Annotated in this window: 101 protein-coding genes and 3 pseudogenes (1 of these 104 cut by a window edge); 46 read left to right on the forward strand and 58 right to left on the reverse strand. The window is 60.5% G+C overall.

Features of this window, described 5'->3' with window-relative positions; all coding sequences use genetic code 11:
• Positions 1-338: 338 nt before the first annotated feature.
• The 4 genes from MA884_RS08450 to MA884_RS08465 are packed head-to-tail and all read right to left on the reverse strand — an operon-like array spanning position 339 to position 3,442.
• A complete protein-coding gene (locus MA884_RS08450; protein WP_256230023.1) occupies positions 339-1,694 on the reverse strand; it encodes a 4Fe-4S binding protein in 1,356 nt (451 codons plus the stop codon).
• On the reverse strand, positions 1,682-2,536 hold the full coding sequence (locus MA884_RS08455; RefSeq protein WP_256230024.1) for an FTR1 family protein: 855 nt from the start codon (positions 2,534-2,536) through the stop codon (positions 1,682-1,684). The genes MA884_RS08450 and MA884_RS08455 overlap by 13 nt, the downstream gene beginning before the upstream one ends.
• 22 nt (positions 2,537-2,558) lie before the next feature.
• Positions 2,559-2,909 (reverse strand): cupredoxin domain-containing protein, encoded by a 351-nt coding sequence (locus MA884_RS08460; RefSeq protein WP_371134749.1) that lies wholly within the window; start codon positions 2,907-2,909, stop codon positions 2,559-2,561.
• A gap of 2 nt (positions 2,910-2,911) precedes the next feature.
• Positions 2,912-3,442 (reverse strand): iron transporter, encoded by a 531-nt coding sequence (locus MA884_RS08465; protein WP_256230025.1) that lies wholly within the window; start codon positions 3,440-3,442, stop codon positions 2,912-2,914.
• A 202-nt stretch (positions 3,443-3,644) separates the two neighbouring features.
• On the opposite strand from MA884_RS08465, the gene MA884_RS08470 reads away from it, so the two are divergent.
• Entirely contained in the window at positions 3,645-3,878 is a 234-nt protein-coding gene (locus MA884_RS08470; protein ID WP_256230026.1) for a DUF3079 domain-containing protein, read from the forward strand.
• 188 nt (positions 3,879-4,066) lie between these two features.
• On the opposite strand, the gene MA884_RS08475 is transcribed toward MA884_RS08470, so the two are convergent.
• On the reverse strand, positions 4,067-6,067 hold the full coding sequence (locus MA884_RS08475) for a U32 family peptidase (protein WP_256230027.1): 2,001 nt from the start codon (positions 6,065-6,067) through the stop codon (positions 4,067-4,069).
• 117 nt (positions 6,068-6,184) lie between these two features.
• The gene (locus MA884_RS08480) at positions 6,185-7,753 is read right to left on the reverse strand and encodes a sensor domain-containing diguanylate cyclase (RefSeq protein WP_256230028.1); all 1,569 of its coding nucleotides are present in this window, start codon (positions 7,751-7,753) and stop codon (positions 6,185-6,187) included.
• Positions 7,754-8,012: 259 nt separating this feature from the next.
• Here MA884_RS08480 and MA884_RS08485 point away from each other — a divergent pair, with 259 nt between their 5' ends.
• The 3 genes from MA884_RS08485 to MA884_RS08495 are packed head-to-tail and all read left to right on the forward strand — an operon-like array spanning position 8,013 to position 9,375.
• Positions 8,013-8,537: a chalcone isomerase family protein gene (locus tag MA884_RS08485; protein ID WP_256230029.1), complete on the forward strand. Its 525-nt coding sequence runs from the start codon at positions 8,013-8,015 to the stop codon at positions 8,535-8,537.
• Positions 8,534-9,073 (forward strand): DUF3833 domain-containing protein, encoded by a 540-nt coding sequence (locus MA884_RS08490; RefSeq protein WP_256230030.1) that lies wholly within the window; start codon positions 8,534-8,536, stop codon positions 9,071-9,073. The genes MA884_RS08485 and MA884_RS08490 overlap by 4 nt, the downstream gene beginning before the upstream one ends.
• Positions 9,070-9,375, forward strand: coding sequence for a DUF6482 family protein (locus MA884_RS08495; RefSeq protein WP_256230031.1), 306 nt, complete (start codon positions 9,070-9,072; stop codon positions 9,373-9,375). Before MA884_RS08490 ends, MA884_RS08495 begins: the two co-directional genes overlap by 4 nt.
• Positions 9,376-9,404: 29 nt before the next feature.
• Here the strand turns inward: MA884_RS08495 and MA884_RS08500 are convergent, their stop codons facing one another.
• The 6 genes from MA884_RS08500 to MA884_RS08525 are packed head-to-tail and all read right to left on the reverse strand — an operon-like array spanning position 9,405 to position 14,370.
• A complete protein-coding gene (locus MA884_RS08500; protein ID WP_256230032.1) occupies positions 9,405-9,893 on the reverse strand; it encodes a DUF2878 domain-containing protein in 489 nt (162 codons plus the stop codon).
• Positions 9,893-11,161 (reverse strand): cyclopropane-fatty-acyl-phospholipid synthase family protein, encoded by a 1,269-nt coding sequence (locus MA884_RS08505; protein ID WP_256230033.1) that lies wholly within the window; start codon positions 11,159-11,161, stop codon positions 9,893-9,895. Before MA884_RS08505 ends, MA884_RS08500 begins: the two co-directional genes overlap by 1 nt.
• Complete coding sequence (locus MA884_RS08510) at positions 11,133-11,948, reverse strand: DUF1365 domain-containing protein (RefSeq protein ID WP_256230034.1); 816 nt, start codon at positions 11,946-11,948, stop codon at positions 11,133-11,135. The genes MA884_RS08505 and MA884_RS08510 overlap by 29 nt, the downstream gene beginning before the upstream one ends.
• On the reverse strand, positions 11,945-13,192 hold the full coding sequence (locus tag MA884_RS08515; RefSeq protein WP_256230035.1) for an NAD(P)/FAD-dependent oxidoreductase: 1,248 nt from the start codon (positions 13,190-13,192) through the stop codon (positions 11,945-11,947). Before MA884_RS08515 ends, MA884_RS08510 begins: the two co-directional genes overlap by 4 nt.
• Positions 13,193-13,195: 3 nt before the next feature.
• A complete protein-coding gene (locus tag MA884_RS08520) occupies positions 13,196-13,951 on the reverse strand; it encodes an SDR family oxidoreductase (protein ID WP_256230037.1) in 756 nt (251 codons plus the stop codon).
• A complete protein-coding gene (locus MA884_RS08525) occupies positions 13,948-14,370 on the reverse strand; it encodes a nuclear transport factor 2 family protein (protein WP_256230038.1) in 423 nt (140 codons plus the stop codon). The genes MA884_RS08520 and MA884_RS08525 overlap by 4 nt, the downstream gene beginning before the upstream one ends.
• Positions 14,371-14,799: 429 nt before the next feature.
• Here MA884_RS08525 and MA884_RS08530 point away from each other — a divergent pair, with 429 nt between their 5' ends.
• The 8 genes and pseudogenes from MA884_RS08530 to MA884_RS08565 all read left to right on the forward strand — a co-directional run bounded on the left by MA884_RS08530 (position 14,800) and on the right by MA884_RS08565 (position 23,891).
• Positions 14,800-16,140 carry an NAD(P)/FAD-dependent oxidoreductase gene (locus tag MA884_RS08530; RefSeq protein ID WP_256230039.1) on the forward strand — a complete coding sequence of 447 codons (1,341 nt, stop codon included), beginning with the start codon at positions 14,800-14,802 and terminating at the stop codon, positions 16,138-16,140.
• Positions 16,140-16,550 (forward strand): RidA family protein, encoded by a 411-nt coding sequence (locus MA884_RS08535; protein ID WP_095144154.1) that lies wholly within the window; start codon positions 16,140-16,142, stop codon positions 16,548-16,550. Before MA884_RS08530 ends, MA884_RS08535 begins: the two co-directional genes overlap by 1 nt.
• Before the next feature lie 10 nt (positions 16,551-16,560).
• Entirely contained in the window at positions 16,561-17,235 is a 675-nt protein-coding gene (locus tag MA884_RS08540; protein WP_256230040.1) for a DUF1028 domain-containing protein, read from the forward strand.
• On the forward strand, positions 17,228-18,397 hold the full coding sequence (gene argE, locus MA884_RS08545) for an acetylornithine deacetylase (protein ID WP_256230041.1): 1,170 nt from the start codon (positions 17,228-17,230) through the stop codon (positions 18,395-18,397). Before MA884_RS08540 ends, argE begins: the two co-directional genes overlap by 8 nt.
• Positions 18,398-18,412: 15 nt before the next feature.
• On the forward strand, positions 18,413-19,906 hold the full coding sequence (locus tag MA884_RS08550) for an aldehyde dehydrogenase (RefSeq protein ID WP_256230042.1): 1,494 nt from the start codon (positions 18,413-18,415) through the stop codon (positions 19,904-19,906).
• A 65-nt stretch (positions 19,907-19,971) separates the two neighbouring features.
• A pseudogene (locus MA884_RS08555) lies at positions 19,972-21,421 on the forward strand (APC family permease).
• Positions 21,418-22,800 (forward strand): aspartate aminotransferase family protein, encoded by a 1,383-nt coding sequence (locus MA884_RS08560; RefSeq protein ID WP_256230043.1) that lies wholly within the window; start codon positions 21,418-21,420, stop codon positions 22,798-22,800. The pseudogene MA884_RS08555 and the gene MA884_RS08560 overlap by 4 nt, the downstream one beginning before the upstream one ends.
• 50 nt (positions 22,801-22,850) lie before the next feature.
• Positions 22,851-23,891, forward strand: a complete 1,041-nt coding sequence (locus MA884_RS08565; RefSeq protein WP_256230044.1) for an ABC transporter substrate-binding protein — start codon at positions 22,851-22,853, stop codon at positions 23,889-23,891.
• A gap of 190 nt (positions 23,892-24,081) precedes the next feature.
• On the opposite strand, the gene MA884_RS08570 is transcribed toward MA884_RS08565, so the two are convergent.
• Positions 24,082-24,993, reverse strand: coding sequence for a LysR substrate-binding domain-containing protein (locus tag MA884_RS08570; RefSeq protein WP_256230045.1), 912 nt, complete (start codon positions 24,991-24,993; stop codon positions 24,082-24,084).
• 264 nt (positions 24,994-25,257) lie between these two features.
• Here MA884_RS08570 and MA884_RS08575 point away from each other — a divergent pair, with 264 nt between their 5' ends.
• The gene (locus tag MA884_RS08575) at positions 25,258-25,836 is read left to right on the forward strand and encodes a hypothetical protein (protein WP_256230046.1); all 579 of its coding nucleotides are present in this window, start codon (positions 25,258-25,260) and stop codon (positions 25,834-25,836) included.
• A 93-nt stretch (positions 25,837-25,929) separates the two neighbouring features.
• On the opposite strand, the gene MA884_RS08580 is transcribed toward MA884_RS08575, so the two are convergent.
• The 4 genes from MA884_RS08580 to MA884_RS08595 all read right to left on the reverse strand — a co-directional run bounded on the left by MA884_RS08580 (position 25,930) and on the right by MA884_RS08595 (position 29,951).
• Complete coding sequence (locus MA884_RS08580; RefSeq protein ID WP_256230047.1) at positions 25,930-27,132, reverse strand: NAD(P)/FAD-dependent oxidoreductase; 1,203 nt, start codon at positions 27,130-27,132, stop codon at positions 25,930-25,932.
• A gap of 244 nt (positions 27,133-27,376) precedes the next feature.
• Positions 27,377-27,751, reverse strand: a complete 375-nt coding sequence (locus MA884_RS08585) for a response regulator transcription factor (RefSeq protein ID WP_256230048.1) — start codon at positions 27,749-27,751, stop codon at positions 27,377-27,379.
• Between the two features lie 101 nt (positions 27,752-27,852).
• A complete protein-coding gene (locus tag MA884_RS08590; RefSeq protein WP_256230049.1) occupies positions 27,853-28,503 on the reverse strand; it encodes a response regulator transcription factor in 651 nt (216 codons plus the stop codon).
• The gene (locus tag MA884_RS08595) at positions 28,500-29,951 is read right to left on the reverse strand and encodes a sensor histidine kinase (RefSeq protein WP_371134754.1); all 1,452 of its coding nucleotides are present in this window, start codon (positions 29,949-29,951) and stop codon (positions 28,500-28,502) included. The genes MA884_RS08590 and MA884_RS08595 overlap by 4 nt, the downstream gene beginning before the upstream one ends.
• A gap of 422 nt (positions 29,952-30,373) precedes the next feature.
• On the opposite strand from MA884_RS08595, the gene MA884_RS08600 reads away from it, so the two are divergent.
• Positions 30,374-31,315 (forward strand): LysR family transcriptional regulator, encoded by a 942-nt coding sequence (locus MA884_RS08600; protein WP_305518634.1) that lies wholly within the window; start codon positions 30,374-30,376, stop codon positions 31,313-31,315.
• Positions 31,316-31,340: 25 nt separating this feature from the next.
• On the opposite strand, the gene MA884_RS08605 is transcribed toward MA884_RS08600, so the two are convergent.
• Entirely contained in the window at positions 31,341-32,351 is a 1,011-nt protein-coding gene (locus tag MA884_RS08605; RefSeq protein WP_371134755.1) for a GlxA family transcriptional regulator, read from the reverse strand.
• 151 nt (positions 32,352-32,502) lie between these two features.
• Between MA884_RS08605 and MA884_RS08610 the strand changes: the two genes are divergently transcribed.
• The 4 genes from MA884_RS08610 (at position 32,503) to MA884_RS08625 (ending at position 37,243) form a co-directional block, all read left to right on the forward strand.
• On the forward strand, positions 32,503-33,495 hold the full coding sequence (locus MA884_RS08610) for a helix-turn-helix domain-containing protein (RefSeq protein ID WP_256230052.1): 993 nt from the start codon (positions 32,503-32,505) through the stop codon (positions 33,493-33,495).
• A 69-nt stretch (positions 33,496-33,564) separates the two neighbouring features.
• A complete protein-coding gene (locus MA884_RS08615) occupies positions 33,565-34,497 on the forward strand; it encodes a transporter (RefSeq protein ID WP_256230054.1) in 933 nt (310 codons plus the stop codon).
• An 11-nt stretch (positions 34,498-34,508) separates the two neighbouring features.
• Entirely contained in the window at positions 34,509-35,768 is a 1,260-nt protein-coding gene (locus MA884_RS08620) for an MFS transporter (RefSeq protein ID WP_256230055.1), read from the forward strand.
• Between the two features lie 17 nt (positions 35,769-35,785).
• Positions 35,786-37,243 (forward strand): amidase, encoded by a 1,458-nt coding sequence (locus MA884_RS08625; protein WP_256230056.1) that lies wholly within the window; start codon positions 35,786-35,788, stop codon positions 37,241-37,243.
• Between the two features lie 106 nt (positions 37,244-37,349).
• On the opposite strand, the gene MA884_RS08630 is transcribed toward MA884_RS08625, so the two are convergent.
• Entirely contained in the window at positions 37,350-37,784 is a 435-nt protein-coding gene (locus tag MA884_RS08630) for an Rrf2 family transcriptional regulator (RefSeq protein WP_256230057.1), read from the reverse strand.
• A gap of 146 nt (positions 37,785-37,930) precedes the next feature.
• On the opposite strand from MA884_RS08630, the gene MA884_RS08635 reads away from it, so the two are divergent.
• Positions 37,931-38,824, forward strand: coding sequence for an NAD(P)/FAD-dependent oxidoreductase (locus tag MA884_RS08635; protein ID WP_256230058.1), 894 nt, complete (start codon positions 37,931-37,933; stop codon positions 38,822-38,824).
• 23 nt (positions 38,825-38,847) lie between these two features.
• Here the strand turns inward: MA884_RS08635 and MA884_RS08640 are convergent, their stop codons facing one another.
• The 3 genes from MA884_RS08640 to MA884_RS08650 are packed head-to-tail and all read right to left on the reverse strand — an operon-like array spanning position 38,848 to position 41,875.
• Positions 38,848-40,155 carry a CitMHS family transporter gene (locus MA884_RS08640; RefSeq protein ID WP_256230059.1) on the reverse strand — a complete coding sequence of 436 codons (1,308 nt, stop codon included), beginning with the start codon at positions 40,153-40,155 and terminating at the stop codon, positions 38,848-38,850.
• 50 nt (positions 40,156-40,205) lie between these two features.
• The gene (locus MA884_RS08645) at positions 40,206-40,529 is read right to left on the reverse strand and encodes a hypothetical protein (RefSeq protein WP_256230060.1); all 324 of its coding nucleotides are present in this window, start codon (positions 40,527-40,529) and stop codon (positions 40,206-40,208) included.
• Positions 40,529-41,875 carry an acyclic terpene utilization AtuA family protein gene (locus MA884_RS08650; RefSeq protein WP_256230061.1) on the reverse strand — a complete coding sequence of 449 codons (1,347 nt, stop codon included), beginning with the start codon at positions 41,873-41,875 and terminating at the stop codon, positions 40,529-40,531. Before MA884_RS08650 ends, MA884_RS08645 begins: the two co-directional genes overlap by 1 nt.
• Before the next feature lie 101 nt (positions 41,876-41,976).
• Between MA884_RS08650 and MA884_RS08655 the strand changes: the two genes are divergently transcribed.
• Entirely contained in the window at positions 41,977-42,852 is an 876-nt protein-coding gene (locus MA884_RS08655) for a LysR family transcriptional regulator (RefSeq protein ID WP_256230062.1), read from the forward strand.
• A gap of 136 nt (positions 42,853-42,988) precedes the next feature.
• On the opposite strand, the gene MA884_RS08660 is transcribed toward MA884_RS08655, so the two are convergent.
• Both MA884_RS08660 and MA884_RS08670 read right to left on the reverse strand, forming a co-directional pair.
• Positions 42,989-43,840 (reverse strand): CAP domain-containing protein, encoded by an 852-nt coding sequence (locus tag MA884_RS08660; RefSeq protein ID WP_256230064.1) that lies wholly within the window; start codon positions 43,838-43,840, stop codon positions 42,989-42,991.
• Between the two features lie 295 nt (positions 43,841-44,135).
• Positions 44,136-45,770, reverse strand: a complete 1,635-nt coding sequence (locus MA884_RS08670) for a methyl-accepting chemotaxis protein (RefSeq protein WP_256230065.1) — start codon at positions 45,768-45,770, stop codon at positions 44,136-44,138.
• Between the two features lie 270 nt (positions 45,771-46,040).
• Here MA884_RS08670 and MA884_RS08675 point away from each other — a divergent pair, with 270 nt between their 5' ends.
• Positions 46,041-46,871 (forward strand): undecaprenyl-diphosphate phosphatase, encoded by an 831-nt coding sequence (locus tag MA884_RS08675; RefSeq protein WP_256230066.1) that lies wholly within the window; start codon positions 46,041-46,043, stop codon positions 46,869-46,871.
• Positions 46,868-47,279: pseudogene (locus MA884_RS08680) on the forward strand (DUF1294 domain-containing protein). Before MA884_RS08675 ends, MA884_RS08680 begins: the two are co-directional and overlap by 4 nt.
• 3 nt (positions 47,280-47,282) lie before the next feature.
• Here MA884_RS08680 and MA884_RS08685 read toward each other — a convergent pair.
• Both MA884_RS08685 and MA884_RS08690 read right to left on the reverse strand, forming a co-directional pair.
• Complete coding sequence (locus MA884_RS08685) at positions 47,283-47,636, reverse strand: MmcQ/YjbR family DNA-binding protein (RefSeq protein WP_256230067.1); 354 nt, start codon at positions 47,634-47,636, stop codon at positions 47,283-47,285.
• Positions 47,633-48,541, reverse strand: a complete 909-nt coding sequence (locus MA884_RS08690) for a LysR substrate-binding domain-containing protein (protein WP_256230068.1) — start codon at positions 48,539-48,541, stop codon at positions 47,633-47,635. Before MA884_RS08690 ends, MA884_RS08685 begins: the two co-directional genes overlap by 4 nt.
• A 129-nt stretch (positions 48,542-48,670) precedes the next feature.
• On the opposite strand from MA884_RS08690, the gene MA884_RS08695 reads away from it, so the two are divergent.
• Complete coding sequence (locus MA884_RS08695) at positions 48,671-49,279, forward strand: FMN-dependent NADH-azoreductase (RefSeq protein ID WP_256230069.1); 609 nt, start codon at positions 48,671-48,673, stop codon at positions 49,277-49,279.
• Between the two features lie 302 nt (positions 49,280-49,581).
• Here the strand turns inward: MA884_RS08695 and MA884_RS08700 are convergent, their stop codons facing one another.
• Complete coding sequence (locus MA884_RS08700) at positions 49,582-50,775, reverse strand: MFS transporter (protein ID WP_256230070.1); 1,194 nt, start codon at positions 50,773-50,775, stop codon at positions 49,582-49,584.
• Positions 50,776-51,149: 374 nt separating this feature from the next.
• Positions 51,150-52,739, reverse strand: a complete 1,590-nt coding sequence (locus MA884_RS08705) for an ABC-F family ATPase (protein ID WP_256230071.1) — start codon at positions 52,737-52,739, stop codon at positions 51,150-51,152.
• A 404-nt stretch (positions 52,740-53,143) separates the two neighbouring features.
• On the opposite strand from MA884_RS08705, the gene lpxO reads away from it, so the two are divergent.
• On the forward strand, positions 53,144-54,043 hold the full coding sequence (gene lpxO / locus MA884_RS08710; RefSeq protein WP_256230072.1) for a lipid A hydroxylase LpxO: 900 nt from the start codon (positions 53,144-53,146) through the stop codon (positions 54,041-54,043).
• Positions 54,044-54,067: 24 nt separating this feature from the next.
• On the opposite strand, the gene ligD is transcribed toward lpxO, so the two are convergent.
• Both ligD and MA884_RS08720 read right to left on the reverse strand, forming a co-directional pair.
• A complete protein-coding gene (gene ligD, locus MA884_RS08715; protein ID WP_256230073.1) occupies positions 54,068-56,050 on the reverse strand; it encodes a DNA ligase D in 1,983 nt (660 codons plus the stop codon).
• Positions 56,051-56,084: 34 nt separating this feature from the next.
• Complete coding sequence (locus MA884_RS08720; protein WP_256230074.1) at positions 56,085-56,975, reverse strand: Ku protein; 891 nt, start codon at positions 56,973-56,975, stop codon at positions 56,085-56,087.
• A 199-nt stretch (positions 56,976-57,174) separates the two neighbouring features.
• On the opposite strand from MA884_RS08720, the gene MA884_RS08725 reads away from it, so the two are divergent.
• The 4 genes from MA884_RS08725 to MA884_RS08740 all read left to right on the forward strand — a co-directional run bounded on the left by MA884_RS08725 (position 57,175) and on the right by MA884_RS08740 (position 60,575).
• On the forward strand, positions 57,175-57,516 hold the full coding sequence (locus tag MA884_RS08725) for a hypothetical protein (RefSeq protein WP_256230075.1): 342 nt from the start codon (positions 57,175-57,177) through the stop codon (positions 57,514-57,516).
• Positions 57,517-57,562: 46 nt separating this feature from the next.
• Entirely contained in the window at positions 57,563-58,711 is a 1,149-nt protein-coding gene (locus tag MA884_RS08730) for a PQQ-dependent sugar dehydrogenase (RefSeq protein WP_256230076.1), read from the forward strand.
• A gap of 196 nt (positions 58,712-58,907) precedes the next feature.
• Positions 58,908-59,915 carry a threonine ammonia-lyase, biosynthetic gene (gene ilvA / locus MA884_RS08735; RefSeq protein WP_256230077.1) on the forward strand — a complete coding sequence of 336 codons (1,008 nt, stop codon included), beginning with the start codon at positions 58,908-58,910 and terminating at the stop codon, positions 59,913-59,915.
• Positions 59,916-60,296: 381 nt separating this feature from the next.
• Entirely contained in the window at positions 60,297-60,575 is a 279-nt protein-coding gene (locus tag MA884_RS08740; RefSeq protein ID WP_256230272.1) for a DUF1652 domain-containing protein, read from the forward strand.
• A 79-nt stretch (positions 60,576-60,654) separates the two neighbouring features.
• Here the strand turns inward: MA884_RS08740 and MA884_RS08745 are convergent, their stop codons facing one another.
• The 10 genes from MA884_RS08745 to MA884_RS08790 all read right to left on the reverse strand — a co-directional run bounded on the left by MA884_RS08745 (position 60,655) and on the right by MA884_RS08790 (position 72,330).
• Positions 60,655-61,593, reverse strand: coding sequence for a carbohydrate kinase (locus tag MA884_RS08745; protein WP_256230078.1), 939 nt, complete (start codon positions 61,591-61,593; stop codon positions 60,655-60,657).
• A gap of 12 nt (positions 61,594-61,605) precedes the next feature.
• Positions 61,606-63,093 carry a xylulokinase gene (gene xylB, locus MA884_RS08750; protein ID WP_256230079.1) on the reverse strand — a complete coding sequence of 496 codons (1,488 nt, stop codon included), beginning with the start codon at positions 63,091-63,093 and terminating at the stop codon, positions 61,606-61,608.
• A gap of 207 nt (positions 63,094-63,300) precedes the next feature.
• Positions 63,301-64,782: a mannitol dehydrogenase family protein gene (locus MA884_RS08755; protein WP_256230080.1), complete on the reverse strand. Its 1,482-nt coding sequence runs from the start codon at positions 64,780-64,782 to the stop codon at positions 63,301-63,303.
• Between the two features lie 15 nt (positions 64,783-64,797).
• Positions 64,798-65,901: an ABC transporter ATP-binding protein gene (locus MA884_RS08760; RefSeq protein WP_256230081.1), complete on the reverse strand. Its 1,104-nt coding sequence runs from the start codon at positions 65,899-65,901 to the stop codon at positions 64,798-64,800.
• Positions 65,902-66,039: 138 nt separating this feature from the next.
• Entirely contained in the window at positions 66,040-66,870 is an 831-nt protein-coding gene (locus tag MA884_RS08765; RefSeq protein ID WP_173406940.1) for a carbohydrate ABC transporter permease, read from the reverse strand.
• 10 nt (positions 66,871-66,880) lie between these two features.
• Positions 66,881-67,813, reverse strand: coding sequence for a carbohydrate ABC transporter permease (locus MA884_RS08770; RefSeq protein WP_256230082.1), 933 nt, complete (start codon positions 67,811-67,813; stop codon positions 66,881-66,883).
• 150 nt (positions 67,814-67,963) lie between these two features.
• Complete coding sequence (locus tag MA884_RS08775; protein WP_256230083.1) at positions 67,964-69,274, reverse strand: sugar ABC transporter substrate-binding protein; 1,311 nt, start codon at positions 69,272-69,274, stop codon at positions 67,964-67,966.
• Positions 69,275-69,601: 327 nt separating this feature from the next.
• Positions 69,602-70,507 carry an AraC family transcriptional regulator gene (locus tag MA884_RS08780; RefSeq protein WP_256230084.1) on the reverse strand — a complete coding sequence of 302 codons (906 nt, stop codon included), beginning with the start codon at positions 70,505-70,507 and terminating at the stop codon, positions 69,602-69,604.
• A 57-nt stretch (positions 70,508-70,564) separates the two neighbouring features.
• Positions 70,565-71,878, reverse strand: a complete 1,314-nt coding sequence (locus tag MA884_RS08785; RefSeq protein WP_256230085.1) for a glycosyltransferase — start codon at positions 71,876-71,878, stop codon at positions 70,565-70,567.
• 80 nt (positions 71,879-71,958) lie between these two features.
• A complete protein-coding gene (locus MA884_RS08790) occupies positions 71,959-72,330 on the reverse strand; it encodes a response regulator (protein ID WP_371134750.1) in 372 nt (123 codons plus the stop codon).
• A 250-nt stretch (positions 72,331-72,580) separates the two neighbouring features.
• Between MA884_RS08790 and MA884_RS08795 the strand changes: the two genes are divergently transcribed.
• From MA884_RS08795 to MA884_RS08815, 5 genes are read left to right on the forward strand one after another with little or no spacing between them, the layout of a single operon-like run.
• The gene (locus MA884_RS08795) at positions 72,581-76,057 is read left to right on the forward strand and encodes a response regulator (protein ID WP_256230087.1); all 3,477 of its coding nucleotides are present in this window, start codon (positions 72,581-72,583) and stop codon (positions 76,055-76,057) included.
• On the forward strand, positions 76,057-76,872 hold the full coding sequence (locus MA884_RS08800; RefSeq protein ID WP_256230088.1) for a protein-glutamate O-methyltransferase CheR: 816 nt from the start codon (positions 76,057-76,059) through the stop codon (positions 76,870-76,872). Before MA884_RS08795 ends, MA884_RS08800 begins: the two co-directional genes overlap by 1 nt.
• A complete protein-coding gene (locus MA884_RS08805; protein WP_256230089.1) occupies positions 76,869-77,456 on the forward strand; it encodes a chemotaxis protein CheB in 588 nt (195 codons plus the stop codon). Before MA884_RS08800 ends, MA884_RS08805 begins: the two co-directional genes overlap by 4 nt.
• Before the next feature lie 5 nt (positions 77,457-77,461).
• Complete coding sequence (locus tag MA884_RS08810; RefSeq protein ID WP_256230090.1) at positions 77,462-78,742, forward strand: hybrid sensor histidine kinase/response regulator; 1,281 nt, start codon at positions 77,462-77,464, stop codon at positions 78,740-78,742.
• Positions 78,735-79,112: a response regulator gene (locus MA884_RS08815; RefSeq protein ID WP_256230091.1), complete on the forward strand. Its 378-nt coding sequence runs from the start codon at positions 78,735-78,737 to the stop codon at positions 79,110-79,112. Before MA884_RS08810 ends, MA884_RS08815 begins: the two co-directional genes overlap by 8 nt.
• 67 nt (positions 79,113-79,179) lie before the next feature.
• On the opposite strand, the gene MA884_RS08820 is transcribed toward MA884_RS08815, so the two are convergent.
• The 8 genes from MA884_RS08820 to MA884_RS08855 all read right to left on the reverse strand — a co-directional run bounded on the left by MA884_RS08820 (position 79,180) and on the right by MA884_RS08855 (position 91,714).
• A complete protein-coding gene (locus tag MA884_RS08820) occupies positions 79,180-80,850 on the reverse strand; it encodes a response regulator (protein ID WP_256230092.1) in 1,671 nt (556 codons plus the stop codon).
• Positions 80,847-82,349, reverse strand: coding sequence for an ATPase domain-containing protein (locus MA884_RS08825; protein ID WP_256230094.1), 1,503 nt, complete (start codon positions 82,347-82,349; stop codon positions 80,847-80,849). Before MA884_RS08825 ends, MA884_RS08820 begins: the two co-directional genes overlap by 4 nt.
• A 152-nt stretch (positions 82,350-82,501) precedes the next feature.
• Positions 82,502-83,557 carry a tetratricopeptide repeat protein gene (locus MA884_RS08830; RefSeq protein WP_256230096.1) on the reverse strand — a complete coding sequence of 352 codons (1,056 nt, stop codon included), beginning with the start codon at positions 83,555-83,557 and terminating at the stop codon, positions 82,502-82,504.
• A gap of 287 nt (positions 83,558-83,844) precedes the next feature.
• On the reverse strand, positions 83,845-85,266 hold the full coding sequence (locus MA884_RS08835; RefSeq protein ID WP_256230097.1) for an efflux transporter outer membrane subunit: 1,422 nt from the start codon (positions 85,264-85,266) through the stop codon (positions 83,845-83,847).
• On the reverse strand, positions 85,263-88,442 hold the full coding sequence (locus MA884_RS08840; protein ID WP_256230099.1) for an efflux RND transporter permease subunit: 3,180 nt from the start codon (positions 88,440-88,442) through the stop codon (positions 85,263-85,265). Before MA884_RS08840 ends, MA884_RS08835 begins: the two co-directional genes overlap by 4 nt.
• Positions 88,443-88,457: 15 nt before the next feature.
• Complete coding sequence (gene mexE / locus MA884_RS08845; RefSeq protein WP_256230100.1) at positions 88,458-89,711, reverse strand: multidrug efflux RND transporter periplasmic adaptor subunit MexE; 1,254 nt, start codon at positions 89,709-89,711, stop codon at positions 88,458-88,460.
• Positions 89,712-89,912: 201 nt separating this feature from the next.
• Positions 89,913-90,677 carry an ABC transporter substrate-binding protein gene (locus MA884_RS08850; protein WP_256230102.1) on the reverse strand — a complete coding sequence of 255 codons (765 nt, stop codon included), beginning with the start codon at positions 90,675-90,677 and terminating at the stop codon, positions 89,913-89,915.
• Between the two features lie 164 nt (positions 90,678-90,841).
• Positions 90,842-91,714 carry a LysR substrate-binding domain-containing protein gene (locus MA884_RS08855; protein ID WP_256230103.1) on the reverse strand — a complete coding sequence of 291 codons (873 nt, stop codon included), beginning with the start codon at positions 91,712-91,714 and terminating at the stop codon, positions 90,842-90,844.
• A gap of 101 nt (positions 91,715-91,815) precedes the next feature.
• Here MA884_RS08855 and MA884_RS08860 point away from each other — a divergent pair, with 101 nt between their 5' ends.
• Complete coding sequence (locus MA884_RS08860) at positions 91,816-92,241, forward strand: VOC family protein (RefSeq protein WP_256230273.1); 426 nt, start codon at positions 91,816-91,818, stop codon at positions 92,239-92,241.
• Positions 92,242-92,289: 48 nt separating this feature from the next.
• Here MA884_RS08860 and MA884_RS08865 read toward each other — a convergent pair whose 3' ends face one another.
• The 3 genes from MA884_RS08865 to MA884_RS08875 all read right to left on the reverse strand — a co-directional run bounded on the left by MA884_RS08865 (position 92,290) and on the right by MA884_RS08875 (position 94,911).
• A complete protein-coding gene (locus MA884_RS08865) occupies positions 92,290-92,772 on the reverse strand; it encodes a copper chaperone PCu(A)C (RefSeq protein WP_256230104.1) in 483 nt (160 codons plus the stop codon).
• Positions 92,772-93,377: an SCO family protein gene (locus MA884_RS08870; protein ID WP_256230105.1), complete on the reverse strand. Its 606-nt coding sequence runs from the start codon at positions 93,375-93,377 to the stop codon at positions 92,772-92,774. Before MA884_RS08870 ends, MA884_RS08865 begins: the two co-directional genes overlap by 1 nt.
• Positions 93,378-94,017: 640 nt before the next feature.
• The gene (locus tag MA884_RS08875) at positions 94,018-94,911 is read right to left on the reverse strand and encodes an AraC family transcriptional regulator (RefSeq protein WP_256230106.1); all 894 of its coding nucleotides are present in this window, start codon (positions 94,909-94,911) and stop codon (positions 94,018-94,020) included.
• A 138-nt stretch (positions 94,912-95,049) separates the two neighbouring features.
• On the opposite strand from MA884_RS08875, the gene MA884_RS08880 reads away from it, so the two are divergent.
• The 3 genes and pseudogenes from MA884_RS08880 (at position 95,050) to MA884_RS08890 (ending at position 97,183) form a co-directional block, all read left to right on the forward strand.
• Positions 95,050-95,793: an SDR family NAD(P)-dependent oxidoreductase gene (locus MA884_RS08880; protein ID WP_256230107.1), complete on the forward strand. Its 744-nt coding sequence runs from the start codon at positions 95,050-95,052 to the stop codon at positions 95,791-95,793.
• A gap of 18 nt (positions 95,794-95,811) precedes the next feature.
• Positions 95,812-96,213: a VOC family protein gene (locus MA884_RS08885; protein WP_256230108.1), complete on the forward strand. Its 402-nt coding sequence runs from the start codon at positions 95,812-95,814 to the stop codon at positions 96,211-96,213.
• Positions 96,210-97,183: pseudogene (locus tag MA884_RS08890) on the forward strand (trans-acting enoyl reductase family protein). Before MA884_RS08885 ends, MA884_RS08890 begins: the two are co-directional and overlap by 4 nt.
• A gap of 24 nt (positions 97,184-97,207) precedes the next feature.
• On the opposite strand, the gene MA884_RS08895 reads toward MA884_RS08890, so the two are convergent.
• Positions 97,208-97,867 carry a TetR/AcrR family transcriptional regulator gene (locus tag MA884_RS08895; RefSeq protein WP_256230109.1) on the reverse strand — a complete coding sequence of 220 codons (660 nt, stop codon included), beginning with the start codon at positions 97,865-97,867 and terminating at the stop codon, positions 97,208-97,210.
• Between the two features lie 158 nt (positions 97,868-98,025).
• Here MA884_RS08895 and MA884_RS08900 point away from each other — a divergent pair, with 158 nt between their 5' ends.
• Together MA884_RS08900 and MA884_RS08905 are read left to right on the forward strand one after the other, a co-directional pair.
• Complete coding sequence (locus tag MA884_RS08900) at positions 98,026-98,766, forward strand: SDR family NAD(P)-dependent oxidoreductase (RefSeq protein ID WP_256230110.1); 741 nt, start codon at positions 98,026-98,028, stop codon at positions 98,764-98,766.
• 79 nt (positions 98,767-98,845) lie between these two features.
• Positions 98,846-99,256 (forward strand): VOC family protein, encoded by a 411-nt coding sequence (locus MA884_RS08905; RefSeq protein ID WP_256230111.1) that lies wholly within the window; start codon positions 98,846-98,848, stop codon positions 99,254-99,256.
• A 40-nt stretch (positions 99,257-99,296) separates the two neighbouring features.
• Here the strand turns inward: MA884_RS08905 and MA884_RS08910 are convergent, their stop codons facing one another.
• The 3 genes from MA884_RS08910 to MA884_RS08920 form a co-directional block, all read right to left on the reverse strand.
• On the reverse strand, positions 99,297-99,428 hold the full coding sequence (locus tag MA884_RS08910) for a hypothetical protein (RefSeq protein ID WP_371134752.1): 132 nt from the start codon (positions 99,426-99,428) through the stop codon (positions 99,297-99,299).
• A gap of 34 nt (positions 99,429-99,462) precedes the next feature.
• Entirely contained in the window at positions 99,463-99,816 is a 354-nt protein-coding gene (locus MA884_RS08915; protein WP_256230112.1) for a putative quinol monooxygenase, read from the reverse strand.
• An 87-nt stretch (positions 99,817-99,903) separates the two neighbouring features.
• Positions 99,904-100,101: a 4-oxalocrotonate tautomerase family protein gene (locus tag MA884_RS08920; RefSeq protein ID WP_256230113.1), complete on the reverse strand. Its 198-nt coding sequence runs from the start codon at positions 100,099-100,101 to the stop codon at positions 99,904-99,906.
• Between the two features lie 150 nt (positions 100,102-100,251).
• Between MA884_RS08920 and MA884_RS08925 the strand changes: the two genes are divergently transcribed.
• Entirely contained in the window at positions 100,252-101,154 is a 903-nt protein-coding gene (locus MA884_RS08925) for a LysR family transcriptional regulator (RefSeq protein WP_084376615.1), read from the forward strand.
• Between the two features lie 338 nt (positions 101,155-101,492).
• On the opposite strand, the gene MA884_RS08930 is transcribed toward MA884_RS08925, so the two are convergent.
• Entirely contained in the window at positions 101,493-102,407 is a 915-nt protein-coding gene (locus MA884_RS08930; RefSeq protein WP_256230114.1) for a LysR family transcriptional regulator, read from the reverse strand.
• A gap of 256 nt (positions 102,408-102,663) precedes the next feature.
• Between MA884_RS08930 and MA884_RS08935 the strand changes: the two genes are divergently transcribed.
• From MA884_RS08935 to MA884_RS08955, 5 genes are all read left to right on the forward strand, one after another.
• On the forward strand, positions 102,664-103,689 hold the full coding sequence (locus tag MA884_RS08935) for a zinc-dependent alcohol dehydrogenase family protein (protein ID WP_256230115.1): 1,026 nt from the start codon (positions 102,664-102,666) through the stop codon (positions 103,687-103,689).
• A 685-nt stretch (positions 103,690-104,374) separates the two neighbouring features.
• On the forward strand, positions 104,375-105,862 hold the full coding sequence (locus MA884_RS08940) for a hypothetical protein (protein ID WP_256230116.1): 1,488 nt from the start codon (positions 104,375-104,377) through the stop codon (positions 105,860-105,862).
• A 96-nt stretch (positions 105,863-105,958) separates the two neighbouring features.
• Positions 105,959-107,353, forward strand: a complete 1,395-nt coding sequence (locus MA884_RS08945; RefSeq protein ID WP_256230117.1) for a PLP-dependent aminotransferase family protein — start codon at positions 105,959-105,961, stop codon at positions 107,351-107,353.
• 101 nt (positions 107,354-107,454) lie between these two features.
• Positions 107,455-109,101 carry a phosphoglucomutase (alpha-D-glucose-1,6-bisphosphate-dependent) gene (gene pgm / locus MA884_RS08950; RefSeq protein WP_256230118.1) on the forward strand — a complete coding sequence of 549 codons (1,647 nt, stop codon included), beginning with the start codon at positions 107,455-107,457 and terminating at the stop codon, positions 109,099-109,101.
• A gap of 232 nt (positions 109,102-109,333) precedes the next feature.
• The gene (locus tag MA884_RS08955) at positions 109,334-111,802 is read left to right on the forward strand and encodes a UvrD-helicase domain-containing protein (RefSeq protein ID WP_256230119.1); all 2,469 of its coding nucleotides are present in this window, start codon (positions 109,334-109,336) and stop codon (positions 111,800-111,802) included.
• Positions 111,803-111,865: 63 nt separating this feature from the next.
• Here the strand turns inward: MA884_RS08955 and MA884_RS08960 are convergent, their stop codons facing one another.
• Positions 111,866-112,144 (reverse strand): DUF1652 domain-containing protein, encoded by a 279-nt coding sequence (locus MA884_RS08960; RefSeq protein WP_047226440.1) that lies wholly within the window; start codon positions 112,142-112,144, stop codon positions 111,866-111,868.
• Between the two features lie 189 nt (positions 112,145-112,333).
• Positions 112,334-113,764, reverse strand: a complete 1,431-nt coding sequence (locus tag MA884_RS08965) for an MFS transporter (protein WP_256230274.1) — start codon at positions 113,762-113,764, stop codon at positions 112,334-112,336.
• Between the two features lie 132 nt (positions 113,765-113,896).
• Here MA884_RS08965 and MA884_RS08970 point away from each other — a divergent pair, with 132 nt between their 5' ends.
• Positions 113,897-114,379 carry the 5' portion of a LysR family transcriptional regulator gene (locus tag MA884_RS08970; protein WP_256230121.1) on the forward strand. The gene runs 423 nt beyond the window's last position, so 483 of the gene's 906 nt are visible here — the first part of the coding sequence; its start codon is at positions 113,897-113,899; its stop codon lies off the right edge, out of view.

The raw sequence follows: 114,379 nt of genomic DNA on the forward strand, positions 1-114,379 counted from the left end.
GGTTTCGTGTGGTTCCAAGGTATCGTGAACGCCAGCAATCCACCGTGGGAGCAAAGCTTGCTCGCGAGGCGTCTGCACAGCCAACACTTCCCCAACTGACCCACCGCGATCGCAAGCAAGCTTTGCTCCCACAGGGTTTCGTGTGGTTCCAAGGTATCGTGAACGCCAGCAATCCACCGTGGGAGCAAAGCTTGCTCGCGAGGCGTCTGCACAGCCAACACTTCCCCAACTGACCCACCGCGATCGCAAGCAAGCTTTGCTCCCACAGGGCTTCGCGAGGTTCCAAGGTATCGTGAACGGCAGCGATCCGCTGTGGGAGCAACGCTTGCGCCGCGTGCTCACCATCCCCAGAACTGCAACCACCAGCCATATCCCACCAGGCCGTTGGCCAATACCAGGCAGGCCATTGCGAGTAGCCGCCGGGGTGCATGTTCCAGGCGCTTGTAGCCCAACCATAGGCTCCAGGCGATTGCCGCAACCAGCAGCGCGGCCCGAGCCGGTTGCACCCAGTCGAGCAACAACCCTTCATAGCGCAGCAGTTTGACCGTGGTGGCCGACAAGCCGAGGAACAACCCTGCACCGCCGAGGGGCGTCAGGGTGATGGCTAAGGGCCAACATTGTGCAGGATCGCCTGAGAGTCTTGCCGCCAGACGCATCAACAGCATCAGCGACGTGCCCAGCAGCAAGGCACTCGTGCCCAAGTAGGCGACGATGCAAAAGCCATCGAGCCAACTGAAGCTGTCATTGAGTTGCGGATAGTGGGTCAGCAGCCACCAAGGAGCGTTGTCCTGCAACGGCCAGAACAGCTCATGGACGACCAGCCATTGGGCCAGGCTCTGTTTCAAGGCAATGAACCAGGGGCTGACGGTCCACTGAAAGGCCCCCATGGCCAGGCCAATGACGCCGAACAATAACAAGCGCGCGTCCCAGGGCGAGAGGGTGGTTGCCGTTGAGTGAAGGATTTCCTGGTTGCTGGAGCGAGCAATCAGGCGCACCGCATCGCGCTGGCCGCTGCAGCGACCACAGGCGTGGCAATCGGCGGCGCCGCGCATCCGGCGAATGTCCAGCAATGGCGCGCAATTGGGGGGAGGGCGGCGCGGCGCGGGGTTTTCCAGCCAGCGTTGTTCGTCCACCTGAAAGTGCACCGGTGCCAAGCGGGCGAGCAGGGCGAAGACGCCACTGACCGGACACAGGTAGCGGCACCACACCCGCTTGCCTCGGGCAAACAACAGGCCAACGATCACCGCTGCGACGGTCGAGCCTCCCAGGATCAGCAGCGCCGCCTGGGCATAGTCATAGACGCTGATCAACTGCCCATAGATCGTGGTCACGCAGAATGCCAAGGTCGGCCAGCCGGCCCAACGTATCCCGCGCGGCACGCCCAGGCCTTTGCCATATTGGCTGGCCCATTCACTCAAGGCGCCTTCAGGACACAGCACGCCACACCAGAGCCGGCCAAACAACACGATCGACAGCAACACGAACGGCCACCAGATGCCCCAGAACAGAAACTGCGCGAGCAGCGTGAGGTTGTCGAACAGGCGAGCCTGGCTGCTGGGCAATGGCGACAGCGCCGGCACCACCAGCAGCACCGCATAGAGCAGCACTACCGCCCATTGCACGGCGCGAATGATTGCGCCGTGGCGGCGCATGCCATCACCCAGGCGTTGCAGCCAGGGGTTCAAGTCGGACATGGCAGCGTTTGCGTTTTGCGTGGGCGTAGCCAGCCGGCGACCAACAGCCAGTAGCCAAGCCACCCCAACAAAGTCATGGCACTGGGACTGGCTCGATACCCGGTGAAATCCGCCAGGAAACCACCCAGGCCATGGCCGTCATCCAGTACCGCGCTGCTGTCCCAGAGCGCGTCGCCGATCCCGTGATAGACCACTTCGGGCCAGTCCATCGCGAGCAGCTGTCCGCTGATCCGTTCGATGGCGCTGACCAGCAACGCCGCTCCCAACAGCAACAGAATGGTTTCGCTGATGGCAAAGAAACGCGGCCATGAGATGAACCGTCGACTGCCGTGCAGCAGGGAGATGGTCAGCAGCGCCAGCAGCAGACCGGCTACCGCGCCCACCGCGAACAAGCCCAGTGGCGCCCCTTGCAGACGCGCACCCGCGCCATACAGGAAGACCACGGTTTCACTGCCTTCGCGGCTGACAGCCAGCAGCGCCAACACCATCAGCCCCCATCCACCCTGGCGGCTCAAGCGATGGTCGGCGTGACGCGTCAGATCCTGTTTCAGCGTCCCGGCGTTTCGGTGCATCCAGCCGACCAGTTGCACGATCAGCAGACTGGCGACCAGCGCCAATGAAGCCTGGAACCATTCATTGGCCGCGCCGCTCATGGCTTCGCCGGCCAACAGAATCAGACCGGCCAATACGCCCGACAGCAGCAAACCCAGGGCCACGCCAGCCCACACGAACCGCAGCAACTGGCTGGCCTGTTGCTGCCGGCTGACCCAGGCCTGGAGTATGCCGATTACCAACAGCGCCTCGACGCTTTCGCGCCAGACAATAAACATGGATTGAGTCATGCAAACACCTCCTGTTCGCCGACTACTGGGCGAGGATGCCGCCCTCGGGCAGTTGCGGATTGAATTCATCGAAAAATGGATAGTGCCCGGGACGTAGCGGGTGAATGACGACAAAAGTCGTGACGCCGGGCGACAGGACCTTTTCGACCCGCAGCGGCGTGCTTTCAAATTCCGCCGGACCCTGACCGACGTTTTTCAGCACGATCTTGAAGCGCTGCCCAGCCGGCACTTCCAGCAGCGGCGGGGTGAAATGCCCGTCGCGCATGCTCAACTCGTAAGTCAGCAGTTGGCCATGGGCGATGGAAGGCAGCAGCAAGCCGGCCAGCATCCACCCGGCCAGCTGTCGCGGTGTTCGGCTCGTTGAGCGACGCATCCTCAATACCCGCCTTTTTTGCCTATCCCGGCGTAGACGAATTCGTAATGCAGTTCACAGCGTTCGAACCACGGCGCCACGCCGGTTTCCTTGTCGGTATGTCGGCCGAGGGAACCATGGCCGCCTGGCGGCAGAACGGTGAAGGTCACTTGGTATTTGCCGGGGCCCAGCAGCTTCACGTTGTCGCCATAATGCGGCCCGTCATTGGCCACCATGGCGTGAAAGTCGCCCTTGAGCGGGGTGTCGTTGCCCTGCTTTTTCAGTTGGAACGACACGTTGAGGTAGGGCACGAAGCTGCCTTCCTGAAAACCCTGCTGGTTGTCTGCCGTGGCGCGGATATCGGCCTCCAGGTGAACGTCGGAATCGGCGGTTGGGCGCATCATGCCGGCCGGGGCCATTTCGATCGGTTGCAGGTACACCGCGCCGACCTCCAGGCCCGGGCACATTTGCGGTTCACCAATGGGATATTCCTTGGCCTGGGACAGGGGGGCGAGAAACAGAAGGGCGAGAGACAGCGGAGCAAGCGTGCGCATGTGAAGACTTCCTGAGGACTAAGGGATGGCCGAGTCTAGGAAGCTTTGCTGCGAATAATAATGATTCTTGTCAATTTTCAGGGCAATTTTACCCACCGTGAGCACCGCTACAGTCATGCAGGCTGTTCTTGACCGATATCAAGGGCACCTTGGCCCTGGCACGGTAGGGTACGGGTACACCCATCGGCTAAACGGGGTCGTCATGGCAAAGCCTTTTCCCATCAGTCCGAAACATCCCGAGCGCATTTGCTGGGGCTGCGACCGCTATTGTCCGGCCAGCGCGTTGGCGTGTGGCAACGGCGCTGATCGAACGATGCACCCGGCCGAAATGATTGGGGAGGATTGGTACCTGCATGGTGATTGGGGGGTGGAGCTGGCTGACACGGCGGACAAGGCACCGGTTGAAAGCCCCAATCACGCTGTCGAAATGAAGTAAACCTGTGGCGAGGGGATTTATCCCCGCTGGGCTGCGCAGCGCCCCCATGAAAGCATCGGAAAAGCCAATCCCCGGTTTGCTGATCCACCGTTATCACGAGCAGACTCGCTCCTACACGGGTTGCAAAATGGTCACAAGATCGGTGACCACCCCCAATCCCCTGTGGGAGCGAGCCTGCTCGCGATTGCTTAATGCGGCGCGCGAGGGATCGTCTTGAGCAGGTCTTCCGGGCTGATGTGACCGACGATTGGCTCCGCGCTGCTGCCCGGCAATGGCAGGCCGAGGATGTGCCCCTTGATCTTGCCCACCACATGCATCTCGCAGGGTTTGCAGTCGAACTTCAGCGTCAGCACCTCGTCACCATGGATCAACTGCATCGGCGCAACCTTGGTGCGCACGCCGGTGACGCCCTTGGCCTGCTTGGGGCAGAGGTTGAACGAAAAGCGCAGACAGTGCTTGGTGATCATCACCGGTACTTCACCGGTTTCTTCGTGGGCCTCGAACGCTGCGTCGATCAGTTTCACACCGTGGCGATGATAAAAATCCCGGGCCTTCTGGTTGTAGACGTTGGCCAGGAACGACAGGTGCGACTCCGGGTACACCGGCGGCGGAGTGGTCTCGGCCTTGCGCCCCCCTCGGGGATGGGCCTCGACGCGGGCGACGGTCAGGGCTTCGATGACCTCGCGGCGCAATGCCTTGAGCTGTGAGTTGGGAATGAAATACGCCTGTGGCGCATCCAGCTCAATGGCGGTGGCGTGGTACTCGGTGGTGCCCAGTTGGCCGAGCAGGTCGTGCAGTTGCTCCAGCGCCTGTTCCGGCTTGTTCGCCAATCCGAATGGCCCGTCCAGGCTGACGCTGGCGCTGACGCCTTCTTCGCTGGTGGCGGTCAGGTCCAGGCGCTCTTCGCGCAGGCGTGCGACCCAGGCCAGGCCCACCCGGCGCTCGGCGGAGGTCTTGAGCAGGGCTTGCTGCCAGTTGTGGTCCAGGTTGCGGCTCAGTGGATGATTGGGGCGCAACGCGTGCAACCCTGCCGGCATTTCATTGGGCTCGACGCGGTAGCGGTAACGCTTCAGGCCATCTTCCTCGAACTCGCCCCTGGGCTCGGCGATGTTGGCGCGAAAGCCCACCACTTCACGCTTGACCAGCACGTTGAGGCCATCGCCGTTGGACAGCGGATCAAAGGTCACGACTTGCAGGTCGCGCTTGCCGACTTTCTCCACCACGCCCACCGGCACGCCGGTAAAGGTCGGGGAATCGAAGGCGCCGATGTCGATCTTGCGGTCGCTGACGAAGTAGTCGGTGCTGCCGCGATGGAACGTCTTCTCCGGGTCGGGCAGGAAGAAGTGCGCGGTGCGACCGCTGGAAGCGCGGGCCAGGTCCGGACGGTTTTCGAGGACATCGTCCAGGCGCTGGCGGTAGTAGGCAGTGATGTTCTTCACATAGCCCATGTCCTTGTAGCGTCCTTCGATCTTGAACGAACGCACGCCGGCTTCCACCAGGGCACGGATGTTGGCGCTCTGGTTGTTGTCCTTCATCGACAGCAGGTGCTTCTCATAGGCAACCACCCGGCCCTGGTCATCCTTGAGGGTGTAGGGCAGGCGGCAAGCCTGGGAGCAATCGCCACGGTTGGCGCTACGGCCGTTCTGGGCGTGGGAGATGTTGCACTGGCCGGAAAACGCCACGCACAGCGCGCCGTGGATAAAGAATTCGATGGCCGCGTCGGTCTCGTCGGCGATTGCGCGGATTTCCTGCAGGTTCAACTCCCGTGCCAATACCAGTTGGGAGAAGCCAGCCTGATCAAGGAACTTCGCCCGTGGCAGCGTGCGGATGTCGGTCTGAGTGCTGGCGTGCAGTTCGATCGGCGGGATGTCCAGCTCCATCACCCCCAGGTCCTGGACGATCAACGCATCGACACCCGCATCGTACAACTGGTGGATCAACTGGCGAGCCGGCTCCAGTTCGTTGTCATGCAAGATGGTGTTGATCGTGGTGAACACCCGGGCGTGGTAGCGATGGGCGAACTCCACCAGCCGGGCGATATCGCTCACCTCGTTGCAGGCGTTGTGACGCGCGCCGAAACTCGGGCCACCGATGTACACGGCGTCGGCGCCATGCAGGATGGCCTCGCGGGCGATGGTCACGTCGCGGGCGGGGCTGAGCAATTCCAGATGATGTTTGGGCAAGGACATGTTTTTTTATCAGGCTGATCACGGTCGAAGCGCGCATTGTAGCCGCCAGGGGGCCGGCAGGCACCTGCGGACTTGGATTTGCCCGATATGACCGATATGTGGCTTCGCTCCGTGGGGTCACCCCGGCGAAGCATCAGGGCTGCACCAGCGGTTTCTCCCGGTGTTTTTTGCCAGATACAGGAAGGCATCAGCGGCCTTGATCAGCATGGCCGGGGTCACGTCCTCGGTGCTCGGCCGGCAGGTGGTGAGGCCCGCGCTGGCCGTGACCAGGCCCAATGGATGGTCGCCATGCTCGATGTTCAGCGCCCTGATGGACTCCAGGATTTCTTGTGCGATCCTGGCCGCACCCGCGCTGTGGGTGTCGGGCAACAAAATGGTGAATTCTTCACCACCGTAGCGCACCGCCAGGTCACCGGGTCGCTTGATCGCTTGCTGGATCGCTCCCGCGGTCGCGCGCAGACAGTCGTCCCCGGCAGCATGTCCGTATTTGTCGTTGTAGCGTTTGAAGTAATCGACATCAAGCATGATCAGGGCCAAAGAAGTGTCTTGGCGCCTGGCCCGGCGAATCTCATCGGCCAATGCAATGTCCAGCCGCCTGCGGTTGCCCAAGCCGGTCAGGCCGTCGGTCAGCGCCATATCCCGCATGGTTTGGTGGGCGCTGCGAATCTGTTTCTCCATGATCATTCTGTAGCGCAACTGGCTTAACACAATCAGCCCGAAGCCTGCGAGTATCACGATCAGGAACACCAGTACGAAGCCGGTCTTGAGCAGGTCGTGGCGCCAGGGGGCGATGATGGATTCGCGAGACAATCCGGCTTCGACCACTAGCGGATAAGTGGTCAAGGCTCGGTAGCCGTAAACGCGTTCAGTGTCGTCGACGACGGCCCTGGCCTCGGCGACCCCCTGATTGGAGTGGGGCAAGTGGTCACGGAAGATCACGCTATTGGCCAGGCTCTTGCCGACCACCGAGGCGACGAAGGGCCGCCGGACCAGAATGGTGCCATCTCGCAGGGCCAGGACCAGAGCGCCCTTGTCGTCGATCTTGAAGTCGCCATAGTAGTCCACGAAATAGCTGACCTTGACCGTGCCCAGCAGCACACCGGCAAACGAGCCGTCAGGATTGTTCAGGCGGCGGGAGACGGGGATGATCAGGTCGTTGGTGGATCGGCTCCTGATCACCTCGCCGATTCGCACGTTTCGATCCTCGTGGGTGCGGTGATACTGGAAGTACTCGCGGTCGGCATTGTTCGCCAATTCGGGGGTCACTTCCTTGTCCGTCACTATCCACTTTCCGTCGGGGCCGTAGATAAACAACCCGTGTAACTGCGGCATGATGGCCGACTGCTGCACCAGCAGTTTATGGATGCGCGGGATGTCGATGTTCTGCAGGCCATCGCCTTCCACTCGCTCACTGAGCGCGGCAGTCACCACGTCCACTTGCCGGATGGTGTCTTCGGCGTGCTGGGCGGTCGCCCGCACCAGGTTCGTCACCGAGTCGCGGGCGGAGGCAAAGGCTGCGCGATAGTCACGCCATGTTCTCCAGCCTTCAACGGCCAGGAATACCATCACCACCACGAGCATGAAACTGATGGTGAGCCGCAATGCAGCTCCGGCCCGCGCTACCTGAGGGGGAAAGGATTCGTCAGCACTCTCATTCTTTAGTCGCGGCCGTTTGCGTCCGAGCATTAACATTTCCTTCTACAGCACGACTGCGCCTTAATTAGGGCGCAGGCTACTTTATTCGACAACAGCACGTTAGCTGATGGATTCGAAGCAGTCACAGATCGCGACAGTATGGTTGATATAAAAGGCATCACCCAAAGCGCCTTTCAAAAAAGCTGTACAAATAATACTTCATGTACAACTATTGAGCGACCTTCGGCAATCCAGTGATGCTTTTTCAATGGTTAGGTCGTTTGCGTTCAAAAAAAGCCTGAGCCGGTTCATGACCTGCGTTTTGCTGCTTTACGCCAGCCAGGCTCTGTGCGACTGGCGCACGGTACTGCCTGACGCCCGTCTGGTGGGGCAGGCTGATTATTCCTGGTACGGGTTCGATCTCTACCAGGCCAGGTTATGGAGTTCGGCTTCGCAACCCAGCCTGGAAACACCGCTGGCACTTGAGCTGAATTACCGCCGCACGATCAGCAAGCAAACACTGGTGCAAGCGAGCATCGAGGAGATGCGCCGTATCGCGGGTAAAACCCTGGACCCCGTACGGCTCGACAGTTGGACCGATGACATGCGGCGCTCCTTCGTCGACGTCAGGCCAGGCAGTCAAATCACCGGGCTTTACCTGCCTGGCAAGGGTTGCCGCTTTTATGTTGATGGGCGCTTGACCCATGAAGTCGCCGACCCATCGTTCGCTCGAAATTTCTTCGCCATCTGGCTCGATCCCCGCACTCGGCACCCGGAGTTGCGGCAACAGCTGCTGGGGCTCAATAACACGCGCGTGGAGGGAAAAACACCATGACTCGGTTAATGGTTGTACTGCTTTTAATGATGAGTTTGACCAGTTGCGGGAACGTGAATGTCGATCGTTATGCAGACCAGCAACCGCAGCTGGACCTGGTGCGTTTCTTCAGTCAGCCAGTCAAAGCCTGGGGCATATATCAAAAACGTTCCGGCGAGGTTATCAAGCGTTTCGAGGTGCAGATACTGAGTCGGCGCGAAGGCGAACGGCTGATACTCGATGAGCGCTTTCTCTACAGTGATGGCAGCCGACAACGGCGGATATGGACGCTGACCCCCGACGGCCCGGGGCTCTGGCGCGGTCGCGCCGACGATGTGATCGGCGAGGCGCGGGGAGAGGTGGCCGGCAATGCGCTGCGCTGGCGTTACCAATTGAACCTGCCAGTAGACGGATCGACTTACGAAGTGACTTTTGACGACTGGATGTACTTGATGGACGAAGACACGATGATCAACCGTTCGAGCATGAGTAAATTCGGCGTCGAGTTGGGCCAGGTCACGTTGTTTTTCCGTCGTCAGGGCGCGGAGGTACCATGAACCTGCAAACCCTGATTGAGCTGGCCATCGAAGGCCGGGTACACGAGCTTGAGTTGTGGTCGCTGGAGGGCGGTATCTACGTGTTGCGTGCGCGACTGGACCGCGGGTTTCGTACGTTGCTCGACGACTCGGGACGAACATTGCACTTGCGCTCCACCACCCATTTGCGCGAGTTGCTGCGTGACGTGCCGCGCTTACCCTGCATGTTGGTACAGCATGTCGTTCACGATGAAATGTGTGGCCAGCGTGAGGGGCCGATAGAGCCTTTGCGCGTGCCACTTTTTCTGGATGAACCCTGGTGAATGATGTTCGCGTTGTTCGTGGGCAGGCTTCAGCGCGAATCAGCCAGGCGCAACGCCAACGGCAGCCATAGTGCCCACAAGGGCGCCAGCACCAGAGCGGTTCCCAGGGGGCCCAGGGGCAACACAACGCCGGCCAGCGGTGCTCCGGCGCAATAGGCCAGCGGCCCCCCCACCATGCCCACCAACGCACCGCGCCATACAGGCTGCACGGCCCAGGCCAGGCTGTGCCGCAAGCTTGTGGCAAACACCAGCCAGAGCAGCGCCAGCCAGAGAGGCAGGGCGGTCTGAGCGAATTCGAACAGACCCAACGCTCCCAGGCTCCAGTCCAGCACCATGCCGCACAGCCCCACGCGCATCACCGCACGAAACTCGGCCCGGGGCTTTGGGCAAAAGCTCAGGTGAGCCAGCAATCCTGCAGCCACAGCCAGGAGCCACCAGGCATTCTGTGCACCCAGCACACAACCCCACCAGCCCAACTGGACCCAGAGTGCGTTGACTATCAGGCCCACGCGACTCATCAAACCTCCCGCCGCTCCAGCAAAGAGGCCTGACGTGCCCCTGGAGCGGCAAAGAGCAGTTGCGCGACGCCGATGGCACGTTCCTGGAATCCGCCTTCGCAGTAGCACAGGTAGAACTCCCACAGGCGTTGGAAGGTTTCGTCGTAACCTAGTTCCTGGAGGGCTTGGCGTGATTGCCGGAAGTTCTCGTGCCAGTGTTTCAGCGTGTGGGCGTAGTGCGCGCCGAAGTCTTCCAGGTGCAGCAGGTTGAGCGGGGTTTGACGGCTGGCGGTGTTCAGCAAGACGGACAACGACGGCAACGCGCCACCGGGAAAAATATGCCGCTGGATGAAGTCTACCGAGCGTCGTGCCTGCTCATAACGCTGGTCGCGAATGGTGATGGCTTGTAGCAACATCAGGCCGTCATCCTTGAGCAGTGCGCAGCAGCGTCGGAAGTATTCGGGCAAATAGCGATGGCCGACAGCTTCGATCATTTCGATCGAGACCAGCTTGTCGTAGCGCCCCTCCAGATCGCGATAGTCCTTGCACAGCACCTCAATGCGCTGCTGTAGGCCCAACGTCTCGACGCGCCGGCGGGTATGGCCGTACTGCTCGTGCGACAAGGTCGTGGTGGTCACCTTGCAGCCATACTGGCTGGCAGCGTAAATCGCCAGGCTGCCCCAGCCGGTGCCGATCTCCAGCAGATGGTCACCGGGCCGCAGGTCGAGCTTGCGACAGATGTGTTCGAGCTTGTTGAACTGGGCTTCTTCCAGGCTTTGTTCGGGACTTTCGAACATGGCGGCCGAGTACATCATGGTGGGGTCGAGCAAGCGCTCGAACAAGTCATTGCCCAAGTCGTAATGGGCAATGATGTTGCGCCGTGAGCCGCGTCGGCTGTTACGGTTGAGCCAGTGCAGCCAACGCAGCACCGGACGGCCGAGGCGAGCCAGGCCGCTGTCCATTGCATCGAGCACGTCCAGGTTGGCGACGAACACACGGGTCACCGCCGTCAGGTCGTTGCTGCGCCAATACCCCTGGATGTACGCCTCACCGGCGCCGATCGAACCGTTACTGGCGAGCATGCCCCAGACGGCGTCGTCCAGAATTTCGACTTCGGCCTGCAAAGCACTGGCCGGATCGCCGAAGCTTAACGATTCCCCATCGAGCAGCAGGCGCAAGTGGCCTTGGCGCAGCCGTCGCAATTGGCCGAGGACGACGTGCTTGAAGACGCCGCCGTTGAACAGGCGAAAGCTGCCGGCCTTAGTAACGCTCAGGGTGGGTTCGGGCATGGTCGGGGTCCTTGTGGGCGGTTTCGCCGACGCTCAGGCCGTTTTGGCTGGCCTGATGGTCGTGCAGGGGCGTGCGTTTGAAGAGCAGGCGCAGGGCCTGGCAGTAAATGGCGCTCAAGGTGCGCAAGCTCATCCACGGGAAGGCCAGGAAGTGACGACGCACGGCCGCGGCGTCCAGAGGCTGGCGCTTGAGCGCAAGGTCGGCCTCGAACACCTTGATGCCCTCGCGCCAGTTCTCCATATGCACCCGGATATGTGAGTCCCCGACCAGAAAACGCATGCGGTAGTCCATGTCCCGGGGCAGGAACGGTGACACATGGAACGCCTTGGCCACCCGGAACGCATGGGGTTCACCGGGGCTTACCGGCAACACATAGTGATAGCGCTCGCGCCATGGAGTGTTGCGTACCTCACAGAGAATGGCCGCCAGACGCCCATCGGTTTCATGGCAGAAATAGAAACTCACCGGATTGAAGGACAGCCCCCAACTGCGCGGTTGGGTCAGTAGCTGGATTGCACCCTGGGGGGCGGTGCCCACGGCCTCGGCAAGCAATTCGCGCACGGCGTCGACCAAGGGGATGCCCAGACGTGTGCGAGCGGGTAGGTAATCGCACTCGCGCCAGCACAGCGGTGCCAAGGGCCAGCCCCGCAGCAGGCGGGACAGGCCCAGCACCTGGCTTTGTTCGGCGAGATCCAGATAAAACATGCCGATGGGGTATCGGAATCCATGGGCGCGGGGTGAGTAGCGGCGATGGTCGATCCAGCCGCGGCACAGGCTGCTGTTCAAAGGTGTTCTCCAAAATGCCCGGCCACCCCCAGCGCACTGACCACACCGTCTTCATGGAAACCATTGGCCCAATAGGCGCCACAGAAATAGCTGTGCTGGCGCCCTTGCAGATCACCCTGGCGGGCCTGGGCGGCGACGCCGGCGAGGCTGTATTGCGGATGCGCGTAATCAAAGCGAGCCAGGACCTTGGCCGGATCCACCACGTCACTCTGATTGAGGCTCACGCAGAAGGTGACCGGGGCATCCAGGCCCTGGAGGATGTTCATGTTGTAGGTCAGCGCGGCAGGCGCACGCATTGAACCGCCCAGTCGGTAATTCCAACTCGCCCAGGCCTGGCGGCGCTGCGGCAAGACACCGGTGTCGGTATGCAGCAGTACTTCGTTGCTGGCGTAGGCCAGGGCACCGAGCACCTCACGTTCCGCTTTGCTTGGCGTTTCAAGCAGCGCCAGGGCCTGGTCGCTGTGGCAGGCAAACACCACTTTGTCGAAACGCTCAAGTCCCGCCGCGCTGAGTATGTCCACCCCTGTCGCGTCGCGGCTCACGCGCTGCACCGGGCAGTTGAGCCGGATATGCTGGCGAAAGTGCGCGCATAACGGGTCGATATAACCCCGCGAGCCGCCCTCGATTACTCGCCATTGTGGCCGTCGGTTGACCGATAGCAGGCCGTGGTTATGGCAGAAACACAGGAAGAATTGCAGCGGAAACTCCAGCATCCTGGCAGGCGACATCGACCAGATCGCCGAGCCCATGGGCACGATGTAGTGGTCGATGAACCGTTGTCCATAATTGTGGACATGCAGGTAATCGCCCAGCCGGGTGGTGCTGTCGATGCGTTGCGCCTTCAAGTCGGCCGTGGCCTGCCGGTTGAACCTGAGGATGTCCTGCAACATGCCCCAGAAACCCGGCGACAGCAGGTTGCGTCGTCGGGCGAAAAGGCTGCGCAAGGTATGCCCCTTGTACTCCTGGCCAGTGGCTGGGTCATGCACCGAAAAGCTCATCTCAGTGGGACGGGAAGCCACGCCCAACTGGTCCAGCAAGCGGATGAAGTTCGGGTAGGTCCAGTAGTTGTAGACAATGAAGCCGGTGTCCACCCCATAACGCTGGCCCTGCCATTCCACGTCCACGGTGTGGGTATGGCCGCCGATCCGGTCGTCGGCTTCGAACAGGGTGATCTGGTGCTGGCGAGCCAGCAGGTACGCGCATGTCAGCCCCGATATGCCGCTGCCGATGATTGCGATGCGCATGCTTCAAGACTCCTGGGAAGATCGTGCCAGGCGCCGGCCAAGGGCCAGGCGCCAACTGGCGGGCAAGCGTCCGAGCAGGCGCAGGACGAAGGTGAAAAACCATGGGAAAGCGATGTCCAGCGGTCGCGCCGGCAGGCGCTGGGCGATATGCCGCGCCGCGCGTTGTGCCGACCAGCGCATGGGCATCGGGAAGTCATTGCGGCGGGTCAGCGGGGTGTCGACGAAACCGGGGCTTATCAAGGTGACATCGATACCCTCGGCGGCCAGGTCGATGCGCAACGATTCGAACAAATAGCGCAGCGCCGCCTTGGATGCGCCATACGCGCCGGCTCGCGGCAAGGCCAGCCAGGTAACCGCGCTGCATACCCCGACCAAATGTGGGCGTTGGCCTCGGCGCAGCAAGGGCAAGGCCGCTTCCAGACAGTGGCTGGTACCCAGCAGGTTGGTGGTCAATACCCGTTCGACGAGATGCGTGTCGAAGTGCCCCGGCTCCAGGTATTCGCAGGTTCCGGCGTTGAGAATCACCAGGTCCAGCGCACCCCATTGAGCGTCGATGGTCTGGCAAATATCGGCCACTTGCGCCGGATCGGTCAGCTCACCCGGCAGCACCAGGACCTGGTCCTGATAACGAGTCGCTAACGCTTGAAGGGGGGCGATCTGGCGCGCACTCAGCGCCAGCCGGTGTCCTTGCTCAAGAAGCTGCGAGGCCAATGCTGCACCGATGCCGCTACTGGCACCGGTCAACCAGATGCGACTCATGCCAGCCTCCGCTTGAGCCAGCCGATCATCGAGCCAAACAGTGGAAGGTGCTCGTAGAGCAGGGCGCCAGCGTCGAAGAAATCCTGGTGCAGGTAGACCCGTTCGTTCCAGCGCAAATAACTGCAGCCTTGCAGTGAGATCAATGCACCGCCGGCCAGACGTGGGTGGCTGTAATGCAGCGTCCAGCGTAGATAACCCTCGCCGGGGCCGACCTCATCAAAGCCATGGAAGTCGTAGCGCACCTGATCGACGTTGGCATACATCTGCGCGAAGTAGTTGCGCAGGGCAGGCAGGCCTTCGATCCGATGCAACGGGTCCTGGAACTGAATGTCGGCGCTGTAGAGTGCATCGAGCTCGGCCAGGTGACTGGCGTCCAGCTCGGCAAAGGCGCGGGCAAAACGCTGGAGGTAGGCGGACATGTCAGGCTCCGAATTATTGTACAGGCAATTATTCCTGTACAAGTTTTGAAGCCTACTGCACGACTTGTACGTTTTAAAGCATTTTGTATAGGTATTTGTAAAGTTGTATAACTTTGCCACTGAACAGAGCCCGGTCGTGTCCGGGCTCGGCTGTTTCAGTGAAACGACTGAATGTCAGCCAAGTGTGTTGCACAAGCCACGAATCGCCTCGCAGGCCTGGCGCAAAGACGCATCGTCCAAGGCGTAGGCAATACAGCAGCTTTTTCCTTGTCTGCAACGATAAAAACCCTCGTTTCGCAAATCCCCGCCTGCTAACACAATCGCTTCGACACCTCCTGTCGATAGTCGCAAACGTAGAACAACAAAAAATCCAAACCCGAGGCGGCGCCATGCCGGCCTGAACCAATCCACTGCCGGAAGTGCACAGACATGCCCGTTGAGACAATACAGATAGACACGCTTGTTATAGGTGCCGGCCAGGCCGGCGTGGCCATGAGTGAACATTTGAGCCGCCAAGGGGTGCCTCATCTTGTGGTGGAGCGCAACCGCATTGCCGAAGCCTGGCGTACCGCGCGTTGGGATTCGCTGGTTGCCAACGGCCCCGCCTGGCATGACCGCTTTCCAGGGTTGCAATTCCAGGGGCTCGACCCCGATGCCTTCGCCACTAAAGATCAAGTGGCCGACTATTTCGAAGCCTATGCCAAAAAATTCAACGCGCCGATCCGTACCGGTGTGGAGGTCAGGAAGGTCGAGCGTAACGTCGGCCGTCCGGGCTTCAGCATTGAAACCAGCGCGGGTCTGATCGAGGCCAACCATGTGGTGGTTGCCACCGGGCCCTTCCAAAGGCCGGTGATCCCGCCCATCGCCGCTGATATGGCGAAGGTCACCCAGATGCACTCTGCTCAATATCGCAATCCCCGGCAGCTGGCCGAGGGCGCGGTGCTGGTGGTGGGGGCGGGTTCGTCGGGGGTGCAGATTGCCGATGAATTGCAGCGCGCCGGCAAGCAGGTCTACCTCTCGGTGGGCGCCCATGATCGCCCGCCACGGGCCTATCGTAACCGGGATTTCTGCTGGTGGCTGGGGGTGCTCGGCGAGTGGGATGCGGAGGCCGTTCAACCGGGCAAGGAACACGTGACTATTGCCGTGAGCGGTGCCCGTGGTGGTCATACGGTGGACTTTCGCAGGCTGGCCCACGAGGGCATCAACCTGGTGGGCCTGACGAAGTCGTTCAACGGTAGCGTCGTGACGTTTGAGTCCAACCTTGCCGAAAACATTGCCCGTGGCGATGAAAACTACCTGGCGCTGCTGGATGCCGCCGATGCCTACATTGCCCGTAACGGCCTGGACCTGCCGCCGGAACCTGAAGCCCGCCATCTGTTGCCTGACCCCCACTGCCTGACCCATCCGATCCTGGAGCTGGATCTGGTCGACGCTGGCGTGACCACCGTGATCTGGGCCACCGGCTACTCGGTGGATTACAGCTGGCTGAAGGTCGATGCGCTCAATGCCAATGGCAAGCCCCGGCACCAGCGGGGAGTTTCCAGCGAACCGGGTGTGTATTTCGTGGGCCTGCCATGGCTGTCGCGGCGCGGCTCGGCGTTCATCTGGGGCGTATGGCACGACGCCCGGCATATCGCCGACCACATCGCGAAACAGCATACCTATCTCAGTTACCGGGACGCTTCGCAGCGCCAGAACGTCGACGTTCAGGACTCCGCACTCGATAGCGATTCAAACAGTTCGAAAACCAGCCTCATGGGAGCCCGTTGATGCCTACCCACACTCGCATTCGCATGTTCAACACCCAAGACACCTATCCCAACCAGACGCTGGACAACGACTTGTGCCAGGCCGTGCGGGCCGGCAACACCGTCTACGTGCGTGGTCAGGTCGGCACTGATTTCAACGGCCAGTTGGTGGGTCTGGGCGATCCGCGCGCCCAGGCCGAACAGGCCATGCGCAACGTCAAGCAATTGCTGGAAGAGGCCGGCAGCGACCTGAGCCATATCGTCAAGACCACCACTTACCTGATCGACCCGCGCTACCGCGAGCCGGTGTACCAGGAGGTTGGCAAATGGCTCAAAGGGGTGTTCCCGATTTCCACCGGCCTGGTGGTCAGCGCCCTCGGCCAGCCGCAATGGCTGATGGAAATCGACGTGATCGCGGTGATCCCCGAATAAGGAGTACACCATGACTTTTTCCATTGTCGGGCGCTGCGCCGAAACCGGGCAGTTAGGCATCGCCATCAGTTCCTCGAGCATCGCCGTCGGCGCCCGTTGCCCCTGGTTGCGGGCGGGTGTGGGGGCGGTGTCGAGCCAGAACATCACGCTGCCGGCCCTTGGTCCGCAGATCCTCGACGAACTGGCCGGCGGCGTGGCCGCGCAAGAGGCAGTTGACCGCGCCCTGGCGCGCAATGGTTACAGCCAGTACCGCCAAGTGGCGGTGGTGGATGCCCACGGGCGCGCGGCGATTTTCAGCGGCAGCCACACCTTGGGCACCCATCACGCGCTGGCCGGTGAGCAATGCGTGGCGGCCGGTAATCTGTTGGCCGGTGTGGGCGTGATCGACGCCATGGTTACGGCATTCGAGCACAGCGAAGGTTGTCTTGCCGCGCGCCTGATGAGTGCCTTGCAGGCCGGGCACGGCGCAGGTGGCGAAGCCGGAGCGGTGCATTCTGCGGCGCTGTCGGTGGTGGATGAACTCACCTGGCCGATTGTCGATTTGCGTGTCGACTGGGCTGAGGAAAACCCCATTGCTGAGCTGGAGAAACTGTGGCTGGCTTATCAGCCGCAACTGCAGGACTACCTGACCCGCGCCCTCGATCCGACCCAGGCCCCCAGCTATGGAGTGCCAGGTGATGAGTGAGCCGCGCAGCCGCGCACTGCTCGCCAGCCTGGTGGGCTTTGCCACGGTCAGTCGTGAGTCGAACCTGGCGCTGATCGAGTTCGTGCGTGGCTACCTCCACGATCTGGGCGTGAGCTGCGAACTGATCTACAACCCCGAGCGGACCAAGGCCAACTTGTTGGCGCGCATCGGCCCAGCGGTGCCCGGCGGCGTCGTGCTGTCCGGTCACACCGATGTGGTGCCGGTGGACGGACAGCACTGGACGGTCGATCCGTTTTGCCTGAGCGAGGCCGGCGGCAAGCTGTACGGCCGGGGCACCGCCGACATGAAAGGCTATTTGGCTTCAGTGCTGGCGGCGGTGCCGATGTTCCTCGCCAGCCCGCTTCGCCGGCCGGTGTACCTGGCGTTCTCCTATGACGAAGAGGTGGGTTGCCTGGGTGTGCGCGATCTGCTGCAAGTGCTGGCGCAGCGTGTTCCCCGGCCTGCGTTGTGCCTGATCGGCGAGCCCACCCAACTCCAACCGGTGCTGGGCCACAAGGGCAAGTTGGCGATGCGTTGCCATGTCAAAGGGGCGGCCTGTCATTCGGCCTATGCGCCCTACGGAGTGAACGCCATCGAACAGGCGGCGCGCCTGATCGGTCGCTTGGGGGAGATCGGCGCGGATCTGGCCGAACCGTCACTGCACGATGCGCGCTTCGATCCGGCGTACTCAACGGTGCAGGTGGGCGTGATCCAGGGCGGTACCGCGTTGAACATCGTCCCGGCCGATTGCCGCTTCGATTTCGAAGTGCGCGCCTTGCCGGATTTCGCCCCCCAGGTTGTCGTCGAGCAATTGCGCGATTACGCCGAGCAGACGCTGCTGCCGACGATGCGGGCAGTCCAAGGCGACACCGCGATCCGGTTTGAACCGCTGTCCGCCTACCCGGGCCTGGCAACCCCGCCTGACAGCGCCGCCGCGCGTCTGGTTGCCGAGCTGTGCGGCAGCGACGCCTTCAGCACCGTGGCTTTCGGCACCGAAGGCGGGCTGTTTGATCAGGCCGGCATCCCGGCGGTGGTCTGCGGCCCCGGCAGCATGGATCAAGGGCACAAAGCCGATGAATACGTGAGCGTTGAACAGATGGCGGCCTGCGACCGATTGATGGATCGCCTGGCGATCCACCTCAGCGAACCCAACGACCTCTGAGACAAGGAATTTGCGGTGAACGATTTCGATGATTGGAAAACCCGGGCCGCGCAACTGCGCCTGAGGAATAACGCACTGATTGACGGCTTGCCTCATGAGGCAAGCGATGGCACACGGCTGCAGGTCATCAACCCCGCCAACGGACAACTGTTGGCGAGCGTGGTGGCCTGCGGTGAACAGGATGTCGATCTTGCTGTGCTCAGCGCTCGCAAGGCCTTCGAACAGGGGCCTTGGGCACGCATGGCACCGGCCGAACGCAAAGCGGTGCTGCTGCGCCTGTCGCAATTGATGCTGGCCCACCGCGAAGAGCTGGCACTGCTGGACTCCCTGAGCATGGGCAAGCCAGTCATGGATGCCTGGAATATCGACGTACCCGGCGCCGCCCATGTGTTCGCCTGGTACGGCGAAAGCCTCGACAAACTTTACGATCAGGTCGCGCCCTCGGCGACGAATGTCCTGGCCACCATCACTCGGGTGCCGCTAGGAGTGATTGCGGCGGTAGTGCCGTGGAATTTTCCGCTGGACATGGCCGCCTGGAAGCTCGCCCCAGCACTGGCCGCGGGCAACAGCGTGGTGCTCAAGCCCGCCGAGCAGTCGCCGTTTTCGGCCTTGCGCCTGGCCGAACTGGCCCTGGAGGCGGGTTTGCCGCCAGGTGTGCTCAACGTCGTGCCAGGCCTGGGTGAGCAGGCGGGGCGGGCGCTGGGCTTGCACCCGGATGTCGATGCGCTGGTGTTCACCGGCTCTACCGAGGTCGGCAAATACTTCATGCAGTATTCGGCGCAATCGAACCTCAAGCAGGTTTGGCTGGAGTGCGGTGGCAAGAGCCCGAACCTGGTGTTCGCCGATTGCCAGGACCTGGACCTGGCGGCGCAAAAAGCCGCGTTCGGCATTTTCTTCAACCAGGGAGAGGTGTGCTCCGCCAACTCACGGCTGCTTGTGCAACGTTCGATCCACGATGAATTTGTCGAGCGTTTGATCGAGCAGGCGCAGCGCTGGCAGCCGGGCAATCCACTGGACCCGTCAAGCCGCGCCGGTGCCATCGTCGACACCCGCCAGACCGCGCGAATCATGCGGTACATCGAACAGGCTCAAGCCGAGGGCGCGCGCCTGGTCTGCGGCGGTCGACAACTGAGCTTCGAGGGTTCCAGCAACTTCATCGAGCCAACGATTTTTACCCACGTGACCCCCGCGATGCAGCTGGCGCGCGAAGAGGTGTTCGGGCCAGTGCTGGCGATCAGCGCATTCGAGGATGAGGAGCAGGCGATCGCCATGGCCAATGATCATATCTATGGGCTGGCGGCGTCGCTGTGGACCGACGACCTGAACCGCGCCCATCGCGTGGCGCGCCGACTGAACGCCGGCACCGTCTCGGTGAACACCGTGGATGCGCTGGATGTAACGGTGCCCTTTGGGGGTGGCAAGCAGTCGGGGTTCGGTCGAGACCTGTCGCTGCATTCGTTCGACAAATACACGCAACTCAAGACGACGTGGATTCAGCTGCGTAGCTGACGGCCGCTCCACAGGCTTTCCCTTAATCGATGTGTTCTCCCTAAAACAAGAAAACGGAGCAACCGATGGACAGTTCCTCAAGCGTGCAGCTACAAACCGCTATCCCATCCCGCAGTGGCCCGCGTCGACGTCTGGGCCTGAGTGCCCTGTTGGCGGTAGCCGTGGGCCTGGTCGTTTCCCAGGGCGTCATGGTGCTGATGCTGCAAGGCGCCGGGATCGCCGGCATGGGTTTTATCATACCGCTGGCCTTGGCCTGGCTGCTGGCCCTGAGTTACGCCTGTTCGTTTTCCGAACTGGCGCTGATGATTCCTCGCGCCGGTAGCTTGAGCAGTTACACCGAAGTCGCTATCGGCCAGTTCCCGGCGATCCTGGCGACTTTCTCCGGCTACGTGGTGGTGGCGATGTTTGCTCTGTCGGCAGAGTTGTTGCTGATGGAGTTCATCATCGAGAAGGTCTACCCGCATTCGATGCCGCCGCTGAGCGTCGCCCTTGGCGTGCTGTGCCTGTTCACCGTACTCAATCTGTTCAACATCGATATTTTTTCGCGGCTGCAGACCGTGTTGGCGCTGGTGATGACGGTCATGCTGCTGGTCATGGGCCTCGGTGCCCTGACAAGCGAAGGCGTCAGCAACGTATCGACGCTGGTGGCGACTGCCGGCTGGAACCCGATGGGGCTGGGGGTGATTGCCCTGACGGCACTGGCCGTGTGGGGCTTTGTCGGGGCCGAGTTCGTCTGCCCGCTGGTGGAGGAAACTCGACGTCCCGAGCGCAACATTCCGGTTTCGATGATGATTGGCCTGACCGTGATCTTCGTCATCATTTGCCTGTATTGCCTGGGGGCCTTGCTCACCGTTCCACAGGCAGAACTGGCCAGCAATGGCCTGCCGCATTATCTGTTCGCCACCACCGTGTTCGGCGAGGCGGGGCAGGTGTTTCTGGTGACCGCCGCTATCACCGCTACATGCAGCACACTCAACAGTTCCCTTGCAGCTATCCCGCGGATGTTGCTGGGAATGGCCCGCAGTGGCCAGGCGTTCGGAGTGTTCAAGCGTCAGGGCAAGCGCAGCGGTGCGCCATGGGTTGCGGTGCTGTTCGTGGCGTTGGTCACCGGCCTGCCGCTGTTGCTGATGCACGACAACCCCGACGCCATCAATCTTCTGCTGCTGGCTGCCGCACTGGCCTGGTTGCTGGCTTACGTCATCACTCACATCAACGTGATCGCTCTGCGTCGGCGTTACCCGCATGTGCACCGGCCGTTCCGCACCCCGTTCTACCCATTGCCGCAGTTGTTCGGCATCGCCGGGCATGCTCTTTGCCATCTGGCATGTTTCCCCCAGCCCCGAAATGACTGTTCCGATCTTCACCAGCGCGGGAGCGGTGCTGGGCATCGTCTCGCTGATTGCGGTGGTGTGGGTCAAGTGTGTGATGGGCAAACCATTGTTCAAGCCTGAGCCGCTGGCACCCGCCCAGGGCATCGATACCGACAAGATCAACAAGCAAGGAGACCTGCAATGAACGCACCACTGAACCCACCCCGCAGCACCCGCGAGTATCAGGCACTGGACGCGGCGCACCATATCCATGCGTTCCTCGACCAGAAGGCCCTCAATGCCGAAGGACCCCGGGTGATCGTGCGCAGCGAAGGCCTGGCGTTGTGGGACAACGACGGCAAGCGCTACCTGGATGGTATGTCGGGCCTGTGGTGCACCAACCTGGGTTACGGGCGCCAGGACCTGGCCGCCGCAGCCAGCCGTCAGCTGGAGCAGTTGCCGTATTACAACATGTTCTTTCACACCACCCATCCCGCGGTGGTGGAACTGTCGGAACTGCTGTTCAGCCTGCTGCCGGGTCACTACAGCCACGCCATCTACACCAACTCCGGCTCCGAGGCCAACGAGGTGCTGATTCGCACCGTGCGCCGCTACTGGCAGATCCTCGGCAAGCCACAGAAGAAAATCATGATCGGCCGCTGGAATGGCTACCACGGTTCGACCCTGGGCGCATCCGCTCTTGGGGGCATGAAGTTCATGCATGAAATGGGCGGGGTCATCCCGGATGTGGCGCACATCGACGAGCCGTACTGGTTCGCTCACGAAGGCGATCTGACGCCGGCAGAATTCGGCCTTCGCGCCGCGCGCCAACTGGAGGAAAAAATTCTCGAACTGGGCGCCGACAATGTCGCCGCGTTCGTGGCTGAACCGTTCCAGGGCGCTGGCGGCATGATCTTCCCGCCCGAGAGTTACTGGCCTGAAATCCAGCGCATTTGCCGCCAGTACGACGTGCTGTTGTGCGCTGACGAAGTGATCGGCGGTTTCGGCCGTACCGGTGAGTGGTTCGCCCATGAATATTTCGGCTTCGAACCCGACACCTTGTCCATCGCCAAGGGCCTGACCAGCGGCTACATCCCCATGGGTGGCCTGATTCTGTCCAAGCGCATGGCCGAGGTGCTGGTGGAGCAGGGCGGGGTGTTCGCCCATGGCCTGACTTACTCCGGGCACCCGGTGGCAGCGGCCGTAGCGATTGCCAACCTCAAGGCGCTGCGCGACGAAGGCATTGTCACTCAGGTCAAGGAGGACACCGGGCCGTATTTGCAGCGTTGTCTGCGGGAGGTTTTCGAGAGTCACCCGCTGATTGGCCAGATCCAGGGCGCCGGGATGGTGGCGGCCCTGCAACTGGCCGAGGACAAGGAGAGCCGCAAGCGCTTTGCCAATGAGAACGAGATGGCCTGGCAATGCCGCACTTTTGGTTTTGAGGAAGGGTTGATCATCCGCTCCACCCTGGGCCGGATGATCATGGCCCCGGCGCTGGTGGCCAGCCATGCCGACATCAACGAACTGGTCGACAAGACCCGTATTGCTGTAGATCGCACCGCCCGCGCTTACGGTCGCCTCTGAGTCCCGTCGCCGGCTCGTGCGGGCGAGCCGGCCTTTCGAGGAACCGCTTCATGTCCAGATCCTTGCGTTGCAATATTGCGTGTGCCCTGGCGCTGTTGAGTACCAGTGTCCTGGCCGCGCCACAGAGCCTCACCGTGATTTCCTTTGGTGGCGCCACCAAGCAGGCCCAGGACAAGGCCTACTTCCAACCCTTCAACGCCAGCGGTGCAGGAAGCATCGTCGCCGGCGAATACAATGGCGAGTTATCGAAGATCAAGGCCATGGTCGCGGCCGGCCACACCAGTTGGGACGTGGTCGAAGTCGAAAGCCCCGAACTGTTGCGCGGCTGTGAGGAGGGCCTGTTCGAAAGGCTCGATCTGAGCGCCTTGGGTGATCCGGCGAATTTTGTGCCGGGAACACTCACCGAATGTGGCGTGGCCACTTATGTCTGGTCGATGGTCCTGGCCTACGACCAGAGCAAGTTGGCCAAGGCACCCAAATCCTGGGCGGATTTCTGGAACGTTACTGAATACCCGGGCAAGCGCGGGTTGCGCAAGGGGGCCAAGTACACCCTGGAAATTGCCTTGCTGGCCGACGGGGTCAAGGCGCAGGAGTTGTACAAGGTGCTCAACACCCCCGAAGGTGTGTCGCGGGCGTTCGCCAAGCTGGACCAGATCAAGTCGAACATCCAGTGGTGGGAGGCCGGTGCGCAACCGGCGCAGTGGCTAGTGGCGGGCGACGTGGTGATGAGCGCCGCCTACAACGGACGCATTGCTTCGGCGCAAAAGGAGGGCATGAAGCTGAGTATCGTCTGGCCGCAAAGCCTGTATGACCCGGAGTACTGGGCGGTGGTCAAGGGAACGCCGAACAAGGCCTTGGCCGAGCAATTCATTGCCTTTGCCAGCCAGCCACAGGCGCAGAAGGTGTTCTCGGAAAACATCCCTTACGGACCGGTGCATCGCAAGGCGCTGGCGTTGTTGCCTGGGGCGGTCCAGGAGCAGTTGCCTACCGCCGAGGCCAACCTGGCCGAAGCCCGGGCCGTGGATGCCGAGTTCTGGGTTGACCATGGCGAAGAACTGGAGCAGCGCTTCAACGCCTGGGCCGCTCGCTAGCCACCGAACCATTCTTGCGGCGAACACAGCCTTTTGTGGCGAGGGAGCTTGCTCCCGCTGGGCTGCGCAGCAGCCCCCAACACTGGTTCTCGCGGTGTGCCAGGTTGATCCAGTCGGTTGGGTTTGGGGGCGCTTCGCCCCCCAGCGGGAGCAAGCTCCCTCGCCACAGGGTTCGGTGTTTGACTGGTCATCAGGCCAGCCATTGTTTGAACTGCTCCTTGCAATAATCCACGAACAACTGCGCAGGTTTGGTCAGGTGTGTGCGCTTGAGCCATCCCGCCACCAGGGCCGACCCGGTGACGTCCTCGGCGATGTTGACGCACACCACTTGCTGGCCATCGTAGGTGCAGGTGGAATGTGGCCGGGTTACCAGCAGCGCAAAGCCGAACGATTGCCCGACCATGCCGCGCACCATTTCGATCGAGGGAGAGCTGAAAACAATGTTCGGTGTCAGACCCAACTCCTCGAAAATGCTCACGAAATAGGTCCGGCTGGGTTGCACGTCCAACAGAATCATCGGCTCCAGCGCCAGATCGCGCAGGGACACCTGAGCCTGGCTGGCAAAGCGGTGCTCCGCCGGCAGCAGCGCGTAGGGTCGTTGCGGCGCCATCAGCGCCTCGGTCTCGATGGTGCCGTCGAGATCGTGCTCATAAAAAATCGCCAGATCGAAACGCCCCCCCGTCAAACCTTGCACCAGTTCCTGTTGCTCGCCGTCCTGCAGGCGGATCTCCACGCCGGGATAGCGCTGGCGAAAACCGGCGATCAGCCGTGGCAAATACAGCGGAGCGACAGTCTCGAAGCAGCCGATATCGATCTGACCGCTGACCACGTCGTTATCAGCCAGCGCGTTCTGCTCGAACTCTCGCGCCATGCGCAGCAGCTCCTGGGCTTTGCGATAGAAGCGCGCACCGCCAGGGGTCAACGACACACCCTGGGCGTGGTGACGGATGAGCAACTGCACGCCGAAACTGTCTTCCAGCCCTTTGACGGCGGTCGCAATCGAGGGCTGGGCGATGTACAGCTTGCGGGATGCTTCGGCGACGCTGCCACATTCGACGGTGGTGACGAAGTACTTCAGCTGACGCAGGGAATAGGAGGCCACGGTACACCTCGATCGGGATGGTTTTTGTCTACCTTACCTTGCGGCGCTGGTGCGAGGGGCGGGCATTGCAACGTATTTTGCTGGTCAAAGGCGATATTTGAACTGGGTGACGTTCAGTCCAGCCACGCATTGTGTCGAGTGTCGCGGGCAGCAGGATGGATCGCTGTCTATAGTGCTTTGAGCCCGTGAGACTGAAGACTGCAATAAAGAATCGCACCGTCGGTTGGGTGCGTTTCCTGGACATTTTTATAAAGGGAGGTTGGTATGGGGCGCGCAACATACGAGGGGCGGCATTTGCTCCATTTGTTCCCGGAGCAACACACCATGCAGGCTGTCGTGGTGGTGAAGCTGGCGACTGGCGTCATCGATTTCCAAGGCATTGCGAACTTCTCATTTGCCGGTGGAAACATTCACGTCGAACAGCATTTGATGCTGATGCTGAGCGAAAAATATGGCGCCATCAACAACATACCGACGGATTCGACGGTCATCTTTGTCGCCAAATGGAGCCCTTGCCAGGAGTGCACCAACTTCTTGATACCTGGATTTCTCCAGCATGCCGATGTAGTGGCACGCAATATCAGAGTCAAATTCAGGTTCGAACAGTACTATGTGACGGGCGTTTACCCGAACGCCGCAGCCGATGCCAATCTATGGCCCAATCAGGGGCGTGCGCAGGCGGCCTACACCCAGATGTCCCATGCTTACCCAACCACCCATCGACAGAACTACTCCTACAATTCGGATACAAGGCAAGTTACGGATAAAGTGAAGCGTCAGGTTGTGTTTGCCCCTACCCACGTCGACAGGACCCATGAGTTCGAAACGTGGCACCTGGACTGAAAAAAAAACGCCCGCCCAAACATCAATGGCGAGCGTCCGGGAAAAACCGGCACAGACACAAAGGAGGGGGCTGGCCGGCCGATGAAGCGCGGGTCAGGCCACCGGAATCAACGGGTCAGCTGCGGCCAGGGCGGTGGCGCGGTCGGCGGCCGGTGGGTAGATCCACACGGTGTTAATCTGGGTCTTGAGCTCCTTGGCTTCCTGCCCGACCAACTTGAGCTGGCGGTCCCAGCCTTCGGTGAATACCGCGCCCCACGCGCCCAGGTCCAGGCAGGTCACGTACTTGGGCTGGCTGTAGGTCATCGGCGCCACGCCCAGCAAGTCCGCTGCGACGTTGTTGCCGGCGTAGCGACCCAGGGCGATGGCGTGCTGGCAGGACATCGCCGCGTAGTTGCCGATGGTGTCGGTGGCGGCATAGGCCACGTCACCGCTGGCGAATATGTCGTTCTGTCCCAGTACTTTCAGATGTGCATCGACGTGCAGGCGACCCTGGGGATCGCGGGTGCCCGGCACTTGTTGGGTCAAAGGGCTGGCCCGGAAACCCACGGTCCAGATCACCGTCCTGGACTCGATGCGCTGGCCATCCGAGAGGGTGACGCCGTCAGCATCCACAGAGTCGACTGACACGTTGACGATCCACTCAATGCCCAGATGGTCGGAAGCTTCGATGATGGACGGGCGAATACCGTCGCCCATTGACGCACCGATTTGCGGCCCGCGCTCCACCACGATGACACGGATGTTTGCGTCCTCGCCGAGGGCGGCGCGCAGGCGCGCGGGCATTTCGGTCGCGGTTTCGATCCCGGTGAAGCCACCCCCGGCCACTACCACGGTGTTGCGGGCTGGGTTGTCCGGTAGATCCTTGAGCGCATTGATGTGGGCTTCCAGGCGTGTTGCCTGTTCGATCTCATCGACATCGAACGCATGTTCCATCATGCCCTTGAGGTCGGGACGGATCAGTTTGCTGCCCGCAGCGAGCACCAGACGGTCGTAGCCCAAGGTACCCTGGGTCCCGTAGACGTCCACATAGCCGACCCGTTTGTTATTGACGTCGATCGTGCTCGCCGAACCTTGCACGAATTTCACCCCGACCGCATCGAACAGCTCGTTCAGCGGAGCCATCATGGTGTGAACATTCGGCTCATAGAAACGGGGCCGGATTCGCAACTCCGCCTGGGGGGCCAGGACGGTGATCTGCACGTCATTACGATCGTGTTGGTCCAGCAGCCGGGCGGCGCTCAATGCGCTCCAGACCCCGCCGAAACCTGCGCCAACAACCAGAATATGTTGTTTCATGATGAGCTCCCGAAGACAAAATCGATACGTTGAATTGTTTAACTGTTTCAGCGTGACCGTGTCGCGAAGTACTCCAAAAGCGCCTGGCTGCAATGAGTTGCCATCGAGCACATTCAGTTTCGGTTCGCTGTAGGGAAGCTTATTGGCAGGACCTGCGTTTAACACTTCTACATAAGGTCATCGGGCCTATGCCTGGGTAGGGGGGATCTATACAAAGGTATGAGGTCGCGACGATGGCGCGGCATCAGGAAGGCCGGGCAAGTACCGATTCGATGCAGGCAATCAATTCGGCGCAGTCGAAGGGCTTCGGGAAAAACGCCACCGGCTCGGGCACACCGGCACTGACCCGGGGTGGCACGCCAGGGTATCCGGTAATGAAAATGATCGGGATATCAATGCCCAGGGTCGACAATCGATCGTACATCTGAATGCCGGTCATGCCAGGCATCTGAATATCCGAGATCAGGCACGCTGTGTTTTCAAGTTCACAGGAGGATAGAAAGTCCAAGGCGCCCGCGTATGTTCTAACCCGATATCCGTGGGAACGTAACAAGCCATCCAGTGCAATTCGAACTGACTCATCATCATCAATAATTGAAATAGTTGCGGTATTGGACATGTCGATACCTGGGGGTGATATCAGGTAGCCATAAAGGCGCCCGTGTCACTGCAAGATACGCCGTCCAATGGTCCCGCCAAGTATACGTGTGTATGAACTTTCTACTGTTCGCCACGCCATTCCAGCACCTGGGCCATGCGGACCAGATCGGCAAATGAGCCTGCGCACATCTTGCGCATGGCTTGGCCGCGGTGAATCTTGACCGTGATTTCGCTCAAGCCCAGTTTCCCGGCGATCTGCTTGTTCATCAGGCCTGACGCCGCCAGCGCCATGACCTGTTGCTCGCGGGGCGTCAACGTGGCGTAACGGCCAAGCACTTGCTGATGGCTGCGCTCGGCGTCGCGCCGCTGGCGGTCCTGGTGATGGGCGGCGGTCACGGCGTCGATCAGGTCTTGTTCGCGAAACGGTTTGGCGAGGAAATCCACGGCACCGGCCTTCATCGCCCGCACGGTCATGGCGATGTCACCGTGGCCGGTCATGAACACGATGGGCAGATGGACGTTGGCCGCGGCCAGCGCCCGTTGGCACTCCAGGCCGCTGGTGCCTTGCAGCCGTACATCCAGAACCAGGCAACTGGGCAGGTCGGGCCTGGAATGGTTCATGAACTGTGCGACCGAATCGAACAGATGCACCTGCAGGCCGATGGAGCGCAGGAGGCTGCCGAGGGATTGGCGCAGCGGTGCGTCGTCGTCAACGATATAGACGATGGGCTCGTTGCCGATGACCGGGTTCGTGGGCTGCATGGCGTTCATTGCCCGCTCCCCGACAGAGCGGTGCCCGTGAGCCGCGGCAGCGCGAACCTGAACGAGGTGCCTTGGCCGGCCTCGCTGGTCGCCCAGATCCTGCCGTCATGGAAGTCAATGATGGACCGGCAGATGGAAAGGCCCATGCCCAGGCCGTTTTCCTTGGTGGTAAAAAATGCATTGAACAAGGACGGCAGGACCTCGGGGGCAATGCCGGTTCCGTGGTCAGTCACCTCCAGCAGCACTTCGTCATCCTCCATCCAGGTGCGTATGTGCAGGGTTCGTTCGTGTACCTTGACTGCGTCCATGGCGTGACAGGCATTGATGATCAGGTTGATGATCACTTGCTGCAGTTGCACCCGGTCTGCGCTGACATGGCTGTCGGTCGCTGCCAGGTCCACCTTCGCCCGGACCTTATGATGAGCCAGTTGCTGCTGGACCAGGTTCAGGGTCTCGCGGACGATGTCGTCCAGCCGCTCAGGCTGGCGCACCGGGTCGCATTTGCGCGACAGCGCCCTGATACCGCTGATGACCTCGCTGGCGCGACAGCCGTTGGCGACGATTCGGTCGAGGCAATCCAGGGCTTCCCGGAGATCGGGCTCCGGACGTTTGAGCCAGCGGCGGCAGGCCTCGCCACTGCTGGTGATGGCCGTCAGTGGCTGGTTGACCTCGTGGGCGATGGACGCGGCCATTTCCCCCAGGGAGGTCAAGCGCGTGACGTGGGCCAATTGGCTCTGGGCGCGGAACAATGCGTCTTCGGCCTGCTTGCTGGCGGTGACGTCCATGAGCGCGCCCAAGTACTGGAAACGGCCATGCTGGACGAGCAGGGGGCTGGCGATCATGTGGATGTGCTTGATGCGCCCATCAGGCATCAGCAGGCGCAGCTTGACCTCGATCTGCGGTTCGCCAGCGGCGGCCTGTTGGAAAACCCCGCGTGCCAATTCCAGGTCTTCAGGGTGGGTGCGCGCCAGCATCATCGACACCGTCGGTGTCTTGTTGGGCGAGTACTCGAAAATCCGTGCCGACTCCTCCGACCAGGTCAACGCTTGTCGATCGCCGCGAAAGCCTACGCTGCCGGTCTGGCTCAGGCGCTGGGCGCCGATCAGGTAAGCCTCGTTGTGCCGCAGGCTGTCGGAAGCCTGCTTGCTGCGCAGCGCCAGGAACGCAATGGCGGACAGTGCGGTCAGGCAGCGGAAGAAGCCGGTGGTTGATTCCCAGCGGTGATAGCCGCCGTTGTACAAGAACATCGCGGTGAGCAAACCCATGCACATCAGCGCGACGGTGATCACCAGATTGATGGAGAACAGGTTGGCCGCCATCAACAACAAGGTGATGTACAGCAGGGTCGGCGCCAGGTCGGAATGGGTTTCGGAGTTGATGATGACAATCCCGCAAGCCACCACCAGGCCTACGAGCCAGCCGAGGGCGTTGACCAGCGGATGGCTGCTGATTCCCATCGACAGTCGCGGCCCCCTCTGGCATGGGGTGTATCGCAGGCTGTCATAGACGTTCTTGAGCATCGCGGAGGGTAGGGGCACGCTGGCAGACCTTTTGTTTTTACGTGGTCTCGCTCTGGGATTTCGGGGGACAGAGCATCGGTTCGTATCTTAGAAGCGCCGCTTGGGCTGAGGTAGGACATAAAACCCTGAAATTGCGCCAGGCCGTGCCAACACCTCCTTTGTGGCGAGGGGGTTGGGCATATACCGAAGTATCGATGATGTTGCCCAAAGGGTGGGGTGAGTGTCCCCACGTACAACAGACACTGGCTTGCCTCGGGAATTACGCTGTCAACACCTCGTCGCCGTAGGCCTTGATGGAGGGCGCAGGCGATGATCTTGTCCACTCCTGACTCAATGGCCTGGCGCCTGGGGCGACGACGATGATGAACAGAAATGACCTGCGTCGTGCTGACATCAATTTGCTGGTGGTCTTCGAAACCATGATGCACGAGCGAAACGTGACCCGCGTCAGCGAAAAGCTGTTCCTCGGCCAGCCAACGATCAGCAGCGCCCTGGCGCGCCTGCGGTTGATGTTCGATGACCCCTTGTTCATCCGTTCGGGGCGGTTGATGGAGCCGACCTCCCGAGCGCGGGAGATATTCTCCAATCTGTCACCGGCGCTGGACGGCATCGCCGCAGCCTTGAGCCGCTGCCAGACGTTCGAGCCAGCCACCAGCGAGGCGACCTTCCATATCGGTCTTTGCGATGACGTCGAGTACGCACTGCTGCCGGAGTTGTTGCGGCGCCTGCGGGTCGAGGCACCGGACACCACCTTGGTGGTGCGCCGGGCCGATCAATGGCAGGTGTCCCAGCTGTTGGCCAGCGGCGAGATATCCCTGGGCATCAGCCCGACCCTGGAGCTGCCGGCCAATGCCCGGCGCAAGATGCTGCGGCCGATTCGACCGATGCTATTGCGCGCCGATTCGCAACCCGGCGAACTGACCCTGGATGAATTCTGCCGTCGGCCCCATGCCGTCGTGTCGTCCATGGGCAATGTCATCGATGACTCGGACCGCGCGTTATGCCTGATGGGCCGACAGCGCCGGGTGGTGTTGACCGTGCCGCAGTTCAGCGCTTTGCCCGTGCTGTTGGCCGAGAGCGACATGATTGTCATCGTGCCGGATTACGTTGCCCAGGCGATGGCGATGACGACCGGCATGCGGGCTCAAGCGGCCCCGATCTGCTTGCCCCAGCACGAGCTGTCGATGGTCTGGCGTGGCGCTTCGCACAATGATCCGGGCGAGCGTTGGTTGCGTTCCCGTTGCAGCGCACTCCTGGCTGAGCAGGACGACTCGCAGGCGCGATCCAGGAAAGTGGCCTGACAGAACCGTAGCGCAAGTTTCGCGCTCAACGGGAAAACCGGTTGCGATACTCTCGGGGGGAAATCGACAGGTGGCGCTGAAATGTGTGACGCATTCGTTCCTCGTCACCGAAACCGCAGGCGTGGGCGATCTGGTCGATGTTGCGCCGAGAGTCTTCCAGCATTCGCCGCGCGGCCTCAAGGCGGAACATCTCGATGGCTTTGGCCGGGGTGCGGCCGGTCTGGCGTTTGTAGACCCGGGCAAAATTGCGCGGGCTCATCCTGGCCTGGCGGGCCAGTCGCTCGACGGTGAGGTTGTTGTCGTCCAGGTGTGCGCAAATCCACACGTGCAACTCATCGAATCCGGCGCTCTCCTGCATCTGCAATTGCAGCAGTTGGCTGAACTGCGCCTGTCCGCCGGGGCGCTTGAGAAACACCACCAGCTCACGGGCCACCTGCAAGGCCACGTCGCGACCGCAATCGGCTTCGACCAATGCCAGGGCCATGTCGATGCCGGCGCTGACACCGGCCGACGTCCATACGTTGCCCTGCTGGATGAAGATCGCATCGAGATCCACCTCAACCGACGGGAAATCACTCCTGAGCATCTCGCACATGGCCCAATGGGTGGCGGCCCGGCGTCCGTCCAGCAAGCCGGCCTGGGCCATGAGGAAGGTGCCGCTGCACACCGATGCGGTGCGCCTGGCCTGGACCGAGGCATTGCGCAGCCATTGCACCAGGTCGACACAGTCGATCATCGCCTGTCGTATGTCCGGTGCGCCGGGGACGATCAGCGTATCGATGAGCGTCCCGTCGAGCTCATGCAGGGCACGGGTATCCACGACCAAGCCTTCGGCGCTTTGCGTCAATCCGCCTGCCAGGCTGGCGGTGTGCATGGTGTAGCCGGGCAGGCCGCGTTCGGTCATGGCTTTGGTGGCGGCCCAGAACACCGTTTGGGCGCCGGTCAGGTCCAGCAAGCCCATCTGCGGATAGGCCAGGAATACCAGGGTGCGCGGTTGGGAAATGGACTCGGCGGCGAGGCCGACATCCAGGGACATCTCGTTCATGATCGTTTCGCGCTGGGTGTTTGTCAGGGACGGTGAAGGAGTCTATCCGTTTTCGGCACAATTGAACGAGCGACCTACCAGGCGGAATGGAACTTGCCTGAGCTTTGACCCATAAGCCCTGGAATCATCAAAGGTCGGGTCAATGAATAATGACAACATGGCGCAGCCAGCGGTCTCGTCGGAGGGGCTGCCGATGCTACCGATCAATCGGTTCCGCACCACAGACATCGACGAGCATGCCCGGAACATGGGCGGTTGGCAGGTTTGCTATGACCAGTTGACCCCCGGGCGCTTCGACGGCGAGTTGATCGAGTTCCGCTCGGAGTGGATGCAACTGGTGCGCGACCGCTCTAATCAGGCCCTGACCAAGCAAGGCATGGCCTGGGAGGGTGCCATCACCTTCAGCGTGCCGCTGAGTGCGGACGGGCCGGTCTTCTGCTCCGGGCACCCGATTGTCGAGCCCAGCCTGTTGGTCGCCCGTGGGCATAACCTGCCCGAGTTGCGCACGCCCCAGCATCTGGATCTGCTCGGTGTCGCCATCGACGAGCAGGCGTTGGAGCATGTGCTGGAACGTCAAGGCAGCCGCTTTCGAATTACCGATCTTCCCAAGTGTTACCGTCTGGGCAACTCGACGCTGCCCGCCGAGCTTGCGGCGTTATTCGATGAGCTTGAAGGGGGGGAGCAGGGGCGTGACTCATTGCTGGGTTACGAGTCGATTCGTCGTGGCCTGCGTGACACGGTGATGCTGCACCTACTGGACCTGGTGGCACCGGACGAGGCGCCGCCGCTCAACCCAACGGCACGCAAACGCATGGTTGACCGGGCTCGGGAATACGCACTGACTCACGTCGACGAACCGCTGTCGATCCTTGACCTGTGCAACCACATCGGCGCCAGTCGGCGCAAATTGCAGTATTGCTTCCAGGAAACCCTGGGCATCAATCCGGTGGCCTATTTACGGGCGTTGCGCCTCAATGCCGTGCGCCGTGAACTGCGCAACGGGGATCAGGCCCTGGGCGTGCAGGAAGTGGCTGCACGCTGGGGCTTTTGGCATTTGAGCCGGTTTTCCAGCGACTATCGGACCCTGTTCGGCGAAACACCTTCCCAAACCCTGCGTCGCACGCATCTGTGCTGAAAACGGATAACGGCTGACCGGCCGGCTCCCTAGGATGACCCCAACACCACAGGGTTGGAGGGGCATTCGATGAATCAAAATAAAAAAGCAAACGCCTGGCGCTGTACTTGGTTGACCTTGGGGCTGATCGGTGTGGGTGGCGCTGCCCATGGCACCGAAAACGGCGCGCCGACCACGGCGGTTGGGGTCTATGATTTCGGCGCGGGCATGATGCCGCCAGCCACGCCCTTTGGCACCGTCGGCCTGCGCACCGCGTTCTATTCGGCCAACGTGCAGAAGGACCGCCACGGCAAGTCCGTGGACAACAATTTCTCCCTGGATGTGCTGTCCATCGGCGTCGCCTATATGCGCATGACCGATTACACCGTGCTGGGCGCCAAATATGGCTTCGGCACCGTGGTGCCGTTTTTCCAGATGGACGCTTCGGTACAGGTGCAGACGCCAATCGGTCCGCTGGATCTTGCGGCCGATCCGTTTCGCATGGCCGACATCCAGCTGTTGCCGGTGATCCTGCAGTGGACTCTCTCGCCCAACCTGTTCGTCAACACCCAGTTCCAGATCCAGGCACCGACTGGCGACTATGACAAGAATCGCCTGGTTTCGCCGGGGCTCAACCACTGGACCTTTTCGCCGATCCTCAACGCCACTTACATCTCCGACAGCGGTTTGGAAGTGTCTTCCAGTTTTGAAGTCGACATCAACACGCGCAATCGGGCCACTGACTACAAGAACGGTGTCGAGTACCGCCACGAATTCGCGGTGGGCCAACACGTCGGGCCATGGACTGTGGGCGTGGGCGGGTACTACTACCGCCAGTTCAGCGATGACGATGCGCCGGGGCTGCAAGCGGGCAATCGCGCCCGGGTGATGGCCGTCGGGCCGGCGGTGAGCTACTTCAAGCCGGGTATGCCGCCTGTGTGGTTGCACGTCTACAAGGAGTTCGACGCGCGTAACCGTGCCGAGGGCTACACCACGGCGCTGCGCATTTCTCACAGTTTCTAAGGGGGGCTCCCATGAACCAATCAAGTTCCGTTTCAACAGCCGCAGCCCCGTCACGCCAGGCCACGGGTCGGCGTGAAGGACTGGTGCTGATGCTCGGCAGCAGCCTGACCATCATGGGCTCGGTGATGGTCGCACCTATCTTGCCCCGTTTGGGCGCCGAATTCGGCCCTATGGAACCGCGGGCCGATCTGCTGGTGCCGTTGGCGATCACCGGACCGGCCCTGACGATTGCCTTGTGCGCGCCGTTGGCCGGTTGGCTGGCGGACCGGGTCGGGCGCAAGGCTCTGCTGGTGATTGCGACGTTGCTCTACGCGGTGCTCGGCGCGCTGCCGGCGATGCTCGATAACCTGCCGGCGATTGTCGGCACCCGGTTGCTGTTCGGCTGCGCCGAGGCGGCGGTGATGACCTGTTGCGCGACCCTTATTGCTGACTACTGGCACGGCGAAGAGCGCTTGCGCTATGTCAACCGGCAAGTGGTGACCATCGGCCTGGTGGGGGCGCTGTTCTTTGTGGTGGGCGGGGCGCTCGGGGAGCATTCGTGGCGCTCGCCGTTCCTTTTGTACCTGCTGCCATTGTTGCTGGTGCCCGCAATGATGAAGGTGCTGTGGGAGCCGTCGATGATCAGGCGGCCGAGGGCCGAGCAGCCAGCGGACGAATCGGGTCCGGCCAAGGTCGCGGTGCGGTCGCTGATGGTCGGTTACCTGATGATTCTGGGCGGCATGGTGCTGACCTTCATCGTGCCGATCCAGGCGCCGACGCTGTTGGTCAGCCTGGGCATCACCTCCAGCACGCTGATCGGCATGGCGGCAGGCTTGAGCCTGCTGGCGACCCTGGGCGGTTCGTTGATGTGGCCCTTGCTGCGCCGTCGCTTCGGCATTGCCGGTTGCAACGCGCTGTTGCTGAGTCTGATAGGGCTCGGGCTCTGGCTGCTGATGCGCGCCCAGAGCTACAACGCCGTGCTGGTGGCGGTCTTCATCCAGGGCCTGGGTTCCGGATTGCTGGTACCCAACGTGATGGCTCCCGTGATGAATGCCTTGACCGCCAGCACCCGCGGTCGCGGGCTGGGAGGGTTCACCTCGTTTCTGTACATCGGCCAGTTCGTCAGTCCGCTGGTGGTGGCCTCTGTGGGCGCCTTCGCCAGCGATCTGCGCCAGTCGATCCAATGGCTGGCAGTCGCCAGTTTTGCCGCCGCGCTGCTCTGGATCGCTGTCGGCCTGCGTACTCGAGGCCATGGTCAGGCGACCACTCTCGGCTCCCGTCAATCGTCATGAAACAAGGAATCTGAAGCATGGGCATGCAAGACATCCACCACTTGATGGACAACGAAGACGCCAGCGCACTGGCCGAGTGGGTCAGGCGCGGCGAGATCCGCCCCGGCGAACTGCTGGAGGCGGCCATCGAACGTCTTGAACGGGTCGAGCCGCAACTCAATGCCGTGGCCGAGCGGTTATACGATTCGGCACGGGAAGCGGCCAACACGCCTCAGGTCGGGCAGGGCCTGTTGGCGGGCGTACCGACGTTGATCAAGGACCTGTTTTCACCCGTTGCGGGTGCAGCGATGACCAACGGCTCACGCTCATTGGGCGATTTGCGGGCGGATTTCGAATCCGAAGTCGTCACCCGCTTGCGACGGGCGGGCTGTCAGGTGCTGGGCACCAGCACCTCACCGGAGTTCGGTACGTCGTACTCCACCGAATCTTCGCGTTTCGGCGCCACCCGAAACCCTTGGAGCACCCGGCATAGCGCCGGTGGTTCCAGCGGTGGTGCAGCAGCGCTGGTGGCGGCCCGGGTAGTGCCGTTCGCCCACGGTAACGATGGCGGCGGGTCGTTGCGGGTGCCGGCCTCTTGCTGCGGGGTATTCGGCTTCAAGCCCAGCCGCGGCCTGCTGCCGTCCGGGCCGATGGTCGGCGAGGGGTGGGCGGGGATGGGCACGCCCCATGCGATCACCTTGTCAGTGCGCGACAGCGCCGCGTTATTGGACGCCACCGCCGGAATGGATCTGGGAGCGCCCTATGCCGCGCCGGTCCAGACGTTGCCCTATGTGACGGCGTTGCAGCGCGATCCGCAACCGTTGCGCATTGCCCTGGTGGAGCAACTCGGTCCCTGGCCGACATCGCCACAAAGCCTGAAGGCCGTAGGCGAGGCGGCGCGGTTGTGTGAATCCCTGGGTCACCGTGTCGAACCGGTCACCCTGCCGGTGGTACTGCCGGAGTTTCTCGACCAGGTCTTCACTATCATCGGGGCAAGCACTCGCCATTACGTTGACCTGCTGGGCCAGATGCGCGGATCCGCGGTACAGGCCGAGGAACTGGAGGTGCGCACCCGGATCATCCTGCGGGACAAGGGCAACGTCAGCGGCGCCCAGTACGCGGCCGCAGTGGAATGGATTCATGCCCTGGGCCGGCAACTGGCGATGTTCATGCACGATTACGACCTGATCCTCACCCCGGTCCTGGCCCGTGAACCGGTACCGATTGGCGAGCTGGACGTTGAGGACGTGTGTATGAGCCTCGACCAACTGGTGGAGCGCTACCACAGCTACTCGCCATTCACCGCGCTGTTCAATGCCAGCGGCCAGCCGGCGATGTCCGTGCCGTTGTCCTGGAGCAGCAATGGCCTGCCGATGGGCGCGCACTTCGCCGGTCGCTTTGGCGAAGAAAGCACCTTGCTGGCCCTGGCCGCGCAACTGGAACGCGCTCAGCCGTGGCGTGGCCGGGTGCCCGCGGTGAACGCTTGTCGTGGTTGAATGCGGCGATGTTTCAATAAAGTGAAGCGGGCCGGCTCGAAGAACGGCACATCCAGCGTCGATGGGTCGCCGATCTCGATGCCTGATCGGGCCCGCTTCCCACCATTCAGCCGTGCCCCACCCGAAAGCGCTGATCAAAATCCTCCGCCAACTGCGCCAGGGTGATGCTGCCCAAACGCTTGAGCAGCAACGCCTGGGCCTCATCGAATGCATCCGTCAGCGCTGCATTCACCGCTTGTTCCACCAGGCACTGCGGGTGATCGGTGGACAGGCCAATGGCAAAAATCGACGTGCTGCCCAAGGCCTGATGGATGTCGAGCAAGGTCATCTCTGCCAGGGATTTGCTCAGCGTCCAGCCGCCGCGATGGCCTTTCTCTGACGTGACGTAGCCCTGTTCCTTGAGCAGCGCCATGGTCCGGCGCACCACCACAGGGTTAGTGCCGAGCATCTGCGCGATGGTGTCGGACGTGGCGGATTGCTGGTGACGGTCCATGTGGATGAGTACATGAAGCATGCGGGACAGGCGAGTGTCGTTTCTCATGGTAACGGCGTTGTTCTGTTGTTGAGACGGGGCTGAGTATCGCCTGTAATTGCAAAAGTTACGAGATCGTTGACAGGGGCTTTTCAAGGAACTTACGATGTGTCGAGACTTTAGCGGTTCTTCGAAAACCACCTTGGAGAGAGACCATGGGCTACGACGTCATCATTACAGGCGGCAGTTACGCGGGTATGTCGGCAGGACTTCAACTGGCACGGGCCCGGCGAAAGGTGCTGGTGATCGATGGCGGACAACGCCGCAACCGGTTCGCCGCGACTTCCCATGGTTTTCTCGGACAGGACGGCCGCGCGCCCGCTGACATCGCCGAGGATGCCCGTGCCCAGCTCATGGCGTATCCGACGGTGGAGTGGGTCTCGGACACCGTGGTCCAGGCCCGCAAGGAGGAGGGCGGCTTCACCCTGGAAACCGCCCGCGGGCAACGTTTCAATGCCCAACGCTTGCTGTTGGCCACCGGGGTGATCGATGACTTGCCGGCGGTGCAAGGGCTGGCTGAGCGTTGGGGCAAAAGCGTGTTCCACTGTCCTTACTGCCACGGCTATGAGTTGGACCAGGGGCCGATCGGCGTGCTGGCAACGTCGCCAATGTCGCTGCACCACGCCTTGATGCTTCCCGACTGGGGGCCGACGACGTTCTTCACCAATGGCGTATTCGAGCCGGACCCGGAGCAGCGGGCCAGCCTGGAGCTACGTGGGGTGACGCTGGAGGCCGAACCGGTCGAGCGCATTGAAGGCGAGCGGGCGAATGTGGTTCTGGAAGGCGGGCGGGTGGTCGCCATTGATGGTCTGTTCGTCTTGCCCCGTACCCGCGTGGGCAGCTCGTTGGCCGCCTCTCTGGGGTGTGAATTCGAGGACGGCCCGCTCGGCGCCTTCATCCAGACTGACATGACCCGGGAAACCAGCGTGCCGGGGGTGTTTGCCTGTGGTGATGCGGCCATGCCGTTCGGCTCGGTGGCACTGTCCGTGGGCGATGGCGTGCGGGCGGGATCGGGCGTGCACCGATCGTTGATCTTCGGCGCACACTGAAAACCCGTTCCCCGCCCTGAACCCTAAACCTGTACCGCCCCGGTCGCCACGGCGAAGGCGAGCATCACCAGGCTGACGCCCCAGGCCCAGAAAAAGGTGTAGGCCATGTGTTTGCGTAACTCCACGCCGGACAATGCCAGGGCCAGGTATACGCTGGGCACGACCGGGCTGATGGAGAAACCGGTGTTTTCACCGATCAGCATGGCCCGGGCAACGGCCTCGAGGGGGACACCCGCGGCCGCGGCGACGTCCCTGATCACCGGCAACAGCGCAAAGTAGTAGGCGTCCGGTGAAAAGATCATCCCCAGGGGGACGCCAAAGAACCCGACGATCACGTGCAGGTACTGGGCGGAGCCGCCAGGCAGAAAGTCGATCAGTGCCAAGGCCATGCCATCGGACATTTTGGCTCCGGACAGCACACCCAGCAACACGGCGGCGGCCATCATCACCAGCACCATTTGCAGCGCGTCGGATGCGTGGGCCTTGAGGCGTTCGGCCTGGGCATCCAGGGAAGGGAAGTTCAACGGCAGGGCGATGCCCAATCCCACCATGAAACAGGCATACAGGGGGAAGATGCCGGTGAACAGGCAAGCCAGGATCGCGCTGGTCAGGGCTACGTTCAGCCAGTACCGCAGGTCCCGGGGCGAGAGGCCGAACTCGCGACCTTCGGTGGGCAGGCTGTCCAGATCGACGCTGGCGGCCGCTCCCAATGACATCGGTCGACGGCGTTGGGCTCGCGAGCCCAGCACTGTCGCCACCAGCAACATGCAAACCAGCCCCACCAACTGCACCGGCAGCAAACCTAGCCAAAGCTCGGTGGCATCAAGCCCGGATACTGCCGCGGCCCGGGCAGTGGTGCCGCCCCAAGGCACCATGTTGATCACTCCGGCGGTGGTGCCCACCAGGCACAACAACATTGCTGGATTCATGTTCAGGCGCTTGTACAACGGCAGCAGCGCCGGAATGGTCAGCAAAAATGTCGCGGCGCCCACCCCGTCCAGATGCACCACGGACGTCACCAGCACCGTGACCAGTGCCACGGCCAGCGGTTTGCCGCCGGTGCTGCGGATCAGCAGGTTGACCAGCGGGTCGAACAGCCCGCGATCACGCATGATCCCGAAGAACAGAATGGCAAACAGAAACAGCGCGGCGGTAGGGGCTACGGTGATCAGCCCGGCCTTGATGAATTCGCCGATTTGTCCGGGGTTGAAACCGGCCAGCAGGCAAGCGGCGACGGGAAGGGTGGTGAACGCGACGACGGGACTGATCCTGCGCAGCAAAATCAGCCCGATGATGACCAGCATCATCAAAAAACCCAACGTTGTAATCATGGTGCAGCCTCTCTTTTTATTGTTGTCGACGGGACGGGCGCGCGAGTCTTTCAGCCCTGTGGTCGGGGCAGGCGCAGGGACAGGAGCAGATAACTCAAACTTTTGCCATGGCGATCAAGGCCGCAACTGAGGTTTACGCCGCCTTCCAGGGCGTCTTCGAGGACGAAATTCAGTGCATGCAGGTTCGGCAGTTCATAGCGATGCACCTTGGCAGGCTGGCGTGTGGCGAATTGCTCGGCGACTCGTTCGCAGGTCAATTCGCGCAGCAACCATGGGTAGTGCGCCGGATCGAGGGGAAATACCGCAATGCTGAGGATATTGCCTTTGTCTCCGGCACGCGCGTGGGCGAAGTCGGCGAGGGTGACCAGGTTCATCAGTACCACTCCAGGGTCGTGTGAATTTCGCTGCGCGGCAGCAGGAAGCTGCGGGTGGTGACGGCTTCAGCGAGGTGCCGGCGAACACCTCCACCGCCGGCCGGACCGTTGGTGTAAAGCGACTCCACCTCAGCTAACAGGGTCTGGACCATCGCCTGGTCGGTATGGGTCAGGCCGACGCGCACACGCACATCGTCGAGGGCCGGCGCCAGCGCCAGTCTTTGTTCCAGATAGCGGCCACTGTGGTCATTGAACAGACTGGCGACACCCGACAAATCGATCCACGGCTGTATGCCTGGCGCCAACCGGTCGAAACGCTGCAGCAGAATCTCCCGGGCCAGGGCGGCACGGGCCACGGCACCGGGACCGGCATAGGAAATTTCCGCTTCGCCGAACCAGAGACCACGCACACCAGCCAAGCCCTTGAGCGTATCGGGGCGCGGATGGCCCAGCAGGCCGCTGATCTCAACGCGGTCATCACCCAGGTCCCGGACGCGGGCCTGACCCAGGTCCAGCACCACATCCGGGGTCAGATAGCGGCGCGGATCATGCACCTCATAAAGCAATTGTTCCTTGACTGTTTGCTCGCTGACACGCCCTCCGCAGCCCCGGGTTTTACCAATGATCAAGCGCCCATCCTGATGGATTTCGGCAATCGGACAACCGAGGTTCGCCGGGTCCGGGATCTCTTTGATCCCAGGATGGGCAAAGTACCCGCCGGTGACCTGGGTGCAGCATTCCAGCAAATGCCCGGTCGCGGTGGCGATGGCCATCTTCTGCCAGTCATCGGCAGCCCAGCCCAGCCCATGGCGAATTGCGCCCACCGCCAGCGAAGGATCGGCCACTCGCCCGCACAGCACGATGCCGGCACCTTCTTGCAGCGCCGTATGAATGCCGTCGGCACCGGTGTAGACATTGACCGACACCACATCTGCCGGGGCCAGGGGCAGCCATTGCTTGAAGCGCGGCGTGGCTTCTTCCAGCAGGTCATCGCCCAGTACGCAGGCAATTTTCAATGTCGGATAGCGTCCTGCCAAGGTTGCCCGCAGGCGCTGTGCGGCGGCTCTGGGGTTGGCTGCACCACCGTTGGTAATGATGGGGATGCCGGCTTCGATACACACATCCAGCATCGGCTCGAGGAAATCGAACAGGCGCGAGGCGTATCCGGCTTGGGGATCGAGCCCTCTGCGCAGCTGCGCTTCGGCCAGTGTCCGTTCGGCCAGCAGTTCCAGCATGATGTAGCGCTGACCGTTTCGTTGCGCCAGATCCTGGGCCAGGCGCAAGGCGGCGTCTGGGCGGTCATTGGCGAAACCGGCGCCGCATCCGACGAGAATTGTTTTTGTCATGTCCGTTTCCACTGATGGGATGGCCCATAGTGGCGGGCATGGATTGTTCTGTGAATTTTAAAGGTAGAATCAATTGATCCATTATTTTTATAAGTGCGGCCATGAACGTTTCTTTCCGGCAGCTTCGTGCCTTTATCCTGATCGCTGAAACCTCAAGCTTCACTCGCACCGCTGAACAGCTTCACCTGTCCCAACCGGCGCTGAGCTACAGCATCCGCAAACTGGAAGAGACCATGGGGTTGCAGTTGCTGGCGCGTAACACCCGCAGTGTCGAGTTGACGCTGGCCGGCGAACACTTCCTGCCCCAGGCCAGGCGCATGCTCAGGGATATGGACGATGCCGTACGGGACGCCCGCGACACCCTCAGCCTGAGTCGCGGCTCCCTTCGCCTGGCGGCACTGCCCACGGCGGCCGCTTCGTTCCTGCCAGTCGTCATCGCCTCGTTCCAGCGCGTACACCCCGGTGTACGGGTGAGCGTATTGGATGGCCGGGCCGGCGAGATCATGGGTTGGGTGCAGCGCGGCGAGGTGGACGCGGGCATTACCTCGTTACCCGACGACCTGTCCGGGCTCAGCTTCGAGCGTCTGTTGGATGACAATCTGGTGTTGCTGACCCACAAGGATCATCAGCGCGACAGCCTGGACGACTGGAAGCGCAGGCCCTACATCGCCCTGACCCCCGACACCAGCATCCGCCCCTTGGCCGACGCAGCGTTGCGCTATCTGAACGTCGAGCCTGAGCCCGCCTGGGAGGTGGCGCACATGAGCACTGCGACTGCGCTTGTGCGCGAAGGGTTGGGGTTCTCCCTGCTGCCGGCCAGTTGCACGGCGGTGTTCAATATTGGTGAGCAGTGTGCGGTGATTGCCATCGACCAGCCCGGCAAGCGGTCGATCGGCCTGTTGCAACGCAAGCCAGTGGCCCAGTCACCGTCGCTGAGCCACTTCATGCTCCATTTGCGGCAAACGTTGCGCCAATAATGACAGTTCCGTCGTCATCGCGAGCAGGCTCGCTCCCACAGATTGTTCCATTTCGTGTTCGTCATAGAACCCTTGTGGGAGCGAGCCTGCTCGCGATAGCGGGATTCGCGTCAGTGCCAGGCGATCTGGGTAACCACTATTGGGTGCCAAACATCGCTGTCCAATAAATCCCTGCATCGCTTTTCGGGTCTACCGCATAGCCTGCGCCCAGCTCTTTGAACTGCGGGTTCATCAGATTGGCGCAATGTCCGGGGCTCGCCAGCCAGCCGTCCACCACTTTAAGGGCGGTGTCCTGTCCGGCGGCGATATTCTCGCCGATCAATTGGCCGAGGTAACCGGCCAGTTCGGCGCGGTCGCCCGGCATGCGGCTGTCGCGATCCTTATGGTCAAAGAAGTTGTTGTTGGCCATGGCGCGGGTGTGGGTCACGGCGGCCAGAGCCAGCGTCGCGTTCCAGGCCAGCGGAGTCGTGGCCGTGAAGGCTTCGGTGCCGCAGCGGCGCGGCTGGGCACGAGCACTGTTGATCAGCTTCAGCAGCTTCTGGCCTTCGGCTTGCCAGTCTCCCAGGCGCGCCGACAACAGCGGACGCGCCAACACGATTCGCCATTCGCGATCCAGGCGACTGACGCCGATATCGACGAACTGCGGGTCCAGCACCACCCGGCAGAAGCTTTCCTGCACGGCCTTCATCGCGGCTTGCGCGTCCCGTGGCCCGGACAGGCTGATGGCCTGCACATTGACCATTGGATAGGCCGTGCGCGCCAATGCCTGTTGTAGATCGCCAATGCCGTTGGCCGAAAGGATCAGCCGCGAGTCCATGGCCAACGGTGGCAGCTCCAGAGAGGCCTGATCCGCGCAGCTTTGCGACTGGCTGCGGTAAAGGTTGATGGACTCGACCAGTTGCGTCTCTTCGGTGGCCAGGACACTGGTGGCGAAGGCCAGTCCCAGCGACAGCCCGATAAGACGCATGACGGATGAAATGGCACGCATGTAAATCTCCCTTGAGCGGACGGCGCCTATGATGCGCAATTTTTGCCCGGCTGGGGCAACGGTATTCACGCTCTCTTGAAATCCCTTGCAACGGCACCGTTGGGTACCGTTTGGGACAATCCTCAAGTAGTGGGATCAATTTTCAGGCGAATAAGTCCATATCCGTCGATTTAAGGGCAAAAACGGCGAATTATCAGCTCATGTGGCGCGGCCAGGGCGCGCTGACCGATATCTGTTTTGAGGTGGATTACAACAACCTGTCCAACTTCAATCGGCACTTGCGTATCGAGATGCACTAGACCCTGAACTGCTTCAGCAACCCGTTCAATTGCTCACTCAGCGACTTCAGGCGGGTACTCGCCAGGCTCGATTGTTCAGCCGCCAGGGCGGTGCTGTGGGAGAGGCCGGCGGCCTGTGTCACGTTCTGGTTGATGTCTTCCACCACATGGGCCTGTTGCAGCGTGGCGCTGGCGATGGAGGCGTTCAGGCTGTTGAGATTGCGCAGGGCCTGGCCGATGGCGTTGAGGCTGGCACCTGCCAGCCCGGCTTGCTCGATGGTCAATTGCGAAGCACGGCTGCTGTCGCTGATGACTTTCACCGCCGCTTCGGAATGGTTCTGCAAGCGTTCGATCATCGCCTGGATCTCGGCGGTGGACTTTTGCGTGCGCTGGGCCAGCAACCGTACTTCGTCGGCCACCACCGCAAAGCCTCGACCTTGCTCACCGGCGCGGGCAGCTTCGATCGCAGCGTTGAGGGCCAGCAGGTTGGTTTGCTCGGCAATGGAGCGGATCACCTCCAGCACGCTGCCGATCTGGGTGCTTTCGCTGGCCAGGGTGCGGATCACTTCCACGGCCTGGTCGATGGTCTGGGAGAGGCGATCAATCTGCTGCAAGCTGCCGTCGATATTGACCTGGCCCTGCTGGGCCTGGGATTCGGCGTCGCGCATCTCGCTGGCGGCGTGTTCGGCGTTTTTGGCGACGTCTTGCACGCCGTAGGTCACTTCGTTGATCGCGGTTGCCACCAGTTCCATCTGCTGCGATTGCTGCTGGCTGCGCTCCTGGGCCTGGGCGGCGTCGTTACCCAGTTCGTTGGACGATTGCCCCAAGGCACTGGCCGAGTCCTGCAATTGGCTGACGACTTCACGCAATTTGGCGGTAAAGGCATTGAAATGCCGGGCCAGTTGCGTCACTTCGTCGTGGCCATGGGTGTCGAGGGTGCGGGTCAGGTCGCTTTCACCGCTGGCGATGTTGGCCATGGCATTGACCGTTTCCTGCAACGGCCGAACGATGCTGCGCACGATCAGGGTCAGGAGCAGCCCCATGAGCAGGGTAATCGCCAGGCCGATCAGCGAGGCCTTGATCACTTGCGACTGGAACTCGGCTTGCACGTCATCCACGTACACGCCCGAACCGATGATCCAGCCCCAGGGCTCGAACAGTTTGACGTAGGAGGTTTTCGCCACCGGCGCCTCGGCGCCCGGTTTTGGCCAGAGGTAATCCACCATGCCGGCGCCCTTGGCCTTGGCGATGGCGACCATCTCGTTGAACAGCGCAAAACCATTCGGGTCGCGAATCGCCGAGAGGTTCTGGCCTTCGAGTTTCGGGTTGGTCGGGTGCATGACCATGACGGGCGTCAGGTCATTGATCCAGAAGTAATCACTCTGGTCATAGCGCAAGCCGCGCACCGCGCTAAGCGCCTGCTTCTGCGCGACCTCGCGGGTCAGGGTGCCAGCCGTTTCCAGGCCATGGTAATAGCTCAGCACACCGCTGGCAGTCTGGACCACATGCTGGGTTTTCTGCACCTTGGCCTGATACAGGTCGGTGTGGATCTGCTTAAGCATGAACGCACCTAACGTGAACAACATCACGATGGACACGACCAAGATGAGCCACAAGCGTCGGCTGATCGACACACTGCGCAAGCTATTCATACGCTGTCACTCCGGTTTCTTATTCTTGTCATCTACGTTCGCCTGAACCTGGGCGTCCGGCAGGTACGCCTGACTGCCTGGGTCATAACGCGGCAGCGTTATTAAGGCTTGTCTGATAGGATTTCGGCCCCGCGGCGCAAAACCTGAGCCTGTTCCGGTTTTTTCATTGGTTTTTTTGAGAAATCGCAGTCACCGTGCGCCTGCTGTTTACACCTGCATAACGCTTAAATTTTGATGAGACGTGCACCAGCATAGTCTTTTGGGGGATGAATGGATTTGTGGACCGCCTTTCAGGCACTGATTCTTGGCGTGGTAGAAGGCTTGACGGAGTTTCTGCCGATCTCCAGCACGGGGCACCAGATCATTGTCGCGGACTTGCTCGAGTTCGGCGGCGAGCGCTCGATGGCGTTCAACATCATTATCCAGCTCGGGGCGATCCTGGCGGTGGTGTGGGAGTTTCGGCGCAAGATCTTCGACGTGGTGCTGGGCTTGCCCACCCAACCCAACGCTCGTCGCTTTACGGCCAACCTGCTGATTGCCTTCATGCCCGCTGTGGTATTGGGCGTGCTGTTTGCAGACCTGATCCACGAATACCTGTTCAACCCGATCACGGTGGCCACGGCGTTGGTGGTGGGCGGTTTCGTGATGCTCTGGGCCGAGAAGCGCGAGCATAGGGTGCACGCCGAAACGGTAGACGACATCACCTGGAAGGATGCGCTGAAAGTCGGCTTCGCCCAGTGCCTTGCGATGATTCCCGGCACCTCCCGCTCCGGTTCGACCATCATCGGCGGCTTGCTGTTCGGGCTGTCGCGCAAGACCGCGACCGAGTTTTCGTTCTTCCTGGCGATGCCCACAATGGTCGGCGCAGCTGTCTACTCGGGGTATAAATATCGCGATCTGTTCGTGCCGGCGGATTTTCCAGTGTTCGCCATCGGCTTCGTCACGGCGTTCATTTTCGCCATGATCGCGGTCAGGGGCTTGTTGCTGTTCATCGCCAGCCACAGCTACGCAGTATTCGCCTGGTACCGGATCGCTTTCGGCCTGTTGATCCTGGCAACGTGGCAGTTCGGTTGGGTGGACTGGACGGCGGCCCAGCCATGAACCGCCCAGGCCGTGAGCCAGGCAGCGCAGTGCAGAGCTTGCGGCTCAAACTCGTGGTATTTTGCGCTGGTGTGCGCCTTGCCGTTGTTTGGGTCGCTTTTGCTCGGGTTGCGCGCAGAATCCTGGGTGCCCCTGACGGCCTACGGCCTCGTCAGCATGGTGGCGTTTCTGTTGTACTGGAGCGACAAGCGCAAGGCCCGCGCTGACGCCTGGCGCACCCCGGAAAACGTATTGCATGCCGTGGAGCTGGCCGGTGGCTGGCCCGGGGCGTTGCTGGCCCAGCAAGTGTTTCGCCACAAGACCCGCAAGGTGTCGTTTCAGGTGGTGTTCTGGTTCATTGTGTTGCTGCATCAGGTGTTCTGGATCGACCAGTTATTCCTGGGCAGGCAACTGCTGACGCTTTTCTGAGCGTCACGACAGTAGCAAACCCACCTGGGTGCGCTTGGGCAGCTTGCTCACCACCAGTTGGTGGGAACGCTGCAGCAGGCCACGCAGCTCATCGGCGCCCAGCGGGTAGGGCGTCTGCATAATGACCCACTGGGCCCGCGCCAGATAGGGCGCCGGGTGAATCCCGGGGCGGTCGCAATGCCCCAGGAACAGGTCCTTGTCGACCTTGAACGCCAGTGATTCGCCCCGCAGGTTCTGCAGGGCGAACATCTTGTTGCCGGCAATGGAAAACACCCGCACACCGCCCCATTTGTAGTCCTCCCTGGCGCCAGGCAGTCCCAGGCAAAACCGCGCGACATCCTCTTCGCTCAAACTCATATTTTCCTATCCCCACAACCATCGAATGCTTCTACCAAGTGGTCGATCCACGCGCGCACCGCTGGCAGCATGCCGCGTCGATGCGGGTAGACTGCCTGCAGCCAGCCGTCCGGCAGCGACCATTCGGGCAACAACTCCAGCAGTGTGCCGTCCTGCAGTTCCTCCTCGCAATACATGCTCGGCAATAAGGTAAAACCCAGGCCGGCGAGGGCGCAGGCGCGACGGACAATGAAGTCGTCGATGCCCAGCCGGGCTTCCAGGGCCAGTTCGACGGGTTCTGCGTTGGCCTTGAGCAGACGCAGGTGCACCAGGCGATCGGCGTCCAGCGCCCCGAGTACCGGCAACTGCTTGAGATCCTCCGGGGCATTGATCTGCCGTCCTTCGACGAACGCCGGGCTGGCGACCATTATCAGCCGCGCCTGACGCAGCCGTCGGGTCATCAGCAGCGGGTCTTCGTCCCCCAGGTCGCGTACGCGCAATGCCACATCGATGCCTTCGCTCACCAGGTCTACCCGCCGATTGACCAGCATCATTTCCAGCTGCACTTGAGGGAATTTTTCCAGGAAACTGGCGATCACCCCTCCCAGCATCTGATGAGCCAGGCCCACTGGACTGGAAACCCGCAGGCGCCCGCGCGGCTCAGTGGACATGCTCGCCACGGCTTCATCGGCCATCTCGGCTTCCAGCAGCATGGCTTGGCAATGGCGCAGATAACGCTCGCCAACGGCCGTGAGATTCAACTGGCGGGTGGTACGTTGCAACAGTCGGGCGTTAAGGCGCTCTTCCAGTTCAGCGATACGCCGTGACAGCCGCGATTTGGGAATACCCAACAGGCGTCCGGCCGCGGCGAAACCACCGGCTTCGACGACTTTGGCGAAGTAGTACAGATCATTGAGGTCTTGCATATTGAGTTCTATTGTCCTGTCAGTGGAACGAACTATCGCATTAATGCTGACTTATCGGCTATTGGTTTCACCGATAGGATTGTCCTCAATTGATCGCCTGGTCGCGATCCTCACTTGGAGAGCACATACATGAAACTGTTGCACATCGATTCGAGCATCCTGGGCGACAATTCCGCTTCCCGCCAATTGAGCCGTGAAGTGGTTGAAGCCTGGAAAGCTGCCGAGCCGGGCATCACCGTCACTTACCGTGACTTGGCCGCCGACGCCATCAGCCACTTTTCAGCCCAGACGCTGGTCGCTGCCGGCACCAGTGCTGAATTGCGCGACGCAGCCTTGAAATACGAAGCTGACCTCAGCGCTGAAACAATGGCAGAGTTCCTGGCGGCGGATGCGCTGGTCATTGCCGCGCCCATGTACAACTTCACTATCCCGACCCAGCTCAAGGCCTGGATTGACCGCATTGCCGTTGCTGGCCAGACATTCCGCTACGGCGATTCAGGCTATGAAGGTTTGTGTGGTGGCAAGAAGCTGGTGATCGTTTCCACGGCTGGCGGGTTGCATGCCGGCAAGCCGAGTGGCGTGGGTCATGAAGACTATCTGACATTCATGTTCGGCTTCCTGGGCATTAGCGACATCGAAATCGTTCGTGCCGAAGGGCTGAACAAGGGGGATGACTTGCACACCAAGGGCATGCGCGAAGCCAAGTCGAAAATCAGCCAGCAATTCGTCGCTGCATAAGGCTTGTGTAAAAGCACTACGCTCTGCGGGTAACCTCCGAAAAGCCCTGTATTCTCGTCGTCATTGGATGGCTGGAGTGCGGGGCTTTCTTGCTCGCGAAGGCGATGTGTCAGTTTGTGGTGATGTTGGATGTGCCGGCCTCATCGCGAGCAGGCTCGCTCCCACAGGGTTTTGCGGTGTACATGGATTTTGTGTCTGCTGAAGATCCTAAGCCGCCATTACCTGAATAACGGATATACACACAAGAACAAGTAAATACCGGGCCTTCTCAAAACAAAAAACGGCAGTGAACAGCATTACGATCAATAAGGCACGTTTGTGGCCCGGCGACGCAGCAACAAGGTCAAACCCAGTCCGCTGACCGACAGCAACGCGGCAAAGAAGAAGATCGACGAATAACCCAGGTTCAATGCCACCGCGCCCATCAGCGGACCGGCAATCGCCAGCGCCAGGTCGAAGAACACCGCGTAGGCACTCAGTCCTGCGCCACGACTGGTATTCGGCACTTGCTTGATGGCCTCCACGCCCAGCGCCGGATACACCAGCGACAGCCCGAAGCCGGCCAGCCCGGCACCGACCAGGGCGAACGGGGTGGACGGCGCCAGCCACAGCAATACCAGCCCGAGGGTTTCGATGCTCATGCAGGCAATGGCCGAGTTGAAGCCACCGAAGCGGGCAATGCTGGAAATGAACACTAATCGCGCGAGGATGAAGCAGATGCCAAACACCGTCAGGCACCACGCCGCGCCCGTCCAGCCACGACTGACATAAAACAACGTGATGAACGTGGTGAGCGTACCGTAGCCGATCGAGGCCAGGCACAGGCTCGTGCCGTACGGTGCAATACGCCCGAATACCGCCCAAAAAGGCAGGCGCTCGCCGCGAATGACCGGCACCGACGGCTTGTTGCGTATCAACAGCAGCGCCGCACCGGCCAGCAGCGACAAGACGATACCCAGGCTGACAAAGCCCAGCTCACCGACCATCACCACCCCCAGCGGCGCGCCGATGGCAATGGCCCCATAAGAGGCAATGCCGTTCCATGAGATCGAGCGGGCCGTGTGTTCAACACCCACCTGGCCCATGCACCAACTGATGGTACCCACGCCGATCAGGCCCTGGGCCACCCCGAGCAGCAAACGTCCGGCGATCAGGATCAACAGGCTCAGTAGTGGAAAGCTTTGCAGCAGCGTCGAGAGCAATGTCAGCAAACCACTGAGGACGATCCCGGACAGCCCATAAACGATCGCTCGCTTGGTGCCGACGCTATCCGATAGCCGCCCGGCCATGGGTCGACTGAGCAGCGTCGCCAGATACTGGGAACCGATGGTCAGCCCGGCCACCACCGCACTGAAGCCCAACTGTTCATGGACATACCCCGGCAACACGGCAATCGGCAGGCCGATGCAGAGGAAGGCGATAAAGGTATAAAAAACGATGGAGATGATCTGCCAGGTGATCGACAGGGAACTGGGGGCGGGTGGCGGCGTTGGCATGGGGCTCGTTCGCGGGCGGCGGTTAAGAGAGCTTCATCATGGCGTGCGGCGGGAATAAAAGAAAGCAGGCTAACGGTTTGCCCGGGTGGTAATGGCGCGGACGCTATCGCGAGCAGGCTCGCTCCCACATTTTGATCTGCGGCGACCGGCGATATTCGGTCCGCAGCCCCCCTGTGGGAGCGGACTTGCTCGCGAAAGCGGTGTTCAGCTTGCAGAGATGTTGACTGTGCCGCCGCCTTCGCGAGCAAGCCCGCTCCCACAAGGGGCAGATGCAGGATTGCTCCCACAGGTCTTACCCTCGGAAACTAAAAAGCCCTGTCACAACGGACAGGGCTTTTCACTTGCAGCTTGAAGCTTACAACTCATGGCTGCTCTTAAAACAACACACCCTGGCTACGCAGGTAATCGTCATAGGTGCCGCTGAAGTCGATCACGCCGTCGGCGCTCAACTCGATGATGCGCGTGGCCAGGGACGATACGAACTCTCGGTCGTGGCTGACGAAGATCAGCGTGCCCGGGTAGTTTTCCAGCGCCAGGTTCAACGCCTCGATGGACTCCATGTCCAAGTGGTTGGTCGGTTCGTCCATCACCAGCACGTTGGGCTTTTGCAGGATCAGCTTGCCGAACAGCATGCGACCCTGTTCACCACCGGAAATGACCTTGACCGACTTGAGGATCTCGTCGTTGGAAAACAGCATGCGACCCAAGGTGCCACGAACCAGTTGTTCGCCGCCCTGGGTCCATTGGCCCATCCAGTCGAACAGGTTGACGTCGTCTTCGAAGTCGTGGGCGTGGTCCTGGGCGTAGTAGCCCAGCTCCGCGGCGTCGGTCCATTTCACGGTCCCGGCGTCCGGTTCCAGTTCATTGACCAGGGTGCGCAGCAAGGTGGTCTTGCCGATGCCGTTCGGACCAATGATCGCCACGCGCTCGCCGGCTTCGACGGTGAAGCTGAAGTCCTTGAACAACGGCTTGCCATCAAAGCCTTTGGCCATGCGCTCGACAATGACCGCCTGGCGGTGCAGCTTTTTGGTCTGTTCGAAGCGAATGAACGGGCTGACCCGGCTCGATGGCTTGACCTCGGCCAACTGGATCTTGTCGATCTGCTTGGCGCGGGAGGTGGCTTGCTTGGCTTTCGAGGCGTTGGCCGAGAAGCGGCTGACGAACGATTGCAGTTCGGAAATCTGTGCTTTCTTCTTGGCGTTGTCCGACAGCAATTGCTCGCGGGACTGGGTCGCCACGGTCATGTACTCGTCGTAGTTGCCGGGGAACAGGCGCAGCTCGCCGTAGTCCAGGTCAGCCATGTGAGTGCAGACACTGTTCAGGAAGTGACGGTCGTGGGAGATGATGATCATCAGGCTCGAACGCTGGGTCAGCACGTTTTCCAGCCAGCGGATGGTGTTGATATCCAGGTGGTTGGTCGGTTCGTCCAACAGCAGCACTTCCGGGTCGGAGAACAGCGCCTGGGCTAGCAATACCCGCAGTTTCCAGCCGGGCGACACTTCGCTCATCGGGCCGAAATGCTGCTCGATGCCAATCCCCAGGCCCAACAGCAATTCACCGGCACGGGACTCGGCGGTGTAGCCGTCCATCTCGGCGAATTCGGTTTCCAGTTCCGCCACGGCCATGCCGTCTTCTTCGGTCATTTCCGGCAGCGAATAGATGCGGTCGCGTTCGGCCTTGACCTTCCACAGCTCTTCGTGGCCCATGATCACGGTGTCGATCACGGTGAATTCTTCGTAGGCGAACTGGTCCTGGCGCAGTTTACCCAGACGCACGTTCGGCTCGAGCATGACCTGACCGCCAGATGGCTCAAGGTCACCGCCGAGGATCTTCATGAAGGTCGACTTGCCGCAACCGTTGGCGCCGATCAGACCGTAGCGGTTGCCCGAGCCGAACTTGACAGAGACGTTTTCGAACAGTGGCTTGGCGCCGAACTGCATCGTGATGTTAGCTGTAGAGATCAAAGGTTTATCCTGCGGAACATTCAGAGTAGCTAAGGGTGCGGCAGTACCTGTTCAGTACCTGTTTGCGCAGGTCCCGACCGCGCAAAAGCTTCGCGGTCGCAAGCGCAAGGGTCCATCCGGCATAAGAGGACAGCAGCATACGAAGCGCCTGACCCAAATAGACGTACGCCGAAGCCGGAATCCGGTATCGGCCAAAAAAGGGGGCGCGTAATGTTTGGCGGCAATTGTACTGATCTGGCCGCGTTAACGATAGGGTGTAACCCAGGCAAGACAGTTTTTCACAACTCAGGGATAACCTTCTGTTACGAGTTGTGGCTAAATTGCCGTCTCACTTACGCCATTCCCCACACTGTTCGGCTGTGCGGGAAGTGGCAGCCTGTCCACTTTTGATGTGTGCGGATACTGTGAAACTCATCATTGCCGCAATCTATATCCTCTCTATCGGCTATGTGCACCTGCGCGGGCGCGTTCGGCACAAGCTCGGACGCCAGTTGAGCGACCACTCTTCCTTCCTCGCGCCGATCAACTGCCTGCTTTACCTGTGCTCGAAACTGCCCAACAAGCCTTTCCTGAACCCGGCGCAGTTTCCCGACCTGAGTCCGCTGCAGACCCATTGGCAGGAGATCCGTGCCGAAGGCCAGAGCTTGCTGCGAGCGGGGGAGATCAAGCGTTCCAACCAGTACGACGATGTCGGCTTCAATTCGTTCTTCAAGACCGGCTGGAAGCGTTTCTACCTGAAGTGGTACGCCGACAGCCATCCCTCGGCCATGAAACTATGCCCGCGCACCACTGAACTGGTGCAGAGCATCGGCTCGATCAAGGCGGCGATGTTCGCCGAGCTGCCACCGGGCTCCAAGCTGGTTCGTCATCGCGATCCGTATGCCGGGTCCTACCGGTATCACCTGGGCCTGGAAACACCCAACGATGCTGGCTGCTACATCAATGTCGACGGTGAGCATTACCATTGGCGTGATGGCGAGGCCGTGATATTCGACGAGACGTTCATTCATTACGCCCAGAACACCACGCCACACAATCGCATCATTCTGTTTTGCGACGTGGAGCGCCCCATGAGATTTCGCTGGGCCGGAGCATTGAACCGCTGGTTCAGCCGCACCGTGATGGCTGCCGCCGGAGCACCCAATGACGCTGGTGACAAAACGGGTGGTCTGAACCGGGCATTCTCCAGGCTCTACAGGATTCGCCTGCAAGCCAAGGCGCTGAAGAAGCGCAACCGCAAGCTGTATTACTTACAGAAATGGGCTTTCTTCGGCGGCCTGTTGGCGGTCTTTATCTGGATTTGATCGGGTGACTCCCCGTTACATGGATCATTCTTCAGGTTTTTGCGCGTCCAGTTGCTCCCACATTCTGGCTGTGATCCGCTGTCGATGGTTGTATCCCTCCCAAGGATCGGCCCCCAGGCCTTTGGCCCGTTCAAGCGCCGTATAGATATCCCACTGCTGGGCGTTACGCAGACCGTCGAGCTCGGCCCGGGCAATCGGGACGGATACCGGCAGACCTGGCCGAGCGCGCACTGAGTAGGCGCTGACCGTGCTGGCGCCCCGGGCGTTGCGCAGGTAGTCGACAAATATTTTCCCGACACGGTTCTTGGGCCCCATGGTGGCCGTGATGCGCTGCGGTATCTGTCGGGTCATGAACTGGGAGATAGCCTTGGCGAAGGCCTTGACGGTATCCCAGCCTTCACTGCGCGCCAGCGGCACGATGACATGCATGCCTTTGCCACCGCTGGTCTTGAGGAACGCCTGCAAACCCAGTTCGTCGAGCACCGAGAGGGTCATGCGAGTTGCCTCGAGCATGGCGCTCCAAGGCAGCGAAGGATCGGGGTCCAGATCGAGAACGAACAGGTCCGGCGTCTCGATCCGATCATGTGTGGCGGTCCAGGTGTGCAGTTCTACCGTGCCCATTTGTGCCGCGCTGATCAGCGACCGGACGCTGTCAATTTCCATCAGCGCGGCATGGCCAGGATCCAGTCCCGGATCCAGCTGTTTGATGTGGGGAATGTCCAGGCGATCGGCGTGTTTCTGAAAGAATTGCTCCTCGCCAATTCCCTCTGGGGCCCTCAGCAGGGCGATAGGGCGCTGCTTCAGATGCGGCAGGATCCAGGGCGCGATGTCCTCGTAATACTGCGCCAGTTCGACTTTCTGAACGCCACTGACACTGTCGATGACGCGCTCGGGGTGGGAAATATCCATGCCGGCGACCTGTACGACGCGGGTTTTGCCGCGAGGCGTGGCTTTGGAGGGCATGGTTTTTATCGGAACGGGTTGCTCGCGGACAACCTTGTCGGCCGGCGTATCGCTGGGCAGACCCAGGAATGCCGCCTGACGCACCAGACCGTCGTGGGTCCATTCGGCGAACTCGACCTCACAAACCTGGGTCGGGTCCACCCAATGCACGCCGCGACTTTGCGAGTTACTGACGGGTACGGACAGGGGCGAATGGTCCCGTTCCAGCGTGCAGAGTTGCTCGTGGAGCTGTTTGAGCCAGGATTGAGAAAACCCTGTGCCCACGCGGCCGGCATATATCAATCCCTTGGGCCCGTTGACCGCCAGCAACAATGCACCGAAACCACTGCGCCGGCCTTTGGGGCGGGTGAAGCCGACGATCACGAAGGCCTGGCGCAAACGGCACTTGAGTTTGATCCAGTCGGCACTTCGTCGGGACACATAGGGGCTGCCCAGGCGTTTGCCGACCACGCCGTCCAGGGCCAGAGCGTTGGCACTTTCAAAAATGTCGTGCTGGCTGGCGGAAAACGACTCAGAGAAGCGCAGGCGCTTGCTGGTGTTGTTCTTCAGCGCCTTCTTGAGGGCAGCCCGGCGCTTTTCAACCGGCGTCTGGCGCAGGTCGACGCCATTGAGAAACGGCGCATCAAACAGCACATACACCAGGTCGACCGTGCGGCCGATTTCGAAGGCCTGTCGCAGGGCCGCAAAGTCAGAGTGGCCCTGGTCATCGAGCAAGACCAGTCCACCATCAAGCCAGCTGTCGCTCAAATTCAGCTCGGCCAAGGCATCGGCATGCAATTGCAGACGAGCGGTCCAGTCCTGCTGATTGCGGCTGAGCAAACGCACCTCGCCAGCTTCAATGCGGGCCATCAGGCGATAGCCATCGAACTGGACTTCATAACGCCATTCACCGGTGGGGGGCTGCTCCACGGGCGTGGCGCGCTGCGGCAACAAGCGCTCGGGAAGCGAGTTGGCGACACAGGGCTTGTTTTGTCGGGTGCGGCTAGTCTTCTGCTCCGGCTCGGCACCGGACAAACGGGCGTGTTCTCTCTCGGCCTTGGCCATGACGGATTCCCTTGTATTGCGGGCGCTCCGGAGGTTAGCCCCGGGACGCCTTGGTGGCTTTTTTCGCAGGAGCGGACTTACTGGTCTTCGCCGATTTTGCAGAGGTTTTTGCGGCAGGTTTGTCTGGCGTCTTGCCCTTGCCGCCCAGGCTGCGCTTGAGCAGTTCGGTAAGGTCGATGACATCGGCGCTCTTGCGCTGCTCTTCGCCCGGTTCGGTTTCCACCGCCTCGAGCCGGCCTTCCTTGGCTTTTTTCTCCACCAGTTCCATGATCTTGTCTTCGAAGCTGTCCCGGTACTCTTGCGGCTCCCAATCGGCGCTCATGTCCTGCACCAGACGCTTGGCCATCTCCAGCTCCCCCTTGGCCAAGGTTGGCTTGATGACTTCATCGCCCAGCTCCAGGATGTCGAGTTCGCGCACTTCGGCGGGCCAGCGCAGCATCACCAGCACCAGCGCAGACTCCAGTGGCATCAGGGCCGCCAGATGCTGGCGGGTATGCAGCACAACATGGGCCAGGGCCACCTTGTTGGTCTTGATCAGGGTTTCGCGCAGCAAGGCGTAGACTTTGCCGCCGCGTTTGTCTGGCGCCAGGAAGTAGGGCGTGTCGATGTTTTGCAGCGGGATTTTTTCGCTGTCGACGAAAGAAAAGATATCGATGGTCTGGGTGGACTTGGGGTGGGCCGAGCGAATTTCCTCTTCGCTGAGCAGAACGTACTGGCCTTTCTGGTATTGCACACCCTTGACGATATTTTCCTTGGTCACTTCCTTGCCAGTGACCTTGTTCACTCGCTTATAGCCAACCGGGTCCATGCTGCGCTTGTCCAGCCAGTCGAAATCCACACCCTGGGAGGAAGTGGCCGACACCAGCGCCACAGGAATGTGGACCAGTCCGAAGCTGATTGCGCCTTTCCAGATTGCCCGTGCCATGGAGGGGTTTCCTTGCCGGTGAATGAGTCATTCAGGTGACCTTGCGGCCTTCGAAAAAGTTTCCATGGGGCGCCGGTTGACCCGCCCCCGCCTTACCTTCGAGACGCTTGGTTACATCTTCGGACGGACATTTTCCTTAACAACGGCGAACCTGCGGCGTAGCGTGCTTTCGATATGCCTGAATCCAGGAGGTGCTCCGATGAACAGGCTGCTACTGGCTATCATGACGCTATTGCTGACCAGCGCTGCCCAAGCGGCAACGCCTGACCGCGGGGCCATGGTTCTGGCCCAGAACCTGCCAGGTAACAACAATCCCTATAACAGTCCGATCCGCCGGGCCAATCCCAACAGCATGCAGGGGACCCGGCCCAACGTGCCGATGATTCGTAACAACCCGACGGTTCCTGTTCCCCGGCCACCCACGCTGGAGAATGGCGGCATCGGCAATGGTTATCCTCGCTCCGGCCAGCCTGCGGGTTCACCGCCGCCCACGATCAAGTCCCCAGCGCCTGCGAGGAACACCCAGAACGGCAATCGCTAGGCGTTGAGCCTGGTGGTCCCTTTCCACACCACAGAAGGAAGTGTGCATGTTGCGTAAAACACTCCTGGCCGCGTTTTGCGCCAGCGCTGTACTGACTCTCGCCATGCCGGCCTCTGCCGCGCAAACCCGGCAATTCAAGAGCGAGGAGGGCACGGTGGAGGTGACCACCGTGGTCAAGGGGCTCGAACACCCCTGGTCCGTGGCTTTCCTGCCTGACCAACAGGGCATGTTGGTGACAGAGCGAACGGGCAACCTGCGCCGGGTCGGCCCTGATGGCCAGCTCTCGGCGCCGTTGAACGGCGTACCTCAGGTCTGGGCCAGAGGCCAGGGCGGTTTGCTGGACGTCGTGCTGTCGCCGGACTTCAAGCAGGACCGCACGGTCTACCTGTCGTACTCCGAGGCCGGCGATGACGGCAAGGCAGGCACCGCCGTGGGCCGCGGGCAATTGTCCGAAGACCTGCAGAGCCTGAAGAATTTCAATGTGATTTTCCGCCAGCAGCCCAAGCTTTCCACGGGCAACCACTTTGGCTCGCGCCTGGTGTTCGATCGGGACGGCTATCTGTTCATTACCCTGGGGGAAAACAACGAGCGTCCCACGGCCCAGGACCTGGACAAGCTCCAGGGCAAGATCGTGCGCATCTATCCCGACGGCAAGGTGCCGGACGATAATCCGTTTGTCGGTCAGGCAAACGTACGTCCCGAGATTTGGTCCTACGGCGTTCGCAATCCCCAAGGGGCGGCGCTCAATCCCTGGAACGGGACGCTGTGGGAGAACGAGCACGGCCCCAGGGGCGGCGATGAGCTGAATATCATCGAACGCAGCAAGAATTATGGCTGGCCACTGGCGACTCACGGCATCAACTACTCCGGGGCGCCAATCCCGGAAGCCGGCGGCAAGACCGCCGAAGGCACTCTTGGGCCTTTTCACGTCTGGGAAGTGTCGCCGGGGCTGAGTGGCATGGCGTTCTATGACGGTGATCGCTTCACGGCCTGGCAACGCAACGTGTTCATCGGTGCGCTGGTGTCGCGGAATCTGATCCGCCTGGAGCTGGAAGGTGACAAGGTCGTCCACGAAGAACGCCTGCTGGGTGAACTCGGCGAGCGTATCCGCGACGTTCGCCAGGGGCCGGATGGTTTCCTGTACGTGCTGACAGATGATGACGATGGAGCGCTGTATAAAGTCGGGCTAAAGTGATTCGCAACTGCCCATTGACTTGCCTGCCAGCGGCAGGCTAATTTCCAGCCATGACCAGCACCGTATTGCGTAGCCAGCCAAGCATTATTACCGCCATTCCTTATTTGGCGGGCTAGCTGACGGCTGCACCCAACCCGCCTCCGAGGCGGGTTTTTTCTTTCTGTCTCCGGAGTTTTGTCCAAACCAGGAGACCGCCATGACCCCCACACTCCCCGAGCAAGCCCTGCTAGAGCGCTATGTTAAGAAGATCCTGGCCGCGCCAGTGTACGACTTGGCTGTGCGCACACCGCTGCAGGCGGCCCCTGCGTTGTCTGAAGCCTTGGGCAACCGGATCCTGCTCAAGCGTGAAGACCTGCAGCCGACTTTTTCCTTCAAGATCCGTGGTGCCTACAACAAACTGGTACAACTGACCCCGGAGCAACGGGCTCGTGGCGTCATCACCGCTTCGGCGGGCAATCACGCCCAAGGCGTGGCGCTGGCAGCGCGGGAGCTGGGTATCTCGGCCACCATCGTCATGCCGCTGACGACACCGCAACTCAAGGTGCTGGGCGTACGTAACCGGGGTGCCGAAGCCTTACTGCATGGGGAGAGTTTTCCCTTTGCTCTGGAATACGCGTGGGCACTGGCCCGACAGACCGGCCGAGAGTTCGTATCGCCCTACGATGATCCGGATGTGATCGCCGGACAGGGTACCGTCGCCATGGAAATCCTGCGCCAGCACACAGGCAGCCTGGACGCCATTTTTGTCCCGGTCGGGGGTGGAGGGCTGATTGCAGGGATTGCGGCCTACGTGAAGTACCTGCGCCCTGAGGTTCGTATCATTGGGGTGGAGTCGCAACATTCCGCCTGTCTCCAGGCGGCGCTGGCAGCGGGTGAACGGATAAGCTTGCCAAGTGTGGGAACCTTTGCCGACGGCGTTGCTGTTGCGCAAATAGGTGCCTACGGCTTCGACATCTGCCGTTTCTGCGTCGATGAAGTGATAACCGTCACCGACGACCAATTGTGCGCAGCCATCAGAGACATCTATGACGACACCCGGTCGATAACCGAGCCATCGGGCGCCTTGGCGGTCGCCGGCATCAAGCAATACGTCGCCGATACCGGGGCACGGGGCCAAACACTGGTGGCAATCGATTCAGGCGCGAATATCAACTTCGATAGCCTGCGCCATGTGGCGGAGCGGGCTGCTGCCGAAGCCATTTGAAGTTTTTTACGTTACGTCACACTTTTTTCGAAGCAGGCGACGGGTGCCCGTTCGCCTCCGCACAATAAGGTCTAATCTGGCTTGCGACAGGAGCACAGGCGGTTGCAGTTTGCATGAGGAAAATGCCGCTTCCTTGCAATTTGCACGCACGCTCCAACTGTCCTTAACGCTAAGTGGTTGATTTGGATCAATCGGGATTTTCTTTAAAGCAGGCATATTTTTTGCGGGATGATTCAGGAGTTCCCTCTAGGGCTCGATGAGTAGAAACACCAAAAAGCGAACGAACGGCACGGCATTCGTAGTCCCAGTCCGCATGGAAGAACGGACGAGAATATCACCGTCGTGAACATAAGTTGGCCGCCTCAACAGGAGAGAGTCGCCATGTTTTTATCTGCCCTCGAAATGCGAAACATCATTGAAAGCAGCTTGCTGCCCAAGCGCTCGCAATGCACCTTGTCACCCGATCTGTCGATGACAATCAAGATTTATGACGATCATGAAACCGATCGCGTGGCTTTGGTCAAAACCGACATCGATGCCAATAAACTGAATGGTTGCCGCGCAATCAACGACCTGATTGCCGAGTTGCGAACCGAACTTGACCACAATCCCCACGCCGGCAATCACTTCCATCAGCAACACAGAATGACCGGGCGCTGATCACGACCTTGTCTTTATAAGACTCACGTCTGGGGACGGTCACTGGCCGCCCCCAGCGTTTAGCTTCTACCCGTCCAGCTCAGTCCAATTGCTGCCGATAAGGCAGATCCGGCCCGGTCCTGCCGCAGGTCAGCGCAGCAGCGCGCATGGCAAAGGCGAGCATGGCGCTAACCTGCTCCCGAGTCAGGGTCTGCAGGCCTTCCACTGAATCCAATTGTTGCTCGGTCAGCCAGGCAATCAATGCCGCCTGGAAGGTGTCGCCTGCGCCCACGGTGTCGGCGATTTGCACCGGGCAAGCGGGCATTGACCAAGAACCGTGCTGACGGCTGAATACCGTCGCGCCTTGGCTGCCACGGGTCAGGAACACCAGTTGGCAACGGTGCTCCATCCAGCGTTCGATGATGGTCTGTGGCGGTTGGTCGGGGTAAAGCAGGCTCAGGTCTTCATCGCTGACCTTGATCAAATCGGCATATTCGACCAGCGTTGCGATTCGCGAGCGCCACAGTTCGATGTCGGGCTGCGGGTTGAGTCGCACGTTGGGATCCAGGCTGATCAGGCGTTTGCCGCTCTCGCGCCGCACCAAGGCCAGCAGCGTGTCGGCAATGGGTTGCACCACCAGGGAGAAGGAGCCGACGTGCAGGCCGCGTACCTGCGGGCCGAGCACCGGTAGATGCTCCAGGCCTAGTTGCCGATCCGCGCAGCCTTCACCGCGAAAACTGTAGTGGGGCGAGCCGTTGGCACCGACTGCCACCATCGCCAGGGTCGTAGGGGTGTCGAAGTCCAACACGTATTGGCTGCTGACGCCTTCGTCGAGCAGAACCTGGTGCAAGCGCCGCCCGAGGTAATCGGTGGACAACCCGGCAAACAGCGCCGACTCCACTCCCAGGCGCCGCAGTCCTACCGCCACGTTGAACGGCGAGCCGCCAGCAATGGCTTTGAAGTTGACCTGTGAGGCCGTGCCGCCCATCTCGTTTTCGCTGAAAAAATCAAACAGCGCTTCACCACATACCAAATACATAATTCTTTTATCTCAGAGGTTTGCAACACGTTCTTGATAGTGGACATAAGCTTTTTGCGATGCTGCGACCTGTTCCATGACAGGCCGGGTTTCACTGGCCGGGTCGAGCTTGACACAACGCTCGCACAGATCGGCCAGGCTTTCCCGTGCCCCTGAATGGCACCACGCCGCCTGAATGGCCGCGCCCAAGGCGGCCGCTTCGCTCTGTTCAGTGCAGATGACCGTCGTATCCATGATATCGGCGACGATCTGCCGCCAAACCGGGCTTTTCGAGCCACCACCGATCAAGCGGATGCTCTGGGCCTCAAGTCCGTTGGCGCGCAGCAGGTCCAGGCCATAGCGCAAACCGAAGGTTGTGCCTTCGACCACTGCCCGACACAGATTGGCCCGGGTCAGGTTGGTGGTGGTCAGGCCGAAAAGGCTGCCGGTGGCATGGGGCAGGGCGGGAACCCGCTCACCGTTGAGGAACGGCAGCATGCACACCCCTTCGGCGCCTATCGGGGCATTCGCGACCAGGGTGTTGAAGGCTTCGATGTCCAGTTCCAGCAGCTCGCGCATGGCCCCGGTGGCGTTGGTCAGGTTCATGGTGCAGATCAGCGGCAGCCAGCCACCACTCGATGAGCAGAAGGTCGCTACCGACGGCTGTGGGCTGACCGCGGGTTCTGCGGCATAGGCGTAGACCGTGCCGGAGGAACCCAGGCTCATGGTGATCACACCGGGCTGGATGTTGCCGGTGCCGATGGCGCCCATCATGTTGTCGCCACCACCGCTTGCGACCACCGCTTCTGGATTGATGCCCAGGTGTGCGGCGACGGCCGGCAGGATCCGCCCGACCGGCTGATGGGACTCGATCAGCTCCGGCAATGCCGATTGCAGTCGGCCGTCGGGATCGATGTGTTGCAGCAAGCGCACGTCCCATTGCCGAGTGCGTACGTTGAAATAGCCGGTGCCCGAGGCGTCGCCGTATTCATTGCAATGGCGGCCGGTGAGCCAGTGATTGAGAAAGTCGTGGGGCAACAGGATGCTGGCGATGCGGTTGAATAGCTGCGGGTGATGCTCGCGGGTCCACAGCAGTTTGGAAACCGTGTAGCCGGGTGCGATGACCACGCCCAGACGCTCCAGCGAGCCGCTTTCGCCTCCCAGGTGGGCGAGCAGACGATCGTTTTGCGGGGTGCTTTCGGTGTCACACCACAACTTGGCCGGGCGCAGCACCTGGCCCTGGTCATCAAGCAGTACCAGACCATGCTGCTGGCCGGAGACGCTGATGCCGAGGATGGCCTGACCATCGACTCCAGCGGATGCCAGGGCCTGATGGGTCGCCTGGGTAAACGCGTCCAGCCATTGCGCGGTATCTTGCTCGCGCCGCCCGTCCGCGCCGCTGATCATGGTGTGGGCAGCAGAACCGTGTCCCAGGACTTGACCGCTGGTTGCGTCCAGGATCAACGCCTTGGTGCCTTGGGTGCCGCAGTCGATGCCCAGGAACAGTTGTTGGTTTGCCATAAAAATCCTTGGGTTAGTCAGATCGATATCAACAAAGGGTCATCGGCGGGTAAACACAAAACCCCGTGGCGAGGAAGCTTGCTCCCGCTGGGTCGCGAAGCGGCCCCATCAACCTGACAACTAGGTGTCTCAGGCAGATCCAAGGGGCTGCTGCGCAGCCCAGCGGGAGCAAGCTCCCTCGCCACAGAAACAGATCGCGTGGGCAGTTTAGTTCGCGTCAGCCAACACCCGCTCAAGCGTCCGCGTGACCCCGTGTTCGCGCAAGCTGTTGCAGCACCACTCAAATGCTGCCACGAACTCTGGCGAATTGGGGATGGCGGTGCCAAAAATCTCTTCGACCTCCAGCATCCGCTGGGTCACCAGCGCGTCGTCGGCCACCAGCGCCTGGCAGAACGCCGCCCGTGGATCCGGGATCGAGTAGCTCACGCCGTTTTCGTCCTGGCCTTTCAAATACACAGCCCAGGCCGCCACCACCAGCGCCGCGCGGCGGGTTTCGCCGCCGTCGGCAATCAAACGGTTGATCGTCGGTACGGTGAATTTGGGAAACTTCGACGAGCCGTCCGAACACACCCGCTCCAACTGGTCGGCAATTGCCTGGTTGGAAAAGCGCTCCACCAGGGTGTTTTTGTAGTCGGTCAGGTCGATCCCCGGTACCGGTGCCAGTTGCGGGGTCACGTCCAGCTCCATGTAGGCACGCATGTAACGCACGAACAGCGGGTCGTTCATGGTTTCGTGGACGAAGCGATAACCCTTGAGAAAACCCAGGTAGGTCAGCGCCAGGTGACTGCCGTTGAGCAGCTTGATTTTCATCTCTTCATAGGGCGACACGTCATCGGTGAACTGCACACCGACCTTTTCCCAGGCCGGGCGACCGTTGACGAATTTGTCTTCCAGTACCCATTGCACGAACGGCTCGCAGACCACCGGCCAGGCATCGTCGACGCCATGCTCGTCATGCAGTTGCAGGCGGTGGGCGACGCTGGTCATGGGGGTGATGCGGTCAACCATGGCGTTGGGGAAACTCACGTGGCGGTCGATCCATTGCCCCAACTCAGCGTCGCGCAAGGCGGCGAATGCCAGCAGCGCCTTGCGGGCCACGGCGCCGTTATGCGGCAGGTTATCGCAGGACATCAGGGTGAACGCCGGGGTGCCAGCGGCGCGGCGCCTGGCCAGGGCGGCACAGAGGAAACCGAAGACGGTTTTCGGTTCATCTGGATAGGCCAGGTCGTGCTGGATTTGCGGCAGATGGGCCATGAACTCGCCGTTGCTGTCGTCGATGCAATAGCCGCCCTCGGTGATGGTCAGCGAGACGATGCGGATTTGCGGGTCGGCCAGTTTGTCGATCAGGGCCTGGGCGCCGTCTTCGGCCAGCAGCATGTCATTGATGGCACCGATTACCCGGACTTCCGTGTCATCGGTGTCCCCCAGCTCGTACAGGGTAAACAGGTAGTCCTGGCTGGCCAGGTCATCCCGGGCGCGGCGGTCTTCGGCGCGCAAGCCCACGCCGCAGATGGCCCAGTCCAGGTCGGCGCCGGTGTTCATCAGCGCATCGGTGTAGTAAGCCTGGTGCGCGCGGTGGAAGCCGCCGACGCCGATGTGGGCGATGCCCTGGCTGATCTCGCTCAAGGAATAAGCGGGCAGGGCGACCTCAGGGCTGAGGTTGTGCAGGTTCTGTCGATTGAGTTTCATCACAAGTCTCGGCAATCAGGCGGCGATGCGCAGCGCACGGGTGACCGCCACGCCCTCGGCATCGAATAAGTGGCAGTGTTCAGCGTCCAGGTGCAGGTTCAGTTGCTCACCGAAACGGCTCGCCAGGTCGCCGCGCACGCGCATGGTCAAGGCTTCGCCAGAGGCGGTCACGACATGACAGAAGGTGTCGCTGCCCAGACGTTCACTGACATCAGCGGTGACTTGCAGCGTGCAATCGCCCGCTTGTGCCAGGTTCAAATGCTCCGGGCGAATCCCCAGTGTCACCGCGCCGCCAACGCTCAGGCTGGCGCCGCTCAGAGGCAGGCTGATGCGGGTGCCAGCGTCCAGCAGGACCTCACAACCCTGGTTTTCCAGTCGTGTGACTTTGCCTTTGAGAAAGCCCATTTTCGGCGTACCGAGGAACCCGGCGACAAACAGGTTGGCCGGCTGGTGATACAGCTCCAGCGGCGAGCCGACCTGTTCGACGCGCCCGCTGTTGAGCACCACCACCTTGTCGGCCAGGGTCATGGCTTCGACCTGATCGTGGGTGACGTAGATCATCGTCGCCTGCAGCTCCTTGTGCAGGCGTGCCAGCTCCAGGCGCATCTGCACCCGCAGGGCGGCGTCGAGGTTGGACAGCGGTTCGTCGAACAGGAAAATCTTCGGGTTGCGCACGATTGCCCGACCGATCGCCACCCGTTGGCGCTGTCCGCCGGACAACTGCTTGGGCTTGCGTTCGAGCATCGGCCCCAGCTCGAGGATGCGGGCCGCTTCGTTGACCTTCTTCTCGACTTCGGCCTTGGGCACACCGGCCAGATCCAGGGCAAAGGACATGTTCTTGCGCACGCTCATGTGCGGGTAAAGGGCGTAGGTCTGGAACACCATCGCCAGGTCACGCTTGGCCGGACTGACTTCGGTGATGTCCCGACCGTCCAGTTCGATGGTGCCGTCGCTGACCTCTTCCAGGCCGGCGATCAGCCGCAGCAGCGTGGACTTTCCGCAGCCAGACGGGCCGACGAAGACCACGAACTCGCGGTCGTTCACCTCAAGGTCGATGCCCTTGATGATGGAGAAGCCTTCGAAGCCTTTTTGCAGATTCTTGATTTTCAGGTTGGCCATGATGATGGGCCTCCACTTGTCATTTATTCAGTTTGGCTGGAGGAAGATCGCAGCCTCGTTGTACTCGACAGCTCCTACGGGGAAAGTGAAGGCTGTGGGCTGTGTAGGAGCTGGCGAAGCCTGCGATCTTTTGGCTATTCATTTCACTGCGCCGAAGGACAAACCGCGCACCAGCTGTTTCTGGCTGATCCAGCCAAAAATCAGGATCGGCGCACAGGCCAGGGTCGAGACGGCAGACAACTTGGCCCAGAACAAGCCTTCGGGGCTGGAATACGAGGCGATCAGGGCTGTCAGTGGCGCGGCTTTGGACGAAGTGAGGTTCAGCGACCAGAACGCCTCGTTCCAGCACAGGATCAGCGACAGCAGCACAGTGGAGGCCAGGCCACCTTTGGCGATGGGCAGCAGGACACGAACCATTTCCTGCCACAGCGTGGCGCCATCCAGACGAGCGGCTTCAAGGATGTCGCGGGGAATGTCCTTGAAGTAGGTGTAAATCATCCAGACCACGATGGGCAGGTTGATCAGCGTGTAGATGATGATCAACGCTGTCCGTGTGTCCAGCAGGCCAAAGCTCTTGGCCAGCAGGTAGATCGGCATCAGCACGCCCACCGGCGGCAACATTTTGGTGGAGAGCATCCACAGCAACGTGCCTTTGGTGCGCTGGGTTTCGTAGAACGCCATGGAGTAGGCCGCTGGCACTGCGATCAACAGGCACAGGGCGGTGGCGCTGAAGGAAATCACCACCGAGTTCCAGGCGAAGCTGAAGTAGTTGCTGCGCTCGTTGATGTGCAGGTAGTTCTCCAGTGTCGGCGCGAAGATGAACTGCGGCGGCGTGGCGAACGCGTCGATTTCGGTCTTGAAACTGGTCAGCACCATCCAGAAGATCGGGAAAAAGATCAGGATTGCGATGGCCCAGGCCAGCGTACCCAGCAGCAGGCTTTGCAGGCGACGGGATTGTTGAAGTGTCATGGCTGCGGCCTCAATTCTTGTCGGTGAGGTTTTTGCCGATCATCCGCACCAGGATGATGGCGGCGATATTGGCAATCACCACGGCAATCAGGCCACCGGCCGACGCCATGCCAACGTCGAACTGCACCAGCGCCTGGTTGTAGATCAGGTAGGCGAGGTTGGTCGAGGCATAGCCGGGGCCGCCGTTGGTGGTGGTGAAAATCTCGGCGAACACCGACAGCAGGAAAATGGTTTCAATCATCAGCACCACCGCAATCGGGCGGGCCAGATGGGGCAGGGTCAGGTGCCAGAAAATCGCGATGGGGCCAGCGCCATCCAGGCGGGCGGCTTCTTTCTGTTCCTGATCGAGGGACTGCATGGCCGTCATCAGGATCAGGATCGCGAAGGGTAACCATTGCCAGGACACAATGATGATGATCGACAACAGCGGGTAGTGGGCCAGCCAGTCCACCGGCTGCGCGCCAAACAGTTTCCACACCCAGGCGAGGATTCCAGAGACCGGGTGGAAAATCAGGTTCTTCCAGATCAGCGCGCCCACCGTGGGCATGATGAAGAACGGTGAAATAAGCAGTACCCGCACGATGCCCCGGCCGAAAAACTCGCTGGCCTCCAGCAGCGCACTGATCAATACCCCGAACACGATGCTGATCAGCAACACGCTGCCCACCAGCAGCAGGGTATTGGTAGCACCGGGCACGAAACCCGAATCGGTCAGGAAGTAAGTGAAGTTCTCCAGCCCGACAAATTCGTTTTCACCGGGGTAGAGCAGGTTATAGCGGATCAGTGAGAAGTAGACGGTCATGCCCAGTGGCACGATCATCCACAGCAGCAGCAACCCCACCGAGGGACTGACCAGAAACCAGCCTGGATTGGCCAAGCGGCTCTTGCGAACCGGTGGGACAATCTCGCTGGGTGCTTTGGCGGTTGTCGTTGAACTATTCATGGCATTGAACCGATTTATGCAGGCCTGAAAAACTCCCCTGTGGGAGCGAGCCTGCTCGCGATAGCGGATAGTCAGCCAGCACACATGTTGCATGTGCCAGCCTCATCGCGAGCAGGCTCGCTCCCACAAAAGGCGGAGCGGCGGCGCGGATTACTTGGGATACCCGGCGCGTTTCATCTCGCGCTCCGTGGTCTGCTGGGCGGCGGTCAGAGCCTGGTCGACGGTGGTCTGGCCGATGAGGGCGGCGGAAAACAACTTGCCGACCTGGGTGCCAATGGCCTGGAACTCAGGGATGGTCACCAACTGGATACCGATGTACGGCACGGGTTTGAGGGTCGGTTTGCTCGGGTCGGCGGCCTTGAGTGACTCCAGGGTCACCTTGGCAAACGGCGCTGCCTTCATGTAGGCCTCGCTGTACGTCGAGGCGCGAGTGCCAGGTGGTACGTTGGCGATGCCATCCTTCTCGGCGACCAATGCGCCGTATTCCTTGGAGGTGGCCCAGGCGCTGAAGGTCTTTGCCGCGTCCTTGGCTTTGGAGCTGGCCGGGATCGCCAGGGCCCAGGAGTACATCCACGCCGAGCCCTTATCGGTGACTTGTGTCGGTGCGTAGGTAAAGCCTACGTGTTCGCTGACCTTGCTTTGGCTTTTGTCGGTGACGAAAGAGCCGGCCACGCTGGCATCGACCCAGATCGCACACTTACCGCTGTTGAACAGCGCCAGGTTTTCGTTGAAACCGTTGCTCGACGCCCCCGGCGGCCCGGACTGCTTCATGGTGTTGACGTAGAAGTTCAGGGCGTTTTTCCACTCGGGACTGGTGAATTGCGGCTTCCATTGTTCATCGAACCAGCGTGCGCCATAGGCGTTGGCCACGGTGGTGATCAACGCCATGTTCTCACCCCAACCGGCCTTGCCGCGCAGGCAGATGCCGTATTGTTCCTGGTCCGGCTTGTTCAGCTTGGCCGCGAAATCGCCGATCTGCTCCCAGGTCGGCCGTTCCGGCATGGTCAGGCCAGCCTCCTTGAACAGGTCGGTGCGGTAATACGTCATTGAGCTTTCGGCGTAGAACGGCAGGGCGTAGAGCGTGCCCTTGACCGACAGGCCTTCACGCACCGACGGAAAAATATCATCCAGGGCATAACTGGCCGGCAGATCCTTCATCGGTTCCAGCCACCCCTTGGCACCCCAGAGTGCGGCTTCGTACATGCCGATGGTCAGCACGTCGAACTGTCCGCCCTGGGTGGCGATGTCGGTGGTCAGGCGCTGGCGCAGGACGTTTTCTTCGAGCACCACCCAATTGAGCTTGATGTCCGGGTGCTCGGCCTCGAAGGTTTTCGAGAGCTTTTGCATGCGGATCATGTCGCTGTTGTTGACGGTGGCTATGGTGAGGGTCTGTGCGCCGAAACTGACGCTGCTGAGGGTCATGCAGGTGGAGACAAGCAGAGCTTTTACCGAAGGTTTCATCGCGCACTCCTTTTCCGCGCCCAAAGGCTGCGGAAGGACAGTTATTGTTTTTGTGTCTTCCGGATGAAGGGAAGAATGTGCGCTGATTACAGCCCTCAATTGACGGCGTGACAAATCATCCGTCGCACTTTGGCTGATACTTTTTTGCACTGGATGGGGTTTAGTGTGAGGAGGGGTTACCTGTGGCGAGGGGATTTATCCCCGCTGTGTGGGAGCAAGGCTTGCCCGCGATGCAAGCACCTCGGTTCTCCGGGAGACCGCGTCATCTTCATCGCGAGCAAGCTTTGCTCCCACATAAATCCCCGCCACAGGGTTAATCTGGGATTGTCAGCCCTGGTTCTGCTCGGTCAACCGCTGCACCGCCAGCCGCCGATAATGCGAAGGGGTCATGCCTTTGAGCTGCTGGAAGCGCCGATTGAAGTTGGAAATGTTGTTGAAGCCCGATTCAAAACACACGTCCGTCACCGGTTTGTCGCCGTCGGCCAACAATTCGCAGGACTTGCTGATACGCAGGCGATTGACGAACTCGATAAAGCAGCGGCCGGTGGCCTGTTTGAAGACGCGGCTGAAGTATGTGGGTTTCATGCCCAGGTGGTCGGCCACTTCCTCCAGGGACAGTTCCCGTGCGTAATGGGCAAAGATGTAATCCACCGCACGGTTGGTGCGGTCGATGCTGTGCTCGTCCGCCGGTTGAGCAGCAGTGGCCCCGGAGAGCAATTGATAGTCATCGGTTGCGGCCAGCAGCTCCATCAGGATGAAAAAATGCCCCAGCCGGCTCATGCCTTGGGAATCGGCGATGCGCTGCATCAGGATCATGGCCTGGCGGATGGTGCGCTTGCAGCGAAATTCGATGCCGTACTGGGCGCGCTCCAGTAGCGGCGCGACGGTCTTGAGCTCGGCAAACACCTGATGACCGCTTTCAAACAGCTCGTCGGTAAAATTGACCAGCATGTCACGCTTGGGCACCACTTCGTCCTCGGCCACCTGGCTGATCCAGTTGTGGGGTAGGTTGGGGCCGGTGAGAAACAGCGATTGCGGGTAAAAGTTGCCGATGTAGTCACCGATGAACACCTTGCCGGAGCTGGCGACGATCAGGTGCAACTCGTATTCCTTATGGAAATGCCAGCGCACCAGCGGGCACGGGAAACCGTGCTGGCGATAGATGATGGACAGCCCGTTATGGTCGTCCATCAACTCGTAGGAGGGGTCGGTGACTCTTGCAGTTCGGGTCATGGCCTGGCGCTTTTCTTGTTATTGCCGCTGGATAATGCCCCCTTCGCCGCACGGGTGCTACCCCGGAACGCTTCCTGCCGGGCTGTTGCGGTTCTTTTCCTCAATCCACTGGGACATGTATTGAGTGCTCTTGTGCTGGTGGTGACGCAACATGCTGCCGGTGAAGTTGTCCCGGCGCCGTTGCGCAAGGTCGGCGCGACAGGCATCGAGGCAATCAATCAGCGCCGGGCCATGGACCTGTCGCCGGTAACGGTCCGCCAGCAGGGCCAGGCCGTTATCCCGGGCGCGGGTCCAAAGGCTCTGCTCGCTGTACAACTGCACAGCGGCGCGGGCGATATCTTCGGCGCTTTGGGCAATCGATCCGGGCCAGGGCATTTCACCGTGCATGGCTTCTGCGCCAATGGGCGTGGTGACATTGGGTGTACCGCACAGCATGGCATCGATCAGCTTGCCCTTGATGCCGGCACCGAAACGCAACGGCGCCAGGCAGACACGCGCCGCCGACATGACCTGCAGGGCGTCTTCGGCCCAGTTCATGATGTGAAACCCTTGAGCCGAGTTGTGCAGGGCCGCTGCCTTGGGCGGGGTGTAGGCGCCATACAGGTGCAGTTGTGCGCCAGGCAGTTGTTGGCGGATCAGTGGCCAAATGGCGTTTTTCATCCAGAGCACGGCGTCCCAGTTCGGTGCGTGACGGAAGTTGCCGATGCTCAGGAAGTGCGCCCGGTCTTCGAACGGCACGCGTGCTTCGCTCGGCAGGTCCAGCATCAATGGGCACCAATGCAAGAGGTTTCGCGGCAGTTTGAAATGTTCCACCAGCAGCTCGATCTCGACTTCGGACACCATCAGGTTCAGGTCGCATCGGTACAGGGCAGCGATTTCCCGCTTGGCCAGGTCGGTGTTGGCCATCAACTCGAACGCCTGAGGCAAGTCCAGCGCAAACAGATCGCTGAAATCCTGGGAAACGCCATCGTCCTTCAAACGATCCTTGAGCCGCTGATGCCGGGCATGGCGCAGGCTTTGCAGATCGGACGTCTCCAGCACCCGAAGGGCGCCGGGGCAGTGTTTCTCGACCCGCCAGCCGAACTGTTCTTCCATCATGAATTGGTCGAACAACACGATATCCGGGGCTAGCTCAGCAATGAATGCATCGAAGCTGCTGCTGTTGAGTTCGATCGGCACCTCGCGGATGCCCAGCGCGATCAGCTCGGCGCGATTCTCGCCAGGGCCCGCGGGGCTGCTGAAGGTGATGTCCCAGCCTTGCCCGAGGAAGGCTTCCAGGATCTGCATGACGTGCCCGCTGGCAGCCGATGAACGCGGCTCGGGCCAGACATAGCCGATAACCAGGACCTTGGTGGCGGTGGGTTGACGCATGAGCGGGCGCTTCCTTGGAACGAATCGACGTGGGCGCTATCAGCGCGGGGCGCCGATAGTGACCAACAATTGCGTCAGGCTCAAGAAAGAATGCCGTTGACCTTATCGCGCAACTGATCGATGGAAAAAGGCTTGCCAATCACCGCCATGCCTTCAGGCACATCGATGCTTTCGGCATACCCGCTGGCAAACAGAATGGGCAACTGAGGCCGAGCCGATCGGGCCTGCCTGGCCAGCTCGCGACCGTCCATCACCGGCAGGCCGACATCGGTCATCATCAGCGCGATGGGCTGCGCATCATTGCGCAAATACACCAGGGCCTGTTCACAGCCGTCCGCTTCCAGTACCTGGTATTCCAGCTCTTCCAGCACGTCGACAATCAACATACGAACGATGTCGTCGTCTTCGACTACCAGAATGGTCGGCTGAGTATCAGGAGCGGGGTTGTGCATAGTAGACATTCTCGGGGTATTGGGTTGGGGAGGCGCGCCGAAAAAAAACGGCCTTATGCATGAGTAAGTAGCGAGGCGGCACAAGTTCCCGGAGTTGTACAAGAAAGGATCTATAGTACAAGAGCTGACAAGGATCGTCGCTTCCTCAGGCTTTTCGTGGAGTTTGCGCCTTTGACTCGTCAGAATGTGGATCCAACCGGTGTTTTTCGGCAAACTCCACGGTTTTCAACTGTCCACCAAGGCATATTCCATGACTCCTTCGTCTTCGGTTGACGAGCAAAGTTTTCGCAAGCTCCTGAGCCGCAATATCAGCCTGCCCCTGGGCATCGGCGCCCTTAGCGCCGTGTTTTTCATCGTGCTGATCACCTATCTGTTGTCGGTCATACAATGGGTCGGGCATACCGACCGGGTGATCAATAACGCCAACGAAGCGCTCAAGCTGAGCGTGGACCTGGAAACCGGCATTCGCGGCTACCTCTTGACTGGCGACGAGCACTTTCTCGACCCCTATGAAGTCGCCAAGCCGCGTATCGCCGTGGCCCTGGACACATTGCTGGAATTGACAGCTGACAACCCCGTCCAGGTGGACCGGCTGCGCAAGGTACAAGCGCTCCAGGTGGAGTGGGCCAATTACGCCCAGGACATGATCAACATGCAGCGCAACGGCGGCGATTACCGGGGCGCGGTAAAGGCTGGGCGCGGCAAGCGCTTGACCGATGAAATACGTAAAACCTACGAGGATATCGTCGAGACCGAACAGCAACTGCGGGCCGAGCGCAACGAGCAAGTACGCACCACCACCCTCTGGAGCATCGCTCTGTATCTGTTGTTCGTCGCCGCCGTCAGCGGGTTGCTGGCCTATGTCGGTCGCCGGGATCTGTTGGGCTTGTCCAACAACTACAGCGCCAGCCTGAAGGTTCAGCAGCAGAGCGCTTTGCACCTGGAAAAACAGGCCTGGCTGCGCAATGGCCAGACGCTGCTGGCCGAACAGGTCCTGGGGCAACTGACGTTGAACCTGCTGGGTCGCAACATCCTGCAGTTTTGCGCTCAATATATGGGATCAGTGGTCGCGGCGCTTTATGCACGGGAAGAAAGCGGTCTGCTCAGACGTGTCGCCACCTATGGCATGTCCCGGGAAGACGACGAACAACACCAGGTGATCGTCGTCGGCGAAGGCATTGCCGGGCAGGCCGTACAACAGGCGCGTCTCATCCGCCTGGATGATGTGCCCGACGACTACCTGAAAGTCAGCTCCGGCCTGGGCCAGGGTTTGCCCAATAGTGTAGTGGTGATGCCGACCAGCGACGATGACCGGATCAACGGCGTCATCGAGCTGGGCTTCCTGCGACCGTTGACCGACCGTGATATCGAGCTGTTGGAACTGGTGGCCGGCAACATTGGCACCTCCATCGAGGCGGCTCGTTATCGACAGCGCTTGCAGGAAGTCCTGGCCGAAACCCAACAGCTGAACGAAGAGTTGCAAGTTCAGCAGGAGGAACTCAAGACGGCAAACGAAGAGCTGGAAGAACAGTCGCGTATCCTCAAGGAATCCCAGGCTCATCTGGAAGCCCAACAACAGGAACTGGAGCAGACCAACGAGCAACTGGCTGAACAGCGCGATGCCATGGACCAGAAGAACAGTGAACTGAATCTGGCGCAGATCCAGTTACAGGAACGCGCCGAGGAATTGCAACGTTCGAGCAAATACAAATCCGAGTTCCTGGCGAACATGTCCCATGAACTGCGCACGCCACTCAACAGCTCGCTGATCCTCTCCAAACTGCTGGCGGAGAACCCGCAGCAGAACCTTAGCGAGGAACAGGTGAAATTTGCCGAGTCGATCTATAGCGCCGGCAACGACTTGCTGAACCTGATCAATGACATTCTCGACATCTCCAAAGTCGAAGCCGGGAAGTTGGAAGTACGCCCGGAAAACACCGGGGTGTCGCGCCTGGTGGAAGGGTTGCGCGAGCTGTTCACGCCTCTGGCGGCGGAAAAGGGCCTGAGCTTCGAGGTGCAAGTGCTGCCTGACGCGCCGCCCATGCTGTATACCGACCGCCAGCGGCTGGAACAAGTGCTCAAGAACCTGCTGTCCAACGCAGTGAAGTTCACCGAGCAAGGCACCGTTTGCCTGTCGGTGGCCGGTCAGCCGGGGGCGGGCATCGCGTTCATGGTGCGAGACTCGGGGATCGGCATCGCCGCCGATCAGCAACAAAGCATCTTTGAAGCCTTCCGCCAGGCCGATGGCACCACCAACCGCCGTTATGGCGGCACCGGCTTGGGACTGTCGATCTCGCGCGACCTGGCTACCTTGCTGGGCGGTTCAATCTCTGTCTCCAGCGAGCCAGGGCAGGGCAGTGTGTTTACGCTGGTATTGCCTGAGCGCTATATCGAACCAGGTGAAACGCTGGCAGAACCGGCGAGGCTCACTCCGGCGGCTACGCTGCCGGTACGTGCCGCGCCTGAACCTGCGCCCCTGATCGCCCAGGTCGATGCGCCCATCGCCCAATTCCCCGATGATCGCGATAACGCGCCGTTCAGCACCCGCTGCATCTTGGTGATCGAAGACGAGCCGAGCTTTGCCCGGATTCTTTTCGATCTTGCCCACGAACTCGGTTACCAGTGCCTGGTGGCCCAAGGCGCCGATGAAGGCTTCGACCTGGCCTCGCAGCTGATCCCCGATGCCATTCTGCTGGACATGCGCCTGCCGGATCACTCCGGGCTGACGGTGTTGCAGCGGCTCAAGGAGCAACCTGGAACCCGGCACATCCCGGTGCACGTGATTTCCGTTGAGGATCGTGTCGAAGCCGCGATGCACATGGGCGCTGTCGGCTATGCGGTCAAACCGGCCACTCGTGAAGAACTCAAGGAGGTGTTCGCCCGCCTGGAAGCCAAGCTGACCCAGAAGGTCAAGCGGGTGTTGCTGGTGGAAGACGACGACTTGCAACGCGACAGCATCACTCGCCTGATCGGCGACGACGACATCGAGATCACTGCTGTCGGCCTCGCCCAACAAGCCCTGGATCTGCTGCGCACCAACGTCTACGACTGCATGATCATCGACCTGAAGCTGCCTGACATGCTGGGCAATGACCTGCTCAAGCGCATGTCCACCGAAGAGATCTGTTCGTTTCCGCCTGTGATCGTCTACACCGGACGTAACCTGACCCGCGATGAAGAGGCCGAACTGCGCAAGTATTCGCGCTCGATCATCATCAAGGGGGCCCGCTCGCCAGAGCGTTTGCTGGACGAGGTCACACTTTTTCTGCACAAAGTCGAATCCCGGTTGTCCCATGAACGGCAGCGGATGCTCAGGACCGCCCGCAGCCGCGACAAGGTTTTCGAGGGCCGCAAAGTGCTGCTGGTGGACGATGATGTGCGCAACATTTTCGCCCTGACCAGCGCCCTGGAGGCCAAGGGAGCGATCGTTGTCATCGGCCGTAACGGCCATGAGGCGATCGAGCGTCTGAACGAAGTTGACGACATCGACCTGGTGCTGATGGATGTGATGATGCCAGAGATGGATGGTTTCGAAGCCACCGCCCTGATCCGCAAGGACCCACGCTGGCGCAAACTGCCCATTATTGCCGTGACGGCCAAAGCCATGAAGGATGATCAGGAGCGCTGCCTTGCGGCCGGTTCCAACGATTACCTGGCCAAGCCCATCGACCTGGATCGTCTGTTCTCGCTGATTCGCGTGTGGTTGCCGAATATGGAAAGAATTTAGTGGAACGTGACACTGACATTGAACTTCGTTTGTTGATCGACGCGATCTATCTCAAGTACAGCTATGATTTTCGGGATTATTCCGGCGCCTCCATCAAGCGCCGGGTGCAGCACGCGCTGAGCCAGTTCGAGTGCAGGACCATCTCGGCACTGCAGGAGCGCGTGCTGCATGACCCGGGCATGTTCATGCAATTGCTGCAACTGCTGACGATCCCCGTCAGCGAGATGTTTCGCGACCCATCGCATTTCCTGGCGATTCGCGAAGAAGTGGTGCCACTGCTCAAGACCTACCCTTCGATAAAGATCTGGATCGCCGGTTGCAGTACCGGGGAGGAGGTCTACTCCATGGCGATTCTGCTGCGCGAAGAGGGCTTGCTGGACCGCACGCTCATTTATGCAACCGACATCAATCCACGCTCCTTGGAAAAAGCCAAGCAAGGCATTTTTTCCCTTGAAAACGTGCGCGCCTACACCCAAAACTACCAGCGCGCCGGAGGGCGACGGTCATTTGCCGATTACTACACCGCCGCCTACGATTACGCGATGTTCGACAAAACCCTGCGTGAGAACGTGACTTTTGCCGATCACAGTCTGGCGACCGACAGTGTTTTTTCAGAAACTCAGTTAATTTCCTGTCGTAACGTACTTATTTACTTCAACAAAAAATTGCAAGATCGTGCATTTGGACTGTTCCATGAGTCCCTTTGTCACCGTGGCTTCCTGGTGTTGGGTAGCAAAGAGACGCTGGATTTTTCGTCTTTCGGCAAGCAATTCGAACCGTTGGTCAAACAGGAACGGATCTATCGCAAGTTATGAGCCAGATGACCAACAGATCCAGAGCCCCGATCGAAGCCATTGTCGTCGGGGCTTCCGCCGGCGGCGTCGAAGCGCTGCTCAAGGTGTTTGGGCAACTGCGCAAGGGCTTCGGCGTACCCATCCTGGTGGTGCTGCACCTGCCCGACGAGCGCGACAGCCAAATGGCCAGTGTTTTCAACCACCGTCTTGCGGTACCGGTGCAGGAGGCTCAGGACAAGCAGGATATCCAGCCGGGCACCTTATACGTGGCCTCGCCCGGCTATCACCTGTCGGTCGAAGCTGATCGCAGCCTGTCATTGAGCCTGGAGGAACCGGTGCACCATTCGCGACCGTCCATTGACGTGCTGTTCGAATCCGCCGCCGACGTCTTCGGTCCGAACCTGCTGGCGGTCGTGCTGACCGGCGCCAACAACGACGGCGCCCGGGGGCTGGCCAGGGTCAGGGAGCTGGGCGGAATCACCGTGGTCCAGGACCCTGACGAAGCCCAGGTCTCGACCATGCCCGAAGCAGCGCTTGCCCTGCACGAGCCCGACCATATCCTTACTTTGCAAGGCATCGGCCAATTATTGGCCGCGCTGGAATGAACTACATGCCAAGAGATATTCAAGCCAAACTGCTGATCGTTGATGATCTGCCGGAGAATCTGTTGGCCCTGGAAGCGCTGATCAAGCTTGACGATCGCCAGGTTTTCAAGGCCCTGTCGGCCGATGAGGCGCTGTCTTTGCTGCTGCAACACGACTTTGCCCTGGCCATCATCGATGTGCAGATGCCGGGAATGAACGGGTTTGAACTGGCCGAGTTGATGCGCGGCACGGAAAAGACCCGCAGCATTCCTATTATCTTTGTCAGCGCCGCGGGCCGCGAACGCAACTATGCCTTCACCGGCTATGAAAGTGGCGCGGTGGACTTCCTGCACAAACCGCTGGACAACCACGCCGTCAAAAGCAAGGTCAATGTGTTTGTCGAGCTGTATCGGCAAAGAAAGGCGATGAAGGAACAGGTCATCGCATTGCAGGAGAGTCGCCGCGAGCAGGAGGCCTTGTTGCAGCAGTTGCAGGCCACTCGCGGTGAGTTGGAACAGGCGGTTCGCATGCGTGATGACTTCATGTCCATCGTCGCCCACGAGGTCCGTACGCCTCTCAATGGCCTGATTCTTGAGACGCAGTTGCGCAAGATGCACCTGGCCCGGGACAACGCCGCGGCCTTCAGCCTGGACAAGGTGCGGGCAATGGTCGAGCGCGATGAGCGCCAGATCAAGAGCCTGATCCGGCTGATCGAGGACATGCTCGATGTGTCGCGGATTCGCACCGGCAAGTTATCGATCCGCCCGACCCGCTTCAACCTGACCGCGCTGGTGGAAAATCTGCTACACAACTTCCAGCCGCAGATCATGGCGGCCGAATGCTCTTTGATCAGCACGACCGAGCCGACGGTGGAGGGGCGCTGGGATGAATTCCGGATCGAGCAGGTGGTGTCCAACTTGCTGACCAACGCCTTGCGTTATGGCGGGAAAAGCCCGATCGAGGTGCGCGTGTACAAAACGCCGGACCATGCTTGCGTCGAAGTCCAGGACCACGGTATCGGCATCAGCGAAGAGAACCAGCAGCGCATCTTCCAGCAGTTCGAGCGAGTGTCATCCAAAGCTGTCGCTTCCGGCCTGGGGCTGGGTCTGTATATCTCCGAACAGATTGTGACGGCCCATGGGGGTACTATCACGGTCAATAGCCGCCTCAATGAAGGGGCGTTGTTTCGTGTTTGTCTGCCTTTTGAGAAGACGGTCGTGCCCAAAACCGTCGAACAGACGCAACCTCTGAGTGACCCTACGGTCGTATCAGCAGCTATTGATCGAACAAAGGCTTCTCATGAGTGAAGATGCGCAAGACGTTGTACTGATCGTCGAGGATGATCCGTCGATCCTGATGGTATTGTCGGCTTACCTGTCGGGGGAAGGCTATCGAGTGTTGCAGGCCGAAAACGGTGAGCAGGCGTTCGAAATCCTGGCCAGCAAACCCCACCTGGACATGATGATCACCGACTTCCGCCTGCCGGGCGGTATTACCGGTGTGCAGATCGCCGAACCGGCGGTCCGGTTGCGCCCCGACCTGAAAGTCATCTTTATCAGCGGTTACGCGCAGGAAGTGCGCGATACCGACAGCCCCATCACCCGCAGGGCACCGATCCTGGGCAAACCGTTCGATCTGGATGTGTTGCAGGACCTGATGCGGAGGATGTTGTCGTAGGTTTGCAGAAGGAGGGCGGGACTTTGTGGAAGCAAGCTTTGCTGCCACAAAATCCATGATTATTGCCTCATACCTTGATCATTTCCCGCACCTTGGCCGTCAACAGGTCAAAGGTGAACGGTTTGGTGATCATCTGCATGCCCGAATCAAGAAAGCCGCCGCGCACCGCGGCATGCTCGGCATAACCGGTGATGAACAGCACCCGCAGGTCCGGGCGGATCTGCCGGCCGATTTCCGCCAGCTGCCTGCCGTTCATGCCTGGCAGGCCCACGTCACTGATCAGCAGATCGATGCGCTGGCTTGACTGAAGGATCGGCACTGCGCTGTCAGCATCGGCCGCCTCGACGAAGGCATAGCCCAGTTCGCTCAGTACGGCGCTGACCAGCACCCGCACCGCCGGGTCGTCCTCGACGATGAGCACAGCCTCACCGTCCTGAGCGTACGGGGCATGCTGTGTGTCGACCAGAGGCTCGTGTACCTCTTCACCCGCGAAGCGCGGCAGATAGAGGCTCACCGTCGTGCCTTTGTCTACTTCGCTGTTAATCGTCACGTGACCGCGCGACTGCTTGCTGAACCCATAGATCATCGACAGGCCCAGCCCGGTGCCCTGGCCGATCGGCTTGGTGGTGAAAAATGGATCGAACGCACGGTTGATGACCGCTTCGGGCATCCCGCAACCGGAATCCTGCACACTCAGCACGACGTAATCGCCCGGCTCCAGGTTGGTATAAGCCTCGGTAAAGTCGGCATCCAGATGTTGATTGAACGTCTTGACCACCAGTTGCCCACCGTCGGGCATTGCGTCCCGGGCGTTGAGTACCAGGTTGAGCAGGGCGCTTTCCAGTTGATTCGGGTCGGCTTCGGCGACCCAGAGCTGATCGTCCAGTTGCATGTCCAACCGGATACTCTCGTTAAGGCTGCGCTGCAACAGCTCGCCCATAGACAGCACCAGGGTATTCATCTGCACCGCTTTGGAGTCCAGCGATTGTCGCCGGGAGAAAGCCAGCAAACGGTGCGTCAGGCCGGCTGCGCGATTGGCCGATGTCACCCCCAGGTCGATCAGGCTGTCCAGATCCTCGGTGCGGCCTCGGGCCAGGCGTCGGCGCAGCAGTTCGAGGCTGCCAATGATCCCGGTGAGCATGTTGTTGAAGTCATGGGCAATGCCACCGGTCAGTTGTCCGACCGCTTCCATTTTTTGCGACTGGCGCAAGGCCTCTTCGTTGTGGCGCAGTTGGGCCGTGCGCTCTTCTACCTGCTGTTCAAGAGTTTCGAGGGTAGTTTGCAGGCGCAGCTCGCTGTTGCTCAGATCGATCAGTCGGTCTCGGGCTTCGTACTGCCTGCGACGACCACGCAGGGCAGTGGTGACCACGCTGACCAGGGTGACCGGGTGAAAAGGGCGCTCGAGGAAAGTTACGTTGCCCAACTGGGTGCCGATACGCGCCGCCGGATTCTGTTCCGGGCCACCGTGGTGGGTCAACAATACAATCGGCAGGTCTGACCAGGCCGGTTGCTCTTCGATATGTAACAACAGAGTTTCCAGATCAGGCCCGACCAGGGCTTCGGAAGAAATCACCAACAGGCCGGCGCCGTGCTCAAGCTCTTCGCACAGGTGGCCCAGATGCTGGCAGATAAGGCCGCCGAAGCCGGCTTCGCGCAGGATCATCAGAGCGACTTGGCTGTCGCGCCCCAGCGGCGCGAGGATCAACGCCCGCTCCGACAGGGGCTCGAGCAACGTCACTGTGGGTCATCCTTGAGTAACGGGTTATCCGCTCCCATGTAGTTCGGCACTCCACGCAATACACCCTGGAACGCTTCCAGCGGCTCGCCAATGGTCATGCCCTGGCTGCCGATGCGGTATTCGCGAATAGTGGACTCATGGCTGCCGGTGCGTTTCTTGATGATGGAAATCGCTCGGCGAACTTTGCCCAGCGCTTCGAAGTAACGCAACAGAATCACCGTATCGGCCAGGTAGGTAATGTCCACCGGGGCCTGCATGTCGCCCACCAGACCATGTTGCGCGACGGTCATGAAGGTCGCGGCGCCCTTGCGGTTCAGGTAAAGCAGCAGCTCATGTACATGCAGCACCAGGGCGTTTTCTTCCGGCATGGCGGCCTGGTAGCCATTGATGCTATCGATCACGACGGTCTTGATGTTGCCTTCATCGACGCAACGGCGTACCCGATGCGAGAATTCGCCGGGAGACAGCTCAGCGGCGTCCACCTGTTCGATCACCAGGTTGCCGGTCTGTCTCAGTGCCTCCAGGTCGATGCCGACGTTCCTCATGCGTTCAAACAGCAGGCCCAATTCTTCATCGAAGATGAACAGCGCGGCTTTTTCGCCCCGCTGCACGGCGGCCGCAGCGAAAATCATCGAAATCAGCGATTTACCGGTGCCGGCCGGGCCCAGGATCAAGGTGCTGGAGCCTGTCTCGATGCCACCGCCGAGCAAGGCGTCCATGCCATCAAGGCCGCTGGACAGTTGCTGGCGCAGGTATTGTCCGCGGTGTTCGGCGGCCACCAGGCGCGGGAAGACATGGATACCGTCGCCCATGATGGTGAAGTCGTGAAAGCCGCCACGGTATTTCTGCCCGCGATACTTGACCACCCGAATGCGTCGCCGCTCGGCGCCATAATTGGGCGTCAGTTCTTCCAGGCGAATCACCCCATGAGCGACGCTGTGTACGGTCTTGTCCAGGGACTCGGTAGTCAGGTCGTCGAGCAACAGCACTGTGGCGTCGTAGCGCACAAAATAATGCTTGATCGCCAAAATCTGGCGGCGATAGCGCAGTGAGCTTTGCGCCAGCAGGCGGATCTCCGACAAGCTGTCGAGCACCACCCGGGTCGGTTTGACCCGTTCGACCACTTCGAAAATCTGCCGGGTCGCTTCCCCCAACTCCAGGTCCGAGGAGTACAGCAGGCTTTGCTGATGCTCGGCGTTGAGCAGGCTTTCGGGAGGGGTCAGCTCGAAAATATGCACGTTTTCATCGATCGTCCAGCCGTGGGACGCTGCGCCCTGGCGCAGCTCATGCTCGGTTTCCGACAGCGTGATGTACAACGAACGCTCACCGGCTTTGGCACCGGCCAAGAGGAATTGCAACGCGACCGTGGTCTTGCCGGTCCCAGGTTCCCCTTCCAGCAGGAACACATGGCCGCGGGACAAGCCACCGGAAAGGATGTCATCCAGCCCTTCGATACCGGTGGCGGCTTTAGCGCTGATCAACTCGTTAGATGTAGACAAAAAAAGCCCTCTCATGACTAGGGAAGTGGGCAGCAGGCTGGAGTACGCCTGAAAATGAACTGCCTGAACACTTGACCTTTCACCGTGATCGCGGTTCCGCTTTCATTGACAAAACGAGGTGTACTGCACAACTTTCCGGCTTTGGTACAAACCTAAAGACCTTGCTGCAACGCCGGATCGTCTGGGTTGAGTTGCTCAAGTTGCGCCAACAGGATCTGCACATTCTGCAACTGCCCGGATTCCTTCCAGTAGTTGATCAACAACACTCGCGCCCTGCGATCAGCCGGGTAGCGCTGAACGATTTCCTGCAACTGTTTCTGCGCCGCTTCCAGTTCCTGCTCGGCATACAGGGTGGTTGCCAAGTCATAACGGTACTGTCGGTTATCGGGCTCAAGCTCCACGGCTTTTGCCAAACCAAGCAGCGCGTACTCCGCCTGGCCATGGTGCAGCAGCCACAGGCCCAATGCATGTTGCAGATAAGCCGACTCAGGCTGGGCTTTCAACTGTTGGGCAAGCAATTGACGTGCAGCGTCGGCCTGGCCCTGTTTGTCCAGCACTTCGATCTGCATGACCAGCGCCGGCAGGTTGTCCGGCTGCAGGCGCAACACCTGTTCCAGCGCCCATTGAGCTTTTTTCAGTTCGGCGTTGTGCAGATGCAACCGGGCGAGTTGATAGTGCGACTCGGCGGTTTTCGGACCGTCTTCAAGCATTTGCTCCCACAGGCCGATGACAAGCTGCATAGGCCCGAAGTACAAACCAAGCTCATCCGGCGACAAGCCCAGCAGCGCGTTCACCGCGGCGAACCGCACGCCTGGGTCTTGATCTTCAAGCAACGGCCCCAGTAACAGGCTGCGCTGCCCCGTCGGCACCAGCCCGCCGATGCTGCCGATGGCCGCCCGACGTACGTCCGGCGACTCGCTGTGCAGATCCGCGTCCGCCAGTTTCAGGGCTTGGGGGCTTGGGTAGTTCGGCAGTTCGGCGTGCAACCGCACCCGGCGTTTGGGCGACAGGTCCGGGCGACCCAGTTGTTGATAGAGCATCCGCGCCGCCCCTGGCTGCCCATTGCGTGCGTGCTCCAGCGCTTCACTGTAGCCACGCCTGATTGCCTCGGGGATTTGCGGCGTGGTGCTGCGTAGCCACATTGCGACTAGACCGATTACCACCAGGACGAACAGGCTGAGCAACAGATAGCGGCGGGGCGAGGGCATGCAGGTAGTCCATAACCAGAAAGCGTGAAATGCCGCAAGCTTCGGTCAGGCGCGGGCTTGAGTCAAACCTTGAAAGAATCTGCAGATAACCCGGTGGGAGCGAGCCTGCTCGCGATAGCGCGGGGTCAGTCAACTCAAATGCAAACTGACACACCGCTATCGCGAGCAGGCTCGCTCCCACTGGGCGTTTGCGGCAGGCAAAAAAAAGCCCCGCGTCCAACAGGGGAGGCGGGGCAAAAATTTGGCTGGTTGCGGCCAACCAAAGGAGCTCGGTTGAGTAAGGTCGGTCAGTTGCTGGCCACGGTTTCCGGTTTCCAGCCACCGCCCAGGGCCTTGTAGATCGCGACAATGCCGCGATACAGGTCCACTTCGGCCTGGGCCTGAGTGTCTTCGGCGGCCAGGCGCTCACGTTGGGCATCCAACAGGACGAGGAAATCCTCGGTGCCTTCGCGGTAGCGGATTTCGGCCAGGTCAGCGGCGGCTCGGCTCGATTCGCTCTGACGGATCAGTGAGATCAGGCGTTGCTGGCGCTTGCCGTAGTCGCTGAAGGCGTTTTCCGATTCCTCCAGGGCCAGCAGCACGTGCTGTTCGTAGGTCGCCAGGGCGCCGTCAGCCTCGGCGTCGGCACCGCGCAGACGAGCCCGCACGCTGCCCAAGTCGAAGGCGGCCCAGGTGATACTTGGTCCCAGCGCCCAGGCATTGGCCGCCGATGAGCCGATCTGCGAACCGCGCCCGGCGGTGAAGCCCAGGAAACCGCTGAGGCTGACCCGTGGGAACAGGTCGGCCTTGGCCACACCGATGCGCGCGGTGGCGGCAGCGAGTTGGCGTTCGGCGCTGAGAATGTCCGGGCGACGTTGCAGCAGTTCGCCCGGATCGCCAATCGGCAGTGCCTTGGCGATGGCTGGCAGCTGTTTAGGGCTCAGGTCCACGCTCAGTTTGTCCGGGCGTTCGCCCAGCAAGGTAGCGATGCGGTTGCGCTGGCGTACCTGTTCGGCCTGCAACTGCGGCACGCTGGCTTCGACCGAGGCCAGGCGCGCATCGGCGCGGACCACGTCGAGCTGATCGCCGACGCCGGCATCACGCAGGCTTTCGGTGATCTTGCGCGACGCCTGTTGGTTCTCAAGGTTCGCCAGGGCGATTTTTTCCCGCAGTTGGGCGCCCCGCAGTTGACCGTAGGCGTCCACCAGTTCGGCGATCATGGTCACCTGCAACTGGTAGAGATCGGCTTCGACCGCCTGCTGATCGGCATCGGTGGCTTCCAGATTGCGCTGGATGCGCCCGAACAGATCCAGTTCCCAGGCCATGTCCAGGCCCAAGTCATAGCGTTCGGTGCTGACCCGGTCGGTGGTTTCTCCCGGGACCTGGCCTTTGCCCAGGTTGCTGCTGGCACGGCTGGTAATGGTCGGCATGACGTCATTGCTGGCGTCATCGCGTATCGCCCGGGCGGCTCGCAAACGGGCGAACGCCACGCGCAACTCGCGGTTGCCTTCCAGGGAGCGGGTTACCAGCGCATTGAGCGTCGGGTCTTCGAACTGCTGCCACCAGATCCCTTCGAAACGGGCCCGGTCGAAATTCTTCTGGCCGGCGGCACCGTCGGTGGCGGTGGTGATGTTCGCCGCCTCCGTTTGCGGTGCCTTGTAGTCCGGGCCTACGGCGCACGCACTCAAGGCCAGTACCAGCAGGCTCGGCACAAACACTTTCAAACTCATTGTTGCGCCTCCAGTTTCAACGCCCGGGCCGCTTTGCGGGCCTCGCTGCGCTCGACGAAATTGCGGATCAGTACATAGAACACTGGCGTGAGCAGCAGACCGAAGAAGGTCACCCCAAGCATGCCCGAGAACACCGCGACACCCATGGCATGGCGCATTTCCGCACCGGCACCGCTGGAGAAGACCAGAGGCACCACGCCCATGATGAACGCGAAGGAGGTCATCAGGATCGGCCGCAGACGCAGGCGGCAGGCCTCCAGCACCGCAGCCAGGGGGTTCATGCCCTCGAGCTGTTTATCCTTGGCGAACTCGACGATCAGAATGGCGTTTTTGCAGGCAAGGCCCACCAGTACGATCAATCCGATCTGGGTAAAGATGTTGTTGTCGCCGCCGGAGAGAATCACCCCGGTAATGGCCGACAGCAGGGTCATCGGTACGATCAGGATCACCGCCAGCGGCAAGCTCCAGCTTTCGTACTGTGCTGCCAGCACCAGGAACGCCAGCAGGACGCAGAGCGGGAACACGAACAGCGCGGTGTTGCCCGAAAGGATCTGCTGGTAGGTCAGGTCGGTCCACTCGTAAGTCATGCCGTTGGGCAATTCGTCCTTGAGCAGTTTCTCGATGGCTTTTTCAGCCTGGCCGGAGCTGTAGCCCGGAGCGGCTGCGCCGTTGATTTCAGCGGTGATAAAACCGTTGTAGTGCATCACACGGTCAGGTCCCGAGGTGTCGCTGACCTTGATGAAGGTCGCCAGCGGGATCATCTCGCCACGGTTGTTGCGCACCTTGAGCTGGCCGATCTGGTCCGACTCCAGGCGGAATTGCTGCTCGGCCTGAACGTTGACCTGATAAGTGCGGCCAAAGCGGTTGAAGTCGTTGGCATACAGCGAGCCCAGGTAGATTTGCAGGGTGTCGAAGATGTCGCTGACGGCCACGCCGTGGGTCTTGGCTTTTTCACGATCGATGGCGGCATCGACCTGGGGCACGTTCACGGTGTAGCTGGTGAACAGCCCGGCCAGTTCCGGAACGTTGTGACTCTTGGTGATGATGTTCATGGTTTCTTTGTACAGCTCGTCGTAGCCCAGGTTGCCCCGGTCCTCGATTTGCAGGCGGAAACCACCAATCGTGCCCAGCCCCTGTACCGGCGGCGGCGGGAAGATCGCCATGTAGGCTTCCTGGATTTCCGAGTACTGGCCGTTCAAGGCCCCGGCAATGGCCCCGGCAGACATGCCTGGGTCCTTGCGCTCGTCGAAAGGCTTGAGGGTCACGAACACGATGCCGGCGTTCGGGCTGTTGGTGAAGCCGTTGATCGACAGGCCAGGGAAGGCTACTGCGCTTTCAACGCCCGGTTGCTTGAGGGCCATGTCCGACATGCGCTTGATCACGTCTTCGGTGCGGTCCAGGCTCGCGGCATCCGGCAGTTGGGCGAAGGCCACCAGGTATTGCTTGTCCTGGCCCGGTACGAAACCGGTCGGGGTGTTGGAGAACCCGAAGAACGTCAGCACCATCAGGCCTGCGTAGACCAGCAGGGCGATGCCGCTGCTGCGGATCACGCGGCCAACCGTGCCCACATAACTGTGGCTGGCACGGTCGAAGAAGCGATTGAACGGACGGAACAGCCAACCACCGAAAATCTTGTCCAGGAACCTGGAAAAACGGTCCTTGGGCGCGTCATGGCTCTTGAGCAACACGGCAGCCAGCGCTGGCGACAGGGTCAGGGAGTTGAATGCGGAGATCACCGTGGAGATGGCAATGGTCAAGGCGAACTGCTTATAGAATTGCCCGGTCAAACCACTGATGAACGCCGCCGGCACGAATACCGCACACAACACCAGTGCCGTCGCGATGATCGGCCCGGTCACTTCACCCATGGCGCGTTTGGTGGCTTCGACCGGAGTCAGGCCCAAACCGATGTTCCGTTCGACGTTCTCCACCACCACAATGGCGTCGTCCACCACGATACCGATCGCCAGGACCAGCCCGAACAACGAAAGCGCATTCAGCGAGAAGCCGAACAGGTGCATCACGGCGAACGTACCGATCAGCGATACCGGCACGGCCACCAGCGGAATGATCGAAGCGCGCCAGGTCTGCAGGAACAGGATCACCACCAACACCACAAGGATCAGCGCTTCGAACAGGGTATGGACCACCGCCTCGATGGAGCCTCGCACGAAGATCGTCGGGTCATAGACGATGCTGTAGTCCATCCCCGCAGGGAAGTTCTGCTTGAGTTCGTCCATCTTGGCGCGAACGTCGTTGGAGATCTGGATGGCATTGGAGCCGGGCCGCTGGAAGATCGGGATCGCCACCGCCGGCTGGTTGTCGAGCAATGAACGCAGGGCGTATTGACTGGAGCCCAGCTCCACTCGTGCGATGTCTTTAAGGCGGGTGATTTCACCGTTCTCGCCGGAACGGATAATGATGTTTTCGAACTCCTCCTCATTCACCAGGCGGCCCTGGGTGTTGATCGAGAGCTGGAACGCCTGGGCATTGGGTGCCGGAGGCGCGCCCAGGGCACCGGCGGCGACCTGGCGGTTCTGCTCACGGATCGCGGTGACCACGTCGGTGGCGGTCAGGTTGCGTGAAGCGGTCTTGTTTGGATCAAGCCAGACCCGCAGGGAATAGTCACCCATGCCGAACAGTTGCACATCTCCCACGCCGCCCAGGCGCGCCAGCTCATCCTTGATGTTGAGCAGGGCATAGTTGGACAGGTAAAGCATGTCGTAGCGCTGGTCCGGCGAGGTCAAGTGCACGACCATGGTCAGGTCGGGCGATGCCTTGTCCACCGTGATGCCTATCCGGGTGACTTCTTCCGGCAGCTTGGGCTCGGTCCGGGTGACGCGGTTCTGCACCTGCACCTGGGCGTTGTCCAGGTCAGTGCCCAGTGCGAAGGTGATGGTCAGGGTGATCTTGCCATCGGCGGTGGATTGCGAGGACATGTACAGCATGTTCTCGACGCCGGTGATGGCTTGCTCCAGGGGCGCGGCCACGGTTTCGCCGATGACCTTGGGGTTGGCGCCCGGGAAGTTGGCACGCACGACCACGGTCGGCGGCACGACTTCCGGGTATTCGCTGATCGGCAACTGGAACAGAGAGATGGCACCGGCGATCAGGATCAGCAGCGAAAGCACCGCTGCGAAGATCGGCCGCGAAATGAAGAACTGGGAAAATTTCATCTTGAGTTCAGTCCCTTAACCGCGTGGGGTCGCAGCGGCCAGTTTGCCTGCCGATTCGGGCGCAGCCTTGGCGGGTGCGACTTGGGGCAGGTTGCTGGCTTCGAGCGCTTTTCGTTGTTGTGCCAAAGCGGCAATGGTTTCGTCGCTGGCCATCGGTATGGTTTCAGGCGTGACCGGCGAACCCGGACGGGCCCGTTGCAGCCCTTTGACGATGATGGTGTCGTCCTTGCTCAGGCCGTTGCGCACGATGCGCAGGCCTTCGATCTTCGGCCCCAGTTCGACGGAGCGATACGCCGGCTTGTTGTCGGCGTCCATCACCAGCACGAATTTCTTGCCCAGGTCGGTGCCGACGGCTTCGTCGTTGATCAACACGGCCGAGTAAGTGCCGCTGCCCACCAGTTTGAGCCGGGCATACAGCCCAGGGGTGTAGGCACCATCCTTGTTGTCGAACACCGCGCGGCCACGGATGGTGCCGGTCTGCGGATTGACCTGGTTGTCGATGAAATTCATATGCCCCAGGTGCGGATTACCTTCCTCGTTGGACAGGCCCATGTAGACCGGAGTGGCCTGACCACGCTGGCCCTCGCGAGCGAGGCGGGTGTACTTGAGGAAGACGCGCTCGTCGGCATCGAAGTAGGCGTAGACCTTGTCGGTGGACACCACGCTGGTGAGCGGCGTGACATCGGCGGTCACCAGGTTACCGGCGGTGATGTCCGCACGGCTGACGCGACCGCTGATGGGCGAAGTAACCCGGGTGAAGCTCAGGTTCAGTTTGGCCAGGTCCAGTTGTGCCTGGATCGCCGCCGCCGCAGCACGGGCTTCCTGAGCAGCGCTGGTGCGCGAATCCGCCAGCTCGGCAGAAATGGCGTTGCTCAAGCGCAGGCGCTCGCCACGCTTGGCTTCGTTCTCGCTGCGGGTGGCGGTGGCTCGGGCCTGGGCCAGTTGGGCGTCGAGGCGACGCACTTCTGCCTGGAAGGGACGCGGGTCGATCTGGAACAACAAATCGCCTTTCTTGACCAGAGCGCCTTCGGTGAACGCTACGTTGTCGATCTGCCCTGAAACGCGGGGTCGGATCTCGACGGTTTCCGGCGCTTCGAGGCGCCCGGTGAATTCGTCCCACTCGTTGACCGGTTGCTCCAGCACCTTCGCCACACTGACTTTGGCCGCCGGCATGGACGCCGCCGTATCAGGGGTCTTGCCGCACGCACTCATCACCAGCACCGCCATCAGTGCGAGGGGAAAGCGCAGTTTTGAAAGTGAATATTCCATGGATAGTATCCGCCAAGAGTATTGAGATGGGCGGATGATGCGGGGGGAGGCGGTGAGGCACGAATCGAATGAAGCAAAGGTAACTATCATTCGGAATGATATAAGACATCGGCCAGCCCTCTAGCTGAGGGGTTTCGTTAGGCTGCTATCAATTTTGTTGATATCCCTTCAGGTTGTCGGAGGCGCCGAACGGCAAGACCGCTACTGCGGCAGGTAGCGGTCATGAATACGCTGGATCTCGCCGCTGGCGCGCAGGCTTTCAATGGCTGCGCGCAGCTTCTCGACCATTTTCGGGGAGCAGTGTCTGGAGCAGGCCAGATAGAGATCGGCACTGCTATTGACCCGACTCATGAGCAGTTTGCGCGTGGACACCTTTGGCCAGATGTAGCGACTCTCAGGGACGCCGTTGAACCAGGCGTCGATACGTCCCATCAAGAGCATCTGGGCGGGGTTGTCGCCGATGGCCAGCGGATAGATCTGCTCGTCGCTGAACCCTTCGGTGCGCAGGATCTCCTGCTGGGCGCTTCCCAGGCCGACGCCGATCTTGCGGTAGGTTTGCCTGGCTTCGGCGAAGCTGCTCACTTGCCGGTCGAGGGTGAAGAAGGCTCGCTCCATGGGCATGACCGAAGCGATCCAGGTGAAGCGATCCTCGCGTTCCGGTGTGCGCGACAGCGGCGCGATCAAGTGATTGCGCTGTTCGCTGACGTGCTTCTGCGACCGGGCCCAGGGAAGGATATGGAGCTGCATGGCATACCCGGCCTTGGCCATGGCCGCCACGGCAACATCACCGACTATTCCGTGCCCCTTGGGGTCGTCGACAAACGTCAGCGGTGGCGCGTCCAGAATGTGCAATTCAATCGTCAAGGGTGCGGCGTAGGCGCTACAGACAATCAGCATCGGCAGCATCAGACATAGGCGCGAGAGTGCTTTTGTACGGCCTTCCAATACGCGTTTGATCCGGCTCATGATCGATACTTCAGGCATTGAAAGTGATGCGCCGTTTCAAACGCACGGCGCCAGAAACATCGTCCTGCCACGTTCACCACGGCTTTTTATTGGTACATATCAACGCTGTCGGCCTGACTGCGTGTATCTGAAGGTATAGATCATCCGGCCGACAAAAACCTTGTTTACCCAAGACCGGTCCTGGCTTGTTCAGCAATCAGTTCGGCCAGTATCCGCACCGGTTCGGTGAGGCTGGACCGATGCACGAGCCCGATATCGCGATGGAAGGCGTGCGGTCCAAGGTCGAGGGCTCGCACACCTGCCGGCCAATCATGATGAGCGGCTGTCTGCGGCACCAATGCCACGCCTACACCGTTTTCAACCAGCTTGATGATGGCCTCCAGTTCATCCAGCTCACACACCTCGCGCAACGTGAAATGCATTTGCCGCAGGAAACGATCCACCTGCCTGCCGCCAAATGATGCGCGGTCGTATCGGATAAATGGAAGGCTGGAAAGGAGTGCAGCCCAATCCTCTCCCGACACTTCGCGCGGAACAATCAGTCGATAGGGCTCAAGCGCCAGAGTCGTCCAGCGCAGGTCGTTTTGAAGGGGGAAGGGCGGACGAATAATGGCTGCCATGTCGATTTCGCCAGCGTCCACCAGGTTCACCAACTCCATCGACACCCCTGGGAGTACCCGTGTACGGCACTGGGGACATTGTTGGTGGAATCTGGCCAGCGCATCCGGCAGATAGGAGCGCTGGACCGACGCAATGGCGCCGATGTTGATCAGGACGCTGGCTGTAAGCTCCGCAGTGCCGCCGCCGAGGTTGTCGTAGAGGCGAAGCAACTCTTGCGCCTGCAGGAGTACCTGGTGTCCCTTGCGGTTAAGGTGAGCCGAGCGTCCTTTCCTATCGAATATTTCGAAACCCAGCTGCGCCTCCAGGCGCTGGATCTGTGCGCTCACCGCGGCCTGAGTGAGGCCGATCCGGTTCCCTGCCGCGGCGAATGTGCCTTCCCGTGCTACGGCGATGAGTGTCTTGAGTTCTTTGATCATTCACAAATATTAATTGTGTTTCTAAGCAATATATATTGATTTTTTTGCGTTCGACGGCGCCTTACGATGGCTTCACCCGCAAAAAAACAAAAGGAATCCTGATGAGCCTCTCTCCCTTCCACCTCGCAATTCCGGTTTACGACCTCGCTGGCGCACGCACTTTTTACGGTGAAGTGTTTGGACTGCCAGAGGGTCGCTCAAGCGCCCAATGGGTCGACTTCAACTTTTACGGCCATCAACTGGTGATCCATGAGCAACCAAAGACTGCTTCCCAAGAGAGCGTCCATAGCAATCCGGTAGACGGCCATGACGTACCTGTTCCTCACTTCGGCATCATTTTGGGCTGGGAAGAATGGGAAGCGCTGGCCGAGCGATTGAAATCCTTCGGCACCGAGTTTGTGATTGAGCCCTACATTCGTTTCAAGGGCCAGGTTGGCGAGCAGGCCACGATGTTTCTGTTCGATCCTTGTGGTAACGCGCTTGAGTTCAAGGCGTTCAAGGATATGAGCCAGCTCTTTGCGAAGTAATACAAACAAAGGTGGACAGGCGCAGGGCTGCGCCTGCTCACAAAGCGCTCAATGCATCTTGCTGTGATCGCGACCGTCCATATTGTTCAGCGCCCGAACCGGTGCTTGCACATCAACCGTTTCTTGCTCGCCCCTGGCATTTTCAACCGTCAGGGTCAGCGCAACGCTATCGCCTTCTTTCATTTGGCCGGTCAGGCCCATCAGCATCACGTGATAGCCGTTCGGATCAAAGCTGACGGCCTTGCCCGCTGGCAGATTGACGGATGCCACCGGCCCCATTCTCATCACGTCGTTGCTCATGGTCATTTCGTGTATCTGCACGTCCCTGGCCACGGGGGAGGTCACGCTGAGCAGTTTGCTGTCGCTGTCGGCGGTGACGGTCATGAACGCGCCCGTTGCCGACTGGTTTGCAACGGTGGCGCGTACCCAAACGTCATCGACTTTGGTTTGCGCCGAAACCTGGAACGCGAACCCCAGCAGTGCCAGACCGAATACAGCGTTTGTGAGGGTTCTGTTCAAAACAGGGCGCATCAGCAGACCTCCATGACAGTCAGCAAGTCTTCGGTACACTCTTGTGCCGAAAGGGATTGGGACAGCCCCAGGCGCAGCGTGCCCCGGGAGTCGTAGACAAAACTGGTGGCGGTGTGCGACAGGGTGTAGGTAGAGCCTGCCGGCACTTTTTCGTAGAACACATCGAACTCTTTGGCCGTGGCCGCGGTTTCTTCGAGTGTGCCGTACAGAGCGACGAAGGAAGGGTCGAACGTCTTGACGTAGGCGTCGAGGATTTGCGGAGTATCGCGCTCAGGATCCAGGGTGATGAAGATCACCTGAAGCCGTTCGCCGTCGCGTCCCATCAATTTCTTGATAGTCGCAGCCCGGGCCAGGGTGGTTGGGCAGATCGCCGGGCACTGGGTAAAGCCAAAGAAAATCATCGGCATCATGCCGCGAAAACTCGACAGCGACTGGGTGTTGCCTTCGGTGTCCTTGAGCTTGAAGGTGCGTCCCAGAATCTTGTCGCTCAGATCCTTGCCGTACTTGTACGACAGTTCGCCACGCGTGTCGCAGCCGGCAACCAGGCCCAGTCCGAGCACACCCATGCCTGCAATCACCTTGCGGCGAGTCAACAAAGCCGTCATTTATTACCGCCTTTTGCATGCCCGTCAGTCGGCAGGACTGGCGGGCGGGTTAGCCATAAAAGCGGCGCATGATACCAAAGTGCGCTGCTGCGCCGGTTTGCGATCACCGGACAGAGCGGCGTGGGGCGACAAAAGGTGTAAGAAAAGGTGCCAGGCGATGCTGTGATTGCCCTCTTAAGAACCGCACACACGCGCGCATCTTCGACTTCAGCAACCTTCAGAGCGACAAAATTGATTTGTCAGGGCTGGATGCCGATGTCTTGACTCCGTCGTTCGACAGTTGGAGAACGCCATGCCCTTGCTCAGCAGGCCGGTCATCGGGCAGCGTTTCAGAGGCTATCCGGATCGCCAAAGAACATTTTGACTGGGCTCTAGTACGATAGTTACAGCCTGAAAAAATCGAATTATGCCCCCAGGTTTACCCCCATTTGCACCGGATGGGTGAGCGATCGCGAATGGCGATTCCTGATAAACACCAGCGTGGCTTTGGCTGGCTTTCAGTGTGATTTCACATTTGATCCGGACGGAGGGTCCAGAACTCAATCGTCTAGAGACCGGCTATCAGCGAGGCTAACCGGTAAATCCCAATTGGCTGACGGTCATGGAACTTTTATAGCCGGTTATCCGATCCTCAAACTGATTAGCGTCCGATGGCGCTCGTTTCTCCGAGGATCCTCCCGGCATCTTGTGCAGGAGGAAGTCCAAACACCCGTAAATAGTCCCTGCTGAATTGTGTCGCACTTTCATAGCCGACCTCGAAGGCAGCCGCCATGACGCTCTTGGCGTGGGCCACCATCAGTGTTCTTGCCTGGAGCAGGCGAACCCGTTTTTGATACTGCAAAGGACTCAGGCTGGTGACTGCCTTGAAGTGGCGATGAAACGCCGAGACGCTCATTGATGCTCGTTGCGCCAAGCGCTCCACCCCAATTGGCTCCGCGAAGTCACGGCGGATCCACTGGATCGCCATGTTGACTCGGGCCATCGCCGTATCGGGCGCTGCGATCTCTCGCAACATCCAGCCATGGGGACCCTGGAGCACACGGAAGATGATTTCCCGTTCATAAACCGGGGCCAGGGCTGCGATGGCGTCCGGATCGCCCATCAATCGCAACATTCGCACCCAAGCATCCATCATATCGGTCGTGACTGGAGCAACGGAGAATCCGAGAGTGTTTTCAACGCTGCTGGGAGGTTTGGGCAGGTCTGCAAACAGGGTTGTCAGCACTGCCGGGTCCAGCGTCAGACTCACTGCCAAGTAAGGTTCTCCCGATACGCTTGGATGAACAGACCCCACTGCTGGCAAATCAATGGACATGACGAAATAGGTCGCAGGGTCATACCGAAGCGTCCGATCCCCCACGCTCATGCTTTTACTGCCTTGCAGGATCAGATTGATCATCGGGTCATAGACCGCCGCCAGCATGTGTTCGGGGATCTTGCCCTTGACCATGGCCACGCGGGGGATGCCTGTTTCGGTACGGCGATTTTCAGCCTTGGCCGCGAGCGACCTGAGTTCATTCAGTTGATTGTCCATGCTGGGCATGCTGACGGCAGAACGCTGCGCCATGCAAGCGAAAAGCAGAAACAGGCAGGTTTCAAGTAGAAATGGGTACGCCCCTGGCAATCATGATGATTACTGTGGGGCCACCTATAAGCCACAGAGGAACATCAAATGAGCGTCATCGTCATTACCGGCGGTAGCCGTGGAATCGGTGCCAGTGCCGCCGAGCACATTGCTCGGCGCGGTAGGGGTGTCATCCTGACCTACAACGCTGATTCCCAGGCCGCTGCCTCAGTCGTGGAACGCATCGAGCGCGTCGGTGGCAAGGCTGTCGCCCTCAAGCTCGACGTGTCTGATGTGGGCAGCTTCGAAGCGTTTCGCGAGTCAGTGGTGCTGACCTTATGGGACACCTGGAACGCCACCATGCTCAGTGGCCTGGTCAACAATGCCGGGTACGGCCTGTTCAATCCCTTGGCAACTGTCACCGAGGCGCAGTTCGACGGACTGTTCAACGTGCACCTCAAGGGGCCGTTTTTTCTCACTCAAACGCTACTGCCGCTGTTCGCGGAAAATGCCAGTATCGTCAACCTGACCAGTGCCACTACCCGCGTCGCCACCGCTGGCGTGGCGCCCTACGCCGCCTTCAAGGGCGGGCTCGAGGTGCTCACCCGTTACATGGCCAAAGAATTCGGCGATCGGCGCATACGGGCCAACGCGGTATCACCCGGCGCCATCCGCACCGACTTGGGCGGGGGGCTAAACGCTGAGTTCGAGGCGAAGCTGGCGGCGCAAACAGCGCTCGGCCGGGTCGGCGAGCCGGAAGACGTCGCGCGCGTCATTGCCATGTTGCTCTCAGAAGAGGGCGCCTGGATCAATGCCCAGACGCTCGAAGTGGCCGGCGGCTACAACATCTGAATACATGAGAGTTTCGCAATGCTGGATCATATCTTTTTGTCCGTGAGCGATATCGCACGGTCTATCCGTTTCTACGAAGCTGCTCTGACCCCGTTGGGTATCACCGCGCGCCTGGACTACGACGGCAAGGATGGCCCACCGGGCCATCCTGACCTGAAAGGCTTCGGTGCCAATGGCCGGATGTTTTTCTGGTTGCGTGAGGGCGTTGTGGAAGAGCGCGCGGTACATGTTGGTTTTGTCGCAAGCAGCCAGGCTGAGGTTGATGCCGCTTATACCGCGGCCCTGCATCAGGGTGCGGTCGACAACGGCCGGCCTGGAGCGCGCTTGCATTACGACCCCGAATACTACGCCGCCAATGTGCTGGACCCGGATGGGTACAGTCTCGAATTCGTCTACAAAAAATGGCAGCACGTCCAATGACGACACTACTGATCTACGGAGCTACAGGCTATACCGGTCATATGGCTGCTGATCGAGCAAAAACGCTCGGTCTGGATTTCGAAATCGCCGGGCGTAATGCCAAGCGTCTCGAGTCGCTCGCAGCGCAATTGGACGTGCCTTATCGGGTGTTTGATACCCATGATGCCGAAGGCTCTTTATCTGGCATCTCAGTATTGCTGAACTTCGCCGGGCCGTTCGCGCAAACGGCCGAGCCGTTGATGCACGCCTGTATCAAGACCGGCGTGCACTATCTGGACATCACTGCCGAGATCAATATTTACCGCATGGCCGAGGGGCTGGGTGCTGAAGCGGCCGCTAACCACGTCATGCTGTTGCCGGGTGTCTGCTGGGATGTCGTTCCTACCGATTCGCTGGCGGTGCATGTTGCCAAGCGTGCAGTAAAACCGGTTGCGCTAAGTATTGCGCTTCAGGTCCCCGGTTCGATGTCTCGCGGGTCTGCGATGAGCGTCAGCGAAATCATCGGCGCAGGCGTGCTCGCCAGGGTTGATGGCGAATTGGTTGCGACACCGGATGCAGCGCCGCGGCTCTTTGATTTTGGCCATGGACCGGTCCTCTGTGCACCATTGTCATTCGGCGACCTGGTGACGGGCTGGCATTCGACCGGCATCCGCAACATTGCGATGTTCGTGCATATCACGGGTGACGCGTTTCCAGAGGGTGATCTGTCGCAGTTGCCTGATGGTCCCGCACCCGAGCAAAGGGCTGCTCATCGCGCGCGGGCAGTGGTTGAGGTCACCGGGACTGATGGCGCAATCGCGCGCTCGGTGATTGAAACTGTGAACGGCTATTCCTATACGCCGCTGGCGGCGGTAGAAGCTGCGCGGCGGGTACTGAACGGTGAACGGCAGCTGGGTTTTGCAACACCGGCCAACGTGCTTGGTGGTGGATTTGCCGAGATATTGCCGGCACGGTGATCACCGACTTCTGAGGTGGGTGGTGGCTGTTCAAGATTTCAAGCCGACGAACGCCCTGAGTCGAAGCTTTTTGGAAGATGCGCAGTACTGAGTGGCTCATCAGTCTGCGGTGGCGCGTGTTCTGCCAGTTCCAGTGTAATTGCTTTGCCGGCAACTTGGGCTACTTCCATCAAGCGTTTTCGAGACAGGCCACTGCATGCGGCGGCGGATAGGCCTCGCAGGGTAATCAGCACGTAGTCGGCCAGTGTTTGCGCGCCTTGCGGGCAAACCTGGTCAAGATAACCCCGGATCGTCTGAATCGCGGCATCACCCAATTTCTCTGCCATGTTTCGGGCAATCGGGTCGTCCGCCCGCATGCCCTCGGTGATCAAACATCCCCGCAAGGTTTTATCTCGTCCGTATTGCGTCGCAGCGCTAATCAATAGTGCAGTCAGCGCTTGAGCAGGAGGTCGATCCGGCGCCAGAAGTCTGTCTAAAGGTAGCGCGCTTTCACCGGCGTAACGACGCATCGCCCGCTCGAAGAGCTCCGCCTTGCTGCCGTAGGCGGCATAGAAACTCGGGGGTTTGATGTTCATGGCATTGGTCAGGTCGGACAGGCTCACGGCGTCAAAACCGTGTTGATGAAACAGCGCCTGAGCGATGGCTATCCCTTGCTCGCGGTCGAAGGCGGGACGGCGCTGTCGGTTGTTTTCGTTCATGGTCATCTCGCTGAGTCGATACGGCGACTGTAGCGACCGCTACAACGTATATCAATCGCCTCGTGCAGGTCTTTTTATGTAGTGGTCGCTAAAAAAGATTGTGGGTGGGTGCAAATCTATATAGTGTTCGCTACATAAATTCCTGGAGGTATTTCCCAATGCAATTCAACAATAAAGTCGTCCTTGTAACGGGCGGGTCTTCGGGCCTCGGCTTCGCGATTGCAGAAGCGTTCGCAAGCCAGGGTGCCACTTTGATCATCACCGGGCGTCGCCAGGCCCAGCTCGACGATGCCGTGAGCCGCCTCGGTGCGCACGCGTCTAGCGTATGCACAGACATTTCGGACCCCGCCGACCTTGAGGCGTTATTCGGTCACGTACAGGCAGTCCATGGCCGTATTGATGTGCTGATTGCCAACGCTGGGACAGGTGCAATCGAGCCCTTGGGAGCAATCACCGTCGCAGGCTTCGATAAGCTGTTTACCACCAACGTCAAAGGCACGACGTTCACGGTGCAGGGTGCGCTACCTTTAATGGGCAAGGGGAGCAGTATCGTCATCATTGGCTCGACCGCATCGATCAATCCTGGCCCCGGCCTCGGTGTCTATGGGGCTACCAAGGCAGCGCTACGGGCGCTGGTGCGCAGCTGGATCCTGGATATCAAGGGCTCTGGCGTTCGCATCAACCTGCTCAGCCCCGGCCCGGTGAACACCCAGTCTCTGCGCGATGTACTGGGCGAGAACGCACAGCAGATCATCGATGTTCTCAGCGAGAAGAGCACACTTGGTCGGATCGGTCAGGCCCACGAGATCGGCCAGGCCGCGCTGTTCCTCGCAAGTGATGCGTCGAGCTACGTCAATGGCGCCGAACTGTTCGCCGATGGTGGTGCATCTCAAGTCTAGGCGGCTACGGAGCAGACCTCCCCCTGTCGTTAAAAAGCTGTATTCGCTGCCGACGAATCGGCAATCAAGGAGTTACCTGATGAGCGACTTTGCTGGTTCGGCAGTAGATCATATGGGCATCGCTGTTTCGGACACTTCGTATTCTCAAGCCTTCTACGAAACTGTGCTCAGGCCGTTAGGGATCACCCTGGTGATGAGTATCGAGGCGGATCCGCCAGGGCTGAAGCTTCGACGACTGGGGTTTGGTTCTGGAGGAAAGCCCTTTTTTTGGTTGCATGACGCGTCCGTCGCCAGTCACGGGGTGCATATAGCAATGATCGCCCCAAGTCGTGAGTCGGTTGATGCTTTTCACGCGGCCGGCATTGCTGCCGGCGGACGGGACAATGGGCCGCCTGGCATCAGGCCGCACTACCACGCCGATTACTATGCCGCTTATGTGCTGACACCTGATGGCGTGAATTTGGAAGCCGTTTGCCAAGTGGCCTCTTGATCGAGCTCATATCAGGTCCATCCCAGATACAATACGTTGCTTACTTCTTTACGCGGTTTCTGGGGGCGCAGTTGGCAACACCCGGGTAGCCAACCGTGATCAACATCACCGGCACTTCTTCATCCGACAGGCCAAACTCCTTGACCACTGCGCGCGATAAGGATGCAGGCACGGTAGTCACTGTTGACCCTGCGCCTTGTTTCGACTCAGCGGCTGAAACCGTCGAATGGGGTCATGTAAACGGCGCCGAACGGGTCCAGGCGCTTGCGGATTTCAGCGTCGGGGGTGCCATATACCACCAGGCTGGAAATGGTGCACAGTTCCAGAAAGCGCTGGCCGAAAGGGGCGAACGTGGTGTCGACGTGACTGACCACTGCATCGACGTTATAACGCTCCAAAATGTGCACGGCGCTGTTGTCTTCATTAACGCTGTATTCGTAAACCAGTGTACCGGGCTCGGCGCGGGTGGCGGCAACGATGGTGGCGATCAGTGCCTTGAATTCAGCGAACTCTGCGGGTTTCACCTTAAGGGAGAATAGGCAGGAAATAGGGGGAAGCATGGTGGTTGTCTCCGGCAGATGTACGACAAATACCTGCACGGCCGCAGCTCTGGATTAGCCGGTGCATGTGATGCAGGTCTGGGGGCGTCAGGGCTTTTCGGGGGCTTGGGCGAATAGCTTGCCGGCGCCGGCCCAATCCGATGCGGCTACGTCTTCGAAAATCACGTAGATGTAATTGGCATCGGTACCGGTGTGTTTAACGATGCTTTCGGTGATGTCGGCTGCAACAGCGGATTTCTGCGCATGTTCCTTACCTTCGAACCAGCTCACACGTACGACGGGCATGATGTATTCCTTCTAGGACATTGATATGGGGAGGTGCGCGAAGTGCACCGGTTGCCTTGCTGGAATCCATCGTACTGTTGAGTGCGGTGGCGATAAACGGCCTGCAGCTATAATCTGGATAGACTTAAATTCTACAATGGCGGGCGCAGCATGGTACCTATCGACTCCTTTCAGGGCGTCATCACCTTCGTCGTGGCCGCGCGCTCGTCCAGCTTTACCCAGGCAGCAGATCGCTTGGGACTGTCAAAATCTGCCGTAGGCAAGGCCATTGCGCGCTTGGAAGAGCGTTTGGGCACGCAGTTGTTTCATCGCACGACGCGACGGATATCTCTCACCGCCGATGGTGAGGCCTACTTCGTCGCGTGCTCCACGGCCTTGGAGGAAATCGGCACCGCTGAAAGCGGGCTGGGGCCAGGTGGTGGTGAACCTTCTGGCCGTTTGCGGGTTGATATCCCGGTGGCCTTCGGACGGCGGGTCGTCGCCCCACTGTTGTTTGAGATCGCCAATAAATACCCGGCGCTGCAATTGAGCCTGACGTTTTCCGATCATCTGGTGGACCCGTTCGAAGAGGGTATCGATTTGTTGGTACGGTTCGGCGAACTGCAGGACACCAGCGGCCTGGTAGCGCGACGATTGACCCGCCAACGCTGGGCCGTCTGCGCTTCCCCTGACTACCTTGCGCGCTTCGGCACCCCGCAAACCCTGGAAGAGCTGACCCAGCATCGTTGCATCGTCGGCCATCGGCGCGGCCAGCCGCTGGCATGGCGAGTGATGCAGGCGGGTCAGACCGTCCGTTACGCCCCTCCTTCAACGCATCAGATCGGCGATGGCGAAGTCATGATTCTTGCCGCCGTGGCTGGCGCCGGCCTGTGCCAGATGCCACGCAGCCTGTTCCAGAATGACATCGAGGCCGGCAGGCTGGTCGAGGTGCTGCAAGCCTATGAGCCCGAGGCGGTTGATGTGCATGCGGTCTGGCCGAAGGTGTCGCACCTGCGTCCCAAGGTCCGCTATGTGGTCGATGAGTTGGTCAAGTTGTGTTCGCATTGGCAGTAAAGACCGTACACGCAGTCAACGGATGGTCTTTTCTGCACAAACACATCCCACGTAGAAATGACTTTCTACCAGATCCACCACCCAGTCGTTGAACTGCAATTCGATCTCCACTTTCGGTTAGACCTTAAGGTAGGCGGCGAGCGACGGGGGCAGGCGCTCCGAAGCCAGGGTCGCCGAGGCGCTGACGCGCAAGCGGCCGCGCGATTGCCACGCTGTTCGCGGGCGACGGCGGCACGGAAGCAGCAGCGTATGATTTTTCGAGATAAAGACGCTATTTGACCTGAGCTTAGGGGCATCCTTTTCAAACCCTCCAAAGCATGCGCTCAGAGGTACGACGCCTACAGGCTATCCGGATCGCCAAAGAACATCTGAATCCGCGAACGCAACCAGCGCTCACCCGGGTCGTTGTCCTGGGAGCCGCGCCAGGCCATGTGCAGTTCGAAGCTGCGCACCGGAATCGGTGGGTCCTCGGCGCGAACGCCGCCAGCGGCGGTCAGAGCGTCGGCGGTGTAGTCGGGCACGATGGCGATGATGTCAGTGCCCGCCAGCAGCGTGCTCAGGCCATTGAACTGCGGCACGGCCAGTACCACGTGACGCTTGCGGTCCAGCTTCTCCAGCTCTTCATCGATGAAACCGCTCAGATCGCCGGCGAAGGACACCAGGGCATGGGGCCGGGCGCAGAATTCATCCAGGGCCAGCCGTCCTGGGGCCGTGTCGGCCCGCAGTACTTTGGGCATGCTGCGCCGCAAGACTTTACGCTTGGCGTTGGCCGGCAGATCCTCGGTGTAGCTGACGCCGATGGAGATTTCGCCGGACGCCAGCAGACCCGGTATCAGGATGTAGTTGACTCGCCGCACCACCAGCACAATGCCGGGTGCCTCGGCCCGCAGGCGTTTGAGCAGCATCGGCAGCAGGGCGAACTCGGCATCGTCCGACAGGCCGATACGAAACACCGAGGTGCTGGTGGCGGGGTCGAACTCCGCCGCGCGGCTGACCGCCGTGGAGATCGAATCCAGGGCCGGGGAGAGCAGGGCAAAGATCTCGACCGCCCGGGCCGACGGCTCCATGCTGCGACCGGTGCGAACGAACAGCGGGTCATCAAACAGGTTGCGCAGGCGCGACAGTGCGGCGCTGATGGCCGGCTGGCCGAGGAAAAGCTTCTCGGCGGCTCGGGTCACACTGCGTTCATGCATCAATGTTTCAAACACGATCAACAGGTTCAGGTCGACACGACGCAGGTCATTACGATTCATCTGGGGTCCTGGCAGATTCAGCAAGCTTGACGTGAGCGGCCATATGAGAACAATGACCGGCATGAATCTTACGGGGAAAGACTGGTACTCTGCACCGGCTAATTGATTTTTCTTAGGGTAGACCCTACAGGACTGGCTCAATTTTTTGCTGCGGAATCAATGACAGGCATGTCGACTATTAATAGCCACTGATGGTCTTGGGTACAAAGCCCGGATAGAGTTCATGGCATTAGAGGTTACTTTGACGAGGTTTGCGATGTCCCGCACGATCCGTTTTCACAAGTTTGGTGGTGCCGAGGTGCTCAAATGCGAAGAGCATGCGGCGGCTCTTCCTGCGCCAGGAGAAGTGCAGGTCCGTGTCGAAGCGATCGGCATCAGCTGGTATGACATCCTGTGGCGCCAGAACCTGGCGTCGTCCCAGGCACACCTGCCTTCGGGCCTTGGTCATGAAATGGCCGGGGTGGTGACGGCTGTCGGAGACGGTGTCGACGACCTGGCTGTAGGCGACAAAGTTGCCAGTTTCCCTGCCGAGAGCCCGAACGATTACCCGGTGTACGGTGAGATCATCGTGCTGCCGCGTACCGCGTTGACCCGTTATCCCGAGGTGCTTACCCCGATCGAAGCCGCCGTGCACTACACGCCCCTGTTGATCGCCTATTTCGCCTACGTGGACCTGGCACGGGTCAAGCCGGGGCAGTTTGCCTTGGTCACCGATGCCAGTCATTGCGCCGGCCCATCCTTCGTGCAACTGGGCAAGGCCTTGGGTGTGCGGGTGATCGCGGCCACCAAGACCGCCGATGAACGTGAGTACCTGCTGTCGCTCGGTGCTGAGAAAGTCATCGTCACCGAAGAGCAGGACTTGCTGATGCAAATCAACAAGCTCACTGATAATCGTGGCGTCGATGTGGTGTTCGATGGCCTCGGTGGGCCGCAAATGTCGCTGCTCGGCGACGTGCTCGCGCCGCGGGGCAGCCTGGTGCTGTATGGCTTGCAGGGCGGTAACCAGACACCGTTTCCGGCCTGCGCGGCGTTCCAGAAGAACATTCAGTTCTTCGTACACTGCATCGGCAATTTCACCGGTAAGCCGGAACTGGGCATCATTCAGGACCAGGTGGCTTTGCAGCGGGCACTGCGTGATATCAATCAACTGACCGCCGATCGCGTGCTGTTGCCACTCAAGACCCGGGTCTTTGCGTTCTCCGAGTTTGTCGAAGCCCACCGCTACATGGGCGAATGCCCCTGCCGCGAACGCGTTGCCCTGCAGGTAGTCGACCCTACCTGATTCTCCTCCTGCGCAAGAGTCATCGTTCAGACTCTTGCGCTGCCTTCGCCTGTCTCGTCCCTCCGTTCTCATGCCCCGACTCCTGAAGTCTGGCGGTGATGCCCTCGCGCCCGGCAATCGCCCCCGATCGGGCGGTGCTGTTCGCTAAAAACCAGAAAACTGTTTAACCGCCATGGAACTGAACTGGTTTTTGCCCTCAATCTGTATCTTCTAATCGTTATTTAAGTCCTGATAATTGAACGCTGATTTCCATCTCAAGGAAGAAGTCGTGGCGCAATACAAGTTTTTAGAAGATCGTCATCCTTCATGGTCGATTCAAGGCGTTTCAGGCGTTACTTGGTTTAACGCTATCAGTCGGCCTGGGGGAAGGCAGGCGGGGGTAGGGGGGCAATTCAAGTTAGGCATATTCTTTGTTTTTCGTACTCGTTGTCTGAAGGACGTTGTCGGAATTCTCCTAGGACGCGCTAAAAAAACGGCAGAACCCTTTGATTTAGCGGCTTGCAGGCAAGTGCCAAAACAAAGGAGGCGAACTCCCCAACCTGTGTATCGAATAATTACGACAAGCAAACCTTGAGCGTATTATCAATACTCTTTGCAGTACTAGAACAATCCATCCAGACCAACCCGTCGCTCGGTCACGTTGTGCGGGTGCGACGCCGATAGTTGAATTTCCAGGTAAATGGCTATGAGTGCAATTCATGAGCAGGCAATGACTCACGTGTATCAGCAGATACTGCAGCGATTGTCAGGTTTTTATTCCCGCGCGGAACGTACTGCGTTGCAGCTTTTGATCCAGCGTTTAATTGTCGCGGCCGGAGGCATCGACCGGATTGGCGACTTTCGCGTATTGACGGTCCAGAACGGGAGCCGGGACAGCTTTTATGTCCTGGCGGCGTTGCGTGCCGCGCAATTGAGCATCGCGGGCAGGCATCCGGCGACCTTCGACCTGCGCGTCGCCACCCCACGTTTGAGCGAGACCACCCAGGCGACCCTGGAAAACATCCACCGCTGCTATAGCGCGCTGTTCGTCTACGACGATCCCCGGGTTGAGCTGTTGATGGCGGATAACCGCGAAGTGGTGCCATTCAATCACAAGCAGCCTTTGTCGGTGGCCGGGCATGAGGCCAATCGCATGGACGCGCTCGTTCTGGGCCACCTTCGCTCGGTCGACAGCCCCTTGGAGGTAGGTGATCACGGCTACCTGGCGATGGCAGAGTTCTATCGGCACATGGCTCGTTGGGAGAGCGGGGTCGACTCGTTAGTCAGCAGTGATACGCCTCGCGAGCAAAAACAGTTCATGTCGGGCCTCCGGCGTGCTGCCCGCAAGGTAGGCCTGGCCACTGACTCGTCCAGCGGCTTCGACAGTCTCTTCGCGCAACTCGATACCCTGGGCGCGAATCCCTACCAGGGTTTTTATGGCCAGGACCACCTGGGCGCGTGGAGACCTGAGGGGCATTTCGAGGCTTGTCGGCGCGTGAGCCACATCGGTATCGACGATCTGATCGTCGACAGCTCGGAAGAAACCAACTGGCCACTGTTCAGTGAGTTTCTGCGGGTACGGACCGAGGAACTCGTCGCATCGGCGCCGGAAAACGGGTACCTCAGCCCGCTGCTGTCGGCTCATTTGCATGGCCTTCAGGCCTGCTATCTGCAGGGACGCAGCTACGAAGCGGGTTACGGGGACTACGTACAACGAGCCATCATGATCATGCACCGCAAGCAATTGCCCGAGCATGTCTGCGAACAGGCCAGGATGTTGTTTGGCCCACCTTCGGCCATCCCCGAGCGCCGTGCCCAGGCCGCCAGCGAAGCGCACAAGACACTAGGACTCAACGAAACGCAACTGGTGTGCATGTTGTTCGCTCCATTCGTTGAGCAAGGCGCAGGCCTGGAGCACTTTCTGCGTTGCTGTCATCCAGGCATGCTGGTGGCGATGCCGGACCTGCACAAGGCCATGCAGGGCGCGAGCATCGCTGATCAGGTGGCCCAATGGATGGTCGATGTCAGCGGCCTGCCCCTCGACATGCTCGGCAAGCTGTACCGGGCCAGCATTACGCCGCAAGAGCAGGAAGTGGCGTCGGGGATTGATTCGCACAACGCCATTGATGACGTCGACGCTGAAGAAGCCGGGCAGGGCGCCGATGCCTTGCGCGAACGTTCGGCACGGCATTGAGGGCCGAGGTTTGACGGATTCATTCGCCACGTATCCGGCCGTTGTTCCCGGCCATCCGGCGGAGCCGGTCACGGTCCTTACTGTTGGCCAAACCCCATGAAAGGTTGCCGGGAACCAGACTTCGCTTATCAGGCGGTTTATCGTTATCTGACGACCCTGATCAATGAATTGGGGGCCGATGCCCGAGTGCGCTTGCCGTCATTACGGCAACTGGCCGAGCGCCTGAACGTGTCGATCTCCACCATCCAGTACGCCTATTCGCTACTGGAAAAGGAAGGGCGGGTCTACTCGGTCGCCAAGTCCGGTTATTACGCGTTGCCAGTGCCCTGCGTTGCGACTCTGGGCGGTGGAGATGATTTGCTCGAGACCCTGTACGTCAATGCGCGGCGACCGGGAATGCTGGTGCTCAGTGCTGACGAGCCTGCGTTGGTGCAACCGCTGGACAGCCCACTGTTGTTGCTTGAGCGTGAGCTGCTGCGCCAGTATCCGCGCTCCTCACAGATGCCTTCGCAACCCTGGGGCGAACTGGAGCTGCGTACCGCGCTGGCGGCTCGCTACACTTCTTCGCCGGCCCGGTGCTGGAACGCCGACGACGTCTATATCGGTGCCGATCTGCGCGGCGTGCTGGAGATTCTGATCGCAGTGCTGGCGCTCAAGGGCGCTACGGTGCTGATCGAATCGCCCTGCGACTGGACCGTCCTGCGCTTGCTGCAGGCGGCGGATATTGACGTGATTGAGCTGCCACTGCTGGCGGATGGGGACATCAATGTCGAGCAGTTGGAGCAATTACTGACGGGGGAAACGGTACGCCTGGTCATCCTGTCCTCGGTCCTGAACATGCCCAGGGGCACGCTCGTTCCTGAAAACAACCGCCGCGCCGTAGCACGCTTGCTGGATCTGCACGGCACATGGGTGCTGGAAAACGACAGTTATACAGACCTGGCGTTCGAAGCCGGGGTTACGCCTTTTCGAGACTTGCTCGACCCGGATCGACTGATCGTCTATTCCACTTTCGAAAAAACCATCGGCCCCGAGGCACCCTATGGTTATGTGCTGTCGCGTCAGTTGACGTTGGAGTTGCAGCGCCATTTCCTGCTGCGCGCGTTTAGCCTGTCGCCGATTCGCCAGAAAGCCATTGCCCGTCTGTACAGTAACGGCCGGATCGATCAGCACTTGCTGGTCTTGCGGCGTTTGCTGCGTGAAGGGGCTGCCTCGACGACGCAATTGCTGCGCGAGCGGCTGGGGGACAGCCTGCAATGGCTGGAACCTCAGGGGGGCGCGACGATCTGGACGCGATCTTCGCGGCACGTCGATTTACGGCGGGTCTTCCAGCGGCTGCTTGCACAGCGAATCGTCATAGCGCCGGGTGAACTGTTCAGTCTGCAAGGGCTGTATGCACAGCATATGCGCCTGACCCATGCCTTAGGCGGTTCGCACGATCTGGATACAGCACTCTGCGCGCTGGCCGATGCCTTGAGACTTGAGACTTGAGCAATCGTAATGCGGAGCGATGGATCGAACCCATCGCGCCACGGTCGAACTGTCAGTAAACTGCATCCGATCAATCGAGCCACTCCATCCAGAGGTTTTGCATGACAGTCAGTCCTTTTGCGGGCAAGCCGGCACCGGCAGCGTTGTTGATCGATATCCCGCGACTGGTGACGGCCTACTACACCGGCCGGCCCGACGCCTCGGTTTCGACCCAGCGCGTGGCTTTCGGCACCTCCGGCCACCGTGGCAGTTCCTTCGACCTGGGGTTTAACGAATGGCATGTGCTGGCCATCAGCCAAGCGATTTGCCTGTACCGTGAAGCCCAGGGCATCAGCGGCCCCTTGTTCCTGGGGATCGATACCCATGCGCTGTCTACCCCGGCAGGGGCCAGCGCGCTGGAGGTATTCGCTGCCAATGGGGTCACCGTGATGATCGCCGAGGCCGATGAATACACACCCACGCCGGCGATTTCCCATGCCATTCTTTGCTACAACCGGGGCCGCACCACCGGTCTGGCGGACGGCATCGTCATCACGCCGTCTCACAATCCGCCGCAGAGTGGTGGCTACAAGTACAATCCCACCAACGGCGGCCCGGCCGATACCCACATCACCAAATGGATCGAAGCCAAGGCCAACGAGCTGCTCACCAGCCAGTTGGCGGGCGTCAAGCGCATCAGCTATGAGCAGGCCCTGAAGGCTGACACCACTCACCGTCACGACTACCTCAATACCTACGTGGCGGATCTGGTCAATGTCATCGACTTCGATGCCATCCGCGCTGCCGGCCTGCGCCTGGGCGTCGACCCGCTGGGTGGCGCGGGCGTGCGCTACTGGCCCGCCATTGCCGAGCATTACCGCCTGGACTTGGAAGTGGTCAACACCCAGGTGGATTCCACCTTCCGCTTCATGACTGTCGATTGGGACGGGCAGATCCGCATGGACCCGTCCTCCAGCCATGCCATGCAAGGGCTGATTGGCCTCAAAGAGCGTTTCGATGTGGCCTTCGCCTGTGACCCGGACCATGATCGCCACGGCATCGTGACACCCTCCGGCGGTTTGCTGGCGCCGAACAACTATCTGGCGGTGTCCATCGACTACCTGTTCCAGAACCGCCCGCAGTGGCGTGCCGATGCCGCCGTGGGCAAGACGGTGGTCAGCAGCGGTCTGATCGATCGCGTGGCCAAGCGCCTGGGGCGGCGTCTGTATGAGGTGCCGGTAGGCTTCAAGTGGTTTGCTGACGGCCTGTTCGACGGTTCCCTGGGCTTTGGTGGCGAAGAAAGCGCCGGTGCTTCGTTCCTGCGCAAGGACGGTGGTGTGTGGAGTACCGACAAGGACGGCCTGATCCCAGCATTGCTGGCGGCCGAAATGACCGCGCGCACCGGTCGCGACCCAAGCCAGGCTTACCGTGCCCTGACGGATGAACTGGGTGAGCCGTTCTCCGTGCGCGTCGATGCCAAGGCCAGCCCGCAACAGAAGGCGCTGCTGAGCAAGCTGTCGCCGGACCAGGTCGCATCCACTGAATTGGCCGGGGAGACCATCCAGAGCATCCTCAGCCATGCCCCGGGCAACGACCAGGCCATCGGCGGGCTGAAGGTCATGACCGAAAACGGCTGGTTCGCCGCGCGTCCATCCGGCACCGAGGACATCTACAAGATCTACGCCGAAAGCTTCGTCAGTGACGAGCACCTCAAGCAATTGGTGGTCGAGGCGCAGGCATTGGTCGACGGAGCCATCTCCGGCCAGTGATTCAAAATCCATCGCGAGCAGGCTCGCTCCCACATTGGCTCTGCGGTGCAGGTCGGCCTCTGTGGGAGCGAGCCTGCTCGCGATAACGGTGGGTCGGGTTACGTTGATGGCAATGTGCGACACCACTTTCACTTCATCGCCTAAATCCATGACCTACAAGCTTTTTGGTGGAATCCGCCAGCAAATACAGACACCATAGCCGCCATGGTTCTGAACACCGGAGTCCCCAAGCGTGTCGCAACACACTCCCGATCTTCCCCCCGAACTTCTGTCCCTGGCCCAGATGCCGTTGCTCAAGCGCCTGGCCGCGCGTTTTTTGGGTCATGGTCTGACGCAACTGCGAGCCCAGCATCGGGCTTCCTGGTTACACGGCCAAGCCGATGGCTTTCGCAGCGGTCATAGCGCCGGTTTTGACTACGGCTATCAGGAGGGCAAGGCCGAAGGGCTGGAAGAGGGCCGGCAGGTCCTGTTGATCCGAGATTCCCGAAGCACCGAGCACCCGGCACCGAAAGTCGATGAGCTGCTGTTCGATGACTGGCGCCTGCCGTTAACCGCCGAACTCAAGAAACGCATCAAGGCCGATGTTGCCCGATTGCTTCCCGCTCACGCCCAGCCGAGCGCCGCGCAGTGGAAGATGATCCTGAGCGATACGCCATCTACCTCGGTCATCGCGGGCGCAGGCGCCGGGAAGTCCACGACCCTGGTGCTACGCCTTGTGCTGCTGTCCCATTACCTGGGTTTTGAGTTGGACTCGATGACCGTGGTGACCTTCACGCGGGAATCGCGCAAGGACTTCATTCACAAACTCATTGAGGTTTTTGCCCTGTGGGGGCGAACAATCAGCCTCAAGGAAGCTCGCGATCTGGTGCGGACCTTCCATTCACGCATCTTGCCCATGGTGCGCAGCCTGCCCGGGTTCGAACGGCTCCAGGCGTTTGAAACCCTGAGCCATCGCGCCGAATCGACTGATGATGACGCCCTGGGTAACCCCTTTGAATTGCGCATCAACGATGCTCAGCGCCAACAACTCAATGCCTGCTATCACGGTCTTTATCAACGCGACGAGCGTTTTCGCGAGCTGATCAAGCCGATGTCCCGGCACGCCTTGCAGCTCAGGGAGCTGGAACGCGACCATCCCGATGTGCAGAAACGGGTGGCGGTAACCGAACTGGCCGCCCAGCGCGATGAAGAGCTGGGCGATGCGATCGAAGACCTGTGGTTCCGCGCCGGTGCCTGGCCGATCAAGGGCATCGAGCCAAAGCGTCAGGCATTCCAGATCAATGGTGCGACGTTTCATTGCCACGGCTACGTTCCCTCCCTGGATGCCTGGGTGATGCTGGGTTTCGACCCGCGGGAAGACGCCCGGCTCAGCCGCCCCGGCGCCAAGCTGAGTATTCGTGCGGAGTGGGCGGTCAAGCGTACCCTGTTTCAAGCTTTCTGCTCTAAGCCACTGATATGGCTGGATAGTTATGAAGCGTCAAGGCGCGTGCTGAGCGTGTTGGCCGGGGATGCCAGTGCGGGTCCCGGGTTCGACTACAAGGTGAAAGGCGAATTGGGTTCGGCACCGCTGCTGGATTGCTTTGTCGCGGCAGCCGGTTTTATCGAGAACCTGGGCCTGGACGTTCCGGACGCAGTGGGCCGGATGTGTTTTGCCCAGGATGACCCGGATCGTTATTTCTTTGAGGCCCTGAGTCGCTACTGGCGGGCGTTTGAAGACCACTTGCTGGATCAGTCGCCTCCTGTCATGACGTATAACCGGATGTTCGCGCTGTTCAGTGAGCATTCCCCCGAGAACTTCAAGCTGCTGAGCGATGCGATACTGCGTCCTCTGTCGCACTTGATGATCGACGAGTTTCAGGATGTCTCGCCGCAGATTGTTTCCTGGCTTCGCGCAAGCCTGCGGGAAGTGCGCAGCCGTGGTCCCGCCATGCATGTGGGCCGAGGCGCCCAACGTTCGTCTTTGCTGTGCGTGGGCGATGACTGGCAGTCGATCTACGGCTGGCGCGGCAGCTCGCCCAGTTATTTCATGGCGTTCAACAAACAGTTTCCTTCGCCGGCAAACACCCGGGTTATGCTCACCGATAACTACCGCAGCCATCAGCACATCATTGACGCCGCCGAACACGTCGTGCGTGCGGCTTCGGCTATTCCCGGAAAAAAGGCCAAGGCCAGCGGCACGCCTCGGACCTTGAGCCCGGTCAATGTGCTGGACAGAGACGACGAAGGCCTGGCGAAGCGGCTGGATGAGCACTACCGCAAGGGCGATTCAATCTTGATGCTGTATCGAAAAACAAGCGATAAGCTATTGATTGAAAGGCATATTCAACCAATAGTTAATGTGGATTCTAGTTTGCCGTACCCGGCGAGGCGCCTCAGGCAGATGACCTACCATAGCGCCAAGGGGCTTCAGGCCGACGCGGTGTTTTTGCTCGGTGACTGCCAGCACTCGACCAGTTCCCCCTACAAGAATCAGGTCTACCGAATGGCCGGGCTGGGTCAGGACGGCGATGCCGAGCCGTACGACACGGCACAGAAAGACGAGATTCTACGTCTGGCCTATGTCGGTATTACCCGGGCGGTGCAGCATTGCTATTGGTATGTCGACGGGCAGGACACACCGGTCAACAAGGCGCCCAAGGCGTCGGATCGGATAGGGACCGGCAAGCCGTTCTTTGCCGATCATCGCCGCGCCCGCGGTTGAGAACATCGGGGCACGAACAAAACCGTCAGCCAAAAAGAAGCCCACTGATGTGGGCTTCTTTTTTCAGGAGGCAAATCGTCGCAAGCCAACCGGTGGCACGAACGCTTCCAGCTCGGCTTCAACCGCTTCGATTATTCGCTCCACGTCAGGGGCGTTCATCACTGTCGCGCAGGGGATGCCTGCAATCGCGATCATAGTCTCGCCACTGGCACGGTCAAACAGCCGGGCGACCATGCTGCCCGGTGCGTCCATGCTGGCCTCGAATCCCATGGGATGAAAATGCCAGCGCATCAGCTGGCAGGCGTTGGGAAACGTAACCTTGCTGAAAGATCCTCTATTCATCTGTTGCCCACCTTCTTCATCAAGCGCTTCCGTTTGCTCATATCAGGAAGGAAGAGCCATCATGGCTCTACCAGTGAGAACTAAAAATAGCACCTGCAAATGAATGTCATGTGGCTTTTTTCAGGCCGTTTGGCGATTGGTTCACTTTTTTTGATTTGCATCACGACTTATGCCGTTTTGATCAGGACGTCACCTTCTCTGGGCACGTATGTCATCACGCTCATCCAGAGGCTCTGGCTCACGGCATTTCAAGGCAATTACCCAAGCCAGCAGCATTAAAGACGTGGCAACGGTGAAGGTGAGATGCAAGCCATTTGCCACTGCTTCAGGGGTAGCCTGGGCGATACCATTCGTCGGTACAGAGAGCGCAAACACCGCGCCGAGCGCCGATGCACCGGTCAAGAAACCCAGGTTGCGCGACAGATTGAGCAGCCCTGAGATGATGCCGCGGTTGCTTGCGGGTACATCCGCCATCACCGCGGTGTTGTTGGCCGTCTGGAACAGCGCATAGCCAAGGGTTGTTACCGCGATAGCAGCGACATAGCCGCCTACACCGAGGGTCGGTGGCATCAGCGACAGCATCAGGCAGCCGAGTATCATGATCAGCAGCCCGACGAGCCGCATGGGGCGCACGCCGAAGCGGTCCACCAGGCGCCCGGCAGGCACGCCCGCCAGCGCGGCGACCGACGGCCCTGCCGCCAACACCAGCCCCACCAGGGCGGTGGGCAACCCAAGGGCGATGGACAGATAAAAAGGCCCCACCAGCAGCGTCGCCATCATGACCGTTGCGACCAGGGCACTGGTCACCAACCCGGAAATGAGCAGCCGGTCCCCAAGCAACGCCAAGGCAATCAGTGGCGACGCGACCCGCCGCTGGGCCAGGACAAACAGACTGCCGCCCAGGATCGCCGTCAGCGACAGCGCAATATTCGGCCAGTCGAAGTTGCCTCGGCCCAACGTCGTGGCGAGGGCATAGGCGCCAAGCGTTATCGCCAATAGAAGCGTACCTAGGGTGTCGAAGCGGGGGACCGCGGCCGATCTCTCCGGTTGCCGGGCAGGCAGTGAACGCCAGGTCAGTACACACGTCAGCAGCCCAAGAGGAACGTTAATCAAAAATAACGCCTGCCAACCGAAACCGCTGATCAATGCGCCACCCAGAGAAGGCCCGAGGGCGGTACCTACCGCTGATAGAGTGGCCAGCAGCCCCATGGCGCTGCCGATCTTTTCCTTTCCGACCGTCTCGCCAACCAGGGCCAGGGTCAGCGTCATCATGATGGCCGCGCCCAGGCCTTGCAGCGCCCGGCCTGCAATCAACAACCACAGTGAGGGGGCCAAGCCGCAAAGCGCCGACGCTAGGGTGAACAACCCGATCCCGCCCAATAGCAGCTTGCCAGGCCCCACCAAATCCCCCAATCGCCCAAGGCTGACAATCAACGTGGTGATCGCCAGTAAATAGGCAAGTACCACCCATTGAACCTGCTGAAAGGGGGCCTCGAACGCCTGGGCCAGCGTCGGCAAGCCGACTGTCACCACGCTGGCGCCCAGGGAGGCAAGCAAGGTTGAAAGTGACAGGCTGGCCAAGGCCCAGCGTGGTGAAGATTGTGTATTAACGGGTTTCATCATGTCCTCTCGCTCTGCTGCTACGTAAATGGCGCTGTCAGAACGTTACGCCCGGGCATAACATGGCGGAAGACGCACGGATTGCACTTTATAACTGCATACAGCGCCACCTATTTAAATCAGGACTTCGCCATGTCCACCCCCGACCTCAATCTGCTGGTTACCCTTGATGTCTTGCTCTCGGAAGGCAGCGTGGCCCGAGCCGCTCGGCGCCTGCGACTCAGCCCTTCGGCCATGAGCCGCGCGCTGGCGCGGTTGCGCGAAACCACGGGCGATCCGTTGCTGGTGCGGGCCGGGCGCGGCCTGGTTCCCACACCCCGCGCCTTGGAATTACGCGAGCACGTCAGCCAACTGGTACAGGACGCCCAGGCGGCGCTACGGCCGTCCCAGGCCCCGGACCTGGGACGATTGCGCCGAACCTTCACGCTGCGCACCCGGGAAGGGTTCGTTGAAAACTTCGCCATCGACTTGATTGCCCGTATCAACGAACAGGCGCCCGGTGTACGGCTGCATTTCCTGGACAAGGCCGACAAGGACAGTACGGCGCTGCGAGAGGGCACGGTGGACCTGGAAACAGCCGTCGTGGACAAGGGCACCAGCCCTGAGCTGCGAACC

This window comes from Pseudomonas sp. Q11, assembly GCF_024494355.1.
GTDB classification, from domain to species: domain Bacteria; phylum Pseudomonadota; class Gammaproteobacteria; order Pseudomonadales; family Pseudomonadaceae; genus Aquipseudomonas; species Aquipseudomonas hefeiensis.

What these genes read in the sequence shown, in the direction of transcription:
- MA884_RS08560 (WP_256230043.1), top strand. Translation starts at nt 21,418, where the DNA reads ATGAACGCACCACTGAACCCACCCCGCAGCACCCGCGAGTATCAGGCA.
- MA884_RS08625 (WP_256230056.1), top strand. Translation starts at nt 35,786, where the DNA reads ATGGGCATGCAAGACATCCACCACTTGATGGACAACGAAGACGCCAGC.
- MA884_RS08760 (WP_256230081.1), bottom strand. Translation starts at nt 65,901, where the DNA reads ATGGCCAACCTGAAAATCAAGAATCTGCAAAAAGGCTTCGAAGGCTTC.
- MA884_RS08875 (WP_256230106.1), bottom strand. Translation starts at nt 94,911, where the DNA reads ATGGACAATCAACTGAATGAACTCAGGTCGCTCGCGGCCAAGGCTGAA.
- MA884_RS08900 (WP_256230110.1), top strand. Translation starts at nt 98,026, where the DNA reads ATGCAATTCAACAATAAAGTCGTCCTTGTAACGGGCGGGTCTTCGGGC.
- MA884_RS08600 (WP_305518634.1), top strand. Translation starts at nt 30,374, where the DNA reads ATGATGAACAGAAATGACCTGCGTCGTGCTGACATCAATTTGCTGGTG.
- MA884_RS08610 (WP_256230052.1), top strand. Translation starts at nt 32,503, where the DNA reads ATGAATAATGACAACATGGCGCAGCCAGCGGTCTCGTCGGAGGGGCTG.
- MA884_RS08520 (WP_256230037.1), bottom strand. Translation starts at nt 13,951, where the DNA reads ATGAGTCGCATCTGGTTGACCGGTGCCAGTAGCGGCATCGGTGCAGCA.
- MA884_RS08850 (WP_256230102.1), bottom strand. Translation starts at nt 90,677, where the DNA reads ATGAGCCGGATCAAACGCGTATTGGAAGGCCGTACAAAAGCACTCTCG.
- MA884_RS08465 (WP_256230025.1), bottom strand. Translation starts at nt 3,442, where the DNA reads ATGCGCACGCTTGCTCCGCTGTCTCTCGCCCTTCTGTTTCTCGCCCCC.
- MA884_RS08575 (WP_256230046.1), top strand. Translation starts at nt 25,258, where the DNA reads ATGGGGCGCGCAACATACGAGGGGCGGCATTTGCTCCATTTGTTCCCG.
- argE (WP_256230041.1), top strand. Translation starts at nt 17,228, where the DNA reads ATGAGTGAGCCGCGCAGCCGCGCACTGCTCGCCAGCCTGGTGGGCTTT.
- MA884_RS08940 (WP_256230116.1), top strand. Translation starts at nt 104,375, where the DNA reads ATGAGTGCAATTCATGAGCAGGCAATGACTCACGTGTATCAGCAGATA.
- MA884_RS08720 (WP_256230074.1), bottom strand. Translation starts at nt 56,975, where the DNA reads ATGGCACGGGCAATCTGGAAAGGCGCAATCAGCTTCGGACTGGTCCAC.
- MA884_RS08485 (WP_256230029.1), top strand. Translation starts at nt 8,013, where the DNA reads ATGACCTGCGTTTTGCTGCTTTACGCCAGCCAGGCTCTGTGCGACTGG.
- MA884_RS08470 (WP_256230026.1), top strand. Translation starts at nt 3,645, where the DNA reads ATGGCAAAGCCTTTTCCCATCAGTCCGAAACATCCCGAGCGCATTTGC.
- MA884_RS08480 (WP_256230028.1), bottom strand. Translation starts at nt 7,753, where the DNA reads ATGCTCGGACGCAAACGGCCGCGACTAAAGAATGAGAGTGCTGACGAA.
- MA884_RS08595 (WP_371134754.1), bottom strand. Translation starts at nt 29,951, where the DNA reads ATGGGAATCAGCAGCCATCCGCTGGTCAACGCCCTCGGCTGGCTCGTA.
- MA884_RS08690 (WP_256230068.1), bottom strand. Translation starts at nt 48,541, where the DNA reads ATGCAAGACCTCAATGATCTGTACTACTTCGCCAAAGTCGTCGAAGCC.
- MA884_RS08505 (WP_256230033.1), bottom strand. Translation starts at nt 11,161, where the DNA reads ATGCCCGAACCCACCCTGAGCGTTACTAAGGCCGGCAGCTTTCGCCTG.
- MA884_RS08805 (WP_256230089.1), top strand. Translation starts at nt 76,869, where the DNA reads ATGAGCCAGATGACCAACAGATCCAGAGCCCCGATCGAAGCCATTGTC.
- mexE (WP_256230100.1), bottom strand. Translation starts at nt 89,711, where the DNA reads ATGGAATATTCACTTTCAAAACTGCGCTTTCCCCTCGCACTGATGGCG.
- MA884_RS08535 (WP_095144154.1), top strand. Translation starts at nt 16,140, where the DNA reads ATGCCTACCCACACTCGCATTCGCATGTTCAACACCCAAGACACCTAT.
- MA884_RS08925 (WP_084376615.1), top strand. Translation starts at nt 100,252, where the DNA reads ATGGTACCTATCGACTCCTTTCAGGGCGTCATCACCTTCGTCGTGGCC.
- MA884_RS08865 (WP_256230104.1), bottom strand. Translation starts at nt 92,772, where the DNA reads ATGCGCCCTGTTTTGAACAGAACCCTCACAAACGCTGTATTCGGTCTG.
- MA884_RS08650 (WP_256230061.1), bottom strand. Translation starts at nt 41,875, where the DNA reads ATGACAAAAACAATTCTCGTCGGATGCGGCGCCGGTTTCGCCAATGAC.
- MA884_RS08495 (WP_256230031.1), top strand. Translation starts at nt 9,070, where the DNA reads ATGAACCTGCAAACCCTGATTGAGCTGGCCATCGAAGGCCGGGTACAC.
- MA884_RS08525 (WP_256230038.1), bottom strand. Translation starts at nt 14,370, where the DNA reads ATGTCCGCCTACCTCCAGCGTTTTGCCCGCGCCTTTGCCGAGCTGGAC.
- MA884_RS08915 (WP_256230112.1), bottom strand. Translation starts at nt 99,816, where the DNA reads ATGCTTCCCCCTATTTCCTGCCTATTCTCCCTTAAGGTGAAACCCGCA.
- MA884_RS08630 (WP_256230057.1), bottom strand. Translation starts at nt 37,784, where the DNA reads ATGAGAAACGACACTCGCCTGTCCCGCATGCTTCATGTACTCATCCAC.
- MA884_RS08860 (WP_256230273.1), top strand. Translation starts at nt 91,816, where the DNA reads ATGAGCCTCTCTCCCTTCCACCTCGCAATTCCGGTTTACGACCTCGCT.
- MA884_RS08455 (WP_256230024.1), bottom strand. Translation starts at nt 2,536, where the DNA reads ATGACTCAATCCATGTTTATTGTCTGGCGCGAAAGCGTCGAGGCGCTG.
- MA884_RS08795 (WP_256230087.1), top strand. Translation starts at nt 72,581, where the DNA reads ATGACTCCTTCGTCTTCGGTTGACGAGCAAAGTTTTCGCAAGCTCCTG.
- MA884_RS08740 (WP_256230272.1), top strand. Translation starts at nt 60,297, where the DNA reads ATGTTTTTATCTGCCCTCGAAATGCGAAACATCATTGAAAGCAGCTTG.
- MA884_RS08810 (WP_256230090.1), top strand. Translation starts at nt 77,462, where the DNA reads ATGCCAAGAGATATTCAAGCCAAACTGCTGATCGTTGATGATCTGCCG.
- MA884_RS08880 (WP_256230107.1), top strand. Translation starts at nt 95,050, where the DNA reads ATGAGCGTCATCGTCATTACCGGCGGTAGCCGTGGAATCGGTGCCAGT.
- MA884_RS08655 (WP_256230062.1), top strand. Translation starts at nt 41,977, where the DNA reads ATGAACGTTTCTTTCCGGCAGCTTCGTGCCTTTATCCTGATCGCTGAA.
- MA884_RS08590 (WP_256230049.1), bottom strand. Translation starts at nt 28,503, where the DNA reads ATGAACGCCATGCAGCCCACGAACCCGGTCATCGGCAACGAGCCCATC.
- MA884_RS08770 (WP_256230082.1), bottom strand. Translation starts at nt 67,813, where the DNA reads ATGAATAGTTCAACGACAACCGCCAAAGCACCCAGCGAGATTGTCCCA.
- pgm (WP_256230118.1), top strand. Translation starts at nt 107,455, where the DNA reads ATGACAGTCAGTCCTTTTGCGGGCAAGCCGGCACCGGCAGCGTTGTTG.
- MA884_RS08920 (WP_256230113.1), bottom strand. Translation starts at nt 100,101, where the DNA reads ATGCCCGTCGTACGTGTGAGCTGGTTCGAAGGTAAGGAACATGCGCAG.
- ligD (WP_256230073.1), bottom strand. Translation starts at nt 56,050, where the DNA reads ATGGCCAAGGCCGAGAGAGAACACGCCCGTTTGTCCGGTGCCGAGCCG.
- MA884_RS08640 (WP_256230059.1), bottom strand. Translation starts at nt 40,155, where the DNA reads ATGATTACAACGTTGGGTTTTTTGATGATGCTGGTCATCATCGGGCTG.
- xylB (WP_256230079.1), bottom strand. Translation starts at nt 63,093, where the DNA reads ATGGCAAACCAACAACTGTTCCTGGGCATCGACTGCGGCACCCAAGGC.
- MA884_RS08930 (WP_256230114.1), bottom strand. Translation starts at nt 102,407, where the DNA reads ATGAATCGTAATGACCTGCGTCGTGTCGACCTGAACCTGTTGATCGTG.
- ilvA (WP_256230077.1), top strand. Translation starts at nt 58,908, where the DNA reads ATGACCCCCACACTCCCCGAGCAAGCCCTGCTAGAGCGCTATGTTAAG.
- MA884_RS08565 (WP_256230044.1), top strand. Translation starts at nt 22,851, where the DNA reads ATGTCCAGATCCTTGCGTTGCAATATTGCGTGTGCCCTGGCGCTGTTG.
- MA884_RS08855 (WP_256230103.1), bottom strand. Translation starts at nt 91,714, where the DNA reads ATGATCAAAGAACTCAAGACACTCATCGCCGTAGCACGGGAAGGCACA.
- MA884_RS08775 (WP_256230083.1), bottom strand. Translation starts at nt 69,274, where the DNA reads ATGAAACCTTCGGTAAAAGCTCTGCTTGTCTCCACCTGCATGACCCTC.
- MA884_RS08725 (WP_256230075.1), top strand. Translation starts at nt 57,175, where the DNA reads ATGAACAGGCTGCTACTGGCTATCATGACGCTATTGCTGACCAGCGCT.
- MA884_RS08965 (WP_256230274.1), bottom strand. Translation starts at nt 113,764, where the DNA reads ATGAAACCCGTTAATACACAATCTTCACCACGCTGGGCCTTGGCCAGC.
- MA884_RS08905 (WP_256230111.1), top strand. Translation starts at nt 98,846, where the DNA reads ATGAGCGACTTTGCTGGTTCGGCAGTAGATCATATGGGCATCGCTGTT.
- MA884_RS08835 (WP_256230097.1), bottom strand. Translation starts at nt 85,266, where the DNA reads ATGAGTTTGAAAGTGTTTGTGCCGAGCCTGCTGGTACTGGCCTTGAGT.
- MA884_RS08785 (WP_256230085.1), bottom strand. Translation starts at nt 71,878, where the DNA reads ATGCGTCAACCCACCGCCACCAAGGTCCTGGTTATCGGCTATGTCTGG.
- MA884_RS08460 (WP_371134749.1), bottom strand. Translation starts at nt 2,909, where the DNA reads ATGCGTCGCTCAACGAGCCGAACACCGCGACAGCTGGCCGGGTGGATG.
- MA884_RS08695 (WP_256230069.1), top strand. Translation starts at nt 48,671, where the DNA reads ATGAAACTGTTGCACATCGATTCGAGCATCCTGGGCGACAATTCCGCT.
- MA884_RS08450 (WP_256230023.1), bottom strand. Translation starts at nt 1,694, where the DNA reads ATGTCCGACTTGAACCCCTGGCTGCAACGCCTGGGTGATGGCATGCGC.
- MA884_RS08745 (WP_256230078.1), bottom strand. Translation starts at nt 61,593, where the DNA reads ATGTATTTGGTATGTGGTGAAGCGCTGTTTGATTTTTTCAGCGAAAAC.
- MA884_RS08960 (WP_047226440.1), bottom strand. Translation starts at nt 112,144, where the DNA reads ATGAATAGAGGATCTTTCAGCAAGGTTACGTTTCCCAACGCCTGCCAG.
- MA884_RS08780 (WP_256230084.1), bottom strand. Translation starts at nt 70,507, where the DNA reads ATGACCCGAACTGCAAGAGTCACCGACCCCTCCTACGAGTTGATGGAC.
- MA884_RS08870 (WP_256230105.1), bottom strand. Translation starts at nt 93,377, where the DNA reads ATGACGGCTTTGTTGACTCGCCGCAAGGTGATTGCAGGCATGGGTGTG.
- MA884_RS08700 (WP_256230070.1), bottom strand. Translation starts at nt 50,775, where the DNA reads ATGCCAACGCCGCCACCCGCCCCCAGTTCCCTGTCGATCACCTGGCAG.
- MA884_RS08660 (WP_256230064.1), bottom strand. Translation starts at nt 43,840, where the DNA reads ATGCGTGCCATTTCATCCGTCATGCGTCTTATCGGGCTGTCGCTGGGA.
- MA884_RS08730 (WP_256230076.1), top strand. Translation starts at nt 57,563, where the DNA reads ATGTTGCGTAAAACACTCCTGGCCGCGTTTTGCGCCAGCGCTGTACTG.
- MA884_RS08540 (WP_256230040.1), top strand. Translation starts at nt 16,561, where the DNA reads ATGACTTTTTCCATTGTCGGGCGCTGCGCCGAAACCGGGCAGTTAGGC.
- MA884_RS08635 (WP_256230058.1), top strand. Translation starts at nt 37,931, where the DNA reads ATGGGCTACGACGTCATCATTACAGGCGGCAGTTACGCGGGTATGTCG.
- MA884_RS08615 (WP_256230054.1), top strand. Translation starts at nt 33,565, where the DNA reads ATGAATCAAAATAAAAAAGCAAACGCCTGGCGCTGTACTTGGTTGACC.
- MA884_RS08580 (WP_256230047.1), bottom strand. Translation starts at nt 27,132, where the DNA reads ATGAAACAACATATTCTGGTTGTTGGCGCAGGTTTCGGCGGGGTCTGG.
- MA884_RS08840 (WP_256230099.1), bottom strand. Translation starts at nt 88,442, where the DNA reads ATGAAATTTTCCCAGTTCTTCATTTCGCGGCCGATCTTCGCAGCGGTG.
- MA884_RS08500 (WP_256230032.1), bottom strand. Translation starts at nt 9,893, where the DNA reads ATGAGTCGCGTGGGCCTGATAGTCAACGCACTCTGGGTCCAGTTGGGC.
- MA884_RS08945 (WP_256230117.1), top strand. Translation starts at nt 105,959, where the DNA reads ATGAAAGGTTGCCGGGAACCAGACTTCGCTTATCAGGCGGTTTATCGT.
- MA884_RS08620 (WP_256230055.1), top strand. Translation starts at nt 34,509, where the DNA reads ATGAACCAATCAAGTTCCGTTTCAACAGCCGCAGCCCCGTCACGCCAG.
- MA884_RS08895 (WP_256230109.1), bottom strand. Translation starts at nt 97,867, where the DNA reads ATGAACGAAAACAACCGACAGCGCCGTCCCGCCTTCGACCGCGAGCAA.
- MA884_RS08685 (WP_256230067.1), bottom strand. Translation starts at nt 47,636, where the DNA reads ATGAGTTTGAGCGAAGAGGATGTCGCGCGGTTTTGCCTGGGACTGCCT.
- MA884_RS08790 (WP_371134750.1), bottom strand. Translation starts at nt 72,330, where the DNA reads ATGCACAACCCCGCTCCTGATACTCAGCCGACCATTCTGGTAGTCGAA.
- MA884_RS08670 (WP_256230065.1), bottom strand. Translation starts at nt 45,770, where the DNA reads ATGAATAGCTTGCGCAGTGTGTCGATCAGCCGACGCTTGTGGCTCATC.
- MA884_RS08530 (WP_256230039.1), top strand. Translation starts at nt 14,800, where the DNA reads ATGCCCGTTGAGACAATACAGATAGACACGCTTGTTATAGGTGCCGGC.
- MA884_RS08585 (WP_256230048.1), bottom strand. Translation starts at nt 27,751, where the DNA reads ATGTCCAATACCGCAACTATTTCAATTATTGATGATGATGAGTCAGTT.
- MA884_RS08815 (WP_256230091.1), top strand. Translation starts at nt 78,735, where the DNA reads ATGAGTGAAGATGCGCAAGACGTTGTACTGATCGTCGAGGATGATCCG.
- MA884_RS08675 (WP_256230066.1), top strand. Translation starts at nt 46,041, where the DNA reads ATGGATTTGTGGACCGCCTTTCAGGCACTGATTCTTGGCGTGGTAGAA.
- MA884_RS08645 (WP_256230060.1), bottom strand. Translation starts at nt 40,529, where the DNA reads ATGAACCTGGTCACCCTCGCCGACTTCGCCCACGCGCGTGCCGGAGAC.
- MA884_RS08935 (WP_256230115.1), top strand. Translation starts at nt 102,664, where the DNA reads ATGTCCCGCACGATCCGTTTTCACAAGTTTGGTGGTGCCGAGGTGCTC.
- MA884_RS08515 (WP_256230035.1), bottom strand. Translation starts at nt 13,192, where the DNA reads ATGCGCATCGCAATCATCGGCAGCGGCATATCGGGGCTGACATGCGCG.
- MA884_RS08490 (WP_256230030.1), top strand. Translation starts at nt 8,534, where the DNA reads ATGACTCGGTTAATGGTTGTACTGCTTTTAATGATGAGTTTGACCAGT.
- MA884_RS08765 (WP_173406940.1), bottom strand. Translation starts at nt 66,870, where the DNA reads ATGACACTTCAACAATCCCGTCGCCTGCAAAGCCTGCTGCTGGGTACG.
- MA884_RS08475 (WP_256230027.1), bottom strand. Translation starts at nt 6,067, where the DNA reads ATGTCCTTGCCCAAACATCATCTGGAATTGCTCAGCCCCGCCCGCGAC.
- MA884_RS08830 (WP_256230096.1), bottom strand. Translation starts at nt 83,557, where the DNA reads ATGCCCTCGCCCCGCCGCTATCTGTTGCTCAGCCTGTTCGTCCTGGTG.
- MA884_RS08755 (WP_256230080.1), bottom strand. Translation starts at nt 64,782, where the DNA reads ATGAAACTCAATCGACAGAACCTGCACAACCTCAGCCCTGAGGTCGCC.
- MA884_RS08885 (WP_256230108.1), top strand. Translation starts at nt 95,812, where the DNA reads ATGCTGGATCATATCTTTTTGTCCGTGAGCGATATCGCACGGTCTATC.
- MA884_RS08605 (WP_371134755.1), bottom strand. Translation starts at nt 32,351, where the DNA reads ATGTCCCTGGATGTCGGCCTCGCCGCCGAGTCCATTTCCCAACCGCGC.